Origin of the sequence: Ramlibacter tataouinensis (assembly GCF_001580455.1) — a bacterium.
Taxonomy (GTDB): Bacteria; Pseudomonadota; Gammaproteobacteria; order Burkholderiales; family Burkholderiaceae_C; genus Ramlibacter; species Ramlibacter tataouinensis_B.
Genome location: NZ_CP010951.1, coordinates 1 through 110,144, shown reverse-complemented (window position 1 = coordinate 110,144; position 110,144 = coordinate 1). Strand labels below are relative to the sequence as shown.

Annotated in this window: 112 protein-coding genes, 3 tRNA genes, 1 other RNA gene and 2 riboswitches (1 of these 118 running past the window's edge); of the genes, 50 read left to right on the top strand and 66 right to left on the bottom strand. The window is 67.3% G+C overall.

The features are described 5' to 3' along the window. From UC35_RS00575 to UC35_RS24105, 7 genes are all read right to left on the bottom strand, one after another. On the bottom strand, positions 1-764 hold the 5' portion of the coding sequence (locus tag UC35_RS00575) for an MATE family efflux transporter (RefSeq protein WP_061495081.1). Its footprint begins 577 nt before the window's first position; 764 of the gene's 1,341 nt are visible here — the first part of the coding sequence; its start codon is at positions 762-764; its stop codon lies beyond the left edge, outside the window. Next, positions 761-2,452, bottom strand: coding sequence for a hypothetical protein (locus UC35_RS00570; protein ID WP_061495079.1), 1,692 nt, complete (start codon positions 2,450-2,452; stop codon positions 761-763). The genes UC35_RS00575 and UC35_RS00570 overlap by 4 nt, the downstream gene beginning before the upstream one ends. Positions 2,453-2,548: 96 nt before the next feature. Beyond that, a complete protein-coding gene (locus tag UC35_RS00565; protein WP_061495077.1) occupies positions 2,549-2,800 on the bottom strand; it encodes a type B 50S ribosomal protein L31 in 252 nt (83 codons plus the stop codon). Positions 2,801-2,886: 86 nt separating this feature from the next. Then, entirely contained in the window at positions 2,887-4,152 is a 1,266-nt protein-coding gene (rho, locus tag UC35_RS00560) for a transcription termination factor Rho (protein ID WP_061495073.1), read from the bottom strand. A 176-nt stretch (positions 4,153-4,328) separates the two neighbouring features. Then, positions 4,329-4,661: a thioredoxin gene (gene trxA / locus UC35_RS00555; RefSeq protein ID WP_061495071.1), complete on the bottom strand. Its 333-nt coding sequence runs from the start codon at positions 4,659-4,661 to the stop codon at positions 4,329-4,331. 173 nt (positions 4,662-4,834) lie between these two features. Beyond that, entirely contained in the window at positions 4,835-5,284 is a 450-nt protein-coding gene (locus tag UC35_RS00550; protein WP_061495069.1) for a hypothetical protein, read from the bottom strand. 432 nt (positions 5,285-5,716) lie between these two features. Continuing rightward, complete coding sequence (locus UC35_RS24105; RefSeq protein ID WP_158513849.1) at positions 5,717-7,453, bottom strand: Ig-like domain-containing protein; 1,737 nt, start codon at positions 7,451-7,453, stop codon at positions 5,717-5,719. A gap of 411 nt (positions 7,454-7,864) precedes the next feature. Here UC35_RS24105 and UC35_RS00540 point away from each other — a divergent pair, with 411 nt between their 5' ends. From UC35_RS00540 to modA, 3 genes are all read left to right on the top strand, one after another. After that, positions 7,865-8,092 carry a hypothetical protein gene (locus UC35_RS00540; protein ID WP_145979301.1) on the top strand — a complete coding sequence of 76 codons (228 nt, stop codon included), beginning with the start codon at positions 7,865-7,867 and terminating at the stop codon, positions 8,090-8,092. Positions 8,093-8,107: 15 nt separating this feature from the next. Then, positions 8,108-8,317 (top strand): hypothetical protein, encoded by a 210-nt coding sequence (locus UC35_RS23385; protein ID WP_145979300.1) that lies wholly within the window; start codon positions 8,108-8,110, stop codon positions 8,315-8,317. A gap of 813 nt (positions 8,318-9,130) precedes the next feature. After that, complete coding sequence (modA, locus tag UC35_RS00535) at positions 9,131-9,907, top strand: molybdate ABC transporter substrate-binding protein (protein ID WP_061495063.1); 777 nt, start codon at positions 9,131-9,133, stop codon at positions 9,905-9,907. A gap of 385 nt (positions 9,908-10,292) precedes the next feature. On the opposite strand, the gene ffs is transcribed toward modA, so the two are convergent. After that, positions 10,293-10,389, bottom strand: an RNA gene (ffs, locus tag UC35_RS00530) — signal recognition particle sRNA small type. 81 nt (positions 10,390-10,470) lie between these two features. On the opposite strand from ffs, the gene dnaX reads away from it, so the two are divergent. The 7 genes from dnaX to UC35_RS00495 all read left to right on the top strand — a co-directional run bounded on the left by dnaX (position 10,471) and on the right by UC35_RS00495 (position 16,843). Then, on the top strand, positions 10,471-12,246 hold the full coding sequence (gene dnaX / locus UC35_RS00525; RefSeq protein ID WP_061495061.1) for a DNA polymerase III subunit gamma/tau: 1,776 nt from the start codon (positions 10,471-10,473) through the stop codon (positions 12,244-12,246). Between the two features lie 25 nt (positions 12,247-12,271). Continuing rightward, positions 12,272-12,604 (top strand): YbaB/EbfC family nucleoid-associated protein, encoded by a 333-nt coding sequence (locus tag UC35_RS00520; RefSeq protein WP_061495059.1) that lies wholly within the window; start codon positions 12,272-12,274, stop codon positions 12,602-12,604. 10 nt (positions 12,605-12,614) lie between these two features. Further along, positions 12,615-13,205: a recombination mediator RecR gene (recR, locus tag UC35_RS00515; protein ID WP_061495057.1), complete on the top strand. Its 591-nt coding sequence runs from the start codon at positions 12,615-12,617 to the stop codon at positions 13,203-13,205. Positions 13,206-13,252: 47 nt separating this feature from the next. Beyond that, on the top strand, positions 13,253-13,672 hold the full coding sequence (locus tag UC35_RS00510) for an MAPEG family protein (RefSeq protein WP_061495055.1): 420 nt from the start codon (positions 13,253-13,255) through the stop codon (positions 13,670-13,672). Positions 13,673-13,909: 237 nt separating this feature from the next. Further along, positions 13,910-14,956, top strand: coding sequence for an ABC transporter substrate-binding protein (locus UC35_RS00505; protein ID WP_061495053.1), 1,047 nt, complete (start codon positions 13,910-13,912; stop codon positions 14,954-14,956). Between the two features lie 54 nt (positions 14,957-15,010). After that, entirely contained in the window at positions 15,011-15,826 is an 816-nt protein-coding gene (locus tag UC35_RS00500; protein ID WP_061495050.1) for an ABC transporter ATP-binding protein, read from the top strand. A gap of 183 nt (positions 15,827-16,009) precedes the next feature. Continuing rightward, positions 16,010-16,843, top strand: coding sequence for an ABC transporter permease (locus UC35_RS00495; RefSeq protein WP_061495048.1), 834 nt, complete (start codon positions 16,010-16,012; stop codon positions 16,841-16,843). A 27-nt stretch (positions 16,844-16,870) separates the two neighbouring features. On the opposite strand, the gene UC35_RS00490 is transcribed toward UC35_RS00495, so the two are convergent. Both UC35_RS00490 and gloB read right to left on the bottom strand, forming a co-directional pair. Further along, positions 16,871-18,373 carry a transglycosylase SLT domain-containing protein gene (locus UC35_RS00490; protein WP_061495046.1) on the bottom strand — a complete coding sequence of 501 codons (1,503 nt, stop codon included), beginning with the start codon at positions 18,371-18,373 and terminating at the stop codon, positions 16,871-16,873. Beyond that, positions 18,370-19,143 (bottom strand): hydroxyacylglutathione hydrolase, encoded by a 774-nt coding sequence (gloB, locus tag UC35_RS00485; RefSeq protein ID WP_061495044.1) that lies wholly within the window; start codon positions 19,141-19,143, stop codon positions 18,370-18,372. Before gloB ends, UC35_RS00490 begins: the two co-directional genes overlap by 4 nt. Here gloB and UC35_RS00480 point away from each other — a divergent pair. From UC35_RS00480 to UC35_RS00455, 6 genes are all read left to right on the top strand, one after another. Continuing rightward, positions 19,142-19,933 (top strand): class I SAM-dependent methyltransferase, encoded by a 792-nt coding sequence (locus UC35_RS00480; RefSeq protein WP_227820419.1) that lies wholly within the window; start codon positions 19,142-19,144, stop codon positions 19,931-19,933. The genes gloB and UC35_RS00480 overlap by 2 nt on opposite strands. Further along, entirely contained in the window at positions 19,930-20,391 is a 462-nt protein-coding gene (gene rnhA / locus UC35_RS00475) for a ribonuclease HI (protein WP_061495033.1), read from the top strand. The genes UC35_RS00480 and rnhA overlap by 4 nt, the downstream gene beginning before the upstream one ends. 143 nt (positions 20,392-20,534) lie before the next feature. After that, the gene (locus UC35_RS00470) at positions 20,535-21,851 is read left to right on the top strand and encodes an efflux RND transporter periplasmic adaptor subunit (RefSeq protein ID WP_061495031.1); all 1,317 of its coding nucleotides are present in this window, start codon (positions 20,535-20,537) and stop codon (positions 21,849-21,851) included. A 9-nt stretch (positions 21,852-21,860) separates the two neighbouring features. Next, positions 21,861-24,986, top strand: a complete 3,126-nt coding sequence (locus tag UC35_RS00465) for an efflux RND transporter permease subunit (protein WP_061495030.1) — start codon at positions 21,861-21,863, stop codon at positions 24,984-24,986. A 25-nt stretch (positions 24,987-25,011) separates the two neighbouring features. Next, positions 25,012-25,281, top strand: a complete 270-nt coding sequence (locus UC35_RS00460; RefSeq protein ID WP_061495028.1) for a MoaD/ThiS family protein — start codon at positions 25,012-25,014, stop codon at positions 25,279-25,281. Positions 25,282-25,285: 4 nt separating this feature from the next. Continuing rightward, positions 25,286-26,380 carry a WD40/YVTN/BNR-like repeat-containing protein gene (locus tag UC35_RS00455; RefSeq protein WP_061495026.1) on the top strand — a complete coding sequence of 365 codons (1,095 nt, stop codon included), beginning with the start codon at positions 25,286-25,288 and terminating at the stop codon, positions 26,378-26,380. A 124-nt stretch (positions 26,381-26,504) separates the two neighbouring features. Here UC35_RS00455 and UC35_RS00450 read toward each other — a convergent pair whose 3' ends face one another. The 7 genes from UC35_RS00450 to UC35_RS00420 all read right to left on the bottom strand — a co-directional run bounded on the left by UC35_RS00450 (position 26,505) and on the right by UC35_RS00420 (position 33,105). Continuing rightward, a complete protein-coding gene (locus tag UC35_RS00450) occupies positions 26,505-26,834 on the bottom strand; it encodes a hypothetical protein (RefSeq protein WP_145979299.1) in 330 nt (109 codons plus the stop codon). 127 nt (positions 26,835-26,961) lie between these two features. Further along, positions 26,962-28,227, bottom strand: coding sequence for a gephyrin-like molybdotransferase Glp (gene glp / locus UC35_RS00445; RefSeq protein WP_061495023.1), 1,266 nt, complete (start codon positions 28,225-28,227; stop codon positions 26,962-26,964). Continuing rightward, positions 28,224-28,835, bottom strand: coding sequence for a molybdenum cofactor guanylyltransferase MobA (mobA, locus tag UC35_RS00440; protein ID WP_061495021.1), 612 nt, complete (start codon positions 28,833-28,835; stop codon positions 28,224-28,226). The genes glp and mobA overlap by 4 nt, the downstream gene beginning before the upstream one ends. Next, entirely contained in the window at positions 28,832-29,947 is a 1,116-nt protein-coding gene (gene moaA, locus UC35_RS00435) for a GTP 3',8-cyclase MoaA (protein ID WP_061495019.1), read from the bottom strand. The genes mobA and moaA overlap by 4 nt, the downstream gene beginning before the upstream one ends. A 59-nt stretch (positions 29,948-30,006) precedes the next feature. Further along, positions 30,007-30,768, bottom strand: coding sequence for an SDR family oxidoreductase (locus tag UC35_RS00430; protein ID WP_061495016.1), 762 nt, complete (start codon positions 30,766-30,768; stop codon positions 30,007-30,009). Between the two features lie 20 nt (positions 30,769-30,788). Next, the gene (locus UC35_RS00425; protein WP_061495014.1) at positions 30,789-32,222 is read right to left on the bottom strand and encodes an aldehyde dehydrogenase family protein; all 1,434 of its coding nucleotides are present in this window, start codon (positions 32,220-32,222) and stop codon (positions 30,789-30,791) included. 58 nt (positions 32,223-32,280) lie between these two features. Then, positions 32,281-33,105, bottom strand: coding sequence for a metal-dependent hydrolase (locus tag UC35_RS00420; RefSeq protein WP_061495012.1), 825 nt, complete (start codon positions 33,103-33,105; stop codon positions 32,281-32,283). Positions 33,106-33,210: 105 nt separating this feature from the next. Here UC35_RS00420 and UC35_RS00415 point away from each other — a divergent pair, with 105 nt between their 5' ends. Continuing rightward, complete coding sequence (locus tag UC35_RS00415; protein WP_227820418.1) at positions 33,211-33,792, top strand: TetR/AcrR family transcriptional regulator; 582 nt, start codon at positions 33,211-33,213, stop codon at positions 33,790-33,792. 104 nt (positions 33,793-33,896) lie between these two features. Here UC35_RS00415 and UC35_RS00410 read toward each other — a convergent pair whose 3' ends face one another. Further along, positions 33,897-36,086, bottom strand: coding sequence for a sodium-translocating pyrophosphatase (locus UC35_RS00410; protein WP_061495007.1), 2,190 nt, complete (start codon positions 36,084-36,086; stop codon positions 33,897-33,899). A gap of 226 nt (positions 36,087-36,312) precedes the next feature. Between UC35_RS00410 and ppa the strand changes: the two genes are divergently transcribed. Next, positions 36,313-36,852 (top strand): inorganic diphosphatase, encoded by a 540-nt coding sequence (ppa, locus tag UC35_RS00405; RefSeq protein WP_061503608.1) that lies wholly within the window; start codon positions 36,313-36,315, stop codon positions 36,850-36,852. A gap of 112 nt (positions 36,853-36,964) precedes the next feature. Then, complete coding sequence (locus tag UC35_RS00400) at positions 36,965-37,585, top strand: thioredoxin domain-containing protein (protein ID WP_061495005.1); 621 nt, start codon at positions 36,965-36,967, stop codon at positions 37,583-37,585. Between the two features lie 20 nt (positions 37,586-37,605). On the opposite strand, the gene UC35_RS00395 is transcribed toward UC35_RS00400, so the two are convergent. Continuing rightward, on the bottom strand, positions 37,606-38,832 hold the full coding sequence (locus tag UC35_RS00395; protein ID WP_061495003.1) for a GNAT family N-acetyltransferase: 1,227 nt from the start codon (positions 38,830-38,832) through the stop codon (positions 37,606-37,608). Between UC35_RS00395 and UC35_RS00390 the strand changes: the two genes are divergently transcribed. Continuing rightward, positions 38,831-40,495 (top strand): NAD+ synthase, encoded by a 1,665-nt coding sequence (locus UC35_RS00390; RefSeq protein WP_061495001.1) that lies wholly within the window; start codon positions 38,831-38,833, stop codon positions 40,493-40,495. The genes UC35_RS00395 and UC35_RS00390 overlap by 2 nt on opposite strands. An 18-nt stretch (positions 40,496-40,513) precedes the next feature. Continuing rightward, positions 40,514-40,852 carry a P-II family nitrogen regulator gene (locus UC35_RS00385; RefSeq protein ID WP_061494999.1) on the top strand — a complete coding sequence of 113 codons (339 nt, stop codon included), beginning with the start codon at positions 40,514-40,516 and terminating at the stop codon, positions 40,850-40,852. A gap of 43 nt (positions 40,853-40,895) precedes the next feature. On the opposite strand, the gene UC35_RS00380 is transcribed toward UC35_RS00385, so the two are convergent. From UC35_RS00380 to UC35_RS00355, 6 genes are read right to left on the bottom strand one after another with little or no spacing between them, the layout of a single operon-like run. Next, positions 40,896-41,483, bottom strand: a complete 588-nt coding sequence (locus UC35_RS00380; RefSeq protein ID WP_061494997.1) for a TIGR00730 family Rossman fold protein — start codon at positions 41,481-41,483, stop codon at positions 40,896-40,898. Then, positions 41,480-41,881 (bottom strand): diacylglycerol kinase, encoded by a 402-nt coding sequence (locus UC35_RS00375; RefSeq protein ID WP_061494996.1) that lies wholly within the window; start codon positions 41,879-41,881, stop codon positions 41,480-41,482. The genes UC35_RS00380 and UC35_RS00375 overlap by 4 nt, the downstream gene beginning before the upstream one ends. 28 nt (positions 41,882-41,909) lie before the next feature. Further along, complete coding sequence (locus UC35_RS00370; RefSeq protein ID WP_082792492.1) at positions 41,910-42,383, bottom strand: RDD family protein; 474 nt, start codon at positions 42,381-42,383, stop codon at positions 41,910-41,912. A 14-nt stretch (positions 42,384-42,397) separates the two neighbouring features. Next, positions 42,398-43,279 carry a DUF3106 domain-containing protein gene (locus UC35_RS00365; RefSeq protein WP_227820417.1) on the bottom strand — a complete coding sequence of 294 codons (882 nt, stop codon included), beginning with the start codon at positions 43,277-43,279 and terminating at the stop codon, positions 42,398-42,400. A gap of 16 nt (positions 43,280-43,295) precedes the next feature. Next, positions 43,296-43,718 carry a DUF3619 family protein gene (locus UC35_RS00360; RefSeq protein ID WP_061494994.1) on the bottom strand — a complete coding sequence of 141 codons (423 nt, stop codon included), beginning with the start codon at positions 43,716-43,718 and terminating at the stop codon, positions 43,296-43,298. Continuing rightward, positions 43,715-44,281 carry an RNA polymerase sigma factor gene (locus UC35_RS00355; protein ID WP_061494992.1) on the bottom strand — a complete coding sequence of 189 codons (567 nt, stop codon included), beginning with the start codon at positions 44,279-44,281 and terminating at the stop codon, positions 43,715-43,717. Before UC35_RS00355 ends, UC35_RS00360 begins: the two co-directional genes overlap by 4 nt. A 287-nt stretch (positions 44,282-44,568) precedes the next feature. Between UC35_RS00355 and UC35_RS00350 the strand changes: the two genes are divergently transcribed. From UC35_RS00350 to pbpG, 7 genes are all read left to right on the top strand, one after another. Then, the gene (locus UC35_RS00350) at positions 44,569-46,356 is read left to right on the top strand and encodes an acetolactate synthase 3 catalytic subunit (RefSeq protein ID WP_061503606.1); all 1,788 of its coding nucleotides are present in this window, start codon (positions 44,569-44,571) and stop codon (positions 46,354-46,356) included. A gap of 114 nt (positions 46,357-46,470) precedes the next feature. Beyond that, complete coding sequence (gene ilvN / locus UC35_RS00345; RefSeq protein ID WP_061494990.1) at positions 46,471-46,962, top strand: acetolactate synthase small subunit; 492 nt, start codon at positions 46,471-46,473, stop codon at positions 46,960-46,962. 32 nt (positions 46,963-46,994) lie between these two features. Continuing rightward, positions 46,995-48,011 (top strand): ketol-acid reductoisomerase, encoded by a 1,017-nt coding sequence (ilvC, locus tag UC35_RS00340; protein ID WP_061494988.1) that lies wholly within the window; start codon positions 46,995-46,997, stop codon positions 48,009-48,011. A 97-nt stretch (positions 48,012-48,108) separates the two neighbouring features. Further along, positions 48,109-48,927, top strand: coding sequence for a CDP-diacylglycerol--serine O-phosphatidyltransferase (gene pssA / locus UC35_RS00335; RefSeq protein WP_061494986.1), 819 nt, complete (start codon positions 48,109-48,111; stop codon positions 48,925-48,927). Positions 48,928-49,118: 191 nt separating this feature from the next. Continuing rightward, a complete protein-coding gene (leuA, locus tag UC35_RS00330; RefSeq protein ID WP_061494984.1) occupies positions 49,119-50,810 on the top strand; it encodes a 2-isopropylmalate synthase in 1,692 nt (563 codons plus the stop codon). Next, positions 50,795-52,333, top strand: a complete 1,539-nt coding sequence (locus UC35_RS00325) for a 2-isopropylmalate synthase (protein ID WP_061494982.1) — start codon at positions 50,795-50,797, stop codon at positions 52,331-52,333. Before leuA ends, UC35_RS00325 begins: the two co-directional genes overlap by 16 nt. 143 nt (positions 52,334-52,476) lie before the next feature. Further along, positions 52,477-53,502, top strand: coding sequence for a D-alanyl-D-alanine endopeptidase (gene pbpG / locus UC35_RS00320; RefSeq protein WP_061494980.1), 1,026 nt, complete (start codon positions 52,477-52,479; stop codon positions 53,500-53,502). 61 nt (positions 53,503-53,563) lie between these two features. Here the strand turns inward: pbpG and UC35_RS00315 are convergent, their stop codons facing one another. Genes UC35_RS00315 through aat form a run of 3 tightly spaced genes read right to left on the bottom strand, consistent with a single transcriptional unit; the run spans position 53,564 to position 55,918 of the window. Further along, the gene (locus UC35_RS00315; protein WP_061494978.1) at positions 53,564-54,361 is read right to left on the bottom strand and encodes an IclR family transcriptional regulator; all 798 of its coding nucleotides are present in this window, start codon (positions 54,359-54,361) and stop codon (positions 53,564-53,566) included. A gap of 55 nt (positions 54,362-54,416) precedes the next feature. Beyond that, positions 54,417-55,172 (bottom strand): arginyltransferase, encoded by a 756-nt coding sequence (locus UC35_RS00310; protein ID WP_061494976.1) that lies wholly within the window; start codon positions 55,170-55,172, stop codon positions 54,417-54,419. Further along, positions 55,169-55,918, bottom strand: a complete 750-nt coding sequence (aat, locus tag UC35_RS00305) for a leucyl/phenylalanyl-tRNA--protein transferase (protein WP_061494974.1) — start codon at positions 55,916-55,918, stop codon at positions 55,169-55,171. The genes UC35_RS00310 and aat overlap by 4 nt, the downstream gene beginning before the upstream one ends. 67 nt (positions 55,919-55,985) lie before the next feature. Between aat and UC35_RS00300 the strand changes: the two genes are divergently transcribed. Next, positions 55,986-57,131 (top strand): tetratricopeptide repeat protein, encoded by a 1,146-nt coding sequence (locus UC35_RS00300; RefSeq protein WP_158513848.1) that lies wholly within the window; start codon positions 55,986-55,988, stop codon positions 57,129-57,131. 520 nt (positions 57,132-57,651) lie between these two features. Here the strand turns inward: UC35_RS00300 and UC35_RS00295 are convergent. Further along, positions 57,652-57,727, bottom strand: a tRNA-Asn gene (locus UC35_RS00295). A 134-nt stretch (positions 57,728-57,861) separates the two neighbouring features. Beyond that, positions 57,862-57,965: riboswitch (TPP riboswitch) on the top strand. A 47-nt stretch (positions 57,966-58,012) separates the two neighbouring features. Here UC35_RS00295 and thiM point away from each other — a divergent pair. Genes thiM through thiD form a run of 3 tightly spaced genes read left to right on the top strand, consistent with a single transcriptional unit; the run spans position 58,013 to position 60,313 of the window. Next, entirely contained in the window at positions 58,013-58,843 is an 831-nt protein-coding gene (thiM, locus tag UC35_RS00290; protein WP_061494970.1) for a hydroxyethylthiazole kinase, read from the top strand. After that, positions 58,840-59,487 carry a thiamine phosphate synthase gene (thiE, locus tag UC35_RS00285; protein WP_061494968.1) on the top strand — a complete coding sequence of 216 codons (648 nt, stop codon included), beginning with the start codon at positions 58,840-58,842 and terminating at the stop codon, positions 59,485-59,487. Before thiM ends, thiE begins: the two co-directional genes overlap by 4 nt. Continuing rightward, on the top strand, positions 59,480-60,313 hold the full coding sequence (gene thiD, locus UC35_RS00280) for a bifunctional hydroxymethylpyrimidine kinase/phosphomethylpyrimidine kinase (RefSeq protein WP_061494966.1): 834 nt from the start codon (positions 59,480-59,482) through the stop codon (positions 60,311-60,313). Before thiE ends, thiD begins: the two co-directional genes overlap by 8 nt. Here the strand turns inward: thiD and UC35_RS00275 are convergent. The 8 genes from UC35_RS00275 to UC35_RS00240 all read right to left on the bottom strand — a co-directional run bounded on the left by UC35_RS00275 (position 60,310) and on the right by UC35_RS00240 (position 68,501). Next, the gene (locus UC35_RS00275) at positions 60,310-61,620 is read right to left on the bottom strand and encodes a purine-cytosine permease family protein (RefSeq protein ID WP_061503605.1); all 1,311 of its coding nucleotides are present in this window, start codon (positions 61,618-61,620) and stop codon (positions 60,310-60,312) included. The two genes, thiD and UC35_RS00275, sit on opposite strands and share 4 nt — an antisense overlap. Then, positions 61,611-61,710, bottom strand: a riboswitch (TPP riboswitch). Its footprint overlaps the gene before it by 10 nt. A gap of 67 nt (positions 61,711-61,777) precedes the next feature. Next, positions 61,778-62,878, bottom strand: coding sequence for an NAD(P)/FAD-dependent oxidoreductase (locus tag UC35_RS00270; RefSeq protein ID WP_061494964.1), 1,101 nt, complete (start codon positions 62,876-62,878; stop codon positions 61,778-61,780). A 7-nt stretch (positions 62,879-62,885) separates the two neighbouring features. Beyond that, positions 62,886-63,218: a ferredoxin FdxA gene (gene fdxA, locus UC35_RS00265; protein ID WP_061494962.1), complete on the bottom strand. Its 333-nt coding sequence runs from the start codon at positions 63,216-63,218 to the stop codon at positions 62,886-62,888. Between the two features lie 70 nt (positions 63,219-63,288). Next, entirely contained in the window at positions 63,289-64,596 is a 1,308-nt protein-coding gene (locus UC35_RS00260; RefSeq protein WP_061494960.1) for a sulfate adenylyltransferase subunit 1, read from the bottom strand. Further along, positions 64,596-65,528, bottom strand: coding sequence for a sulfate adenylyltransferase subunit CysD (cysD, locus tag UC35_RS00255; protein ID WP_061494958.1), 933 nt, complete (start codon positions 65,526-65,528; stop codon positions 64,596-64,598). Before cysD ends, UC35_RS00260 begins: the two co-directional genes overlap by 1 nt. Continuing rightward, positions 65,525-66,280 (bottom strand): phosphoadenylyl-sulfate reductase, encoded by a 756-nt coding sequence (locus UC35_RS00250; protein ID WP_061503604.1) that lies wholly within the window; start codon positions 66,278-66,280, stop codon positions 65,525-65,527. Before UC35_RS00250 ends, cysD begins: the two co-directional genes overlap by 4 nt. A gap of 8 nt (positions 66,281-66,288) precedes the next feature. Then, positions 66,289-66,678, bottom strand: a complete 390-nt coding sequence (locus UC35_RS00245; protein WP_061494956.1) for a DUF934 domain-containing protein — start codon at positions 66,676-66,678, stop codon at positions 66,289-66,291. Beyond that, positions 66,678-68,501, bottom strand: a complete 1,824-nt coding sequence (locus tag UC35_RS00240; RefSeq protein WP_061494954.1) for a nitrite/sulfite reductase — start codon at positions 68,499-68,501, stop codon at positions 66,678-66,680. Before UC35_RS00240 ends, UC35_RS00245 begins: the two co-directional genes overlap by 1 nt. Positions 68,502-68,709: 208 nt before the next feature. Between UC35_RS00240 and UC35_RS00235 the strand changes: the two genes are divergently transcribed. After that, positions 68,710-69,447 (top strand): response regulator, encoded by a 738-nt coding sequence (locus tag UC35_RS00235; RefSeq protein ID WP_061494952.1) that lies wholly within the window; start codon positions 68,710-68,712, stop codon positions 69,445-69,447. Positions 69,448-69,723: 276 nt separating this feature from the next. Here UC35_RS00235 and mnmC read toward each other — a convergent pair whose 3' ends face one another. After that, the gene (gene mnmC, locus UC35_RS00230) at positions 69,724-71,556 is read right to left on the bottom strand and encodes an FAD-dependent 5-carboxymethylaminomethyl-2-thiouridine(34) oxidoreductase MnmC (RefSeq protein ID WP_061494950.1); all 1,833 of its coding nucleotides are present in this window, start codon (positions 71,554-71,556) and stop codon (positions 69,724-69,726) included. A gap of 9 nt (positions 71,557-71,565) precedes the next feature. Next, a complete protein-coding gene (locus UC35_RS00225; protein ID WP_061494948.1) occupies positions 71,566-71,838 on the bottom strand; it encodes an oxidative damage protection protein in 273 nt (90 codons plus the stop codon). A gap of 120 nt (positions 71,839-71,958) precedes the next feature. Here UC35_RS00225 and UC35_RS00220 point away from each other — a divergent pair, with 120 nt between their 5' ends. After that, positions 71,959-72,981 carry a sulfate ABC transporter substrate-binding protein gene (locus tag UC35_RS00220; RefSeq protein WP_061494946.1) on the top strand — a complete coding sequence of 341 codons (1,023 nt, stop codon included), beginning with the start codon at positions 71,959-71,961 and terminating at the stop codon, positions 72,979-72,981. Positions 72,982-73,012: 31 nt separating this feature from the next. Here the strand turns inward: UC35_RS00220 and UC35_RS00215 are convergent, their stop codons facing one another. Further along, entirely contained in the window at positions 73,013-73,663 is a 651-nt protein-coding gene (locus tag UC35_RS00215; RefSeq protein WP_061494944.1) for an FMN-dependent NADH-azoreductase, read from the bottom strand. Between the two features lie 127 nt (positions 73,664-73,790). On the opposite strand from UC35_RS00215, the gene UC35_RS00210 reads away from it, so the two are divergent. Beyond that, the gene (locus tag UC35_RS00210; protein WP_061503603.1) at positions 73,791-74,705 is read left to right on the top strand and encodes a LysR family transcriptional regulator; all 915 of its coding nucleotides are present in this window, start codon (positions 73,791-73,793) and stop codon (positions 74,703-74,705) included. 12 nt (positions 74,706-74,717) lie between these two features. Here UC35_RS00210 and UC35_RS00205 read toward each other — a convergent pair whose 3' ends face one another. The 8 genes from UC35_RS00205 to UC35_RS00170 form a co-directional block, all read right to left on the bottom strand. Then, complete coding sequence (locus UC35_RS00205; RefSeq protein WP_061494942.1) at positions 74,718-75,431, bottom strand: ABC transporter ATP-binding protein; 714 nt, start codon at positions 75,429-75,431, stop codon at positions 74,718-74,720. After that, the gene (locus tag UC35_RS00200; RefSeq protein ID WP_061494941.1) at positions 75,431-76,183 is read right to left on the bottom strand and encodes an ABC transporter ATP-binding protein; all 753 of its coding nucleotides are present in this window, start codon (positions 76,181-76,183) and stop codon (positions 75,431-75,433) included. The genes UC35_RS00205 and UC35_RS00200 overlap by 1 nt, the downstream gene beginning before the upstream one ends. Continuing rightward, positions 76,176-77,171 (bottom strand): branched-chain amino acid ABC transporter permease, encoded by a 996-nt coding sequence (locus tag UC35_RS00195; RefSeq protein WP_061494939.1) that lies wholly within the window; start codon positions 77,169-77,171, stop codon positions 76,176-76,178. Before UC35_RS00195 ends, UC35_RS00200 begins: the two co-directional genes overlap by 8 nt. Beyond that, a complete protein-coding gene (locus UC35_RS00190) occupies positions 77,168-78,031 on the bottom strand; it encodes a branched-chain amino acid ABC transporter permease (protein ID WP_061494936.1) in 864 nt (287 codons plus the stop codon). The genes UC35_RS00195 and UC35_RS00190 overlap by 4 nt, the downstream gene beginning before the upstream one ends. Positions 78,032-78,058: 27 nt before the next feature. Then, positions 78,059-78,676, bottom strand: coding sequence for a LysE family translocator (locus UC35_RS00185; RefSeq protein WP_061494934.1), 618 nt, complete (start codon positions 78,674-78,676; stop codon positions 78,059-78,061). A gap of 55 nt (positions 78,677-78,731) precedes the next feature. Continuing rightward, positions 78,732-79,919, bottom strand: a complete 1,188-nt coding sequence (locus tag UC35_RS00180) for an ABC transporter substrate-binding protein (RefSeq protein ID WP_061494932.1) — start codon at positions 79,917-79,919, stop codon at positions 78,732-78,734. An 87-nt stretch (positions 79,920-80,006) separates the two neighbouring features. After that, positions 80,007-81,599 carry a benzoate-CoA ligase family protein gene (locus tag UC35_RS00175; protein ID WP_061494930.1) on the bottom strand — a complete coding sequence of 531 codons (1,593 nt, stop codon included), beginning with the start codon at positions 81,597-81,599 and terminating at the stop codon, positions 80,007-80,009. Positions 81,600-81,622: 23 nt separating this feature from the next. Next, positions 81,623-82,099 carry a flavodoxin domain-containing protein gene (locus UC35_RS00170; RefSeq protein WP_061503602.1) on the bottom strand — a complete coding sequence of 159 codons (477 nt, stop codon included), beginning with the start codon at positions 82,097-82,099 and terminating at the stop codon, positions 81,623-81,625. 119 nt (positions 82,100-82,218) lie between these two features. Here UC35_RS00170 and UC35_RS00165 point away from each other — a divergent pair, with 119 nt between their 5' ends. The 5 genes from UC35_RS00165 to UC35_RS00145 all read left to right on the top strand — a co-directional run bounded on the left by UC35_RS00165 (position 82,219) and on the right by UC35_RS00145 (position 86,485). After that, positions 82,219-83,106 (top strand): helix-turn-helix transcriptional regulator, encoded by an 888-nt coding sequence (locus UC35_RS00165; RefSeq protein WP_061503601.1) that lies wholly within the window; start codon positions 82,219-82,221, stop codon positions 83,104-83,106. Continuing rightward, positions 83,106-84,794: a 2,3-epoxybenzoyl-CoA dihydrolase gene (gene boxC / locus UC35_RS00160; protein ID WP_061494928.1), complete on the top strand. Its 1,689-nt coding sequence runs from the start codon at positions 83,106-83,108 to the stop codon at positions 84,792-84,794. Before UC35_RS00165 ends, boxC begins: the two co-directional genes overlap by 1 nt. 43 nt (positions 84,795-84,837) lie before the next feature. After that, positions 84,838-86,262 carry a benzoyl-CoA 2,3-epoxidase subunit BoxB gene (gene boxB, locus UC35_RS00155; protein ID WP_061494926.1) on the top strand — a complete coding sequence of 475 codons (1,425 nt, stop codon included), beginning with the start codon at positions 84,838-84,840 and terminating at the stop codon, positions 86,260-86,262. A 52-nt stretch (positions 86,263-86,314) separates the two neighbouring features. Then, positions 86,315-86,391, top strand: a tRNA-Pro gene (locus UC35_RS00150). Positions 86,392-86,408: 17 nt separating this feature from the next. After that, a tRNA-Arg gene (locus UC35_RS00145) sits at positions 86,409-86,485 on the top strand. A 27-nt stretch (positions 86,486-86,512) separates the two neighbouring features. Here UC35_RS00145 and UC35_RS00140 read toward each other — a convergent pair. Further along, entirely contained in the window at positions 86,513-88,030 is a 1,518-nt protein-coding gene (locus tag UC35_RS00140) for a DUF4331 domain-containing protein (RefSeq protein WP_061494924.1), read from the bottom strand. A gap of 196 nt (positions 88,031-88,226) precedes the next feature. Between UC35_RS00140 and UC35_RS00135 the strand changes: the two genes are divergently transcribed. From UC35_RS00135 to UC35_RS00125, 3 genes are read left to right on the top strand one after another with little or no spacing between them, the layout of a single operon-like run. Continuing rightward, positions 88,227-89,117, top strand: coding sequence for a DUF4198 domain-containing protein (locus UC35_RS00135; RefSeq protein WP_061494922.1), 891 nt, complete (start codon positions 88,227-88,229; stop codon positions 89,115-89,117). Further along, positions 89,114-89,704, top strand: coding sequence for a HupE/UreJ family protein (locus UC35_RS00130; protein ID WP_061494920.1), 591 nt, complete (start codon positions 89,114-89,116; stop codon positions 89,702-89,704). Before UC35_RS00135 ends, UC35_RS00130 begins: the two co-directional genes overlap by 4 nt. Positions 89,705-89,720: 16 nt before the next feature. After that, entirely contained in the window at positions 89,721-90,236 is a 516-nt protein-coding gene (locus UC35_RS00125; RefSeq protein ID WP_145979297.1) for a hypothetical protein, read from the top strand. A 9-nt stretch (positions 90,237-90,245) separates the two neighbouring features. Here the strand turns inward: UC35_RS00125 and UC35_RS00120 are convergent, their stop codons facing one another. Next, entirely contained in the window at positions 90,246-90,938 is a 693-nt protein-coding gene (locus UC35_RS00120) for a glutathione binding-like protein (protein WP_061494916.1), read from the bottom strand. Between the two features lie 57 nt (positions 90,939-90,995). Here UC35_RS00120 and UC35_RS00115 point away from each other — a divergent pair, with 57 nt between their 5' ends. Next, positions 90,996-91,685, top strand: a complete 690-nt coding sequence (locus tag UC35_RS00115) for a hypothetical protein (RefSeq protein WP_061494915.1) — start codon at positions 90,996-90,998, stop codon at positions 91,683-91,685. 43 nt (positions 91,686-91,728) lie between these two features. Here UC35_RS00115 and UC35_RS00110 read toward each other — a convergent pair whose 3' ends face one another. The 7 genes from UC35_RS00110 to UC35_RS00080 all read right to left on the bottom strand — a co-directional run bounded on the left by UC35_RS00110 (position 91,729) and on the right by UC35_RS00080 (position 99,556). After that, the gene (locus UC35_RS00110) at positions 91,729-93,003 is read right to left on the bottom strand and encodes an acyl-CoA dehydrogenase family protein (protein ID WP_061494913.1); all 1,275 of its coding nucleotides are present in this window, start codon (positions 93,001-93,003) and stop codon (positions 91,729-91,731) included. Between the two features lie 38 nt (positions 93,004-93,041). Beyond that, on the bottom strand, positions 93,042-94,145 hold the full coding sequence (locus tag UC35_RS00105) for a phosphotransferase (protein WP_061494911.1): 1,104 nt from the start codon (positions 94,143-94,145) through the stop codon (positions 93,042-93,044). Positions 94,146-94,159: 14 nt separating this feature from the next. Next, positions 94,160-94,879 carry a Crp/Fnr family transcriptional regulator gene (locus UC35_RS00100; protein ID WP_061494909.1) on the bottom strand — a complete coding sequence of 240 codons (720 nt, stop codon included), beginning with the start codon at positions 94,877-94,879 and terminating at the stop codon, positions 94,160-94,162. A gap of 112 nt (positions 94,880-94,991) precedes the next feature. After that, positions 94,992-95,771 carry an oxepin-CoA hydrolase, alternative type gene (locus tag UC35_RS00095; protein ID WP_061494906.1) on the bottom strand — a complete coding sequence of 260 codons (780 nt, stop codon included), beginning with the start codon at positions 95,769-95,771 and terminating at the stop codon, positions 94,992-94,994. 14 nt (positions 95,772-95,785) lie between these two features. Beyond that, complete coding sequence (locus UC35_RS00090; RefSeq protein ID WP_061494904.1) at positions 95,786-97,306, bottom strand: 3-hydroxyacyl-CoA dehydrogenase; 1,521 nt, start codon at positions 97,304-97,306, stop codon at positions 95,786-95,788. Between the two features lie 39 nt (positions 97,307-97,345). Continuing rightward, positions 97,346-98,542 carry an MFS transporter gene (locus UC35_RS00085; protein ID WP_082792484.1) on the bottom strand — a complete coding sequence of 399 codons (1,197 nt, stop codon included), beginning with the start codon at positions 98,540-98,542 and terminating at the stop codon, positions 97,346-97,348. Positions 98,543-98,551: 9 nt separating this feature from the next. Further along, on the bottom strand, positions 98,552-99,556 hold the full coding sequence (locus tag UC35_RS00080; protein WP_061494902.1) for a D-2-hydroxyacid dehydrogenase family protein: 1,005 nt from the start codon (positions 99,554-99,556) through the stop codon (positions 98,552-98,554). 124 nt (positions 99,557-99,680) lie between these two features. Between UC35_RS00080 and UC35_RS00075 the strand changes: the two genes are divergently transcribed. Further along, positions 99,681-100,196: a DUF1993 family protein gene (locus UC35_RS00075; protein ID WP_061494901.1), complete on the top strand. Its 516-nt coding sequence runs from the start codon at positions 99,681-99,683 to the stop codon at positions 100,194-100,196. Positions 100,197-100,350: 154 nt separating this feature from the next. Here UC35_RS00075 and UC35_RS00070 read toward each other — a convergent pair whose 3' ends face one another. Both UC35_RS00070 and lexA read right to left on the bottom strand, forming a co-directional pair. Further along, positions 100,351-100,635, bottom strand: a complete 285-nt coding sequence (locus UC35_RS00070) for a hypothetical protein (RefSeq protein ID WP_061494899.1) — start codon at positions 100,633-100,635, stop codon at positions 100,351-100,353. A gap of 117 nt (positions 100,636-100,752) precedes the next feature. Continuing rightward, a complete protein-coding gene (gene lexA / locus UC35_RS00065) occupies positions 100,753-101,427 on the bottom strand; it encodes a transcriptional repressor LexA (protein WP_061494897.1) in 675 nt (224 codons plus the stop codon). Positions 101,428-101,487: 60 nt separating this feature from the next. Here lexA and UC35_RS00060 point away from each other — a divergent pair, with 60 nt between their 5' ends. The 3 genes from UC35_RS00060 to UC35_RS00050 are packed head-to-tail and all read left to right on the top strand — an operon-like array spanning position 101,488 to position 103,318. Further along, positions 101,488-102,423, top strand: coding sequence for an asparaginase (locus tag UC35_RS00060; protein WP_061494895.1), 936 nt, complete (start codon positions 101,488-101,490; stop codon positions 102,421-102,423). Beyond that, a complete protein-coding gene (locus UC35_RS00055; RefSeq protein WP_061494893.1) occupies positions 102,423-102,842 on the top strand; it encodes a hypothetical protein in 420 nt (139 codons plus the stop codon). The genes UC35_RS00060 and UC35_RS00055 overlap by 1 nt, the downstream gene beginning before the upstream one ends. Before the next feature lie 14 nt (positions 102,843-102,856). Then, the gene (locus tag UC35_RS00050; RefSeq protein ID WP_173861240.1) at positions 102,857-103,318 is read left to right on the top strand and encodes a DUF6152 family protein; all 462 of its coding nucleotides are present in this window, start codon (positions 102,857-102,859) and stop codon (positions 103,316-103,318) included. 6 nt (positions 103,319-103,324) lie between these two features. Here UC35_RS00050 and adk read toward each other — a convergent pair whose 3' ends face one another. The 6 genes from adk to UC35_RS00020 all read right to left on the bottom strand — a co-directional run bounded on the left by adk (position 103,325) and on the right by UC35_RS00020 (position 107,147). Beyond that, a complete protein-coding gene (gene adk, locus UC35_RS00045; RefSeq protein ID WP_061494891.1) occupies positions 103,325-103,981 on the bottom strand; it encodes an adenylate kinase in 657 nt (218 codons plus the stop codon). Between the two features lie 130 nt (positions 103,982-104,111). After that, positions 104,112-104,882 (bottom strand): 3-deoxy-manno-octulosonate cytidylyltransferase, encoded by a 771-nt coding sequence (gene kdsB, locus UC35_RS00040; protein WP_061494888.1) that lies wholly within the window; start codon positions 104,880-104,882, stop codon positions 104,112-104,114. A gap of 34 nt (positions 104,883-104,916) precedes the next feature. Beyond that, positions 104,917-105,123: a Trm112 family protein gene (locus UC35_RS00035; protein ID WP_061494886.1), complete on the bottom strand. Its 207-nt coding sequence runs from the start codon at positions 105,121-105,123 to the stop codon at positions 104,917-104,919. A 7-nt stretch (positions 105,124-105,130) separates the two neighbouring features. Continuing rightward, positions 105,131-106,093 carry a tetraacyldisaccharide 4'-kinase gene (gene lpxK / locus UC35_RS00030; RefSeq protein ID WP_061494883.1) on the bottom strand — a complete coding sequence of 321 codons (963 nt, stop codon included), beginning with the start codon at positions 106,091-106,093 and terminating at the stop codon, positions 105,131-105,133. Then, complete coding sequence (locus UC35_RS00025; RefSeq protein ID WP_061494881.1) at positions 106,093-106,518, bottom strand: ExbD/TolR family protein; 426 nt, start codon at positions 106,516-106,518, stop codon at positions 106,093-106,095. Before UC35_RS00025 ends, lpxK begins: the two co-directional genes overlap by 1 nt. After that, positions 106,515-107,147 (bottom strand): MotA/TolQ/ExbB proton channel family protein, encoded by a 633-nt coding sequence (locus tag UC35_RS00020; RefSeq protein WP_061494879.1) that lies wholly within the window; start codon positions 107,145-107,147, stop codon positions 106,515-106,517. The genes UC35_RS00025 and UC35_RS00020 overlap by 4 nt, the downstream gene beginning before the upstream one ends. 334 nt (positions 107,148-107,481) lie before the next feature. Between UC35_RS00020 and xseA the strand changes: the two genes are divergently transcribed. Beyond that, positions 107,482-108,774, top strand: a complete 1,293-nt coding sequence (xseA, locus tag UC35_RS00015) for an exodeoxyribonuclease VII large subunit (protein ID WP_061494877.1) — start codon at positions 107,482-107,484, stop codon at positions 108,772-108,774. 74 nt (positions 108,775-108,848) lie between these two features. Then, positions 108,849-109,430, top strand: a complete 582-nt coding sequence (locus UC35_RS00010) for a superoxide dismutase (protein ID WP_061494875.1) — start codon at positions 108,849-108,851, stop codon at positions 109,428-109,430. Between the two features lie 75 nt (positions 109,431-109,505). Here the strand turns inward: UC35_RS00010 and UC35_RS00005 are convergent, their stop codons facing one another. Next, the gene (locus tag UC35_RS00005; protein WP_061494872.1) at positions 109,506-109,958 is read right to left on the bottom strand and encodes a DUF192 domain-containing protein; all 453 of its coding nucleotides are present in this window, start codon (positions 109,956-109,958) and stop codon (positions 109,506-109,508) included. Between the last annotated feature and the right edge of the window lie 186 nt (positions 109,959-110,144).

Sequence of the window (110,144 nt, the reverse complement as noted above, 5' to 3'; positions counted from 1 at the left end):
GCCATCAGGGTGAACGAGGTGACCTCGACCATCACCGCCAGGCCGGCGGGCACGCCCAGCCGGGCGAACTCGCCGATCACGCGCCAGTCGGGCGGCTCCGGCCGGCGCCAGATCGCATAGGGACGATAGAGGTCCTGCGTGCGCAGCAGCCAGGCGGCCATCGCGAGCATCAGCCAGTTCACGATCACCGTGGCCCAGGCGCAGCCGACGGCGCCCTGCGCGGGCAGACCCCACCCGCCGAAGGCGAACCAGATCGTCAGCGGGATCTTCACCAGCAGCGAGAAGGCCTGCAGCCAAGTCACCAGTTGCGGCTTGCCCAGGCTCTGGTTGAGGGAGCTGTACATCCGGAACAGCAGTGCCGCGGGCAGCGCCAGCACCAGCACCGAAAGGTAGTCGCTCACCGTGGCTTCGAGCGCCGGCGGTACCTCGGTCCAGCGCAGCAGCGCCCCAGGAAACAGCAGCACCAGCGCGCCGGCGACCGTCCCGATGAAGGCGAGGTACAGCGCCTGCCGCACCGAGCGGCCCAGCTCGCGTTGCCGCTGCGCGCCGTGCAGTTCGGCCCAGACCGGCAGCAGCGCCTGCAGCACCCCGATCAGGGCCACGAACACGGTGATGTACACGGCCGCGCCCACCGACAGGGCGGCCAGCGCCTGTTCCGAAAAGCGGCCGGCCACGATGGTGTCGGTGACCCCGAAGGCCATCACGGCCAATTGGCCCACCAGCACGGTCAAGGCATGGCGGGCGATGGTGCGCCGTTCGCTCACGGCCCGCCAGTTCGGCGATAAAGGAGCACGCTCTCGTCCGCGTCCGCGGGGCGGCGCACGTTCGCCACCAGCTGCCACTGCCCCATGTCGAGGGCCTGGGCCGCGGTGGATTGCCGCGGCGCGGCCACCAGCAGCCAGGGGCAGCTGGCCTGGCGGGCTGCCGGCTTCAGCCGGAGGTTGCCGTGGTACATGAAGGCGGTGACCTGGGCGCGGCTCAAGCCGAGTTCCTCGGTGCAGCCGGGGCGGTCCATCTGGCGCTGCACCGCCCGCACCAGCGGACCATAGCTGCGGGCGTAGTCCAGCACCGGCAGCCACAAGGTCATGAGCAGCAGCCAGCACAGCGCCGCGCCGGCCGCCGGCAGCACCAGGCTCTTCCAGATCACCTGGCGGTGGCGGCCGGTGCGCCAGCGCACCAGCGCACCCCAGGCCAGCGTGGCGACGAGCGCTGCGATGAAGGCCGTGAGGGAGAAGCTCGGCACGAAGCCTGGCGCCAGCCGCGCGACATTGGCGGCCGGCTTGGCGGGGATGCCGGTCTGCAGCGACAGCCAGATCACCCAGATCACGATCGCGCAGCCGCTGAAGAAGAGAAGCGTGAACCAGTCGATCAGCGCCGAGACGCTGCGCTGCAGCGTGGGCAGGGCGAAGGCCGCCAGTGTCGCCAGCGCCGGCAGGGCCAGCAGCACCGAACGGTCGGAGGAGGGCGTCACCGCCGATGTCGACAGGGCGACTGCCACGAACCACAGCGGCAGGGCCACGTGTCGGCTCGTGAGCTGGCGCCGCCAGCGCCACAGCGTCCACAGCACCAGCGGCCAGGCCGGCCAGGTGAACCACAGCAATAACCGCCCGAAGGCCCGCCAGTCGCGCGAGCCCGGCGATTCGCTGACTCGCCAGTGCCACAGGTTCAGCCAGAAGGCGATCCCGGCGGCCAGTGCGACCGCGCCGGCGATCAGGGCCGCCTGCTGCAGCGGCGACAGGCTCGCGGCGGATTCCCCCGGGTCGCGGTCCAGCAGGGCGATGACCAGGGCTCCCGCGCCGAACATCGCGGCCATGGATGGCGCACCGCTCAGGGCCAGGCCGACCAGTCCCGCGATGAGGGCGAGGCCGCCGGCCGCGGCGCGATAGGGCAAGGCGGCCACGCCGAAGAAGGTGAGCGCGGTGAAGGCGATCTGCGCCAACGAGGGCGTGGTCTCGTGCGAGAACTGGGCCAGCCCCAGGCAGGCCACGAGGGCGAGCAGGCCGCCGTCCGCCATGGCGCGGGCATAGTCGGTCGGGCTGGCTTCGCCGCCGAAGGCAAAGGGCACGGGCTGCGCCTGGGGGCTTCGCGCCAGGAAGTAGACGCCGTACCAGGTGGCGGCGAGCGTCAGCGCCAGCAGCAGCGCGAACGGCACGCGCGCCGCGAAATCGGCGGGCATCCAACCGGGCGCGATCTTCATGGCCAGGGCGCCCAGCCAGTAGGGCAGCAGGGCGTCGAAGTCCGGTGCCTGGCCAAGCAGGGTGGGCGCCAGCCAGGACGCGGAGCCGCGCGCCAGTTCCAGCATGTGGCCGAAGCCGGTGATGTCGGCGGCCTTCCAGGGCTCTCGGCCGACGAAGCCCGGCACCACATACGCCACGCAGAACAGCAGCAGGATGGTCCGCGGCAGGCGGCGCACGGCGTCCTGGGTGACGATGGCGGGCGTAGGCTGGTTCACTAGGGCCTGTTCACACGGTTTCGCCGCGATTATGTCCGGGCAAAACAAAGGGCAGCGCGGTTGCCCGGGCTGCCCTGTGCCAGGTGGTGGCGTCGATTACTTCTTGGCGCCGAAGCGGTTGCGGAACTTCTCGACACGGCCGCCCATGTTGTCCACCGACTTCTGCGTGCCGGTGTAGAAGGGGTGCGACTCGCTGGAGGTGTCCAGCTTGAACAGCGGCAGCTCGCGGCCGTCGTCGGTCTTGCCCATTTCCTTGGTGGCCACGCACGAGCGCGTCACGAACTTGAAACCGTTGGACAGGTCCACGAAGAGCACTTCGCGGTAGTTGGGGTGAATGCCTTCTTTCATGGATTCCTCGTCAGTGGCGGCAGCCGGCCCGGACCATCCAGGCTACTTTCCGCGGGAAAGCCTGTAATTATAGCCTGCCGCAGTGATCAGCCGCCGCGGCGCATCATGTCGAAGAACTCGACATTGGACTTGGTGGCCTTCATGGACTTGAGCACCATCTCCATCGCCTCGATCTCGTCCATGTTGTACATGAACTGGCGCAGGATCCGGGTCTTCTGCAGGATTTCGGGGGCGAGCAGCAGTTCCTCGCGGCGGGTGCCGGAGCGATTGAGCTGGATCGAGGGAAACACCCGCTTCTCATAGAGGCGGCGGTCCAGGTGGATTTCGCTGTTGCCGGTGCCCTTGAACTCTTCGAAGATGACTTCGTCCATGCGCGAGCCGGTGTCGATCAGGGCCGTGCCGATGATGGTCAGCGAGCCGCCTTCCTCGACGTTGCGCGCGGCGCCCAGGAAGCGCTTGGGCCGCTGCAGCGCGTTGGAGTCCACACCGCCGGTGAGCACCTTGCCCGAAGAGGGCACGACGTTGTTGTAGGCGCGGGCCAGGCGGGTGATCGAGTCCAGCAGGATCACCACGTCCTGCTTCAGTTCCACCAGGCGCTTGGCGCGTTCGATCACCATTTCGGCGACGTGCACATGGCGGGCAGCCGGCTCGTCGAAGGTGGACGCGATCACTTCGCCCTTCACCGAGCGCTGCATCTCGGTCACTTCCTCGGGCCGCTCGTCAACCAGCAGCACCATCAAGTGGCTCTCGGGGTAGTTTGCCGCGATGGCGTGGGCCATGTGCTGCATCATCACCGTCTTGCCGCTCTTGGGCGGGGCGACCAGCAGGGCGCGCTGGCCCTTGCCGATGGGCGCGATGATGTCGATGATGCGGCCGGTGATGTTCTCGTCGCCCTTGAAGTTCTCGCGTTCGAGTTTCATCTGCTCCTTGGGGAACAAGGGCGTCAGGTTCTCGAACATGATCTTGTGCTTGTTGTCCTCCGGCGCGCGGCCGTTGACCTTGTCAAGCTTGGTCAGCGCGAAGTAGCGCTCGCCGTCCTTGGGCGTGCGCACCTCGCCTTCGATCATGTCGCCGGTGTGCAGGTTGAAGCGGCGCACCTGCGAGGGCGAGATGTAGATGTCGTCCGTGCTTGCGGTGTAGCTGGTGTCGGGGCTGCGCAGGAAGCCGAAGCCGTCCGGCAGGATTTCCAGCACGCCGTCGGCGAACACCTGCTCGCCGGCGCGGGCGCGCTTCTTGATGATGGCGAACATCAGCTCCTGCTTGCGCATGCGGCCGGTGTTCTCGATCTCCAGTTCCTCGGCCTGTTTCAGGACTTCCGAGACGTGCAGTGCCTTGAGTTCGTTCAGGTGCATGGACTGACTCCTCGCGGAGTTTTCTTGTTGGATCTGGGGGAAGGTTCCGGGCGAGGCGAGGATGCCTCTCGAACCGCTATCGAGGCGGGCGCATTTCCAGCACCCGGCGACATGGGCAAATTATAGACATTAAAAAGGGCCCGCAAAGGGGCCCTTGGGGTTTGTGCCGGGAGCGTTCAGCTCAGCTGGCGGCTCACGAAGGCGACGATCTCGGCCTTCGGCTTGGCGCCCACCAGCGTGCCTTTCAGCTCACCGCCCTGGAACAGCATCAGCGTCGGGATGCCGCGGATGCCGAACTTGGCCGGGATCTCGCGGTTGTCGTCCACGTTCATCTTGGCGATCTGCAGCTTGTCGCCGTAGGTGGTCGCGACCTCGTCCAGGATCGGCGAGATCATCTTGCAGGGGCCGCACCATTCGGCCCAATAGTCCACCAGCACCGGCTTGTCCGAGTTCAGGACATCGGCCTCGAAGGATGCGTCGGAGATATGCTTGATCAGGTCGTTGGCCATGCGAATTTCCTTGGTCTCTGGGCTGACTCGATCCGGGCGAGCGCGCCGGCCGGACCAGCCGATGAAGTCGTTTGGTTCATTGTGACAGAAACCAATTCCCCGCACCGCCAGGGGGCAGGAAGAGGGCTGTCCAGGAGAGGCGCGGGCTGCTGGCCGCGCCTTCGCCAACCGCCTCAGAAGTTGTTGCGGTAGTACATCATCGGCGTGCCGCGGCTGCGCTTGACGGTGACGCGGGCGCCGCCTTCCAGCTGCAGGCCGACGAAGCCGCGGTCGGCGACGAAGCCGCCGTTGCGCGCGGTCAGGCCCGAGCCGAGTCCCATCTCCACCCGAGCGCCGTAGTCGTAGTCCCGGCTCATGATGAGGGATATCGCATCGGCATTCCCGACGCGCCGCCATGCGGTGACATCGAGCCGGTAGTTGCCATCCAGTTCGTGGCGCCAGTGCAAGCCCAGATCGAGCAAGGGCGCGCCGGGCGTGTAGGGCAGCATGGCCAGACCCGTTCCTGGCGCGTAGAAACTCGTCACGCCGACCGCCAGCCCCAGTGCCGAACGGCCCGAAGGAAGCAGGGTGATGGCCGTGCGTGAGGCGCGCGTGGATGCATCGCCGCTGTCGAAACGGGGCACGTCGGAGGAAGAGAGCTCAAAAACGGGAGCCCTGATCGGGGTGCCCGCCGGGGACACAAGGAGCGGTTCGGAAGCTGCCGCGGCTCCTTCTTCCGCAAAGACGGTGCTCGCGGCCAGTGCCAGGGCCGTGAAGACCGTTGCGCGGAAACACACGCGGACGGAAAAGAACTGACCCCGACGGCACGCGAACATGGCGAACCTCCGATGCTGGGGACAGCATAAGGGCTTCTCCTGTGCCGGGCTTGTCGGAATTGTCCGGAAACGTTGTGGGCCGTCGCGTCTGAGCTGTGCCCGCCGAATCGCGCAAGGCCTTGCGGACGTGTGAAAGCCCGCGCCGGGTCACCCCGGGCGGGCTTGTGTTTCGCGCGCCGCGCGCGCCGCCGGAAGCCGGGAAGGCGGCAGAGTCAGCCCTTCCCAGTCCCTGCGAAACGCTTATCGGCTGCGCACGCTCGTCGTCGCACTGCCGACCTTGCCGGCCGCATCCTGCGCTTGCACCTGGATGGTGTGGGTCGAGTTGCGACGGCCGGGCAGGGTCATCGTGCAGCTGTACGGTGCTGCCGTGTCAGTGCAGACTTGCGCGCCATTGAGGTAGAAGCGCACTTGCGTCACGCCGACGTTGTCGGTGGCATTGGCGGTGACGTTGAACGTCGCGCGGCGATCGAAGCTCGTGCCGTTGCCCGGGCTGGTGATGCTCACGCTCGGCGCCTGCGTGTCGGCGGGAGCGGGAGCGGGTGCCGGCGCGGGCGCGGGTGACGGCGCAGGTGCCGGAGCGGGCGCGGGTGCCGGAGCGGGCGCGGCCACGCGGGGATCCGTCGTCGCTTGCCAGCCGTTGTTCACCCACATCCACCAGTCGCCCCACGAGTTCTGCTGGTAAACCGTATGGTCCCAATACAGCAGCAGCGTGACGTTGGACGAAACGGTCGCGGTTCCACTTCTGTAGATCACGCCGCCAGACACGGTCCATGTCGCGCCACCGGCGTCGACGATCGTGCCCGATGAGGTAATGGCCGTGCCCTGAGCGCTTTCCGGCGCAGGCGCGGGCGCCGGGGACGGCGCGGGCGACGGAGCCGGAGCCGGAGCGGGAGCGGGCGCGGCAGTCCGCATCGCGTCGATCTCGGCGCTGGTCAGAAGCCCGCGGCTGGTGATCTCGTTGCGCTCAGCCGTGGTCAACGTGCCGCCGGCGAAGGCGGTGGCCAGGTACAGGTGGACCTTGGGCTGCGACAGGTTGTACATCATGCCGAAACGGTTCTCCGGCACCGGCTTGCTCGGCGCATCGGTCAGCTCGTAGATGTGGATCGACTCGATGTTGGCGATGGTCTGGGTGCGCAGCTCCTTCAGGTGCCGCGTCAGGCCCTTCAGGCACTTCTCGGTCGTCGCCATGCCGACCTGGTTCTCGTAGGCGCCCTCGTAGATCTCACCGCAGTGGAACTCGTTGATGCGAACCGGCTTGCCGAAGGAAGCGAGCTGGGCGAGCGGGCCGCCGGCGCCGTACCAGGTGTCGTTCAGCAGGCTGGCCTGCTCCTGGCGCGGGTAGATGTGCCAGCCGGTGATGTCCCACTGTACGCCCTGTTGCTTCAGGTGGGTCATCAGGCCCCAGTCGCGGCCCAGCGCGCCCATGATCACCTTCAGCGGCAGGCCCGAGCTGGCGCGGATGTCCTGGATCGCGCGCGACATGCCCTTGAGCGCCGCGGTGAGCGAGGCCACGCAGGGCTTGCCCTGGTAGGGCGCGGTGGAGCTGCCGGCGCTGTTCCAGGGCACTTCGCGCTGGATCTCGGGGCGCAGCTGCACTTCGTTGAGCAACTCGTAGTCGTAGACGATGTCCTTGGTCTGGTTGACCAGCGTCGCGGTGTCGTTGTAGGCGCGCTGCTCGATGCCGGCGAGGTCCGGGTTGCAGCTGCTGTCCCACTGGAAGTTCACTTGCAGCGCCACTTCGACCTTGCCGCCGTTGGCGCGGATCTTGTTGACCTGGTCGCGGAAGGCGTTCATGTCGCCGGTCCACAGGTCCATGCGCGCCGTCTTCAGGTTGCGCGTCTTCATGATGCCGGCGCGCGTGCTGTTGGTCGTGGCGTCAGAGCCGGTATGAATGTTGACGCCGTAGTCGAGGGCAAAGGCGGGGGCGGCGGACAGGGCGGCGGCCGAGGCGGCCAGTGCGACGAGGCGTCGTTTCATGCGGTACATCTCCTTACTACTGATCGGGTGCGAATCGGCCAGCTGGTGCTCAGCCGTTCGAATGGCGCGATGGTAGTGGCGCGGATGAGCTGTCCGCCGCGAGAAACGTAAGGGAATGGATGAGGCTTTACGAAATGCTGAGCCGTTAGCTCAGCACTCTGGGAGAACCGGCGCAAATAGCGCCCGTCAGCTCATCAGAAGTTACGCCAAGTTGCAGGGGTCATAGGCCTGACGCGAGTCCGCCACGGCATTGTTGAGCTTGCCGCACGCAACGGCTGAGTTACCAGGGACTGCTCAACAATAGGGCGGGATTCATGATAGTGTTGAGCCATGAGTCTCAGCAGTAGATGCCGTCCCGGCGACCTCGCAATCGTGGTCAATGCCGTCTGCCAGTCCAACATTGGGTGCATCGTGCAAGTCGTCGGGCCCTACCAGGGCGAGGGCGACTGGGCCGTCAACGAGCCCGGGGTGGTCTGGCTGGTGAAGTCTTCCAAGCGGATGACCTGGATCATGGGTGACAAGCGCTATCGCCGCACCCAGGGACCGGCGCGCGACGACCAGCTTCAGCCCATCCGCGGGCAGTCGCCGTCCGGCGACGCCGTAGGGCGCGAGCAACTCGACCGGGTGACGACCGCCTGACAGCGACGGGCGAGCATGGCCGGGCCCAACCCCGCGTCCGACGCCGCCATCCGGGCAGAGCTGTCGCGGATGACCAGGGACCAACTGCGCGAGGTGGCTGGCCTGCACATCCTGTTCTTTGACAGCGTCTTCGACGACGAAGACTCAGCCACTGCGGTGCTCGGCTTTCGGCGCCGGCAACAGATGGCGCGCGAGATGCTCGCCGAGCCGCTGCCCCCGATCTGAAAAGACATTTTCGCATCCGTCGCCTCCGGCGCGGCTACTCGCTCCTGCGCGAATCTCCTAGAACCGTTCACGGCCCGGACGCAACCCATCTTCGGGTCGGGCGGTCCCGCGCACGACTTCATCGTCCAAGCTGCCAACTTAACGTGGAAGTACCGCCATGAAGCTCAAGTTCAGTTCCACCCGATTCGCTTCCCTGGCGTTCGCGGCCTTCGCGACGTCGCTCATGTCGTTGCCCGGTCCCGCTGCTGCCGGGCTGAAGTGCGTCCACTATTCAACGACAACCTGCACGGTGGACGCGAAGACCGGCAAACGAACCTGCACCGAATCCGGGGGGTACGACGTCTGCACTGTTGTGCCAGATTCCGGGTCAGGGAAGGCACCGAGCGCAACCCTTGCTCAGCCAATGGGTCGAGTGCCCGTCAAGCGCTGAGCTGCATAACTCGACTCATATGGGGAAGTCCACGTCCACGTTTGTGAGCGTGGCACCTGAGGTGCTACAGGCGGTGCTGCAATCGCGCTGGATCGCAGCTTGGCCTGTGCCAAGTCCTTGATTTACAAAGTCTCGTCCCCAGGATTCATCGCGTTCGACTGCCGACTTTGTGACCTACCTGGATCGGGTTGCCGCTCGGCGGGCGGCTGCGCTGCCGCCACCTCGTCACGGTGGCCTCCTTCTTATGGGGGAGGGTAACCTCGGCCAGAATAGATACGATTCCTCGATGCCACGCTCATCCGTGCAGATCAGGCTCAGGCTCTGGGTCGAGGACGTCGGTATCCCTCGACACCGCCAAGCCCGATCTTCGAAATGAAGGCAATATGATGCCGCTCACGCGCCGGGCCTTCTGCGGTCTAGCTGCCGCAGTTCCGGCGGCATTTGCTCAGGTCAACACGGTGACCATCGCAGCAACCTCGTCCCTGCGCTTCGTGCTTTTCGATGTGATCCGCGACTACCAGCAGAAGACTGGCAACTTCGTCCACGTGACCTACGGCGCGTCGGGGGCCTTGTTCAACCAGTTGAAGCAGGGCGCACCCTACGAACTTTTCCTGCCCGCCGACGATGAGTATGCGCTCAAGTTGGCCGACGCCGGATTGAGCCAGGACCGGGGTACGGTGTACGGTGTCGGGCGGATTGTCCTGTACGTACCCAGCGGCTCCAAAATCAGGCCCGACGAAGACATGAAGGACCTCGCCGTCGCCGCCAGGGATGGCCGTCTCAAGCAACTAGCGATTGCGAATCCGCAACAATCTCCCTACGGTAGGGCGGCGGTCAAGGCCATGAAGGCGCTCGGCGTCTGGCCCGCACTGGAGAACAAGCTGGTGCTGGCCGAGCATTCCTCGCAGGCCGCGCAATATGCTCTAAGTGGCAGTGCCCATGCAGGTATCGTGGCCTACTCGTTGGCGCTCGCGCCGACCATGACCAGGGGCGGCACTCACGTCTTGATCCCTGAGCGCCTGCACGCGCCGCTGCGCCAGCGCATGGTCTTGACCAAGAAGGCTGGGGCGGCTGCGAAGGACTTCTGCAACTACCTGCAAAGTGCCGACGCCAGGGCAGTGCTGCAACGGTACGGGATGTCCTTGCCACCCGGGAAGTGACTTCATGGCCTCAGCTGTGGCTTGGGCAGGCAGGGGCAGGGTGGCAGCGGATGATGGGCCGCATGCATTTGCTCGGCTGCGCGGCACGTCCGCTCGCAGGATTTCGGCCCGCAGGATCGTGCCCTTGCTGATGGCCTCGCGCTTGGCGCAGGCGCCGAGCGAGAGCACCATTCCGGTACTTCGGCTTATTTTGGATGTCCGATGGGAGAACTACGCGCAGGTAGTAGCTGGAACCGCGGGTGAAAAGACCAGTGAGGCTCATGTCGGACGCTCCACGTTGAGGTACGTGGCACCCCGAGGTGCTACAGGCAGGTGCTACAAATTCCGCCGATCAGCCACCCAACCGAAGCTAAGTGCTTGATCTACAACGAAATCCGTAGGGGAAGTTGACGAGCCTTACCCCCGGCACTGGCTCCACAGTTAGGGCTGCTTGGTTCCCCACCTGACCCGGTTGGCCGCTTCACCATGCGGGGAGGCCCGTCAAGTACGTATTCTAGTGCGTGCAGGCTGCCGGTCTCACCGATGGATGAGGAGACCGCGGACCCGCCCCGTAGAATCGCCGCATGTCCTACGTCGTGCTCGCCCGCAAATACCGGTCCCGCAACTTCGCGGAGATGGTGGGCCAGGAGCACGTGGTGCAGGCGCTCAGCAATGCGCTTGTTCAGCAGCGGCTGCATCACGCCTACCTGTTCACCGGCACGCGAGGCATCGGCAAGACGACCGTGTCGCGCATCCTGGCCAAGGCGCTCAACTGCACCGGGCCGGATGGGCAGGGCGGCATCACGGCGACGCCCTGCGGCGTGTGCCAGGCCTGCACCGAGATCGACGGCGGCCGCTTCGTCGATTACACCGAGCTGGACGCCGCCTCGAACCGGGGCGTCGACGAGGTCCAGGCCCTGCTGGAGCAGGCGGTCTACAAGCCGGTGCAGGGCCGCTTCAAGGTCTTCATGATCGACGAAGTACACATGCTGACCGGGCATGCCTTCAACGCCATGCTCAAGACACTGGAGGAGCCGCCCGAATACCTCAAGTTCGTGCTGGCCACCACCGATCCGCAAAAGGTTCCGGTGACGGTGCTGTCGCGCTGCCTGCAGTTCAACCTGCGGCCGATGGCGCCCGAGACCGTGCAGGCCCACCTGGAGCACGTGCTGCAAGCCGAGGGCGTGCCGGCCGACGCGCAAGCCCTGCGCCTGCTGTCGCGCGCGGCGCGCGGTTCGATGCGCGACGCGCTGTCGCTCACCGACCAGGCGATCGCCTTCGGCAGCGGCCGGATCGAGGAGACCGGGGTGCGGCAGATGCTGGGCAGCGTCGACCGCAGCCATGTCTTCCGGCTGATCGAGGCGCTGGGCGAGGGCGACGGCCGCACCGTGGTCGAGGTCAGCGATGCGCTGCGCGCGCAGGGGCTCAGCGCGGCTTCGACGCTGGAGGAGATGTGCGCAGTGCTGCAGCGCATGGCCGTCTGCCAGGCCGTGCCCTCGGCCGCGAACACTGACGATGCCGAGGCCGCCGAGATCGCGCGCCTGGCCACCCTGCTACCCGCCGACGAGACCCAGCTGCTCTACAGCATGTGCCTGCACGGCCGGGCCGAGCTCGGCCTGGCAGCCGATGAGTATGCGGCGCTGACCATGGTGCTGCTGCGGCTGCTGGCCTTCAAGGCACCCGGCTCCGCCTCCCAGCCGGAAAAAAAAACTCTGAATGAAGCCCGGCCCGCCGCGGCGCCTGCTACCGCGCCGGCGGCCCGCGTAGCGGCACCGGCCACTGCACTGCCTGCGGCCACGGCGCCACCGGGACGCGTGCTGCCGGTGGTGGAGCCACAGCGCGCCGCGCAGCCCGCGCCGGTGCCTGCCCGGGCGCAGCCGGCGACCGAAGTGCTGGGCGTGCCGGTGCGCGTGCAGTCCGAACCGGCGGGTGAGCCGGCGGCGGCCACGTCCGAAGCCCTGAACCTGACGCCGGAAGGCGACTTCTGGCACGCGCTGGTGACCGGGATGGCGGCGCGCGAGGCGATCACGGCGCTGGTGCGGGAACTGGCCTTGCAGTCACAGCTGCTCGCCCGCGACGAGGGCCACTGGATGCTGCGCGTGGAGCGCGAGTCCCTGAACCAGAAGGTGAGCCGCGAGCGGCTGGAGGCGGCGCTGCAGGCGGCGGGCCATCCCGTGGCGCTGACCGTCGAAGTCGGCGTCGTCAGCGACAGCCCGGCGCGGCGCAATGCGGCCGCCGCGCAGGCGCGCCAGAAGGCCGCCGAAGAAATCATCCTCAAAGACCCGTTCGTGCAGGACCTGATGCGTGACTTTGGCGCGAAAATCGTGCCCGGAAGCATCAAGCCGGTATCGAACGGCTGACGCGAAACGCACACAAGGACACATCATGTTCAACAAAGGACAACTGGCCGGCCTGATGAAGCAGGCGCAGGCCATGCAGGACAACCTCAAGAAGGCGCAGGACGAACTGGGCTCGATCGAAGTCACCGGCGAGTCGGGGGCCGGACTGGTCAAGGTCACGATGACCTGCAAGCACGACGTCAAGCGCGTGACCATCGACCCCAGCCTGCTGGCCGACGACAAGGACATGCTCGAGGACCTGGTGGCCGCCGCCTTCAATGCGGCGGTGCGCAAAGCCGAGGAAACCTCGCAGGAAAAACTCGGCAAGATCACTGCCGGCATGCCGGGGCTGCCCGGGGGCATGAAGTTCCCCTTCTAAGCCTTCCAAGGTGTCCGACAACAATTCGCTCAATGCATTGATCGAAGGCCTGCGAAGGCTGCCGGGCGTGGGCGTCAAGTCCGCCTCGCGCATGGCCTTCCACCTGCTGCAGCACGACCGCGCGGGCGCGCAGCTGTTGGCGCAGGCGCTGCAGCAGGCCACGACGCAGATCCGCCATTGCACCCGCTGCCATACCTTCACCGAGAAAGAGGTCTGCGACACCTGCACCGACCCGCGCCGCGATGCGGCCAAGCTGTGCGTGGTGGAAACGCCGGCCGACCAGGCCGCGCTCGAGCGGACGGCAGCCTACCAGGGCCTGTACTTCGTGCTGATGGGCAAGCTCAGCCCGCTCGACGGCATCGGCCCCAAGGACATCGGCCTGTCCAAGCTCTTCGAGCGGGCGACCGACGGGGTGGTGCAGGAAGTGATCCTGGCCACCAATTTCACCGCCGAGGGTGAAGCCACGGCGCACGTGATCGCCGAAGCGCTCAAGGCGCGCGGGCTGAAGGTGACGCGATTGGCGCGCGGGGTGCCAGCCGGCAGCGAACTCGAATACGTGGACCTGGGCACGATCGCGCACGCGCTGGTCGACCGGCGCTAACCGGAACAAAAAGCCGGAACCAAAAACGAACAGAGAGGAGAAACACGATGCCGACGGCATACCCCCATTTCACGATCGCCTACGGCTGCGTCTTCATTGCGGCCCTGCTTCCGCTGGTGTGCGCCTGGATCGCCAAGAGCCCGGGCTTCGGCAAGCCGCGCAAGCAAGGCGGCTTCGACAACGCCGATCCGCGCGGCTGGCTGGCCCGCCAGACCGACTGGGCGGCGCGCGCCAACGCGGCCCAGGCCAACAGCTTCGAGGCTCTTCCGTTTTTCATCGGCGCCGTGGTCATCGCGCACCAGCTGCGCGCTCCTCAGGGCATCGTCGACATCCTGGCGATCCTGTTCATCACGCTGCGCGTGATCTACATCGCGATGTACGTCGCCGGACTGCCGATGGTGCGCTCGGCGATCTGGACGCTGGCGCTCCTGGTGAATATCGGCATCTTCTTCGCCGGTTGGCGCTGAAGGATTCGGTGGACTGATCAGTGCGAGGCGGCCCGGCAAAGCCGGTTCCTCCTCGCAAAAAGGGACCGCGCTGCACGGCGTTTCGTGCGGTCCGAACCCTGACGCGGCACCCGGCGTCAAGGGGGTGAAACACGCGCTTGCAAACTTACGTGTAAACCCGCAGGGGATGTTCCCGATGCGGGTGCGCCTGCCCCTGACTACCCTCGAAAAGAAACGATTCCAAGAGAGGACATCCCCATGAAGAACGACCTGATGACGCGCCGCGCGTTCAGCGCCGCTGCGGCCGTGGCCGCTGCCTGCGTGGCGGCGCCGGCACTGCGCGCCCAGGGACGGCTGGAAAAGACCAAGCTGGCGATCGCGGTGGGCGGCAAGGCCGCCTTCTACTACCTCCCCCTCACGATCTCCGAGCAGCTCGGCTATTTCAAGGCCGAGGGGCTGGACGTGGAGATCTCCGACTTCGCCGGCGGCGCCAAGTCGCTGCAGGCACTGATGGGCGGCTCGGCCGATGTGGTCGCCGGTGCCTACGAGCACACCATCAACATGCAGTCGAAGAACCAGTCGATCCAGTCGATCGTGCTGATGGGTCGCGCGCCGCAGATCGCGGTCGGTGTGTCCACCAAGACCATGCCCGGCTTCAAGACGATGGCGGAACTGCGCGGCAAGAAGGTCGGCGTCTCGGCGCCGGGTTCGTCGACCAACATGGTGGCCAACCTGGTGCTCTCGCGCGCCGGCATCAAGGCCAGCGAGGTGAGCATCGTGGGCGTGGGCACTGCCGCCGGCGCGTTGACGGCGCTTCGCTCGGGCCAGGTCGATGTCATGAGCAACACCGACCCGGTGATGACCATGCTGGAGCAGAAGGGCGACGTGAAGATCATCAGCGACACGCGCACGCTCAAGGGCACCCAGGAGGTGTTCGGCGGTCCCATGCCGGCGGCCTGCTTCTACACCCATGCCGACTTCGTCAAGAGCCACCCGAACACCTGCCAGGCCCTGGCCAATGCGATCGTGCACGGCCTGAAGTGGCTGCAGACCGCGGGGCCGAGCGACATCATCAAGACCGTGCCCGAGAGCTACCTGCTCGGCGACCGCGCGCTGTACCTGGCTTCCTTCAACAAGGTGCGGGAAGCGATCGGCGTGGACGGCATGCTGCCGGACGACGGCGCCAAGACCGCATTGCGGGCGCTCGCGAGCTTCGAGCCGAGCATCAAGCCGGAGAAGATCGACCTCACCCGCACCTACACCAACGACTTCGCGCGCCGCGCCAAGGACAAGTACAAGGCTTGAGCGACAAGGCTTGAACGGCGGGCGCCAAGCTCGGCTTTTGGGTAAGCTCGGGCCATGGCTGACGACGCGCTCGAGCTCCAGGACATCACGGTCACCTTTCGCTCGCGCGAAGCGGGCGAGCAGGCCTACACCGCCGTCGCGGACACCAGCCTGAAGGTGCGCGGCGGCGAGTTCGTCTCCGTGGTCGGCCCGACCGGCTGCGGCAAGTCCACCCTGCTCAACATCGCCGCCGGGCTGCTCCAGCCCTCGGCCGGCGACGTGCGGGTGTTCGGCCAGCCCCTGCGGGGCATCAACCACCGCGCCGGCTACATGTTCCAGTCCGAGGCGCTGATGCCCTGGCGCAGCGCCATCGAGAACGTGATGGTCGGCCTGGAATACCGGGGCCTGGCGGCGGCGCAGGCGCGTGAGCAAGCCCGGGCCTGGCTGGAACGCGTCGGGCTGCGCGGCTTCGAGCAGCGCTATCCGCACCAGCTCTCGGGCGGCATGCGCAAGCGCACTGCGCTGGCGCAGACCCTCGCGCTCGACCCCGACATCATCCTGATGGACGAGCCTTTCAGCGCCCTCGACATCCAGACGCGCCAGTTGATGGAAAACGAGGTGCTGGCGCTGTGGGCGGCCAAGCGAAAGGCCGTGCTGTTCATCACCCACGACCTGGACGAAGCCATCGCCATGAGCGATCGCGTGGTGGTGCTGTCGGCCGGACCGGCCACGCACCCGATCGGCGAGTTCGAGATCGACCTGCCGCGGCCGCGCGATGTCGCCGAGATTCGCTCGCATCCGCGCTTCCTCGAGTTGCACGGCCGCATCTGGGGCGTGCTGCGCGACGAGGTGCTCAAAGGCTACGCGCAGCAACTGAAGAAGGCGGCCTGAAGTGAAACGCCCCCACGCTCATCACTGCGTGTATTCGCTGCCCCCCGAAGGGGTCCAGGCCTCCTTTGGGGCGGCCCGGCAGGAGGCCTGAGATGAAACGCCCCCACGCTCATCACTGCGTGTATTCGCTGCCCCCCGAGGGGGCCCAGGCCTCCTTTGGGGCGGCCCGGCAGGAGGCCTGAAATGAAATGGAAGCCGAGTGAGAACAACCTGCGCGCCTGGCAACTGGGCGCGCTGGTCGTGGTCCTGCTGCTCTGGCACCTGGTGTCGCGCAATGAGCAGACGGCTTTCTTCCTGGGCGAGCCGATCAAGGTGGCGGGCCGGATCTGGTCCTGGTTCCTGCCGGTGGAGATGCCGGCCAACGCCCTGTTCGCGGAAGGCCTGCCGGGGCGGGCCGACATCTACGTCCACCTGGGCGTCACGCTGCTGGAGACCGTGCTGGCCTTTGCCATCGGCACGGTGCTGGGCCTGGCCTTCGGCCTGTGGCTGGCGCTGGCGCCCACGGCCAGCGCGATCATGGACCCCTACATCAAGGCGGCCAACTCCATGCCCCGCGTGATCCTGGCACCGATCTTCGCGCTCTGGTTCGGGCTGGGTATCTGGAGCAAGGTGGCGCTGGCGGTGACGCTGGTGTTCTTCATCGTGTTCTTCAACGTCTACCAAGGCGTGCGCGAGGTCAGCCCGGTGGTGCTCGCCAACGCACGCATGCTGGGCGCCAGCCACAAGCAGCTGCTGCGCACCGTGTACCTGCCCAGCGCCACCAGCTGGGTCTTCTCCAGCCTACACACCTCGGTGGGCCTGGCCTTCGTCGGCGCCGTGGTCGGCGAATACCTCGGGTCGGCGCGCGGTGTCGGCTACCTGATCCTGCAGGCCGAGGGCACCTTCGACGTCAACACCGTGTTCGCCGGCATCGTGGTGCTGACAGCCTGCGCGCTGCTGCTCGACGGCCTGGTCGGCCGGATCGAGAAAAGGCTGATGAAGTGGCAGCCCCGGCAGGGCGAAACCGAGAAGATCTGAGCCTTTCGGCCCTGCCGGGACAGGACACTAACGGTGGGCCACCTTCTTGGCCGGCTTCCGGACCGTCGTGGCCTGGGCACTCGGCCGGGCCGCGGCCGGCCTGGCCTTGACGCTGCGCGAGGTGGCCTTCGAAGGCAGGAACAGCACCACCTGCTGGCCCGCGCGGAACGCGGCGGATGCCCCCACGTTGTTCCATTCGGCCACCTGGCCCGCGTTCAGCTTGTAGCGGCGGGCGATGCTGGCCACGGTGTCGTGCTTGCCGGCCTTCACCGTGGTGCGGCGCAGCACCGCCTCCGGCGCGAGATTGAGCTGGCCGTTGTCGGCCACATGGCCGGACACGTCGTCCTGGTTCTTGGTCGTGCGGGGCACGATCAGCACCGAACCGGCCTTGATCAGCATGCGCGGCGGGATGGTGTTGACGCTGCGCAGGTCCGCTTCGCTCATGCCGACGCGCTTTGCGGCTTCGGCCACGCTCATGGTCGACGGCGCGCTCCAGGCGGTCCAGCTGGCGTATTGCCCGGTGGTGTAGGCCTCGAAGTTGCGCTGGAAGATGGTGGCGTTGTCCCAGGGCAGCAGGATCTCCGGCGTGCCGGCGGCCAGAATCACCGGCCGGTTCTGCGAGGGATTGAGCGCCTTGAAGTCCTCCAGTGGCACGTCCGCCAGCCGCGCGGCCAGCGCCACGTCGATGTCGCGCGAGACCGTGACCGTCTGGAAGTACGGGTGGTTGCCGATGGCCGGCAGTTCGGAGCGGAAGCGTTCGGGGTCGGCCACGATGTTCTTCACCGCCTGCAGCTTGGGCACGTAGAACCGCGTCTCGTTGGGCATCTTCAGGTCCTGGTAGCCGGTGCCCAGGCCCGCCTTCTGGTTGCGCGCGATCGCGCGGCCCACGCTGCCTTCGCCCCAGTTGTAGGCGGCCAGCGCCAGGTGCCAGTCGCCGAACATGCCGTAGAGCTTTTGCAGGTAGTCCAGCGCCGCGCGCGTGGACGCGAGCACGTCGCGCCGGTCGTCGCGGAACACGTTCTGCTTCAGCTCGAAGAACTGGCCGGTGGCCGGCATGAACTGCCACATGCCGGCGGCGCGCGCGCTGGACACGGCCTGCGGATTGAATGCACTCTCGATGAAGGGCAGCAGCGCCAGCTCGGTGGGCATGTCGCGGCGCTCGAGTTCCTCGACGATGTGGAACAGGTACTTGCGGGAGCGCTCCGTCATGCGCTGCATGTAGTCGGGGCGGGTCGCGTACCACTGCTCCTGCTGGCGCACCAGGTCGCCATCGAGGTTGGGCATGCGAAAGCCGCGGCGGATGCGCTCCCACAGGTCCGGCGGCGGCGCCATCTGCGCCACGCCGCGGGAGGCGGCTTCTTCCGCGGTGATCGGGGTGAGTTCGCCGGCGGGGATCACGGCGGGCCCGGGGGCCGGGAGCTTGGCCGGTACCGCCTCGGACACGGCAGCCGGCACGGATGGCTGCGTCGTCGAGGCGCAGCCAGCCAGCCAAAGCGTCAAGGCCATGGCTGTCAGGGTAATCAGCTTCATTTGTGGTCGTTCTTCCATTGGCGCAGCGTGGCGAACACCGCCACGGCGTCGTCGACCGCGGCGGCGCCATGCGCGCGCGCCGCCTGCGCCACGCCTTCCTCGCGCGAGCGCAGGAAGGGATTGATTTGTCTTTCGAGCCCGATGCTGGAGGGCAACGTCGGCAGTCCCTGCGCGCGCAGCGATTCGCAGCGCGCCGCGTAATCGATGAGCTCGAGATTATCGGGCTCCACCGCCCTGGCGAACTTCAGGTTGCTCAATGTGTACTCGTGGGTGCAGCACACGCGGGTGTCGGCGGGCAGGGCTGCGAGCTTGTCCAGCGAGGCCAGCATCTGCGCCGGCGTGCCTTCGAAGAGCCGGCCGCAGCCGCCCGAGAACAGGGTGTCGCCGCAGAACAGGAGCGGCCGTCGGTCCAGCGATTCGCAGTAGTAGGCGACATGCCCGGCGGTATGGCCCGGCACGTCCAGCACCGTGAATTCCAGGCCGAGCAGGGTCAGGCGATCGCCCTCGGACAGGGGGGTGAGGGGCTGCGGGATGCGCTCGCGCGCCGGTCCCCAGACCCGGGCGCCGGTCGCCGCGCGCAGGGCATCCACGCCTCCGATATGGTCCGGATGATGGTGCGTGACTAGAATCGCTTCAAGCTGTAGGCCTTCGGACTGCAGGAACGCCATCACAGGCTGCGCGTCGCCCGGGTCGACCACCAGGGCCCGTTGCCCGTCGTGCAACAACCACAGGTAATTGTCCTGGAACGCCGGCAGCGGGATTAACTTCATGAGCGACCCGATTATAGGAATGCAGCAGTGGTTCGAGACCCCCCCGGGCCGCTACCTGCTTGCCTGGGAGCGCGCCGAGTTCGACCGCGCCGTGGGTGACATTTTCGGCTTCCATGCCTTGCAACTCGGCCTGTCCGGGATCGACACGCTGCAGTCCAACCGCATGCCGCATCGCTGGCTGGCCGTCCAGGAGCCGACTGCGGAAGGCGCCGCCCGGAGGCCGGCGCTGGTCACGAACTTCGGGGCCTTGCCGTTCGAGGAAAACAGCCTGGACCTGGTGGTGCTGCCGCACGCGCTGGAATTGAACCTCGACCCCCATGCCACCTTGCGCGAGGTCGAGCGGGTGCTCGTGCCCGAGGGCAAGGTGGTGATCTGCGGCTTCAATCCCGCCAGCCTCTGGGGCCTGCGCCAGCGGCGCGCGCAGCTGTGGCGCACCCTCGGGTTCGGCGAGCTGTTCCTGCCCCAGGTGGAGGAATTCATCGGCTACTGGCGCCTGCGCGACTGGCTGCGGCTTCTGAGCTTCGAGGTGGAGTCCAGCAGCTTCGGCGGCTACCGCCCGGCGTTTCGCACCGAGCGCTGGCTGGAGCGCTTCGACTGGCTGGACCACGCCGGCGAGCACTGGTGGCCGATTTTCGGCGCCGCCTATTTTCTGGTCGCGGTCAAGCGGGTGCGCGGGATCAAATTGATCGGCCCGGCGTGGAAACCCGCTCCCAAGATCGCTACCGCCCCGGTGCCGCTGGCCAATCGCGGGCATCGCATCTCAACCCATATGGAAGAAGAAGTCTCTTGAATCCGGTCGAAATCTATACGGACGGCGCCTGCAAGGGCAATCCTGGCCCCGGCGGCTGGGGCGTGCTGCTGCGTTCGGGCGCCACGAAGAAGGAACTCTACGGCGGCGAACGCGCCACGACGAACAACCGCATGGAGCTGATGGCGGTGATCCAGGCGCTGCAGGCGCTCAAGCGCCCCTGCGCCGTGACCCTGCACGTGGACAGCCTCTACGTGCTCAAGGGCATGACGGAATGGCTGCCCGGGTGGAAGGCCAAGGGCTGGCGCACCTCGACCAAGCAGCCGGTGAAGAACGTGGAACTCTGGCAGGCGCTCGACGAGCTGGTTTCCCAGCGCGGCCATTCCATCGACTGGCGCTGGGTCCGCGGCCACGACGGCGACCCCGGCAATGAGCGGGCGGACGCATTGGCCAACCTGGGCGTGGAAGTCGGGCTGGGGCGCCTGCCTGCACCAGTGTGAAGCTGGAGTAAAGCCGCCTGTCCCTGCCGGGACTGGGCATTAGGGCGGTCCACAATGTCGCGTTCGCGTACGCGCTGATACATTGGCAGCCTGGTTTCACAGCGATAACCAGAAGACGTCCCCGGGCGTGCCTCACGCAATTCATGTCGAAAGCAATCTACTCCGTCGTCGCCGCAGCCGGCATCGCGGCCGCGTCTGGCGCTGCCTGGTGGTATCAGAACAAGCCGGCCAAGCCGCCCGTCGACCCGGCGGCCGCTTCCTCGGCTGCCCCCGGGAGCGCCGCCAACGGCGGCAAGGCGCCTGCGGTGGAAGTCGCGCGTGTCGAAGTCGTCCGGCTCACCGATGACGCGCAGGCGGTCGGCAGCCTGCGTTCGCGCCAGGGCGTGGTGCTCAAGCCGGAAGTCAGCGGGCGCGTCACGCGCCTGAATTTCCGCGACGGCGACCGCGTCCAGAGGGGACAGCTGCTGGTGCAGCTGGACGACCAGCTGACGGCGGCGCAGGTGCAGCAGGCGCAGGCCGAACTGTCGATCGCGCGCGCCAACCACAAGCGCAACCAGGAGCTGGTAGCCCAGAACTTCATCGCGCAGCGCGCGGTGGACGAAAGCGCCGCCAACCTGCAGGTGGCCGAGGCCAAGCTGGCGCTTGCGCAGGCGACGGCCGCGCGCATGCGCATCGTCGCGCCCTTCGACGGCATCGCCGGCATCCGCAGCGTCAACGTCGGCGACTACCTGAAGGACGGCGCCGAAATCGTCAACATCGAGGACATCGACGCGATCTTCGTCGACTTCCGCCTGCCCGAACGCTTCCAGACCAAGGTCCAGCGCGGCCAGCGGGCGATCGTCGAAGTCGATGCGCTGCCCGGCCACAAGTTTTCCGCGGTGCTGCAGGCGATCGATCCGGCGGTGGATTCGGACGGCCGCTCGGTGGCGATCCGCAGTTGCATCGACAACCGCAAACTGATGCTGCGTCCCGGCATGTTCGCGCGAGTCACGGCGGTCTTCGGCGAACGCGACAACGCGCGCGTGGTGCCCGAGGAAGCCATCGTTCCGCAGCAGGGCAAGCAGTACGTCTACCGCCTGGTCGACGGGCCGGACCAGGACACCAAGACCGCGCAGCGCATCGAAGTGAAAGTCGGCCTGCGGCAGCCGGGCCGTGTCGAGATCATCGAGGGACTGCAAGCCGGCGATGTCGTCATCACCGCAGGGCACCAGCGCGTCCAGAAGGACGGGATGCCCGTGCGCATCCTGAACGTCGGCCAAAAGCCCGGCGGTGCGGCCGCCGCCAACGGCGCGGCCTCCGCCGCATCCGCAGCGGCTACGCCGGCGGCTGCCAGCGCTCCGCTGGCCAGCCCGGCGCTGGCCAAGACGGCGGCCGCGGCGGCGAAGGGCCTCGATCCCTGCGCGGCGGCCGCGCTGCCCGCGCCGCGCCCCGGCAACCCCGAGCCAGCGCGGCGCACCTGAAGGCGGTCCATGCAACTGCCTGAGATATCCATCCGGCGGCCCGTCTTCGCGACGGTGCTGTCCCTGCTGGTGGTCCTGGTCGGGCTGGTCAGCTTCAACCGCCTGTCGGTCCGCGAGTACCCGAAGATCGACGAGCCGGTGGTGACGGTGAGCGTCCGCTACCCCGGCGCCTCGGCTGAAGTGATCGAGTCGCAGGTCACCAAACCGCTGGAAGACTCCATCGCCGGCATCGACGCGGTGGACGTGATCACCTCGATCAGCCGGGCCGAGCAGAGCCAGATCTCGGTGCGTTTCCGGCTCGAGAAGGATGCCGACGCTGCCGCGGCGGAGGTGCGCGACCGCACCTCGCGCGTGCGCAACCGGCTGCCGCAGTCCATCGACGAGCCGGTGATCGCCAAGGTGGAGGCCGATGCCTTCCCGGTGATCTGGCTGGCCTTCACCAGCGACACGCTCAGCCCGCTGCAGATCAACGACCTGGTCACCCGCATCGTCAAGTCGCGGCTGCAGACCGTGACCGGCGTGGCGGACGTGCGCATCTACGGCGAACGCAAGTACGCCATGCGGGTCTGGCTCGACCCCGACAAGCTGGCCGGCTTCCGCCTGACCACCCAGGACGTGGAGGAGGCGATCGCGCGCAGCAACCTCGAGTTGCCGGCCGGCCGCATCGAGTCGCAGCAGCGCGAGTTCAGCGTCACTTCGCAGACCGACCTGGTGCAGCCGGCGCAGTTCCGCGAGATCGTGATCAAGAGCGTCAACGGCTTCCCGGTCAAGGTGCGCGACGTGGCGCGGGTGGAGGAGGGCGCCGCCGACGAGCGCAGCGCCGTGCGCCTGAACGGCCGTCGCGCGATCTCCGCCGGCGTGATCCGCCAGGCCACCGCCAATCCGCTCACGCTGTCGGAGGGCGTGCGCGACATGATCCCCAAGCTGAAGGCCGACCTGCCGCCGGACGTCAACATCGAGATCGCCAACGACAACTCGCTGTTCATCGACCGCTCGGTCAAGAACGTCTATCACACCATCACGGAGGCCATCGTGCTGGTGGCGCTGGTGATCTTCGTGTTCCTGCGAACGGTGCGCGCCTCCATCATCCCGATCGTCACCATCCCGGTGAGCCTGGTCGGCACCTTCGCGCTGATGGCGCTGTTCGGCTTCACGATCAACACCCTGACCCTGCTGGCTCTGGTGCTGGCCATCGGCCTGGTAGTGGACGATGCGATCGTGATGCTGGAGAACATCTTCCGGCACATCGAGGAAGGCATGAAGCCTTTCGCAGCGGCTATCAAGGGTGCGCGCGAGATCGGCTTCGCCGTGATCACCATGACCTTCACGCTGGTGGCGGTGTACGCCCCGCTGGCGTTCACGCCGGGTCGCACCGGGCGCCTGTTCGTGGAGTTCGCCCTGGCGCTGGCCGGCGCGGTGCTGGTGTCGGGCTTCGTGGCGCTGACGCTGACGCCCATGATGTGCTCGCAGCTGCTGCGGCACAACCCGAACCCGACCTGGTTCGACAGCCACATGGAGCGCTGGCTCACAGCCCTGTCGAACGGCTATGCGCGGGCGCTGCGCTGGGTGCTGCTGGCGCGCCGTGGCGGCACCGGGCCGGCGGGCCGGTTGCTGCAGGCGCGCTGGATCGTCATCGGCGTGATGCTCGCCAGCGCGCTGGCGATCGCCTCGATCTGGCCGACCATGAAGCAGGAACTCTCGCCGCTGGAAGACCGCGGCACGATCCTGGCGACCGTGAACGCGCCCGACGGCTCGACGCTGGACTACACCGACCGCTACGCGCAGGCGCTCGAGAAGCTCGGGCAGGAATACCCCGAGTTCGACCGCATTTTCGGCAACGTCGGCAACCCGACGGTGTCGCAGGCCAGCGTGGTCTACCGCACGGTGGATTGGGAGAACCGCAAGCGCACGACGCTGGAGCTGGCGCGCGAGATGGGCCCCAAGTTCAACGTGCTGCCGGGCGTCAATGCCTTCCCGATCACGCCGCCGTCGCTGGGCCAGGGCTTCCGCGAGCGGCCGCTGAACTTCGTGATCCAGACCTCCGACAGCTACGAGAACCTCAACCGCGTGGTCCGCGAGTTCCTCGACGAGATGGCGAAGAACCCCGGGATCGTCTCGCCGGACGTCGACCTGCGCCTGAACAAGCCCGAACTGCGCATCGAGGTCGATCGCGAAAAGGCCGCCGACATGGGCGTGAGCGTGCAGGTGGTGGCCAAGGCGCTGGAGACCATGCTGGGCGGACGGCAGGTGACGCGCTACAAGCGCGATGCCGAGCAGTACGACGTGATCGTGCAGACCGAGCCGCGCGGCCGCACCACGCCCGAAAACATCGACAGCATCAACGTGCGCGGCCGAAACGACACCATGGTGCCGCTGTCGGCGCTGGTGAAGGTGCGCGAAAGCGTGAGCCCGCGCGAGCTCAACCACTTCGGGCAGCGCCGCTCGGTGTCCATCACCGCCAACCTGGCCCCCGACTATTCGCTCGGTCAGGCCCTGCAGTACATGGACCAGACGGCGTCCAAGGTGCTCAAACCCGGCTACACCACCGACCTGAACGGCACCTCGCGCGAGTTCAAAGCCTCGCAAGGCGCGCTGGCGATCGTGTTCGTGCTGGCCCTGCTGTTCATCTTCCTGGTGCTGGCGGCGCAGTTCGAAAGCTTCGTGGACCCGCTGGTGATCATGCTGTCGGTGCCGCTGTCGATGATCGGCGCTTTGCTGGCGCTCAAGCTCTCGGGCGGGTCGCTCAACGTGTACTCGCAGATCGGGTTGATCACCCTGGTGGGCCTGATCACCAAGCACGGCATCCTGATCGTCGAATTCGCCAACCAGCTGCGCGAGCAGGGCATGGAAATCGTCGACGCCGTGGTCAAAGCCGCTTCGCAGCGCCTGCGCCCGATCCTGATGACCACCGGCGCCATGGTGCTGGGCGCCGTGCCGCTGGCGACGGCGACCGGCGCCGGCGCCGAAAGCCGCATCCAGATCGGCTGGGTGATCGTCGGCGGCATGTCCCTGGGCACGCTGCTCACGATCTTCGTCGTGCCGACCATGTACCTGCTGTTCGCGCGCAGCAAGGTGCCGGGCGCCAACCACGCGGCTGCGGAAGAGCAGATCCACCCGGATCTCGTCGCGAAGTAAACCGGGCCGGCGCAATAATGCGCCGGTGCCGTTCGTCGAATTCGCCCCGGCTCTCACCCGCCACGTGCCGTGCCCGCCCCAGCAGGTGAGCGCGGCGACGCTGGGCGACGCGCTGGCCCGCGCGTTCGAGGCGGCGCCTGCGATGCGCCACTATGTGCTCGACGAGCAGGGCGCGGTGCGCAAGCACGTGGCGGTGTTCGTCAACGCCCGCCAGATCGCCGACCGCTCGCGGCTGGACATCGCGCTCGAGCCCGGCGACAAGGTCCACGTCATCCAAGCGCTCACGGGAGGTTGATTCCATGCCTGCTGCACAGCCCGTCATCTGGGTCGGAACACGCAAGGGCCTGTTCGCGGTCCACAAGAATGCAACGGGCTGGAAGCTCGGCGCGCCGCACTTTCCCGGCGAACCCGTGACCCAGGTCGCGTTGGACCCGGCCGGCCGCGCCTGCTACGCGGCCCTGCGGCTCGGCCATTTCGGCGTCAAGCTCTGGAAGAGCGAGGACGAAGGCGCCAGCTGGAATGAAATCGCGGCGCCGGCGTTCCCGCCCAAGCCGACCGAAGGCGAGTGGAAGGACGACGCCATGCCCTGGTCGGTGGACATGGTGTGGGGCCTGGAAGCCGGGCCGGGCACCTTGTGGGCAGGCTGCCTGCCCGCGGGGCTGTTCAAGTCGGCCGACGGCGGCGCGAGCTGGCAGCTGGTCGAGAGCCTGTGGCTGCGGCCCGAACGCAAGGAGTGGTTCGGCGGCGGCTACGACCATCCGGGCATTCATTCGATCGCGGTCGATCCGCGTGATGCGAACCACGTGACGGTGGCCATCTCCTGCGGCGGCGTGTGGCAGACACGCGATGCCGGCGAAACCTGGGCCAACACGTCAACCGGCATGGTCTCCGACTTCATGCCGCCCGAGCGGCGCGAAGACCCCAACATCCAGGACGTGCACCGGATGGCCCAATGCCTGGCGCATCCGGACGTGTTCTGGGTGCAGCACCACGGCGGGCTGTACCGCTCCACCGACCGCGGCATGAACTGGCGCCGGCTCCCGGCGCCGGTTCCGAGCGGCTTCGGGTTCGCGGTGGCCGCGCATCCGTCGAATCCTCACCGCGCCTGGTTCGTGCCGGCGCACTCGGATGCGCAGCGCGTCCCGGTGGACGGCCGGATGGTGGTCACCGAGACGCTGGATGGCGGCGCCTCGTTCCACGTGCGCCGGCAGGGCCTACCCCAGCACGACGCCTATCACCTGGTCTATCGCCACGCGCTGGCGGTGAGCCACGACGGCACCATCCTGGCGATGGGTTCCACCACCGGCGGACTGTGGGTCAGCGAGGATGAGGGCACGACCTGGCAGTGCCTGTCGCGCGACTTGCCACCCATCGCCGTGGTCCGGATGGGCTAGAACGAGGTCAAAACCGCGCCAGTCGTCGTTGCGCTCGTGCCCTGGCGACGTCGCGCGCCTGGAGCGGCACGGTTTTCACCCCGTTCGCACTGCATGAGCAGTGCGAGCGGGTATTCAGTCCAGCTTAGGACTTCTTGCCGGCGGCGGCCTTGGCGTCGGCTTCAGCGCGCTTGATGTCCGCCTGGGCCTTGTCGTGGGCGGCCTTGGCGTCCTTCTCGCACGCCTTCTGCTCGTCGCCCTTCATGGGCTTGCACTTTTCCTTGGCGGCCTTGTAGTCGCCATCCGCCTGCTTCTTCATGGCTTTGACGTCGGCCTTGGCCGCATCGGAAGCAGCTGCCGGGGCAGTGCCCGAAGAGCCTGCGGCGCCCATCGAACCCGAGCTGGAGGTTTGGGCGAACACCGGGGCCGACAGGCCCAGGCACAAAGCGGCGGTGAGAGCAAGGATCTTTCTCATGGTCGGTTCCTGAAATGAAATGTGTTGAACAGCTTGAAGCCGGATTTCACCGGCTACCTTAATCAACGCACCCCACCGCCGGACGGGCTGTAGGACGACTTCGAAAATCCGTCGCCGCGCTCAGACGTCAGATCGCGCCATCAAACATCAACACGTCCACTTCCTCGCCTGCTGCCACGTTGCCTTGCGCGTGACTCAGCACGATCAGCCCGTTGGCTTCCACCATGGAACTCAGCACACCCGATCCCTGGTTGCCCGTGGTGCGAACCTGGAGCGTGCCGTCCGCGGCACGGCTGACCCTCCCGCGCTGGTATTCGGTGCGGCCGGGCTTCTTGCGCATGGCTTCGAGGCTGCGCGCCCGCAGCATGGGCGTGGGCTCGGCCGTTGCGCCCATCATCTTCAGCAAGGCCGGACGCACGAAGGCCAGGAAGGTCACCATGACGGCGACCGGATTGCCAGGCAGCCCGAACAGCACCGACGAGCCGATGCGCCCCACCGCCATGGGACGGCCCGGACGCATCGCAATCCGCCAGAACGCGACATCACCGAGTTTGGCCATCATGGCCTTGGTGAAGTCGGCTTCTCCCACGCTGACGCCGCCGCTGGTGATGATGGCGTCGGCCTCGGCGGCGGCTGAGCGAAACGCGGCCTCCAGCCGGGCCGGGTCGTCGCGGACCACGCCCATGTCGATGACCTCGCAGCCCAGGCGCGTGAGCAGGCCGTGCACCGTATAGCGGTTGCTGTCGTAGACGGCCCCTTCGCGCGGCGCCTCGCCCAGGCTCAGGATTTCGTCGCCGGTGGAGAAGTAGGCCACGCGCAGGCGCCGGCGCACCGCCACCTGCGCGATGCCCAGGCTCGCCAAAAGGCCGCAGGCCGCCGGACCCAGGAGCGTGCCGGCCGCCAGGGCAGCCTTGCCCTGCATCAGGTCTTCGCCCATGAGGCGCCGGTTGTCGCCGGGCCGCACGACGTCCGTGGAGAAGGTGATGCGTCCTTCGCCTGCGGGCTTGGTGAACTCCTGCGGCACCACGGTGTCGAGGCCGGCCGGCATGATCGCGCCCGTCATGATCTTGACGCACTGGCCGGGACCGACCTGGCCCTGCCAGGCCTTGCCGGCGAGCGCGGTGCCGGCAAGCTCCAGCGTCAGCGCCTGGCCGCGCAACTGCGCGCCGTCGAAGGCGTAGCCGTCCATCGCCGAGTTGTCGTGCGGCGGAACGCTGATGGGGGAGACGATGTCCCGGGCCAGCACGCGGCCCTGCGCCGCGAAGATGCCCACGGTGTCTTCCCCTTGCGCGGGCTGCACCAGCCGCGCGAGGAACTCATTCACCGCCCCGGCGCTCAGGGCCTGCGGGTCGTAGCCTGCAAGCTCCGCCGCGATTTCGGCGATCGTTTTCATGGGCTTGCCAGCCGGCGCAACTCCGCCTGGGTGTTGGCGTTGAAGAATGCCCGCGGGTCGTCGCCGGGGGCGTCGAAGGTCACCACGGCCGTGGGATGCTGGGCGGTCCAGGCGTCGATCTTGCGCCCGCCGGCCTGGGTGAACTTCACCAGGCTTTCGAGCAGGTCCACCCGCAGCAGGCAGAACACCGGCTGGGTGCGCAACTGGCCGTCCTCCTCGCGCGCCGCGGCCATGGCGATGTCGGCGCCCTGCGCCTCGGCGGCTTGCGCCAGCCGCTCGACCAAGTCTTGCGGAAACAAGGGCGTGTCGCAGGGAACGGTCACCAGCCAGGGCGTCTGGCACTGCTCGAGCGCGGTGAGGAAGCCCGCCAGCGGCCCCGGGAAGTCAGGCAGCACGTCCGGCCAGACCGGCACGCCGAAGGACTCGTAGGCGCCCAGGTTGCGGTTGGCATTGATCATCACTTCGCCCACCTGGGGTTGCAGGCGCAGCAGGGTCGCCAGCGCGAGCGGCATGCCGTTGAAGTTCTGCAGGCCCTTGTCGACGCCGCCCATGCGCGAGCCGCGCCCGCCCGCGAGGATCACCCCGGTCACTGAGGAGGCTTCGATCATCCGCCGATGTAGCTCATCTCGACGCGCCGCCGTCCCGACTGCGCCTCGGGGGGCATGCTGGCGCGCAACTCGGAATAGCGGTCCTCGCGGCCATGCCAGATGTGCGCGATCGCGGAGGCGATCTGCGCGTCGCTGGCGCCGCCGCGCAGCAGCGCACGAAGGTCATGGCCCTGCGAGGCGAACAGGCACAGGTAGACCTGGCCCTCGGTGGACAGCCGGGCGCGGTTGCAGTCGCGGCAGAAGGCCTGGGTGACGCTGCTGATCACGCCGATTTCCCCGCGACCATCGGCGTAACCCCAGCGCTCGGCCGTCTCGCCGGGCGCGCTGGGTGACAGCGGCACCAGTGGAAACTCGGACTGCAGCAGGCGGATCACCTCGGCCGAGGGCATCACCTCTTCCATGCGCCAGCCATTGGTGGCGCCGACGTCCATGTATTCGATGAAGCGCAGCACGATGTCCGAGCCGCGGAAATGCCGGGCCATGGGCAGGATTTCGTGTTCGTTGGTGCCGCGCTTGACCACCATGTTGACCTTGATCGGGCCCAGGCCTGCCTCGCGTGCCGCGTCGATTCCGGCCAGCACTTCGTGCACCGGGAAATCGACGTCGTTCATGCGCCGGAACACCGCATCGTCCAGGCCGTCGAGGCTGACCGTCACGCGCTTGAGCCCGGCCGCCTTCAGGGCCTTGGCCTTGCGCGCCAGCAGCGAACCGTTGGTGGTGAGCGTCAGATCGAGCGGCTCGCCCGCGGGCGTGCGCAGGGCCGCCAGTTGCTCGACCAGGATTTCGACGTTCTTGCGCAGCAGCGGCTCGCCGCCGGTGAGCCGGAGCTTCTGCACCCCATGCGCCACGAACAGGCGGGCCAGGCGCGTGATTTCCTCGAATGTCAGAAGAGCGGAATGCGGCAGGTAGCTATAGTCCTTGTCGAAGACTTCCTTGGGCATGCAATAGCTGCAGCGGAAGTTGCAGCGGTCGGTGACGCTGATGCGCAGGTCGTGCAGTGGCCGCCCGAGCCGGTCCGCCAAAAGGCCGGTGGCGGCGATGTCCTGCTCGGGGACATGCGCCGCGCGGGCCGCCGTGCGACGGTCGACCAGGGGGATCACTCGTTCAGCCATGTGTTTATTGTCCCGCGCTGCGGGTCTCCCGTCCTAGGGAAAATCGGCACTATTTTTGATCAAACGCAGCGCGCGCCGTCAACCTCGATGCAGACCCCGGAAATGAACGCGGCCTCATCGCTGGCCAGGTAGAGCGCGGCATTGGCCACGTCCAGCGAGGTGGAAAAACGTCCAAGCGGGATGGTCGCCAGGAATTTCGCGCGCCGCGCCTCGTCGACCGGCCCGCCGGCGAACTCGGCCGACAGCCCGGTGTCGGGGTTGAACACGGGGTTGATGCAGTTGACCCGGATGTTCTCCGGCCCGAACTCGGCCGCCAGCGACTTGCTGGTGGTGATCACCGCGCCCTTGGAGCCGTTGTACCAGGTCAGGCCCGGGCGCGGCCGCACGCCGGCGGTGGAGGCGATATTGATGAAGCAGCCGCCCTTGTTGGCACGGAAGGCCGGCACGGCATGCAGGGTGGCCAGGTAGATGCTCTTGACGTTGACCGCATAGACCCGGTCGAACTCTGCTTCGCTGACTTCAAGCGCCGGCCGGTTGCGGTGGGTCCAGCCGGCGTTGTTGACCATGACGTCGAGCTTGCCGTGCCGCTGCACTGCCGCCTCCACCAGCGCCTTGACATCGGCCGAGCGCGTCACATCGGCCGCGAGGAAGGACGCCTGGCCGCCGTCGGCGCGGATCTGCGCCACGACTTTCTCGCCAAGCTCGCGGTTGATGTCGTTGACGATCACCTGCGCCCCTTCCGCCGCCAGCCGCTTCGCGATGCCCTCGCCGATGCCGCCGCCGGAGCCGGTGACGATGATGGATTTGCCTTTCACACGCATGAGGAGCACTCCCTGTTGTTTCAGCCGTGGCGGATCGCCACGGTCTTGAGCGTGGTGAATCCGTACAGGGCCTCGAAGCCCTTTTCGCGGCCATAGCCGGATGACTTGACGCCGCCGAACGGCAGTTCGACGCCGCCACCCGCGCCGTAGTTGTTGATGAACACCTGGCCGCTCTTCAGGCGCTTGGCCACGCGCAGCTGCCTGCCGCCGTCGCGCGTCCAGAGGCCGGCGACCAGGCCGAAGCGGGTGGCATTGGCCTGCTGCACCGCCTCGTCCTCGTCTTCGAAGCTCATGGCGGCCAGTACAGGCCCGAACACTTCCTCCTGCGCGAGCCGGTGCGCCACCGGCACGTCGCGCAGCAGCGTCGGCGCCGCGTAGTAGCCGCTGGCCGGCGCCTCGTTCACGATCTGCCCCTGGGCCACCGTCGCGATCCGGGCATCCCGGGCCTGGGCCAGGAAGTCGCGCACGCGCTCCTGCTGGCTCTGGCGGATCAGCGGCCCGACGTCCAGGTCCAGCGCGGCCGGTCCGACGCGCAGGGCCTGGAAACTCCTGCCCAGGCGCTCCAGCAGCGGTTCGTAGATCGAACGCTGCACCAGCAGGCGTGAACCGGCGGAGCAGGTCTGGCCGGCGTTCTGCACGATGGCGTTGATGACGAACGGCAGCGCGGCGTCGAGGTCGGCGTCATCGAAGATCAGCTGCGGGCTCTTGCCGCCCAGCTCGAGCGTGACCGGGCAGTGCCGCTCGGCGGCGACCTGCTGGATCAGGGTGCCCACGCGCGGGCTGCCGGTGAAGCTGATGTGGTCCACGCCTTCGTGGCGGGCCAGGGCGTCGCCGACTTCATGGCCGTAGCCGGTGACGATGTTGATGGCGCCCGGCGGAAATCCAGCTTCGGCTGCCAGCTGCGCGACGCGGATCAGCGAGAGGCAGGCATCTTCCGAGGGCTTGACGACGCAGACATTGCCCGCCGCTAGCGCGCCGCCGACGCTGCGCCCGAAGATCTGCATCGGGTAGTTCCAGGGAATGATGTGGCCGGTGACGCCGTGCGGCTCGCGCCAGGTCAGCACGCTGTAGCCGTCGAGGTAGGGGAGGGTCTCGCCGTGCAGCTTGTCGCAGGCGCCGGCGTAGAACTCGAAGTAGCGCGCCAGCGCGAGCGCATCGGCGCGCGCCTGCTTGGTCGGCTTGCCGCAATCGCGCTGCTCGATCGCCGCGAGTTCATCCGCATGCTCGGCCACCTTGTTCGACAGCCGCATCAGCAGCCGGCCGCGTTCGGCCGCGCTCAGCTTGCGCCAGGTCGACTCCAGGCAGCGCTGCGCGGCCTGGACGGCCAGGGCGATGTCCTCGGCGGACCCGCGCTGGATCTCGTCGAACGGCTGGCCGTCGGAAGGATCGATGACCGGGATGGTGCGCCCGCCCGAGGAGGGGTGCGCCGCGTTGTCGATGTAGTGCAGCTGCATGGCGCGATTCTGCGCCAGCCGCCGCGCCAGCGAAGGTACGGGGTCTTCGGGGTTCTTCCTAGGCGGGAGAACCTACCGGCGTGAACGCGTCCGAGTGTTCCTGCAGCCAGCGCGCGGAGGCCGAGCTGTCCTGCTGATTGGGATGGAAATCGGGCCGCAGGTATTCGCGCCAGGGCCGGTAGGTCTGGCGCACGAAGCCGCGCTTGCCGAAGAGGTGCTGCGCCGCGCTCTTCCAGGTGCGCCACTTCCACAGGCTGCCGTCGCGCCGCAGGTTGCAGACCGTCTGCCGCAGCAGGTCGCCGAGGAAGACCGTGGTGATGCGGCGGAACCAGGTGATCCGCCACTCATGGTTGCCGCCGAGCGCCTGGTAGACATCGAATGCGATCGCCTTGTGCTCCGACTCCTCGGCGCTGTGCCACAGCCACAGCGTGACAAGACGCGGGTCGCGCGTGCCCAGCACATCGGCGTTGTGGAGCAGCCAGTCGGCCAGGATAGCGGTGAAGTGCTCGTTGGCCGCGGTGATCGCGACGGGATGGCGCGGATCGGCGCCTTCCAGGAGTTTCAGGCGCTGCTGCGCACGGGGTGCCCACTCATTGACCAGCCCGAGCTTGTCGAGCTGGGCGTTGTACAGCGCATGCAGGCGCCGGTGTGTGGCTTCCTGGCCGATGAAGCCCTGCACCCCGGCGCGCAGCGGCTCCTGCTTGTCGGCAGGCAATGCCCTGTGGCCATTTCGCACCGAATCGATGAAGAACTGCTCGCCCACCGGAAAACTCATGGACAGGGCGTCGAACAGGGCCGTGCGAAACGGGTCACCATCGCACCAGTGGCGCTCAATGGGCGCTTCCATGTCGACGAGAAGGCGGCGGACGACGAGATCGGTCATAGCGTGCAGGAAGCTGAAAGTGCTAACAATGATGCGGCTGAGTGAGGGTACAGTCAAGTACCAGATTAGGACTTTCAACTGCTGAGTATGCGCGACAATTCGGGCATGGTGGAAACTGACAAGCCCAAGCAACACAGATCCCGCGTGCTCGAGGGGATGGCCCACGCCGTATCCCAGAAAGGCTATGGCGACACGACCATCGCGGACATCGTGCGCGAGGCCAGCGTTTCGCGCCGGACCTTCTACGAGCACTTTTCCTCCAAGGCCGAATGCCTGGTCGCCCTCTACGAAGCGGCCAGCCACAACTCACTGAAGGTGCTGCGCGACGCGATCGATCCCGCGCACGAGTGGCAGACGCAAGTCGAGCGGGCGTTGGCGGCCTACCTGGGCAGCATGCAGGCCAACCCCGTGCTGGTGCGCACACTCTTCATCGAGATCCTGCACCTGGGGCCCGAGGGCCTGGCTGCGCGCAGGCGCGTGAACAGCGTGGTCGCCGATTTCATCCTGTCGATGGTCAACGGCAGCAAGGGTCCGAAGTCCCATGTGCTGTCGTCGGGCATGGCCACGGCCATCGTCGGCGGCATCAACGAGCTGGTGCTCGAGTACATCGAGCAGGACAAGGTGAAGTACCTGGACGAACTGGTGCAGCCGGCCAGCGACCTGGTTCACGCCATCACCCGCACCTGAATACGCCGCCTGTGGGGGCGGGGGGCTGTCACCCACCACCGCTTCGCACCGGCAAGAAAAAACCGCCTCGGTCACGAGGCGGTTTTTTTTCGGGCCAGGAAGGCTTACTTTGCTGCGGATGCGGACGGCAGCACGGCCGACGCGGCGGGTGCGGCGGCGGGTGCGGCTGCAGTTGCAGGCGCGGTGACGGCCGCCGGCGTGGCGACGTGCGCTGCCGGTGCGGCCTCGGCCGAGTGGAACTTGACCACCAGCGGCACGATCAGCAGCGCGACGATGTTGATGATCTTGATCAGCGGATTGACGGCGGGGCCCGCGGTGTCCTTGTAGGGGTCGCCGACGGTGTCGCCGGTCACGGCCGCCTTGTGTGCATCGGAGCCCTTGCCGCCGTGGTTGCCGTCCTCGATGTACTTCTTGGCGTTGTCCCAGGCGCCGCCGCCGGTGCACATGGAGATGGCCACGAACAGGCCCGTGACGATGGTGCCCATCAGCAGGCCGCCCAGTGCCTTCGGGCCGAGCAACAGGCCGACCAGGATGGGTACGACCACGGGAAGCAGCGAGGGGATCATCATTTCCTTGATCGCCGCCTTGGTCAGCATGTCCACCGCAACGCCGTATTCGGGCTTGGCCGTGCCCTCCATGATGCCCTTGATCTCGCGGAACTGGCGGCGCACTTCGACCACCACCGAGCCGGCGGCGCGGCCGACGGCTTCCATCGCCATGGCACCGAACAGGTAGGGGATCAGGCCGCCGATGAACAGGCCCACGATCACCATCGGGTCGGACAGGTCGAAGGAAATCGAGCGGCCGAAGCTCTCCAGCTTGTGCGTGTAGTCGGCGAACAGCACCAGCGCTGCCAGGCCGGCCGAGCCGATGGCGTAGCCCTTGGTCACGGCCTTGGTCGTGTTGCCCACGGCGTCCAGCGGGTCGGTGATGTCGCGCACGGAAGCAGGCATGTCCGCCATCTCGGCGATGCCGCCGGCGTTGTCCGTGATCGGGCCATAGGCGTCCAGCGCCACGACGATGCCGGCCATGCTCAGCATGGAGGTCGCGGCGACCGCGATACCGTACAGGCCAGCCAGAGCGAAGGCCGCCATGATCGCCGCACACACGAACAGCACAGGCCACGCCGTGGAGCGCATGGACACGCCCAGGCCGGCGATGATGTTGGTGCCGTGGCCGGTGGTGGAAGCCTGCGCGATGTGGCGCACCGGCGAGTACTGGGTGCCGGTGTAGAACTCGGTGATCCAGACCAGCAGGCCGGTGAGCGCCAGGCCGATCACGCAGCAGCCGAACAGGCGCAACTGCGTGCCGCTGGCATTCACCGCGTTGTCCGGGATCAGCCAGTTGGTCACGAAGTAGAAGGCGATGAGCGAGAGGATGCCCGCGATCGCCAGGCCCTTGTAGAGCGCCGGCATCACGTTCTTCATGCCCGGCGAGGCCTTCACGAAGAAGCAGCCGATGATGGAGGCGACGATGGACACCGCGCCGAGTGCCAGCGGATACAGCACGGCGTTGACCGGGGCAGCCGCCACCAGCAGGGCGCCCAGCACCATGGTGGCGATCAGCGTGACCGCGTAGGTCTCGAACAGGTCGGCGGCCATGCCGGCGCAATCGCCGACGTTGTCGCCCACGTTGTCGGCGATCACCGCCGGGTTGCGTGGATCGTCCTCGGGGATGCCGGCTTCGACCTTGCCCACGAGGTCCGCGCCCACGTCTGCGCCCTTGGTGAAGATGCCGCCGCCCAGGCGGGCGAAGATGGAAATCAGCGAGGCGCCGAAGGCCAGGCCGATCAGCGGCGTGAGCATGTTCGAGAGCTTGGCGGCCGGCGTCAGCTGCCCGTTGCCCATCAGGAACCAGGTGAAGGCCGTCACGCCCAGCAGGCCCAGCCCCACCACCAGCATGCCGGTGATGGCGCCGCCGCGGAAGGCGACGTCCAGCGCCGGGCCGATGCCATGGGTGGCGGCCTGCGCGGTGCGGACGTTGGCGCGCACCGAAACGTTCATGCCGATGAAGCCGCAAGCGCCTGAAAGGACGGCGCCGATGACGAAGCCGACCGCCGTCTGCCCGTCGAGGAACACGCCGATCAGGATGGCGAGCACCACGCCGACGATGGCGATGGTCTTGTACTGCCTTGCGAGGTAGGCGGCTGCACCCGCCTGCACGGCGGCCGCGATTTCCTGCATTCGGGCATTGCCCGCGTCACGCGAAAGGATCCAGCTGCGGGCCCAGAAACCGTATGCCACGGCCACAAGGCCGCAGACGAGCGCCAAGATCAGCGCCGAATTGCCAGTCATCTCCGTATCTCCTTGGTTCGTCGTTGCGAAGAGGCGCCACGCAAGCGGCGCCACCGCTGCGTTGCTTCCTCTTGGCTCCCAACGGGGATACCAGATTGGCCAACCAAGGCAATATACAGGCGAATGACGAGGCGTCTTCTGCTCAGCCGCAGGAAAGCAAGGCCCGCGAAAGTAAAATCAGGGTTAATACCGAGCTTTGCTGTTTCGTTTTTTCACCGAGCTATCCATGTCCCTCGATCAAGTCTCCCCCGGAAAGAATGTCCCCGACGCGTTCAACGTGATCATCGAGATCCCGATGAACGCCGACCCCGTCAAGTACGAGGTGGACAAGGAAACCGGCGCCATCTTCGTCGACCGCTTCATGAGCACGTCGATGCACTACCCGACCAACTACGGCTACGTGCCCAAGACCATCAGCGGCGACGGCGACCCCGTGGATGTGCTGGTGATCACGCCGGTGCCGCTGATCCCCGGCGTGGTCGTGCCCTGCCGTCCGATCGGCATCCTGAAGATGCAGGACGAGGCCGGCGAGGACGGCAAGGTGCTGGCCGTGCCGACCGACAAGATCCTGTCGATCTACACGCACTGGCAGAAGCCCGAGGACCTGAACCCCCTGCGGCTCAAGACCATCTCGCACTTCTTCGAGCACTACAAGGACCTCGAGCCCGGCAAGTGGGTGAAGATCATCGGCTGGGAAGGCCCCGAGTCCGCGCGCAAGGAAGTGCTCGACGGCATCGCCAACTACAAGAAGCAGCACGGCGGCTAAGCTTTTGGGAGCGCTCGCGCGCTCCACGGCTCACCCCAACTCCTGCGCCGCGCGCAGGCTTGGCGTGCGCCGCGGGCATCGTTTTCGACATCGTTTCCAATCACGGCTATCCATGAACAGCATCCGGCGGCAACTGCTTCTGGGGACCTGCGCTCTTGCAAGCTTGCAGGCGACAGGCGCGCTCGCGCAGACACCGGCTTCATCGCTTCACCTCATGCGCTTTCACGCGCCGAACACCGGGGCGAGCGATGCCCGAGTGAATCTGGTCGAGTTCCTCGATCCGGCGTGCGAGGGGTGCAGGGCATTTCATCCAGTGGTCAAGCAGATACTTGCGGAGCACCCCGGCCGGGTCAGGCTCTGGATTCGCCATCTGGCCTTTCATCGGGGGGCGGACTTCGTCGTCAGGGCCATGGAGGCGGCGCGGCGCCAGGGCCGCTATTGGGAGACGCTGGACAGGTTGTTCGCCACTCAGGATGAATGGACCCGAAGGCACACAGCCGTACCGGAACTCGTGCTCAAGGTCCTGGATGGGGGGCTGGACCTTGCCAAACTGCAGGTCGACATGGCGGCCCCGGAAATCGGCCGCATGCTCGAACTCGACAAGGCCGATGCCACGGCACTACAGATCGAGCGCACGCCCACCTTCTACGTCAACGGCCGGATGCTGCAGGAGAACGGATTCGAGCCGCTTCGTGCCATGGTGCGCGAGGAAGTCCGGCGCCAGTACCGGTAACAAGGTCCAAGGGCGGAGGATCAATGGCCGCCGCGAAACGGCGAGCGCCGCTCCAGGTGCTCCATGTACTGGTCGATGCCGCGGCCCTCGCGCTTGAGGAACTGCTCCACCGCGTCGGCGAAGTCCGGATGGGCCAGCCAGTGCGCGCTGGTCGTCCGCACCGGCAGCAGCGCCCGCGCCATCTTGTGCTCGCCCTGCGCGCCGCCTTCGAAACGGTCGAAGCCGTGCGCGATGCACCAGGCCAGCGGCTGGTAGTAGCAGGCCTCGAAGTGCAGGCAATCGACGCGCTCCAGCGCACCCCAGTAGCGCCCGTAGGCGACCTTCTCGTGGCCGCTTTCGCCCAGCGCAATCAGGCTCGACGCGATCGGCTGGCCGGCGCGCTCGGCGATGAACAGCAGCCAGCATTCGGGCATGCCCCGCGCCATGCGACGGAAGAAGTCGCGCGTGAGGTAGGGCGCGTTGCCGTGCTCGTAGTAGGTGCGCTCGTAGCAGCGATAGAAGAAGTCCCAGTCCTGCGGTGCGACGCCCGCGCCGCGCGACCAGCGGAAGCGCACACCGGCCTCCTGCACCTTGCGCCGCTCCTGGCGGATCTTCTTGCGCTTGTCCTGCGAGAGGCTGGCGAGGAAGCCGTCGAAGTCGCGCCAGCGGGCGGCCGTGCCCTCGACAGGCGGCGCGGATGCGTCAGCGCCGTGCGTGACCCGGTTCGTCCAGTGGAACTGCACGTTGTGGCGCAGCATCAGCCCGGCGGCTGCGCAGGCCGCCACGTCTTCGTCCGCGGCGAACAGGACGTGCAGCGACGACAGCTCCTGTTCCTTGCACCATGCGAGCAGGCCGCCGACCAGCGCGTGCCGCGCCGCGTCGTCGCGGGCGAGAAAGCGCGTGCCCGGCACCGGCGTGAAGGGACTGGCCACCAGGGCCTTCGGGTAGTAGGGCAGCCGGTGCTGGTGGTAGGCGTCGGCCCAGGCCCAGTCGAACACATACTCGCCGTAGGAATGGTCCTTCAGGTAGAGGGCGCACGCGCCGTGCAGTTCGTTCCCATGCCACAGGGTGAGGAAGCGCGGCGTCCAGCCGGTGCCCGGCACCGCGCTCCTGCTGTCGTGCATCGCAGACAGGTACTCATGACGCATGAACGGGCTCGGCGACGTTTGATCAGCCAATAGCGCGTTCCATTGGGCCGCGTCCGCTTCGCGCGGCGTGGCGAGAACCCGGATGACATAATCAATTGGCTTGTCTCTTACTCTTGCCATGACGCTCAAACTCTGCATTGCCCAGCTCAATTTCGTCGTCGGCGATACGGCGGGCAACGCGCAGAAGATCATCGCCGCGGCCAAGGCGGCCTACGCGCAGGGCGCACGCCTGATGCTCACGCCGGAACTGTCGATCTGCGGCTATCCGGCCGAGGACCTGTTGCTGCGCCCGGCCTTCATCGCCGCCTGCGATGATGCCGTGAAAACGGTGGCCCGCGAGTTGGCCGGGTTACCGGGGCTGCACGTGGTGGTGGGACACCCCACCGGAGGCGACATCCGCAGCAAGTCGGTGGCCGTGCCGCGGCGCTTCAACGCGGCCAGCGTGCTGAGCGAGGGCCGGGTGATCGAGACCTACGCCAAGCGCGAGCTGCCGAACTACCAGGTGTTCGACGAACGCCGCTACTTCACGCCGGGCCAGGGCACCTGCGTGTTCCAGGTCGAGGGCGTCAGCATCGGCCTGTTGATCTGCGAGGACGCCTGGTTCGAGGAACCGGCGCTGCTGGCCCGGGAAGCGGGGGCGGAACTGCTGGCCGTCATCAACGCCTCGCCCTTCCACATGGGCAAGAGCGGCGAGCGCCTGGCGCGCATGGCCGAGCGCGCCCGCGCCCTGGACCTGCCGGTGCTGTATGCGCACCTGGTCGGCGGACAGGACGAGGTGGTGTTCGACGGCGCTTCGTTCGCGGTCGGCGCCGACGGTGCGCTGGCCGGCCGTGCGCCCAGCTTCCAAGAAGACCTGTTCATGGTGCAGGCCGAACGCGGGCGCGGCCGCCTGGCGCTGATGGCGCCGGTGGCGCACGAGCGCAGTCCCGAGGCGGAGCTGTGGGATGCGCTGGTGCTGGGCGTGCGCGACTACATCGGCAAGAACGGCTTTCCCGGCGTGCTGCTGGGGTTGTCCGGCGGCATCGACTCAGCGCTGGTGCTGGCCATCGCGGTCGATGCCCTGGGTCGCGACAAGGTGCGCGCGGTGATGATGCCTTCGCCTTACACCGCCGATATCTCCTGGATCGACGCGCGCGACATGGCCGCGCGGCTGGGCGTGCGCTACGACGAGATCTCCATCGCGCCCGAGTTCGAGTCCTTCAAGGCCTCGCTGGCCGGCCAGTTCAAGGGCCTGCCGGAGGACACCACCGAGGAAAACATCCAGGCCCGCATCCGTGGCGTGATCCTGATGGCCCTGTCGAACAAGTTCGGCAGCATCGTGCTGACCACCGGCAACAAGAGCGAGATGGCCACCGGCTACTGCACGCTCTACGGCGACATGGCCGGCGGATTCGCGGTCATCAAGGACGTGCTCAAGACCACGGTGTTCCGGCTGGCGCGCTGGCGCAATGTGCACGACCCCTACGGCACCGGCATCAGCCCGATCCCCGAGCGCATCATCACGCGTCCGCCCAGCGCCGAGTTGCGGCCGGGACAGGTCGACCAGGACAGCCTGCCGCCCTACGAGGTGCTGGACGCCATCCTGGAGCGCTACATGGAGAACGACCAGGGGATCGAGGAGATCATCGCGGCAGGCTTCGACCGCGCCCTGGTGGAGCGCGTAGCCCGCCTGATCCGCATCAACGAGTACAAGCGCCGGCAGGCGCCGGTGGGCATCCGCGTCACCCACCGCAGCTTCGGCAAGGATTGGCGCTACCCCATCACCGGAAAATTCACCGTTTAGATCGACCCGAGGAGAGCTATGAAACAAATCACCGCCATCGTCAAACCCTTCAAGCTCGAGGAGGTGCGCGAAGGCCTGGCCGAATGCGGCGTCACCGGGCTGACGGTGACGGAAGTCAAGGGCTTCGGGCGCCAGAAAGGGCACACCGAGCTGTACCGCGGCGCCGAGTACGTGGTGGACTTCCTGCCCAAGGTCAAGGTGGAGGTCGTGGTCAAGGACGACGACGTGGACCGCTGCGTCGATGCCATCGTCAAGGCCGCCCGCACCGGCAAGATCGGCGACGGCAAGATCTTCGTGACCACGGTGGAGCGCGTGGTGCGCATCCGCACCGGCGAGGTCGACGAGTCGGCGGTCTGAGCCTCGGGGCCCGGGTCGCCGGGCCGCCTGGGTCTCGGGGCGGCTAGATCTCCGACAGGTCGGTGACGCCGGCCGACAGCTTGCCGGCCTGCAGGAGCTGAGGCACCAGGGTGTCCACGCGGTCGCCCACGCGGATCAGGTCCATCAGCCAGTCGCTCATGAACTCGGCCTGGATGCCCGCGTGGAGGAAGGCCAGCAGCGGGTCGTAGTAGCCATTGGCATTGAGCAGGCCGATGGGCTTGTCGTGGTAGCCCAACTGGCGCCAGGTCCAGACCTCGAAGAACTCTTCCAGCGTGCCGATTCCGCCCGGCAGGGCCAGGAAGGCTTCCGAGTGCTCGGCCATCAGTCGCTTGCGCTCGTGCATGTTGTCCACCACGAACAGCTGCGTGCAATCGCGCTTGGCGTGTTCGCGCTCGACCAGCGCCTGCGGAATCACGCCGATGACGGTGCCGCCGGCCGCGAGCGTGGCGTCGGCCACCAGCCCCATCAGCCCCGCATTGCCGCCGCCATAGACGAGCTGGCCGCCGCGCTCGCCGATCCAGCGGCCAAGTTCCACCGCGAGATCCTTGAATTCCTGCACGCGGCCGGTGCGCGAGCCGCAGTACACGCACAGCGAGAAGGCGGGGGTCATGCCATGAACCTCTGATAGAGCGCCGCGGCCCAGATGCCGCCGCACAGCAACAGCGCCAGCAGGACGGCCGCGCTGCCCATGTCCTTGGCGCGCTTGGAAAGCGCATGCCATTCGGGGCCGATGCGGTCGATGGCGGTCTCCACGGCGGTGTTCAGCAGCTCCACCATCAGCACCAGCAGCACCGAGCCGGCCAGCAGCGCCACCTCCACCCAGCTGCGGCCCAGCCAGAAGGAAGCCGGCAGCAGCACCAGGGCGGCAATGGCTTCCTGCCGGAACGCGGTTTCGTCCCAGCCGGCGCGCAGCCCTGACAGCGAGAAGACGGCTGCATGCCACATCCGGTCGAGTCCGGTGCGCAGTTTCTGTCGTTCGGCGGGAGAGACGGCTTCAGGAGCGGACATGGTGTGCATTGTCGCCCACGTGTTGTGGTCAGCCCTCGGCGCTGACCAGCCGGGTACCGGCGACGGCGTCATGCCAGAACTGGCGCTGCGGGTGGGCGTAGCTCAGAAGCGCCCAGAAAGCCATCCAGCCCAGCAGGGCCGCGGTGATGCCCGCGGGCGACAGCTTCAGCGGCGCGACGAAGGCGAGCGGCGGCAGCACCCAGATCCAGCTGCAGACGTAGCGCAGCAAGGCACGAGGGGGGCGCGGCGGCCGCCCCGACCGGTCCACCACGCGGATCTTCCAGGTGCGCATCGCCAGCGTCTGGCCCTTGCTCCAGCACCAGCTGAAGTACATGCCGAACACGATCACCACCAGCGCAAGCAGGTAGGGCCGCAGCGGACCCATGCTGGCCTTCATCTGGCCGGCAATGCTGAAGACCAGGCCGGCGCCGAAGGCGATGCCGAAAAGAAGCATGCTCTCGTAGAGCATGCAGGCCAGGCGCCGCGGCAGGCTCGGGGTCACCCAGGCCTGGCCCTCTAGTTCGGCCCGCCGACGTTTGCGGGCGGCTGTTGTTGCGCAGGCGGCGGAGCCTGTGGCGGCGGCGGAGCTTGCTGCGGTTGCGAAGGCTGCGGAAGCAGCGTGTGGACATCCACCAGCTCCGGCGAGGCCGCGATGCGGGGGGTCTTGGTGTCCGGGCGGGCGTGCGGCTTGGGCACGGTCGCCAGCTTCTCGGGCGCCACGGGCTTGACGGCGGCCGCGGTGCTGGGCGGCTTGGTGGCACCGGCCGCCAGCTTGCGCTTTTCCTCCGGCGACAGGGCCTGGTAGGCCTCCCACTTGGCCTTCTTCTCGTCCGGTGCGATCTTTTGGGTCTCGCCGAAGTTCAGGCGCGCCTGGGCGCGCTGCTGGGGACTGAGCGCCACCCACTCCACCATCCGGCTGTGCAGCTTCTGCTGCTCGGTGGCGGCCAGCTTGGGGTAGCTGGCCGACAGCGCCAGCCATTTGCGCTTCTGCGCCTCGTTCAGGGTGTTCCAGGTGCCCGCCAGTGGCGCCAGCGCCTGGTGCTGGCCGGGATTGAGCTCGCGCCAGAGGGGGCCGGTCACGACAGCCTTGCCGTTGGCCTTGGCGCCCGAGGCCACTGCGCGCGGCGCGGAGGCGCGTGCGGCCGCCTGAGCGACGATCGCCGGGTGCGCGGCCGCGGATGACGCCGTGGCGGCAGACGGGGCTGGGTGGGGGACAGGCTGGGGAGCGGCGGAGGCCGGGTCGGCGGGCGCCGACGCCGGGGCCACGATGGCCGGGATGGCGGTGACTTCCGGCTGCGATTGGGCGATCACGACAGGTGCCAGCAGCACCGCCGCCACGGCCACCGCGGCCGCCATGTGGGGCGCGGCCAACCTGGCTGCTGCAAGTGCCGGCTTCATGAACGCTCGCCCCGGCTCATTCCTGGCCGGACTGCTTGAGGAACTGGATGAAACCGGGGTCGGCGTAGGCGTCGGGCGGGAGGTCGTCGGTCAGCAGCGCGGTATCCACCTCGGCCACTTCGCTGGCCCGGCGATCGTTTTCGAGGCTATGAACCACGATCAGGCCGGCGGCCAGCGCGATGATGGGCAGGACCGAAGCCAGGCGGCTCCACCACGACTGGGGTTCATCGCCCAGCGTCAGGACGGCAGCGCCGCCGGAGGCGGACACTGCGGCGGCCGTGCGCAGGGCCGAGACGCGCTTGCGGCGGCCCAGCGCCTGCTGGCGGGCGGCGCGCAGGCGCTCGCTGATCTCGTAGGGCAGCTCGGCAGTGCCGGCCGCCAGTCGGGCAGTGATCTGCCGGGCGATTCGGTCCTGGGGTTCGAGCTGGGTGGCGTTCATAGTTGTATTCCCTTTGCCTTCAGTGCTTTGCTGAGGGCCTGGACCGCGCGGGAACAGTGCGTCTTGACACTGCCTTCCGAACAGCCCATGGCCGCCGCCGTTTCGGCCACGTCCATGTCTTCCCAGTAACGCATCAGGAAGGCTTCTCGTTGACGGGCCGGCAGTTCCTGGATCTCGGTTTCGATCTCCCGCAGGATCTGTGCCCGCCGTGTCGTGTCCTCGGCGCTTTCCGCCTGATGAGAGCCTTCCTCGAACGCAAAAGTTTCCAGGAGGTCGAATTCGCCGTCGTCGCCGGCGGACTCGAAGTCGCTCATGTTCGAAAACAGGGCATTGCGCGTCTTTTGGCGCCGGAACCAGTCCAGGGTGCAGTTGGACAGTATTCGCTGGAACAGCATCGGAAGTTCCTGCGGCGGCTTGTCGCCGTAGTGCTCGGCCAGCTTCATCATGCTGTCCTGCACGATGTCCAGCGCCGCTTCCTCGTCGCGCACGTGGTAGAGGGAGCGCTTGAACGCCCGCTTCTCGACGCTCTTGAGGAAATCGGACAGTTCTTGTTCGGTTGCCAAGGAGTTCCGGACCTGTCGGGCCCTGTGTTTTCTTGAGGCTTCTGACCTTCTGTATCGGTCCGCGTCAAGCGCGGCCACTGGAAATTATCGCATCGTGAACTGCACCACCTTGGCGATGGTTGTGCTGCAGTGCGATAATGCGCCGGCAAGTCAAAGGCAAACGAACCCTGATCCGGCGGCGCAATCGGCCCGCCCATGGTCCGACGTTCTAAGTCCCGCAACGGCTTCACAAGAGCGCGTGAGGGGCACCCAAGGTTTTTCGTCAGAGAAAATCGCAAAGGTTGATCATGGAAATCTCGAAGGCGGAGTTGAGCTCCGCGGCAGCCGCATCGAACGGCCAGAACGCATCCCAACCCCAGGAACTGCGCGGCGCGGAAATCCTCGTCAAGGCGCTGCAGGCCGAAGGCGTCAAGTACGTCTGGGGCTATCCCGGCGGCGCGGTGCTGCACATCTACGACGCGTTCTACAAGCAGGACACGATCCAGCACGTGCTGGTGCGCCACGAGCAGGCGGCCGTCCACGCCGCCGACGGCTATGCGCGCGCCACCGGCGATGTCGGCGTCGCGCTGGTCACCTCGGGGCCCGGCGTCACCAACGCCGTGACCGGCATTGCCACCGCCTACATGGACAGCATCCCCATGGTGATCGTTACCGGCCAGGTGCCGGTGCCGGCCATTGGCCTGGATGCCTTTCAGGAGTGCGACACCGTCGGCATCACGCGCCCCATCGTCAAGCACAACTTCCTGGTCAAGGACGTGCGCCAGATGGCCGAGGTGATGAAGAAGGCCTTCCACATCGCCCGCAGCGGCCGGCCCGGCCCGGTGGTGGTCGACATCCCGAAGGATGTCTCCTTCAACAAGACGGCCTACACCGGCTATCCCGACAAGGTCGAGATGCGCTCGTACAACCCGGCGCGCAAGGGCCACGGCGGTCAGATCCGCAAGGCGCTGCAACTCCTGATGGCAGCCAAGCGCCCGTACATCTACACCGGCGGCGGCGTGATCCTGGGCAACGCCACGCAGGAGCTGCGCCAGCTGGTGGACATGCTGGGCTACCCCTGTACCAACACGCTCATGGGCCTGGGCGCCTATCCGGCCTCGGACCCCAAGTTCCTCGGCATGCTGGGCATGCACGGCACCATCGAAGCCAACAACGCCATGCAGAACTGCGACGTGCTGCTGGCCGTGGGCGCGCGCTTCGACGACCGGGTGATCGGCAACCCCAAGCACTTCGCGCAGAACGAGCGCAAGATCGTCCACATCGACATCGACCCTTCCAGCATCTCCAAGCGGGTGAAGGTCGATATCCCGATCGTGGGCGACGTGAAGGAGGTGCTCACCGAACTGATCGCCATGATCAAGGAGTCGGGGCAGAAGCCCGACGCCGCGGCGCTGGCCGCCTGGTGGGAGAGCATCGACGGCTGGCGCAAGCGCGACTGCCTGAAGTACGACCGCAAGAACACCGAGGTGATCAAGCCGCAGCACGTGATCGAGACGCTGTGGAACATGACCAAGGACTCGGACACCTACATCACGTCCGACGTCGGCCAGCACCAGATGTGGGCGGCGCAGTTCTACAAGTTCAACGAGCCGCGGCGCTGGATCAACTCCGGCGGCCTGGGCACGATGGGCGTGGGCATTCCCTATGCCATGGGCATCAAGCTGGCCAAGCCCGACAGCGAAGTGTTCTGCATCACCGGCGAAGGCTCGGTGCAGATGTGCATCCAGGAGCTTTCCACCTGCCTGCAGTACAACACGCCGATCAAGGTCATCTCGCTGAACAACCGTTACCTGGGCATGGTGCGGCAGTGGCAGGAGCTGGACTACGAAGGCCGCTACAGCCACAGCTACATGGATGCGCTGCCGAACTTCGTGAAGCTGGCCGAGGCCTATGGGCACGTCGGCATGCTGATCGAGCATCCGCGCGACGTGGAGCCGGCGCTGCGCGAAGCGCGCAAGCTCAAGGACCGCACGGTCTTCATGGATTTCCGCACTGACCCCACCGAGAACGTGTTCCCGATGGTCAAGGCGGGAAAGGGCATCACCGAGATGCTGCTGGGGTCGGAAGACCTATAACAACCGTAAACGCGGGTCCTGCGGACCCGCGTCCTTCACTGACGAATCTATTGGCTTGCCAAGCCCGCCGCTTACCGGCTGCGGGGGAGGGCACCGAAAAGAGGAATCGAAAAAATGAAACACATCATCGCGGTGCTGCTCGAGAATGAACCGGGCGCGCTTTCCCGAGTCGTGGGCCTGTTCTCGGCCCGCGGCTACAACATCGAATCGCTCACCGTGGCGCCGACGGAGGACCCGTCGCTGTCGCGGATGACCATCCAGACCACGGGTTCGGACGACGTCATCGAGCAGATCACCAAGCACCTCAACCGCCTGATCGAAGTGGTGAAGGTGGTCGACCTGACCGAGGGTGCCTACACCGAGCGCGAGCTCATGATGGTGAAGGTGCGCGCCGTCGGCAAGGAACGCGAGGAGATGAAGCGCATGGCCGACATCTTCCGCGGCCGCATCATCGACGTCACGGAAAAGAGCTACACCATCGAGCTCACCGGCGACCAGTCGAAGAACGACGCCTTCCTCGAGGCGATCGACCGCACCGCCATTCTCGAGACCGTGCGCACCGGCTCCAGCGGCATCGGTCGCGGTGAGCGGATCCTGCGCGTCTGAGCCCCCCATTCAACATTAACCGGAGAAGAACCATGAAGGTTTATTACGACAAGGACTGTGACCTGAGCCTGATCAAGGGCAAGACGGTGGCGATCATCGGCTACGGCTCGCAGGGCCATGCGCACGCGCAGAACCTCAACGACAGCGGCGTCAAGGTGGTGGTGGGGCTGCGCCGCGGCGGCGCCTCCTGGCCGAAGGTGGAGAAGGCCGGGCTGAAGGTGGCCGAGGTGGCCGAGGCGGTGAAGTCGGCCGACGTGGTGATGATCCTGCTGCCCGACGAGCAGATCGCCTCGGTCTACCAGAACGACGTGGAGCCCAACATCAAACAGGGCGCCTCGCTGGCGTTCGCGCACGGCTTCAACGTGCACTACGGCCAGGTCGTGCCGCGCGCCGACCTGGACGTGTGGATGGTGGCGCCCAAGGCGCCGGGCCACACGGTGCGCAACACCTACACCCAGGGCGGAGGCGTGCCGCACCTGGTGGCGGTGCACCAGGACAAGAGCGGCAAGGCGCGCGACCTGGCTCTGTCCTACGCGATGGCCAACGGCGGGGGCAAGGCCGGCATCATCGAGACGAACTTCCGCGAAGAGACCGAGACCGACCTGTTCGGCGAGCAGGCGGTGCTGTGCGGGGGCACGGTGGAGCTGATCAAGGCCGGCTACGAGACGCTGGTGGAGGCGGGCTACGCGCCGGAGATGGCGTACTTCGAGTGCCTGCACGAGCTCAAGCTGATCGTGGACCTGATCTACGAGGGCGGCATCGCCAACATGAACTACTCGATCTCCAACAACGCGGAGTACGGCGAGTACGTCACGGGCCCGAGGATCGTCACCGAAGAGACCAAGAAGGCGATGCGCCAGGCGCTCAAGGACATCCAGACGGGCGAGTACGCCAAGAGCTTCATCATCGAGAACCGCGCCGGGGCGCCGACGCTGCAGTCGCGCCGCCGCCTGACCGCCGAGCACTCGATCGAGGTGGTGGGCGAGCAGCTGCGCGCCATGATGCCCTGGATCAAGAAGAACAAGCTGGTCGACCAGAGCCGCAACTGACCAGAGCCGCACTGAGCGAACCGGACCCGCTCCGCGGGATCAATCCGAAGCCGCCCTAGGGCGGCTTTTTGTTTTTCGCGCATTACACTCTGCGTCCATGCACGACGGCCAAGAATCCGAACCCATCCCCGCTGAAGAAGGCGTCGTCGTCCGCAAGCGCCGCAAGGGCATCTACATCCTCCCGAACCTGTTCACGCTCGCGGCCCTGTTCGGCGGCTTCTACGCGATCGTGATGGCGATGGGCGGCCGGTTCGACCTGGCGGGCATCGGCATCTTCTGCGCGATGGTGCTGGACAGCCTGGACGGGCGGGTTGCCCGCATGACCAACACCCAGAGCGCCTTCGGCGAGCAGATGGATTCGCTGTCGGACATGGTGTCCTTCGGCGCGGCCCCCGCGCTGGTGTCCTACGAATGGGCGCTCCGGGGCCTGGGGCGCTGGGGCTGGTTCGCCGCCTTCGTCTACTGCGCCTGCGCCGCGCTGCGGCTGGCGCGCTTCAACGTGAACACCGGCGTGGTCGACAAGCGCTACTTCCAAGGCCTGCCTTCACCGGCGGCCGCGGCGCTGGTCGCCGGCTTCATCTGGCTCATGAACGACCAGGGCTGGAAGGGCGCCGAGCTCGAGTGGGTGACGTTCGGCCTGACGCTGTACGCCGGGCTGACCATGGTGACCAACGTGCCGTTCTACAGCTTCAAGGACGTGCGGATGAAGCAGAGCGTGCCCTTCGTGGTGATCGTGCTGATCGCGCTGGCCATTGCCGTGATCAACATTCACCCGCCCATCGTGCTGTTCGCCCTGTTCGTCGTGTATGGCCTCAGCGGCTATGTGCTGTATGCCTGGCGCAAGGCCAAGGGCCACCCGACCAGCGTGATCAGCACCTCCACCGACGAGCCGGACGAGCGCGGCCTGCACCGCTAGGCCTTCTTGTGCTACATTCGAACGCATGAAATTCGGTTCGCTGGCCCTACTGCTTCTATCCTCCTACGGGCGGAGACGGTAGCGCGCGCGCGAGAATTCCCGGATCACGGCCCGTATGCACCCGCAGCGGGCCGTTCGTTTTTCAGGGCTGCGGGTGTTGTTCAAGACCCACCAGAGAGCACCCCATGCCGATGTTGAAGAACCCCGCCAGCAAGTACCGCCCGTTCGCCCCGGTCGGCCTGAAGGACCGCACCTGGCCGGACACCGTGCTGGGCAAGCCGCCCATCTGGTGCAGCGTGGACCTGCGCGACGGCAACCAGGCGCTGATCGAGCCCATGGACATCGCGCGCAAGCTGCGGATGTTCGAGGCGCTGGTGGACATCGGGTTCAAGGAGATCGAGGTCGGCTTCCCGTCGGCGTCGCAGGTCGAATGGGACTTCGTGCGCAAGCTGATCGAAGAGGACCGCATCCCGCAAGACGTCACCATCCAGGTGCTGACGCAAGCGCGCGAGGAACTGATCCGCCGCACTTTCGAGTCGCTGCGCGGCGCGCGCCGGGCCATCGTCCACCTGTACAACGCCACCGCCCCGGTGATGCGCCGCGTGGTGCTGGGGCTCGATGAAGACGGCATCGTGCAACTGGCGAGCGGCCAGGCCCGGCTCTTCAAGGAGCTGGCGGCGCAGCAGCCGGGGACGGAATGGGTGTTCCAGTACTCGCCCGAGATGTTCTCCGGCACCGAGCTGCCCTTCGCCAAGCGCGTGGTCGATGCCGTCACCGAGGTGTGGCAGCCGACGCCGCAGCGCAAGTGCATCATCAACCTGCCATCCACCGTCGAGCATTCCACGCCCAACATCTTTGCCGACATGATCGAGTGGATGCACCGGAACCTGGCGCGCCGCGATTCGATCGTGCTTTCGGTGCATCCGCACAACGACCGCGGCACCGGCACGGCGGCCGGCGAGTTCGCCGTGATGGCGGGCGCCGACCGGCTGGAGGGCTGCCTGTTCGGCAACGGCGAGCGCACCGGCAACCTCGACCTGGTGAACGTCGCGCTCAATCTCTACAGCCAGGGCGTGGACCCGGGCCTTGACTTCTCCGACATCGACGAGATCCGCCGCACGGTGGAACACTGCAACCAGATCCCGGTGCATCCGCGGCATCCCTACGTCGGCGACCTGGTCTACACCTCGTTCTCCGGCTCGCACCAGGATGCGATCAAGAAGGCCTTCGCCGCGCGCAAGGAGGGCGAGCTCTGGGACATGCCCTACCTGCCGCTGGACCCCAAGGACCTGGGCCGCAGCTACGAGGCGGTGATCCGGGTCAACAGCCAATCGGGCAAGGGCGGCATCTCCTACCTGCTCGAATCCGAGTACGGCCTGGAACTGCCGCGCCGCCTGCAGATCGAGTTCAGCCAGGTGGTGCAGGGCGTCATGGACGCCAGTGGCAAGGAGCTGACGGCGCCGGACCTGTGGGAGCTGTTCGAGCGCGAATACGGGCTGGCCAGCGTCGCCACCCTGCAGCACCAGGTGCTCGAGGAGCAGCGCGGCTCGGCCGGCTCGCTGGTGACGCTGGAGGCAGAGGTCCAGGTGGCGGGCCGCAGCTTCCGGCTGAAGGGCGCGGGCAACGGCCCGATCGACGCCTTCGTCGAGGGCCTGGCCCAGGCGACCGGCCAGGGCATCCGTGTGCTCGACTACCATGAGCACGCCATCGCTTCCGGCGCCGATGCGCGGGCCGTGGCCTACCTCGAGCTTCGGGTTGGCGACCGCACCTTGTTCGGCGTGGGCATGGATGCAAACATCGTCTCGGCGTCGCTCAAGGCCATCGTGTCCGGCCTGCAGCGCGCCACGGCGAGGACTGAGGAATCGCAATGTCAGACAAGCTGATCATCTTCGACACCACCTTGCGCGACGGCGAGCAGTCGCCCGGCGCTTCCATGACGAAGGACGAGAAGCTGCGCATCGCGCGCCAGCTCGAGCGGCTGCGGGTGGACGTGATCGAGGCCGGTTTCGCGGCCAGTTCCAACGGCGACTTCGAGGCCGTGCAGGCCATTGCCGCTGCGATCAAGGACTCCACGGTCTGCTCGCTGTCGCGCGCCAACGACCGTGACATCTCCCGGGCCGCCGAGGCGCTCAAGCCCGCCGGCCGCGCGCGCATCCACACCTTCATCGCCACTTCGCCGCTGCACATGGAGAAAAAGCTGCGGATGACGCCGGAGCAGGTGCTGGAGCAGGCGAAGCAGTCGGTGCGTTTCGCCCGCAACCTGTGCGGCGACATCGAGTTCTCGCCGGAGGACGGCTACCGCAGCGAAGTGGACTTCCTCTGCCGCGTGTTGGAGACGGTGATCCATGAGGGCGCGACGACCATCAACGTGCCCGACACGGTGGGCTACGCCATTCCCGAGCTCTACGGCAACTTCATCCGCACCCTGCGCGAGCGCATTCCCAACTCGGACAAGGCGGTCTGGTCGGTGCACTGCCACAACGACCTGGGCATGGCGGTGGCCAACTCGCTCGCCGGCGTGAAGGTCGGCGGGGCGCGCCAGGTGGAATGCACGATCAACGGCCTGGGCGAGCGTGCCGGCAACTGCTCGCTCGAGGAGGTCGTGATGGCGGTGAAGACCCGCAGGGACTACTTCGGCCTCGACGTCGGCATCGACACCAAGCACATCGTCCCGGCCAGCCGGATGGTGAGCCAGACCACCGGCTTCACCGTCCAGCCGAACAAGGCGGTGGTCGGCGCCAACGCGTTCGCGCACGCCAGCGGCATCCACCAGGACGGCGTGCTCAAGGCCCGCGACACCTACGAGATCATGCGGGCCGAGGACGTGGGCTGGAGCGCCAACAAGATCGTGCTGGGCAAGCTGTCCGGCCGCAACGCCTTCAAGCAGCGCCTGCAGGAACTGGGAGTCCAGCTCGACAGCGAGGCCGACGTCAATGCGGCCTTCGCCAAGTTCAAGGACCTGGCTGACCGCAAGAGCGAGATCTTCGACGAGGACATCCTGGCGCTGGTCAGCGACGACGCGCTCACCCACGAGCAGGAGACCTACCACCTGGTCTCGCTCAGGCAACACAGTGAAACCGGCGAGCGGCCGCATGCGGTCGTGGTTTTCATGGTCGATGGCAAGGAAGTGCGTGGCGAATCCGACGGCAACGGGCCGGTGGACGCCTCGCTCAAGGCGATCGAAAGCCACGTCCAGAGTGGCGCCGAGATGGTTCTCTACTCGGTGAATGCCATCAGCGGCTCCACCGAGAGTCAGGGCGAGGTGACGGTGCGGCTACAGAATTCCGGCCGGGTCGTCAACGGCGTGGGCGCGGACCCGGACATCGTGGTGGCGTCCGCCAAGGCGTATCTCAGCGCCCTCAACAAGTTACAAAGTAAAGCTGATCGGGTAGCGGCGCAAGGCTGAGTTCTTCCTATAATTGACACATCGAATTAAAAAAGTTACATAAGTCGTTGTTCCTGTGTAACTTTTCCGAGGCTCGACACGCCACACTTGAGCCTCGGTATGTGTCAGGGAGATCTTTCGTGTTGAGAGAAGCCTCGCCCGCGATGAGCCACACATTGAAGCATTTCCTCCAGTCGGTCGCCCTGACCGCTTTTGTATTCAGTTTTGCGCCCGTTTCGGCGGCCGACGCCGTTCCCCCGCCCAAGGGCAAGGTCGCGAAAAAGGCGGAAAACCGCCGCGTCCAGCGCAATTTCACCGCCAGCATCCGCCGCAAGCCCGCGGCCATGCGTGCGGTGGCCACCAAGCCCTCGTTCGGCCAGATCGCCGGCCTGCACCTCGCCGCCGATGAATTGGCGCTGAAGTCCAGCGTGGCGCTGGTGATCGACCAGGACACGCGCGAAGTGCTGCTGCGCAAGAACGATTCGGCGGTGCTGCCGATCGCGTCGATCACCAAGCTGATGACCGGCATGCTGGTCAGCGAGGCCAAGCTGCCGATGGACGAGATGATCACCATCACGCAGGAAGACGTCGACACCGAGAAGCACAGTGGTTCGCGCCTGCGCGTGGGCTCCTCGCTGTCGCGCGGCGAGCTCTTGCACCTGGCGCTCATGGCCAGCGAGAACCGCGCCGCTCATGCACTCGGCCGTACCTACCCCGGTGGCATGGACGTCTTCGTGGGGCAGATGAATGCCAAGGCGCAGGCGCTCGGCATGAAGGACACCCGCTACGTCGAACCGACCGGCCTGTCCAGCCGCAACCAGTCGAGCGCGCAGGACCTGGCGACGCTGGTGCACACCGCCTACGAAGATCCCGTGCTGCGCGAGTTCTCGACCTCGCCGGGCTACCAGGTGGCCGTGGGCAAACGCACGCTGCAGTTCAACAACACCAATCGCCTGGTCAAGAACCCCGATTGGGAGATCGGCCTGCAGAAGACCGGCTACATCTCGGAAGCCGGGCAGTGCCTGGTGATGCAGGCCAGGGTCGCGGGCCGCAAGCTGATCATGGTGTTCCTGGACTCGGCCGGCAAGCTCAGCCGGATTGGCGACGCCGAGCGGGTCCGCCGCTGGGTCGAAAGCCAGCCCGCCGCCCTGACGCCGGCCACGACGATGATCCGGCAGGTCAGCGGTTAAGTAGTCCGCTAAGTATCCGCTTCGGCCCGCTTCGCGGGCCTTGTCCTTTGGGTTTCAGGGCTTAGGCAGCGGCTTTGGTGTGCGAAGCCCGGTAGCCCAGCGCCGCCGAAATCTCACTGGCGGTGGCCTGCAGCTTGGTCAGCCAGCCTTCGTCCAGGCGGTCGGCGGGGGCCGAGATCGACAGGCCGGCCACCAGCTTGCTCTGGTCGTCGTAGATGCCGGCCGCCATGCAGCGAACACCGAGTTCCAGTTCCTCGTTGTCGCGGGCGATGCCGTACTGGCGGGCCTTGGCCAGTTCGCGCTCGAGTAGGGGCAACTGGGTGATGCTGTTGCGGGTGTGGCCGGCCAGGCCGGTGCGCGTGGCGTAGGCGCGCACGCGCTGGGGCTCGTCGGCAGCCAGGAACAGCTTGCCGGTGGAAGTCAGGTGCAGGGGCGCCCGGCCCCCGATGGCGCGCACCACCTGCATGCCCGAGCGCTCGCTGTAGGCGCGCTCGATGTACACGATCTCGTCGCCCTGGCGCATGCTCAGGTTGACGGGCTGCTGGATCTGCTTGTGCAGCTCGCGCATGGGCGCGAGCGCGGCGTCGCGCACGTTCAGGCGGCCCTTCACCAGGTTGCCCAGTTCCAGAAGCCGCATCCCCAGGCGGTAGCTGCCGGCCTCGGGCCGCTCGACGAAACGGCCGGTGGCCAGGTCGTTCAGGATGCGATGGGTGGTGGAGGGATGGAGGCCGGTCCTTTCGCTGATCTCCTTGAGCGACACGGCCTCCTCGCGCGAAGCGAGGACGTCGATCAGCGCGAACATGCGTTCGATCACCTGGATGGTGGGAGTGGCCGGCGCGCCGGCCTCGGACTTTCTCATGAAGATCGGGAAGAGCGAAGGGCTCGCCGATTTTATCTTATGAAATGCTGCCGACCTAATCGGGGCGTCCGGCGGGGCCGCCCGGAACCCATTGGCCGTCGACCAGCACCTCGTTGGGCGCGAAACGCGCCTTGTAGTTCATTTTCGGGCTCTGCCCGATCCAGTAGCCCAGGTAGACGTGCGGCAGGCGCAGCCGCCGGGCCTGCTCGATCTGCCACAACACGCTGTAAGTGCCGTAGCTGGCCGAGGCCTGCGGCTCGTAGAAGGTATAAACCGCCGACAGGCCGTCATTGAGGACATCCAGGATGGACACCATGCGCAGCGCGCCGGGCGAGCCGTCGGGCAGCGTCTCGCGGAATTCCACCAGCCGCGAATTCACCCGGCTTTGCAGCAGGAACTGGGTGTACTGGTCGATGCTGTCGTGGTCCATGCCGCCGCCGGCATGGCGCCCGGTCTGGTAGCGCAGGTACAGGTGGTAGTGCTCGGGCACGAAGCACAGCTTGAGAACGCGCGCCTGAAGGTCGCTGTGGCGGGTCCAGGCCCGGCGCTGGCTGCGGTCTGCTCGGAAGGCCTCACTGAGTACCCGCAGCGGCACGCAGGCCCGGCAGCCGTCGCAATAGGGACGGTAGGTGAACATGCCGCTGCGGCGAAAGCCGCTGGTCACGAGTTCGGAGTAGGCGTCGTTGTGGATCAGGTGGCTGGGCGTGGCCACCTGCGACCGTGCCTGCTTGCCCGGCAGGTAGCTGCAGGGATAGGGTGCCGTCGCGTAGAACTGCAGTGTCTGGAGCGGAAGGTCCTTGAGGTGCGTCACGGCTTTCGCGGCAGAAGTTCGTCCCAGTATACGGGGTCGAATCGCCAAGGCGGAGGTGGTTTTCTCACGCTCTGTGCCACCTGCGCCACGAATGCCGCGCGCGGGATCTCCCGCGCGCCCAGCGAGGCGAGGTGCGCGGTGTTCTGCTGGCAGTCGATCATGCCGATGCCATGGCGGCGGCAGAAGGCCACCAGGCCCGCCAGCGCGATCTTCGATGCGTCGGGCACGCGCGTGAACATCGACTCGCCGAACACGGCACCGCCGACCGACACGCAATACAGCCCGCCTGCCAGCTCGCCGTTCCACCAGGTCTCCACGCTGTGCGCGAAGCCCGCGCGGTGCAGGGCCGCGTAGGCGCGCACCATGCGCGGCACGATCCAGGTGCCCGACTGGCCCGGGCGCGGGCTCGACGAGCAGGCCCGGATCACCTCGTCGAAAGCGCCGTCGATGCGAAGCTCGAAGGAGGGATCTTCAAGCAAGCGCAGCAGCGTCTTGCGCAGCGACCGGTGCAGCCTGAATTCGGCCGGCATGAGCACCATGCGCGGATCCGTGCTCCACCACAGGATCGGCTGGCCTTCACTGAACCAGGGAAAGATCCCGGCCGAGTAGGCGCGGCGCAGGGTGTCCACGTCCAGCACGCCGCCGGCCGCCAGCAGCCCCGGCGCCGGGTGCCGGGTGTCCCACGCTTGCGAGGGATCCGGAAAGGGATCGCCGGGGTCGAGCCAGGGCAGGTTCATCGAGTTCATGCGAAGCCTCGCCAAAGACGGGCGACGCTGCTATTGTGGGGCGTCAGGACTTGCGCTGGAGAACTCCATGCTGCACCGGGCTCATGCTGCGATCGTTTTCGCATTGGCACTGGCCGGATGCGCGTCCGCGCCGACCCGGATGCCGGAGCCCTCGCCGTGGATGGATGAGGCGTTCGGCTGGCAACCCGCGCTGGTGGCCGTTCAACCTGCCGATTTGTTCCGGCTCGACCCGGAGCTGGAACGCAAGCTGGCCGAGCCCGCGCTGCTGCAGGCCAGCACCGGCCAGCGTCTCAAGCGCCTCCTGGGCGTGGTCTTCGGTCCTGAAGGCCGCGGCTTCGCCTACGCGGGCGGCCACTCGACCACGGCAGCCGAGACCTGGCGCAACAAGAGCGGCGACTGCCTGTCGCTTACCGTGCTCACTTACGCCGTTGCGCGCGCCATGGGCGTGTCCGCGCAGATGCAGGAAGTGCAGGCGCCGGCGATCTTCGACCGGCGCGGGCAACTCGATGCGGTGAACCAGCATGTCAACGTGCTGTTTCCTCGCGCCTTTCGCGACGTGCCCGGCGACCCGGCCGGCCGCGACATCGTCGTCGACTTCGAGCCGGACTTCGCCACCGGCCAGCGTGGCACGCCGCTGACGGAAGCCGGCATCGTCGCTCGCTACTACAACAACATCGCGGTGGAACACCTGGCGCGCGGCCGCCACGACCTGGCCTACGCCCACTTCAAGGCTGCCATCCAGGCCCAGCCGGACTATGTCGCGTCCTACGGCAACCTGGCCGTCCTGTATCGCCGGACCGGGCAGGAGCAGGAGGCGGAACGGCTGCTGCGGCGAGCGGTGGCCATGGGTGGATCGACAGATGCATCGCTGCATGAGCTGCACCAGCTGCTGGTGGACCAGGGTCGCATGGCGGAGGCCCGGCAGTACGCCCGGCGACTCGAGGCCCGCCGCGCGGCCGACCCGTACTACTGGATCGGCCTGGGCATCCTGCACCTGCAGGACGACGAACCCCGGCGCGCCATTGCAGCGCTGGAGCGCGCCCGCAGCCTCGCGGCGGGCTTCCAGGAGGTTCATCGCTACCTGGCGGTCGCCTACGCCCGCGCCGGCGAGCCGTGGCGTGCGAACCAGGAACTCCTCGCCCTGGCTTCGCTTGGCGCGGGGCAAGGTGAGCTGTCGGCGCTGCACAAGAAGTTCAAGCGGCTGCAGCCTTGAAGGGCAGTGGTCTGGCGGGCAAAAAAAAGCGGGCCGGTCTAGCCGGCCCGATACCTTGGAGACTTGAGACACACCCTAATGGCAGTACGAAGCTTAGGCTCAGCGGCGGCCTTGGCTTGTAGGAGGCTCAGCAGTGGACTTTGTAGGCGAACACGCCGTGTTGCTGTCGATCCCAGTGGCTTGCGGCCCTGTTTTTCGAGAACTTTTGCACGGCCGGTCTGTGCATGAGGTGTGGACGCTACTAGAGGGTCCCGGAAGCGCCGCGTGGTCCACCGACGCTGCTGCCCCTGGAGCCTGGCGCACCCATCGTGCTGGTATCGGAGGGCCCGGACATGTTGGAACAGGCGGCGAGCAAGCTGATGATGCCTGCGCACAGGAAAAGTTTGGCCATGATGCTGATCTTCTCCATTCAGGTTTGGCAGGAGTGCCACGAATCAAGAACTCGGCTTATATCGCTCCAAAGCGAGTCATAAAGCGAAAACGGCGAGAAGAACGCTCTTCTCGCCGTTGCGCTTGTTATTGGCTCCTCGACCTGGGCTCGAACCAGGGACCTACGGATTAACAGTCCGGCGCTCTACCGACTGAGCTATCGAGGAATATTCTCTTCGGTCTGTGGCAGCTGCCGTCGTACCGTTGAAGCCCTCGATTATAGCCTGAATTCCGGTCCTTACCTCATCCGTCCCACAACTCGTCCGTGAAAAACGGTTCTGCAATTCCGGCGCCATAGAATCGCAGTTGCTAGAGGTGCCCCGCCTGTTGGTGCGGTGGGGCTGAGAAACACTCTTGGTACCTGATCTGGGTCATGCCAGCGTAGGGAAGCACCGCCCTGATGGGCCTTCTTCCGCCGTCGATCCCGGATCCCATCCGCCACAAGGAACGACGTGAACACTTCCCTGACCGCTGCCGATCTCTGGGCCGACATCGCTGCCGTGCGTACGCGCGTGCCGCTGGTCCACAACATCACCAACCTGGTGGTGATCAACCTCAACGCCAACGTGCTGCTCGCCGCCGGCGCCGCGCCGGTGATGGCGCACGCGCATGAAGAGGTGACCGACATGGTGGGCATCGCGCAGGCGCTGGTGGTGAACATCGGCACGCTGGATCCGTACTGGGTGCAGAGCATGGAACTGGCGCTGCGTGCTGCGGCCGAACGTCGCATCCCCTCCGTGCTCGACCCGGTGGGTGCCGGCGCGACGCCGTATCGCAACAAGACGCTGGAGCGCCTGCTGGGCGGCGCCGCGCCGACGGTGATCCGCGGCAATGGCTCCGAGGTGATGAGCACGGCAGGTGCCGCGATCCAGACGCGCGGCGTCGAGAGCAGCGCCGCGGCCGGCGACGCCCTGGGCGCGGCGCGCGCACTGGCTCAGCGCACCGGCGGAACGGTCTGCGTCAGCGGCGCGACCGATCATGTGCTCGACGCCCAGGGGCGCTGGAGCCGGCTGTCCAATGGCCACGAATGGATGACGCGCATCACCGGCATCGGCTGTTCCGCCACGGCCCTGGTCGGCGCGTTCTGCGCCGTGCAGCCTGACGCCTGGCGCGCCACGACGGCAGCCATGGCCCTGCTGGGCGTGGCCGGCGAGATCGCCGCCGAGCGGGCGCAGGCCGCCGGGCAGGGTGTGGGCAGCATGCAGGCGCTGCTGCTCGATGCCCTGCAACTCACCGACCAGGACAGCTTCCAGCGCCGCCTGCGTCTCGAGGTGGGGCAGTGACCGATGGCGCCGCGCTGCGCCGCCATCTGCGGCTGTACCTGGTGACCGACCAGGCCCTGTGCCGCGGGCGCCAGCTGGCCGACGTGGTGGATGCGGCGGTGCAAGGCGGCGCCAGCTGCGTGCAGCTTCGCGAGAAGGAGCTGTCCACCCGCGATTTCCTGGCCCAGGCGCTGGCGCTCAAGACGCTGCTGGCGCCGCGCGGCATTCCTCTGGTGATCAACGATCGGCTGGACGTGGCGCTGGCCTGCGGGGCCGAGGGCGTGCACCTGGGCCAGAGCGACATGCCGGCGCAGGAGGCGCGCCGGCTGTTGCCGCCGCATGTGTTCATCGGCTGGTCGGTCGAAACGCCGGAGGATGTCGTGCGCAGCGCGCAGTTGCCGGTCGACTACCTTGGGGTGAGCCCGGTGTTCGCGACGCCGACCAAGACCGATACCAAGACACCCTGGGGGCTGGACGGGCTGCGCCGGGTGCGCGACATGACGCGCCTGCCCCTGGTGGCCATCGGCGGCATTCACGCCGGCAACGCAGCGGAGGTGCTGGCGGCGGGGGCGGACGGCCTGGCGGTGGTCAGCGCCTTGTGCAGCGCCGACGATCCCTGCGCGGCGGCGCGCGCATTGCACGAAGGAATGACAAGCCATGTTTGACCACCAGTACCCGCGCGTGCTGACGATCGCCGGCTCCGACAGCGGCGGCGGCGCCGGCATCCAGGCCGACCTCAAGACCTTCTCGGCCCTGGGCTGCTACGGCATGACGGCCATCACCGCGCTCACTGCGCAGAACACGCGTGGCGTCAGCGGCATCCACGCGGTGCCGCCGGCGTTCCTCAAACAACAGCTGCAGGCGGTGATCGAGGACATCGGCGTGCATGCGGTGAAGATCGGCATGCTGCATGCACCCGAGATCGTCGAGGTGGTGGCCTGGGCCATCGACACCTACCACCTGCCGAACGTGGTGCTGGATCCAGTGATGGTGGCCACCAGCGGCGACCGGCTGATCGCCCAGGAGACGGTGCAGGTGCTGGTGCGCGAGCTGTTCCCGCGCGCCGTGCTGGTCACCCCGAACCTGGATGAAGCCTCACTGCTGCTGGATCGTCCGCTCGCGAATACGGAGGCGCTGCAACCGGCGGCGGCCGACCTGCTGGCCCTGGGGGCGCGCGGCGTGCTGCTCAAGGGCGGCCACCTGCCGGGCGAGGAGGTCGTGGACGTGCTGGCGCATGCGGGGGCTTTCGAGCACTTGCGCGCCGCGCGCATCGCCAGCGGCAACACGCACGGAACCGGTTGCACGCTGTCGTCGGCCATCGCCTGCGGGCTGGCGCTGGGCCTTGGCCTGCGAGAGGCCGTGGTGCAGGCGCGCGAGTACGTGCGGCGCGCGCTCGCGACCGGCGCGAGCGTGCGCACCGGCGGCGGCCATGGTCCCTTGAACCACGGCCACGCGCCGGTGTCCGCGCGGCTGCTGCCCTTGCCGGCTTAGCGGGGGCTCTTGCGCGTGGCCCAGGCCAGCGCGAAGGTCAGGGCGAGGGCGGGCAGGGCGGCACCCAGGCTGGGTGCGTAGGCCTTGCAAAGGTGGAAGGTCGCCACGCCGGCGAACCAGATCGCGATCGGCAGCGCATTGGCCCGGCGCGCGCGCGCCAGCTGCGCCACCGCATCGACCCCGAACGCCAGCCGGCCCAGGATCACGCCGAACAGGGGCACGAACACCGAGCTGAGCAGCAGCAGGAAGGGCTCCAGGGCGTGCATGGGCAGCACCAGCGCGAAGCCCGTGCACGCCAGTGCCATCACCAGGCCCCAGCGCCGGATGGTCCAGCGCGGCGCCAGGCTGTGGGCGGAGACGGCGCCGGAGTAGGCATCGCCATAGGCGTTGTCGATTTCATCGATGAGGATCAGCGACAGCGCGAGCAGGCCGCCCTGCGCCAGCAGGAGCGCCGTCACCAGGTCGGGGCTGGGCAGGGTCAGCGCGACCAGCACGCCCAGCGCGTAGCACCAGGCGTTGGCCAGGGCATAGCCCAGCCAGGTGCCGCGCAGCGCCGCGCGGCCGCTCGAACCGTGGCGCGCATAGTCGGCGACCAGGGGCAGCCAGGAAATCGGCATCGCGATCACCAGGTCCAGTGCCGGCAGCACGCCCATGCCGCCTTCGCCGGGCCGGTTCCACAGCGCCTGCCAGCCTTGCGACTGCGCCATGCCGAGGAATTGCCAGGTGAGCCACAGGAGCGAAAGCACCACCAGCGGCAGCGCGATGCGCGAGATCAGCCGCCGGACCAGCCGCACCATGGAGCCGGTGGCCAGCAGCGCCAGCAGCCCGCCCCACAGGAGCGCTGCCGCCAGGGACCAGGCCGGCCCGGCCGTCGCGCCAGCCTGCTGCGCGATGGCCACGGTGGCATCGCGCATGACCGCGATCTCGAACGCGCCCCAGCCGACCAGTTGCACGATGTTCAGGACCACGGGCAGCCTGGCGAAGGCGCTGCCGTAGACCGCGTGCATCAGGCCGGCGCTGGCCAGGCCGCTGTCGCATCCGAGTTTGGCGACCCAGGCCAGCAGGCCGGCACCGAGGATGGAGCCGGCGACGATGGCGAGCAACGCATCCCTGGTGCCCAGGGCCGGGACCAGATAGGCGCCGACCTGCATCACCAGCAGGCCGACGCCCAGGCTGAACCAAAGCGCCGCGTGATCGCGCCAGCCGAACAGGCGGTCGGCCGAGGAAACGGGGGTGAGGGCCAGGTTGGCCGCGGAGCTCGCGGGCAGCGTTGCTGCCGCGGAAGAAGAAGCTGTTGTCGTGGTCATCGTTGCCTTCCCTGCGCGAGGATTACCTCAATCAGGTTCAAAGGGACTGTCTCAGTCACGCCTTGCGGCGCAACACCCCTAGCGGATGCGTGAGTGATTCACGCGGAAGCAATTCTAGCGGCCTCGAGGCCGCCGCCTTCGCACGCGCTGCAAACGATCAGTCGAACACCGGGGTTTCCACGCCAAGCACCTTGTGCAGCTTGGGGGATGTGGTGGTGTACTGCAGGTGGATTTTCTTGTCCGGGAAGATGAAGGGCGCCGCGCCGAAGGCGGCCAGCGCGCACTCGTGGAAGCCCGAGAGAATCAGCTTCTTCTTGCCGGGATAGGTGTTGATGTCGCCGACGGCGAAGATCCCCGGGACGCTGGTCGAGAACTTCTCGGTGTCGACCACGAGCTGCTTGCGCTCGATGTCCAGGCCCCACTCGGCGATCGGCCCGAGCTTGGGCGACAGGCCGAAGAACACCAGCAGCACGTCCAGCGGAACGACGCGCGTCACGCCGTCGGCCGCGGTGACCTTGATGCCTTGCAGGCGGCCGTCCTCTTCCTCGAAACCGGTCACTTGGCCGACCAGGAACTGCATCTGGTGCGACTCGCACAGCTCCCTCATCTTCGCGACCGAGGCGGGCGCCGCCTTGAAGCCGTCGCGGCGGTGGATCAGGACCACGCTTTCCGATTGGTGGGGACCGTCCTGCGCGAAGTTCAGGGCCCAGTCCAGCGCGGAGTCGCCGCCACCGACGATCACCAGGTTCTTGCCGGCGAAGTCGGCCGGGCTCTTGACCCGGTAGAACAGCTGCGTGCCATCGAACTTGTCGAGGCCTTCCACCTTGAGTGTGCGCGGCTGGAATGCGCCAACGCCCGCGGCGATGAAGATGGTCCGGGTGAGGAAGCGCGTGCCCCTGGAGGTCTCGACAAAGAAGCGCCCGTCGTCCTGGCGCTGGACAGTGGTGACTTCCTGCCCGAAGTGGAAGGTGGCGCCGAAGGGCTCGATCTGCTTGAGCAGGCTGTCGGTCAGCTCCTGCCCGGTGCACACCGGCACCGCCGGGATGTCGTAGATCGGCTTGTCGGGGTACAACTCCACGCACTGGCCGCCCGGATGCGGCAGCGAATCGATGACGTGGGCCTTGATCTCCAGCAGGCCCAGCTCGAACACCTGGAACAAGCCGACGGGACCGGCCCCGACGACGACCGCATCGGTTTCGATGGGGCCGTCGTGGGCGGCTGCGGTCTTGAGCACTTCGGGGTCGAGCTTCGCTTCCATGAGTCCTTTAGGGGCGGATCAGCTCGGAGAGCTTTCCGGTCTTGTCCTTCCATTCCTCGGCATCCGGCAGCGCGGGTTTGCGCTTGGTGATGCTCTTCCAGCCAGGCTGCTTGGACAGTTCGGCGTTCAGCTTGATGAAGCTGAGCTGGTCGGGTGGTGTGTCTTCCTCGGCATAAATGGCGTTCACCGGGCACTCGGGGATGCACACCGCACAATCGATGCACTCATCCGGGTCGATGATGAGGAAGTTCGGCCCTTCGCGGAAGCAGTCCACGGGGCAGACGTCCACGCAATCCGTGTACTTGCAGCGGATGCAGGATTCGGTGACGACGTGAGTCATTGATGTGATGGGTCTATGGGGGACTACCCCCGGATTTTAGGGCGGCGCCTGCCACCCTACTTGCTCAAGCTCAACGAACCAGCACCGCCCCTGAGGTCTTGTGGCTGGCCGTATCCACCAGCACGAGCGAGCCGAGCCTGCGGGAATCGGCGTAGGGAACAGCCGGCAAGGGCTCCTGCAGCGCGAGCTCCACGTGGCCGATGGCGTTGGGTTCGAGCTGCTGCGCCTCGCCAGGGGCCAGCGTGTCGATGTCCAGCCTGTGGACGATGCGCTTGACCTTCGCCTTGACCCAGCGATGGCCGTGGAGCGCCCAGTAGGCACGGCCGGCCACCAGGGGCTCGTCGTCCATCCACGCGACGGTGGCGGACAGCTCGAGCAGCGGCGCGGGCGCGTCCGGCGCCAGCAACCAGTCGCCGCGCGAGACGTCGACCTCGCGGTCCAGCACCAGCCCGGCGCTGTGGCCGGCAGGTACCTCGGCCGGCTGCCGCACGTGATTCAGCACCTGGGCCACCTTGGCAGTCTGCCCGCCGGGCATGACCTTGAGCTCCTGCCCGGGCTGGATGCTGCCCGTGGCGATGCGGCCCCAGAAGACTCGGCGGCCCTGGCTGGTGTCCGAGGAGGAGGAGAATTTTTCGACCCATTGCACCGGGAAGGCGAAGGGCTCGTCGGCCTCGGCCGAGGCGACATCGAGCTGCTCCAGCCACTGCAGCAGCGACAGGCCCTCGTAGCCGCACCAGCCGGGCGTGGATTCCACCACGTTCTGGCCCTTCAGCGCCGAGATCGGAATGATCGCCCGCACGGCAATCCCCGCCGCTTCGGCGAACCCGGCGAGGGCGCCGGCGATGTGGCGGAAGGCGAGTTCCGGGTCTTCCACCGCGTCGAGCTTGTTGACCGCGAACAGGATCGAGGGCACGCGCAGCAGGTTGACCAGCAGCGAATGGCGGCGCGTCTGCGGCAGCAGTTCCAGGGCGGCGTCGCGCCATTGCAGTTTGGTGGCATCGACCAGCACCACCGCCGCGTCGGCGCTGGAGGCGGCTGTGACCATGTTGCGGGTGTACTGCTCATGGCCCGGCGCGTCGCCGATGATGAACTTGCGCGCCGGCGTGGCGAAATAGCGGTAGGCCACGTCGATGGTGATGCCCTGTTCGCGTTCGGCCGACAGGCCATCGGTGAGCAGCGCCAGGTCGGTTTCGCCCGAGCGCTGCACGCCGGCGAGCTGGTCCTGCAGCACCGCCTTGCTGTCGACCAGCAGGCGGCCGATCAGCGTGCTCTTGCCGTCGTCGACGCTGCCGCAGGTGATGAAGCGCAGGGCCGAGACATGGTCGTGCTCGGCGGCACGGTGAACGGCAGCAGGCTGCTGGAGATCGCGGGCCGACATCAGAAATACCCGTCCTTCTTTCGTTTTTCCATGGAGGCGTCCGAGGTCTTGTCGTCCATGCGCGTCGCGCCGCGCTCGCTCACCTCGGCCGAGAGTGTTTCCAGCACCACCTCGGCGGCGCTGGCGGCGGGGCTTTCCACCGGGCAGGTGCAGGTGATGTCGCCCACGGTGCGGAAGCGCACGGTGCGCGTCTGCACCTGCTCGCCGTCGCGCGGCGGCGTGAGTTCGGTCACCGGCACCAGCAGGCCCTTGCGCTCCACCACCTGGCGCTGGTGGGCGTAGTAGATCGAGGGCAGGGCGATGTCCTCGCGCTCGATGTACTGCCACACGTCCAGCTCGGTCCAGTTCGAGATCGGGAACACGCGGAAGTGCTCGCCGGGCGCGAGGCGGGTGTTGAACAGGGTCCAGAGCTCGGGCCGCTGCGCCTTCGGCTGCCATTGGCCGAAGCTGTCGCGGTGCGAGAAGATGCGTTCCTTGGCGCGCGCCTTCTCCTCGTCCCGGCGGGCGCCGCCGATCAGCGCGTCGAAGCGGAATTCCTCGATCGCTTCCAGCAGGGTGACCGACTGGTGGGCGTTGCGCGACTCGCCCGGGTGGGCCAGGCGCACCGTGCCGCGCTGCATCGAGTCCTCGACGCTGCGCACGATCAGTTCGGATTCCAGCTCCTTCGCCCGCAGGTCTCGGAACTGCGTGACTTCAGGGAAGTTGTGCCCGGTGTCGATCATCAGCAGCGGATACGGAACGCGCCCGGTGCCGAACGCCTTCTCGGCGCACTTGAGCAGCACCAGCGAATCCTTGCCGCCGGAAAACAGCAGGGCGGGCCGCTCGAACGCGGCGGCCACCTCGCGCAGGATGAAGACCGCTTCCTCTTCCAGCGCATCGAGGTGCAGGTTGCCCACGCGCGTGAGCAGCGGGGGATCGACACGGGCGTTCATGAGAGGGTTTCTTCCTTGGTTTGATGCTTGACGTGCAGGCCGCACTCCTTGACGGTTTCATCCTCCCACCACCACCTGCCGGCGCGGAAATCCTCGCCGAGGCTGATGGCGCGGGTGCAGGGTGCGCAGCCGATGCTGGGATAGAACTCGTCGTGCAGCGGGTGGTAGTCGACCCCGTGCAGCCGGATGTAGTGCCACACGTCGCCCCAGGTCCAGTCGGCGAGCGGATTGAACTTGGTGCGCGGCTCGCTGTCGTCCTGCAGCGGCACCTCGGCCCGGGCTGCCGACTGCTCGCGCCGCAGGCCGGTGATCCAGGCGCGCTGGCCCTCGAGCGCGCGCGCCAGCGGCTCCACCTTGCGGATGTGGCAGCAGGCCTTGCGCAATTCCACGCTGCGGTACATCGCCTCCTTGCCTTCGCGGCCGACGAAGTGCACCACCGATTCGTTCACCGGCTGGTACACCTGCACCCGCAGGCGCGGATTGGCCTGGGTCCGCGCCAGCAGCTCAAGCGTCTGCGCATGCAGCATGCCGGTATCGAGCACGAACACCGGGATGTCCAGGCCCAGCGTTTCGATCAGGTGAGTGATGACCACGTCGTCGGCGCCCAGGCTGGAAGCCTGCGTCAGCGGTGCGTACTGGGCCGCGGCCTGGCGCAGCAGCTCCCGGGTCAACGCGAGCTTGGCCTCGAAATTCCTGGAGGCGCGAGCGTGCAGGTCGACCGCCCGGGGGCGCGCGGCGCCCGGCAGAGGCATGGCCGCGGTCACGCGGTCCTCCGGAACAGCGGGGAGTGCTGGGTCGCGTCGCCCTGGTAGTACTGCGGATAGCGATCGAACTGCCGCTTGGCGTCCGCCGGGTCCTTGCCTTCCTTGAGCACGGCGCTCGAGAAGCCGCTGCGCTGCATCTGCACCAACTGGTCGATCAGCACGTCGCCGGTGGCGCGGATGTCGCCGGCGAAACGCAGGCGGCGGCGCAGTAGCCAGGCCTGGCTGAACGCCCGGCCATCGGTGAACTTGGGGAAGTTCAGCTCGACGCGCGCGATGCCTTCGAGCGAAACCTCCAGCGGGTCCGCATCGTTGGCCAGTTGCAGCACGCCGGAGGAGGCCTCGGCTTCCTGGTCCTGCACGCTCAGGATCTTCAGCAGCTGTTCCATCACGCCACCTCCTTTTCCGCAAAGCGGGCGGCGTTGGCGGCGGCCTTGAAGGGCTCGATGCCGACCCGCCGCAGCGTCGCGATGAAGGTTTCGGACTTGCCATCGATGCTGATGCGTTCGCGCCGGTAGGCGTCGATCACGGCCTCGACCACTTCGGGCACTTCGGCAGCAGAGAACGAGGGCCCCACCACCTTGCCCGGCGTCGCCGGCCCCGACAGGTGGGAGCCATCGGCGCCGCCGAGCGTCACCTGGTACCACTCCTTGCCGTCCTTGTCGACGCCGAGGATGCCGATATGGCCCGCGTGGTGATGGCCGCAGGAGTTGATGCAGCCGGAGATGTTCAGGTCGATCTCGCCGATGTCGTAGAGCTCGTCCAGGTCCTGGTAGCGTTGGGAGATCGCTTCGGCGATCGGGATCGAGCGCGCATTGGCCAGCGAGCAGAAGTCGCCGCCGGGGCAGGCGATCATGTCGGTGAGCAGGCCGATGTTGGACCGCGCCACACCGGCGGCGCGGGCGGCATGCCACAGCTCCGGCAGGTCGTCCTGATGGACCCAGGGCAGCAGCAGGTTCTGCTCGTGCGTGACGCGCGCTTCGCCGGCAGAAAAGCGCTCGGCCAGCAGGGCGGCCGCTTCGAGTTGCTCGGCGTTGGCATCGCCGGGTGCCTGGCCCAGGCGCTTGAACGAGAGGGTGACGGCGCGCAATTCGGGGTTCTTGTGCTCGTGCACGTTGTGCTGCAACCAGCGGTCGTAGGCCGGATCGGCTTCGGCGCCGGCGCGCACGATCTCATGGATGCGCTTTTGCGCGCTGTCGCGCTCGCGATGGAGCGCGGGTGGCACGAAGCAGGCCGCGACGCGGTCGAATTCGGCCCGGGTGATCGTGTGGGGTGCCCCGTCGTGTTCGACGATCGCGCGGAACTCTTCCTCGACCTGGTCGATGTAGCGCTGGCCCTCGGCCTTCACCAGGATCTTGATGCGCGCCTTCCACAGGTTGTCGCGGCGGCCGTAGCGGTTGTAGACGCGGATCACTGCCTCGACGTAGTTGAGCAGCTGATCCCAGGGCAGGAACTCACGCACCACGGTGCCGATGATGGGGGTGCGGCCCATGCCGCCGCCCACCTGCACCCTGAAGCCGAGTTCGCCGGCCGGGTTGCGCAGCAGTTGCAGGCCGATGTCGTACCAGCCGATCGCCGCGCGGTCTTCTTCGGCGCCGTTGATCGCGATCTTGAACTTGCGCGGCAGGAAGGCGAACTCGGGATGCAGCGTGCTCCACTGGCGCAGGATCTCGCAGAAAGGGCGCGGATCGGCGATCTCGTCGGGCGCGATGCCGGCCAGCTCGTCGCTGGTGATGTTGCGGATCGTGTTGCCGCTGGTCTGGATGCCGTGCATGTTCACGCCGGCCAGCAGGTCCATGACGTCGGCGCTCTTCTTCAGCGGGATCCAGTTGAACTGGACATTGGTGCGGGTCGTGAAGTGGCCGTAGCCGGTCTTCAGGTGGGAGGCTACCGAAGCGCTACTGCCGGGCACCGGAACCTCGCCCAGGGCGAGCTGCTTCTCCTGCGCCTCGCGCAGCAGGTCCGCATCGGGCTGGTCGTACTCGCGGGCGATCCTGGCCAGCACGCGCAGCTGGGCGCTGGAGATCTCGCCATACGGCACCGCCACGCGCAACATGGGCGCATAGCGCTGGATATACCAGCCGTTTTGCAGGCGCAAGGGCCGGAACTCATCGTCGCTGAGCTTGCCCGCAAGATTGCGCTCGAGCTGGTCGCGGTACTGCGCAGCACGCTGGCTGACGAACTGTCGGTCGAATTCTGTGTACTGGTACATGGCTGGCGACCCGGTTTTGGCCGGAAGAGCCGCAATGTACGGAGCGAGCTTATGAAACCAAACTATTTTTTTATTCGGCCGTTATGCGGATAAGCTTATGCAGCAGCATCGGCGCGGGTCGGCCCAGGGGCATTGCCAAAAAGCCGGATAAGGCCGCGATGAGCCATCGGGCCGCCATAATCGCGGGCGAACATCAAGCACATCAGGGATGGCTCAGCGCATCTTCATCAAGGTGATCGGCTTTTCGGACGTGGAGCGCCACGCCCTCAACTCGCTGTTTCGGCTGTCCGAGCAGCGCGAGACGGTCTATGCCCTGTGGGAACCCGGGGCCCCCGAAGAGCCGGCCTTGGCCTTGATCGACGGGCAGAGCTACGAAGCGGGCGTCCAACTCGTCCTGCCGCAGGAACACCAGCTTAAGTTCATCTGGATCGGGTCCCGGGCGCCGGCGCAGGCCTGGGGCGCCTTCGAGCGGCCGATTTCGTGGCCGGAGGTGGTGCATGCAATGGATGACTTGTTCGCGCCGCCGCTCGATCTCGATGTCGACTTGGACGGGGCCGATACCCTTCCGCCGCCATTGGAGGCCACGCCGCGCAAGCGCGCCCTGATCGCGAGCGCCGACCGCGACGAGCGCCTGTATCTGCGCGCCAAGCTGTCCCTGGTCGACCTGACGCAGGCCGACGATGCCGAGTCGGGTGCGCAGGCGCTGGAGTTGGCCCGCGACAACGACTATGCGGTCGCGCTGGTCGATATGGAGCTGCCCGACATGCAGGGCTGGGAGTTGCTGAGGGAGCTGGCCGGAGGGAAGCGGCAGATTCCCCACGTCATCGCCACCAAGCTCGGCGCTTCGCTCGGGGAGCGGGTGCGGGCACGACTGGCCGGACTCGACGGACTGTTCGACAAGCCGCCCGACCCGGCGCGCCTGCACGAACTGCTGCAGAAGGTCTAGCGTCCTAGTGTCCTGTCCCACTGAAACTTGACATTTCGTTCGGATGCCTGCGGGGATGATCGGTGGGTGGCCATAGGGGGTCAAGACTGGGCGTCTTGACCCCCTATGGGCGCCCGCCGAGGGCCCCGCAGGCGCCGAACCCTTCGGGCTGTGCCGTATCGGGGCGCATGCCGCGTTGCGGCCACGGGTCAAGCCGCTCAGGCTTGACCCGCACCCACGCCTTGCCTGCGCCCCGATACGGCGCAGCGAAATGCCAAGTTTCAGTGGGACAGGACACTAGCGTTGCGCCTGCCGCGCGGGGTGCAGCGCCTGCGCCAGGCGCTCCGGCAGAGGCAGGGGCTCATCATGCAACTGTGCCGCCAGCAGCTCCGCGCACAAGGCGCTGAAGGTCAGCCCGCGCGAGCCCATGGCGGTGCTCACCCACAGGCCCGGTTCGAGCTCGCCCGCGAGCGGGCGGCGATCGGCCGAAGCGCAGCGCACCTGCGCCCACTGCTGGACGGCGCCGCCGGCAAAGGCCTGCGCGAATGGCCCGGCCAGCGCGGGCAGCAACTCCTGCAACCGCTGCAGGTTGGCGGCATGGTCGGCATCGTTGGGCGCGGTGTCGGTCTGTCCGCGCCCGTAGGTCGAGCCGCAGAACCACGCGAAGCCGCTTTCATGAGGCACCGCCGGGATGAAATGCCCGTTGCCGTTCACCGGGAAAGCCGGCAACCGGAGTTCGTCGTGCTGGACGGCCCAGGCGATCTGCCCGCGCACCGGCTGCAGCCTGAAGTGGTGTCCGGCCAGCCGCGCGCTGTCGTGCGCCGCCGCGATGACGACCAAGGCGGCTGAAGCGGCCTCGCGGCCCTGGGCATCGACCACGCGCCACCGCTTGCCGTCGCGCTCGATCCGATCGACCGCGACACCGCCGCGCCAGCTCACGCCGGGCTGCGCCAGCCAGGCGCGCACCAGCGCGGGCAGCCGGACCCACGCCGCCTGCTCATGCCAGAGGGCCGGGCTGGCGTCTGCGAGCAGCGCCGCCTGCTTCTCGGACGGCTGGGCCGGGCGGCTCCAGGCCGCCTGCGCCTCATCGACCTTGCCCTCCGGAGCGCCCTTGCTGACCCGGTGCTCGAGCGCGCCGCTGCGGCGCCAGTCCCGGCCCTCCTGCAGCAGCATCGCCGCCTGCTGCATGGTCACGCGAACGCCGCATCGGCTCAGTTGCGACAGCAGGTTGTCGTCGGGCGAGAAGTGGGGCGCCAGCAGGCCCACGGGCAGGGCCGAGGCCCCGGCCGCCGGCTGGGCGGCTGCGTCCAGCACGGTGACGGCCCAACCGCGGCGCGCCAGGCTGGCCGCCGCCGCAGTGCCGGCCAGCCCGGCGCCGATCACCACGGCATCCTCGGGCGGCCGGGTCGCGCCGCTGCGCAGGCCGCGCGGCTCCCAAGCGGGGTCGAATCGCGCCCGGGTGCAATGCCGCTTGGGCGGCAGGCCATCCACCTTCTCGACGCGAAAGCCGCATTGCGCCAGCGCGCGCCGCACCTCGCCGGAGGCGGTCCAACTGGCCAGCCCGGCACCACGCCGGCAGTGCCGGGCCACGCCCTTGATCAGGTCGAGGCTCCACATGTCGGGGTTGCATCGCGGATCGAAGCCATCGAGGAACACCGCATCGGCGGTGAAGGCTTCGCGCCGCAGCATCTCGCCCGCATCGCCCACATGCAGCGTCAGCAACACGCGTGCGCCTTCGAACGCCAGGCGATGCACGCCCGGCACCAGGCCGAACCACTGGTCCGCCAGTTCCTGTGCCAATGGTTGGAGTTCGGGATGGGCCTGCGCGCTGCGCAGCAGGTCGCCGGCTGCCACAGGCCAGGCCTCGACGGAGATGAAATGCAGCAGGGCGGGGCGCGCGGGATCGTCCTTCCAGGCGAGCCAGGCTGCCAGAAAGTTCAGCCCCAGGCCGAAGCCGGTTTCCAGGATGCGCCATTGCGGCGCATGGGCCCAGGCTGCCGGCAAGCCGCAGCCGTCGAGGAACACATGGCGCGCCTGCGCGAGGCCGCCGGCGCTGCTGCGGTAGACGTCATCGAAGCGGGTGCTGCGCGGCATGCCGTCGCTAGCCCACTGCACCGCCTCCGGCGGCATTGGCGCGGCTTACTGCGACGGGGGCACGTAGCCTGCCGCCACGTCGGCGCCGCTGCCGAAGAAATGGTTCTCCATCTGGCGCTTGAGGTATTCACGCGCTCGCTGGTCGGCCAGGTTCAGGCGGTTCTCGTTCACCAGCATGGTCTGGTGCTTGATCCAGCCTTGCCAGGCTTCCTTGCTCACGTTTTCGTAGATGCGTTTGCCGAGCTCGCCGGGATAGGGGGGAAAGTCGAGGCCCTCGGCCTCGCGGCCGAGCTTGATGCAATGGACGGTGCGGGCCATGCGCGAACTCCTGGGTGCTGATTAGCGATTAGCTTATGCGGATAAACAACTGAAAACTTAGTCGTTCCAGTTCGATGAAGCGGCTTCCAGAATCCGCCCCATCACAACAGGAAACGAACCATGAGCCTACGCCGCGACTTTATCAAGATTCCCTTGGCCGCCACGCTGGGACTGGCGCTTTCGGTCGTGCCGGCGTTCGCGCAGGGGCCGTCCTTGACCCTGCTCAACGTCTCGTACGACCCCACGCGCGAGCTCTACGTGGAGTTCAACCAGGCGTTCGCCAGGTACTGGAAGGCCAAGACCGGACAGGACGTGGCCATCAAGCAGTCGCACGGCGGCTCCGGCAAGCAGGCCCGCTCCATCATCGACGGGCTGGACGCGGACGTGGCCACGCTGGCGCTGGCGGGCGACACCGACGCCCTGGCGAAGAACGGCGCCTGGGTGCCCGCGGACTGGCAGAAGCGCCTGCCGCACAACGCCTCGCCCTACACCTCGACCATCGTGCTTGTGGTGCGGCAGGGCAACCCCAAGGGCATCAAGGATTGGGACGATCTGGCCAAGACCGGCATCAGCGTGATCACGCCGAATCCCAAGACCTCGGGCGGCGCGCGCTGGAACTACCTGGCGGCCTGGGAGTTCGCCAAGCGCAAGTACGGCGGCGATGCGAAGGCGCGCGAGTTCGTGGCCCGGCTCTACGGCAACGTGCCGGTGCTCGACACCGGCGCGCGCGGCTCCACCATCACCTTCGCCCAGCGCAACCAGGGCGACGTGCTGATCGCGTGGGAGAACGAAGCCTACCTGCTCGAGAAGGAGTTCGGCGCCAAGTTCGACGTCGTCACGCCGTCCCTGTCCATCCTCGCCGAGCCCGCTGTCACGGTGGTCGACCGCAACGTCGACAAGAAGGGCACGCGCGCCGTGGCCGAGGAGTACCTGAAGTTCCTCTACTCGGAGGAAGGCCAGGACATCATCGGCAAGAACTTCTACCGTCCGGCGGTTTCGAAGAAGGCCCAGGACAAGTACGCCAAGCAGTTCCCGAAGATCAACCTGTTCACCATCGACCAGGCCTTTGGCGGCTGGGCGAAGGCCGACAAGGAGCACTTCGCCGACAACGCCAGCTTCGACCAGATCTATTCGAGGAAGTGAACAAGATGCCGGGGCGATCCCGGCATCTTCCTCAGGCGACGAGCGCAGCCGCTTCGTCGTTCGCCGCTTCGGTCACCGCGGCCTTGATCTCGATGTCCGCGTTGGCGAGTGCCTTTTGCTTCGCTTCCTCTCCCATCGCGACGCCTTCCGCGCGCACGAAGCGGACGTCGGTGATGCCGAAGAAGCCGAACACCGTCTTCAGGTAGCTCTCCTGGTGGTCGAGCGAGGTGAGGGCCGGGTTCGTCGAGTACATGCCGCCGCGCGAGGAGGCGACGATCACCGTCTTGCCGGCGGCCAGGCCGACCGGGCCCTTTTCGGTGTACTTGAAGGTGCGGCCGGCCTGCGCCACCCGGTCGATCCAGGCCTTCAGCTGGCTCGGCACCGAGAAGTTGTACATCGGCGCGCCGACGACGACCACGTCCGCCGCGAGAAACTGGCTGACGAGCTTTTCCGACAGTTCGTTTTCCTGGCGCTGCGCGTCCGACAGGCCTTCGGCATTCACGCCCAGGCGGAAGCCCAGTGAATCGAGGTTCAGGTGGCTGGGGGCTTCCCTGGCGAGGTCGAGGTGCTCGACCCGGCTGTGCGGATGCGTGGCGCGCCACTGGGCGACGACGCGCTGCGTCAATTCGCGGGAAACCGAGTTGCCGCCCAGCGGGCTGGAGTCGATGTGAAGCAGTCTCATGGCTGACCTTTCCTTGAATCAATGTTGGGCCGATTGGCTTGGGATTGATTGTGAGTACGGGTCAATCTATTGATAAGACAGCTGTTGTGCATTACATTGTCCTGATAATAGGACGATGGAGCAGCCCATGCAAGACTTCAACGACATGGTGTACTTCGCCGAGGTGGTGGACCGGGGCGGCTTCGCGGCGGCCGGCCGTGCCTTGGGCATCCCCAAGTCCAAGCTGTCCCGGCGCTTGGGCGAGTTGGAGCAGCGGCTGGGCGTGCGCCTGCTGCAGCGGACCACCCGGAAGCTCTCGCTGACGGAAGCGGGCGAGCTCTATCACCGGCATGCCGTCGCCATCCGTGAGGAAGCCGAGGCGGCGGAGCAGGCGGTCGCGCTGGTGCAGAACGAGCCGCGCGGCACGATCCGTGTGAGTTGCCCGGTGACGCTGGCGCAGACCACCGTCGGTCCCATCCTGCCGCCGTTCCTGAAGGACCATCCCCATGTGCGCATCGACATGGTGGTGACCAACCGCGTCATCGACCTGGTGCAGGAAGGCATCGACGTCGCCCTGCGCGTGCGGGCTTCGGTCGACGACAGCGGCAGCCTGGTCGTCAAAAGACTGGCGCTGACCCGCAGCCTGCTGGTGGCCAGTCCGCAGCAACTGGCGCGCGAAGGCCGGCCGCATTCGGCCGATGAGTTGCACAAACTCTCGACGGTGGCCATGTCCGCCGCGGACGGGCGCGCCAGCTGGCAGTTGCAGGATCCGCACGGGCGCGAGTTCACGCTGCAGCACAAACCCTGCCTCACGGCCGACGACCTGCTCACGCTGCGCTATTTCGTGCTGGAAGGCAATGGCATGTCCGTGTTGCCGGACTACATGGTCCACCGCGACATGCGCGAGGGCCGGCTGCAGGAGGTGCTGCCCGGCTGGGCGCCGGCGCCCGCCGTGATTCACGCCGTGTTTCCGTCGCGCCGCGGCTTGGTGCCGGCGATCCGGCGCTTCCTCGACTACCTCGGGGAGAACGTCACCGGTGAGGGCATCGGGTGCCCCACCTAGGACGCGCTCGATTCAGACGCCCAGATATTGGTCCAGCAGCTTCGGCTGCGAGCGCAGTTCCTCGGACGAGCCGGCGTAGGCCACCTCGCCCTTGACCAGGATCACGTTGCGCCCCGTGACCTGGGTGACGTGGCGCCAATTCTTGTCGACGATCACGCTGGAGATGCCGCTGCCCTTGATCAGGGAGCAGATGCGCCAGATCTCGCGCGCCACCAGCGGCGCCAGGCCTTCGGTCGCCTCGTCGAGGATCAGCACGTCGGGGTTGGTCAAGAGCGCGCGGCCGATGGTCAGCATCTGCTGTTCGCCGCCGGACAGCTGCTGGCCGCCGTGCGACAGCCGCTCCTTCAGCCGCGGGAAGGTCTCCAGGACGCGCTCGTAGTTCCAGTCGCGCTGGCCGCGCGTGCCGGCGCGCGCGGCCATCTTCAGGTTCTCGGCCACGCTCAGGTTGCCGAAGATGCCGCGGCCTTCGGGCACATAGGCAACGCCGAGCTGCGCCACTTCATAGGGCGGACGGCTGGTCATGTCGCGTCCGGCGATTCGCACGCTGCCGGCGCGCGGCTGCACCAGGCCCATGAGCGTCTTGAGCAGGGTGGTCTTGCCCATGCCGTTGCGCCCCATCAGGCCCACGGTCTCGCCGCGCGCGACACTAAAGTCGACGCCGCGCAGGATGTGGCTGGCGCCATAGAAGGTGTCCAGGCCGCGAGCCTCGATCAGCAGCTCGGACATCAGTGCGTTTCCTCGCCGAGGTAGGCGGCCCGCACGCCCGCGTCGGCGCGGATCTGCGCCGGCGTGCCGCTGGCGATCACCTCGCCATTGACCATCACCGTCAGCTGGTCCGCCAGCGCGAAGACGGCATCCATGTCGTGTTCGACCAGCATCATCGCGTGCTCGGACTTGAGCCTGCGCAGCAGCTGCACCATGCGCTCGGCTTCCACGCTGCCCATGCCCGCAAGCGGCTCGTCCAGCAGCAGCACGCGCGGCCCGGTCGCCAGCGTCATCGCGATCTCGAGCTGGCGCTGCTCGCCGTGGCTGATGGTCGCGGCAACGGCGTTGCGGCGGCCGGCCAGGTCGGCCAGTTCCAGCGCCCGTTCCGCGCGCTCATTGGTGTCGGCAAAACCGTTGGCCCGGTGCAGCCAGCGTCCCGCATGCTGACGGCGCGACTGCGCGGCCAGCCGCACGTTTTCCCAGACGGTGAACGGCAGGAAGATGTTGGTCTTCTGGTAGCTGCGGCCCAGGCCGGCCCGCGAGATCTTTTCGGGGCTCCAGCCGGTCACGTCCTGGCCCGCCAGCTGCACCCGGCCCGAAGTCGGCGGCAGGTCGCCCGACAGCAGGTTGGTCAGCGTCGACTTGCCGGCGCCGTTGGGTCCGATGACGGCGTGGATGTGCCCCTGGTGCAGGTCCAGCGTGACTTCGCTCACCGCGGCCAGGCCGCCGAAGCGCTTGCACAGGTGTTCGGCACGCAGCAGCGCTTCAGCCATGCTCGCGCTCCTTGCTCGAACCCAGGCGGGCCGCCGCCCCGAGCAGGCCGCGCGGCGCGAACGCCACGGCGAGCACGATGAACAGGCCCATCCAGAGCTGCCAGTGCTTGCCGGCATTGAAGCCGCCGACCGTCGGAAGGTCCTTGAACCAGTGCAGCAGCCACTCGAAGGCGAACGCGCCGATGATGGCGCCCGCGAAATTGCCCATGCCTCCCAGGATGACCATCATGATGGCGTGCGCGCTCATGTGGAATCCCATCAGCTCGGGATTGACGAAACCGGTCTGCGCCGCCCACAGGTAGCCCGCCAGTCCCGCCAGGGCACCCGCGAGCGTGAAGGCCGCGAGCTTGTAGCCGAAGGTGCCGTAGCCGACGGCGCGCATGCGGTGCTCGTTGATGCGCACGCCCGCCAGCGCCCGCCCGAACGGGCTCCAGAGCAGGCGGCGCAGGAACAGGTACACCAGCAGCAGCACGGCCAGCGTGAAGTAGTAGAAGACGCGCTTGTCCTCCAGGTCGAACAGGTGCGCGTTCGGCTTGAAGTTCACATAGATGCCGTCCGAGCCGCCCAGCACCTTGTTGTCGAAGAACAGGTAGTACACCATCTGCGCGAAGGCCATGGTGACCATGATGAAGTAGATGCCGCGGGTCCGCACCACGAAGAAGCCGATCACGAAGGCGCCCAGTGCCGAGGCGCCGACCGCCGCGGGCAGCGTCCACCACAGGCTCACCGGCTCGCCCGCCGGCGTGAGGAAGGCCAGCGCGTAGCCCGCCAGGCCGAAGAAGGCCGCATGGCCGAGGGAGACCAGGCCGGTCACGCCGAGCAGCAGGTCCAGGCTCATGGCGAAGATGCCCAGGATCATCATGCGCGCCACCATCTGCGCGTAGAAGTCGCTGCCGATGAAAGGAAAGGCGGCGAGGGCGAGAAAGCCCAGCGCCAGCGCGATCTGCAGGCCGCGGGGCAGGGTTTCCAGGTTGGCCTGGTGAGTCATTGCTTGAACAGTCCTTCGGGCTTCCAGAGCAGCACGGCGGCCATCAGCATGTACACCAGCATGCCGGCCAGTTGCGGCAGCAGCACTTTGCCGAAGGTGTCGACCAGGCCCACCAGCAGCGCCGAGATCAGCGCGCCGCGCACCGAGCCGATGCCGCCGATCACGACCACCACGAAGCACATGATCAGCACCTGCGAGCCCATGTTCGGATAGACGCTGGAAATCGGCGATGCCACCATGCCCGCCACGGTGGCGAGCGCCACGCCGAGGGCGAAGACGATGGCGTGGATCAGCTTGATGTTCACGCCCAGCGACTCGGTCATGTCGCGGTTGAAGGCGCCGGCGCGAATCTTCATGCCCAGGCGCGTTTTCGAGATCAGGAAGTACAAGCCGAGGGCGAGCGCCACGCACACGCCCGAGATGAACAGGCGGTACACCGGGTAGGAGAGGTTCTCGGTCAGCGGGATCGAGGCGGACAGCAGCGCGGGAATCTGGACGCCGTGCACGTCGTCGCCCCAGAGGATGGAGCGCATCTCCTCGAAGATGTAGATCAGCCCGAAGGTCAGCAGCACCTGGTCGAGGTGATCGCGGTCGTAGAAGTGCCGGAACAGCAGGCGTTCGAGCACCAGGCCGAAGATGACCGACAGCGCAGCGCCGCCCAGCAGCGCGAGGGCGAAGTTGCCGGTCAGGCTGGACAGCGACCAGGCGAGGTAGGCGCCCAGCATGTAGAAGCTGCCGTGCGCGAGGTTGACCACGCCCATGATGCCGAAGATCAGCGTCAGCCCGGCGGCGAGCATGAACAGCAGCAGTCCGTACTGCACGCTGTTGAGCAATTGGATGAGGAAGTTGGCGACGTCCATTAGGGCCTGTTAACGATTCAACAGGCCCTATGCGGGCCGGCGGGACAGCAGCAGCAGGGCGCCGAGCAGGGTGAACAGCCCGCCGCACACGCGGTTGATCCAGCGTACTGCGCGCGACTCGCGCAGCCACGGTGCCACGCGTCCCACGCCCAGCGCGCAGGCGACCAGCATCAGGCCATCCAGTACGACGAAGGTGAGCGACAGCAGCATGAACTGCGGCAGCACCGGCTGGGCGGGATCGATGAACTGCGGAAAGAAGGCGGCGAAGAACAGCACCGCCTTCGGGTTGCTCGCGCCGACCAGCAGGCCCTGCACGAACATGGAGCGGCCGGCCGTGGCCGCCGCGTCGCTCAAGGGCGGCGCGCTGCCGCGCATCATGCGGATGCCCAGCCAGATCAGGTAGGCGGCGCCCGCAAGCTTGAGCACAGTGAAGGCCGCGGCCGAGGCCGCCAGCAGGGCCCCCAGCCCGAGCGCGGACAGCGCCATCACGCCCAGGCTGGCGGTGAGCGCGCCGGCCGCCGAGGCCATCGCGCGCGCCGGGCCGTGGTTGATGGCGTTGGCGACGCACATCAGCATGGTCGGGCCTGGCGTGATCACCAGCACCACCACGGCCGCGAGATACAGAAGGTAGGTCGATAAGGTCATCGCGCGGTCAAAAAAATGGGAGGCAGCGCCTCCCATTGTCGCGTCAATCAGCTGATTAGCCCAGCTTGCAGCCGGCGCCGGAGTCGGCCAGCGCCTTCGCGGCAACACCGATCACCTTGTTCTCCTTGTTCTCCACGCGCCGCAGGTAGATGTCCTGCACCGGGTTGTGCGCCTTGCTCATGGTCCACTTGCCGCGCGGGCTGTCGATGGTGGCCGATTCGAGCGCCTTGTACAGCGACTGCTTGTTGGCGATGTCGCCCTTGACCGCCTCCATGCCCTGCGTGAGCAGCAGGCCGGTGTCGTAGCCCTGCACCGCGTACACGTCCGGCTGCAGGCGGAAGGACTTGGCGTACTCCAGGCGGAACTGCTTGTTGCGCGGCGTATCCAGCGAGTCGCTGTAGTGCATGGTGGTCATGATGCCGTCGGCCGCGGGGCCGGCCGCGTCGAGCACGCCTTCCGTGAGGAAGCCCGAACCCCACAGCGGGATCTTGTCCTTCAGGCCGGCGGCCGCGTAGTCGCGGATGAACTTCGCGGCACCGCCGCCGGCGAAGAAGCAGGCCACCGCATCCGGCTTGAGCGAGGCGATCTCGGTGAGCAGCGCCTGGAACTCGACGTTGGGGAAGGGCAGGCCCAGTTCCTTGATGATGGTTCCGCCGGCCTTGGTATAGCTTTCCTTGAAGCCCTCGAAGGCTTCGTCGCCGGCCGCGTACTTCCAGGTGATCCACACGGCCTTCTTGAGGCCCTTTTCCACCATCGGCTTGCCCAGCGCCAGCGTCGGTTGCGAGTTGGTGAACGAGGTGCGGAACACATTGGGCGCGCACAGGGCGCGCGTGGCGGCATGCACGCCGGCGTTCGGGATCAGGTTCAGCACGCCGCTGTCGCGGGCCACCCGCTGGATGCCCATCTGCACGCCCGAGTGCACGGTGCCGATCAGCACGTCGACCTTGTCGCGCTGTACCAGCCGCGTGGCGTTCTCCACGCCCTTGGCCGGTTCGGATTCATCGTCGACCTTGAACCACTCGATCTCGCGGCCTCCGAGCTTGCCGCCCTTCTCGTTGATCGCCATGCGCACGCCGTTCTCGATGGCAACGCCCAACTGCGCGAAGGTGCCGGTGTAGGGCAGCATGAAACCGACGCGCACCTTGTTGGACTGGGCGCGCGCGATCTCGGGCAGCAGCAGTCCGGTGGACGCGGCGCCGACGATGGCAGCACCACGGGACAGGACGAGGCGGCGTGTGGTCATGAAGTCTCCTCAGGTTCGATTTGGATCAGGTGGTTTTCTACGCGAACTCGGCGAGCGCCGTCACATGGCTTTCCCTACGGGCTAGCCTCATGCATGCGACAAGGCGCGCAGCTTGAAGCGCTGGATCTTGCCGGTGGCCGTCTTGGGCAATTCCGGCACGAACTCGATCCAGCGCGGGTACTTGTACGGCGCAAGCGCGCCCTTCACATGCAGCTGCAGGTCGTCGGCACTTGCCGACTGGCCGGACTTGAGCACCACATAGGCCTTGGGCTTGACCAGTTCATCGGTGTCGGCCATGCCGATCACCGCGGCTTCCAGTACGCAAGGGTGCGTCATCAGGCAGGCCTCGACCTCGAATGGCGACACGTAGATGCCGCCGACCTTGAGCATGTCGTCGCTGCGGCCGCCGTAGGTGTGGTAGCCCTCGGCATCGCGCGTGTACTTGTCGCCGCTGCGGGTCCACTCGCCGGCGAATGTCGCTTTGGTCTTGGCGCGGTTGTTCCAGTACATGATGGCCGAGGTCGGGCCCTTGATCTGCAGTTCGCCGATGTCCCCGTCCGCGCACTCGCGCCCGTCGTCGCCGACGATGCGCAGTTCGTAGCCGGGCACCGCCTGGCCGGTGGTGCCGTAGCGCACCCGACCCGGACGGTTCGACAGGAAGATGTGCAGCATCTCGGTCGAGCCGATGCCGTCGAGGATCTCGCAGCCGTACTCGGCGGTCCAGCGCTTGCCGATTTCCGCCGGCAGCGCCTCGCCGGCGCTGGCGCACACGCGCAGGTTCAGCTCGGCGCGCGCCGGTCGGCCGGCATCGGCCAGCAGCGCCGCATACAGCGTGGGCACGCCGTAGAAGATCGTGGGCTGGAATTTCCGCAGCACGCCGAACACATCGGCCGGCGTCGGTCGCGAAGGCAGCAGCACCGTGGTGGCGCCCACGCTCATGGGGAAGGTGAGGGCGTTGCCCAGCCCGTAGGCGAAGAACAGCTTGGCGGCGGAATAGACGACATCGTCCTCGCGAATGCCCAGCACCGCGCGGCCGTAGAGCTCCGCGGTCTGGACCAGGTGGCTGTGCAGGTGCACCGTGCCCTTGGGCGTGCCGGTCGAGCCGCTGGAATACAGCCAGAAGCAGGCGTCGTCGCTGCAGGTGCCGGCCACCTGCGGCTGCGCGCTGCCGGAGCGGATCATGGCGGCCACCGAGTTGCCGGCTTCCTCGCCGGCAACCACGACGTTGCGCAGCGTGTCGATCTGGCCGATCAGCGGCTCGAACACCGGCAGCAGCGGCTTGGAGACGAACAGCGCCTGCGCGCGTGAGTCGCGCAGCATGAAATCGAAATCGCGGGTCGTGAGCAGCGTGTTGGCCGCGATCGGCACCACGCCCGCCAGGATGCAGCCGAGGAAGACGACCGGCCACTCCAGCGTGTCGAGCATCGCGACCATGACGCGTGACTCGGGTGCGAAGCCCTGGGCGCGCAGCTCGTTGGCGAAGCGGTGCGCCTGTTCGGCCAGTTCGCCGTAGCGCAGTTGGGCGCCGCTGGCGGCATCGATGTAGGCCACCTTGGACGGGCGCGCCGCGTTGCGTGCCAGCAGGTCGTGCGCCGCGTTGTAGTCCCTGGGGATCTCCACCCGGGGAGGGCTGGTGCTGTGGTTTGCGCGGCTCAGGTGCACGGGTTTTGTCTCCTTCATTCTTGTCGGCCGCCCCTCGCGCCCTATGCGGTGGTTTGCGTTGCGGCCGGCAGGGCTTCGTTCTCCAGCCATTGCCGGCACCAGGCGGTGCCGAGTTCCTCCGGCAACGTGCCCGCGCTGGCGTCATGCACCCAGACCTCGCCAATGCGCTGCGCACCCAGTCCCTGCAGGCGCTCGTCGAACTTCTTGCCGCCGAACGCGAAGGTCTGCATGTAGGTGCGGTCGCCCAGCGCGATCACGCCGTAGCGGACATGGCCAAGGTATTTGGGTTGCGCGTCCAGCGACTCGTAGAGCGCGCGGGCGTTATCCGGCACGTCGCCGGACCCATAGGTGGAGGTGCAGATGAGATAAAGCGCATCTTCGTCGAAGGCGCTGATGTCCAATCCGTCCATGAGCTGGACCTCGATGTCGTCCACCAGGTCGGCGCAATCCATCTGAATGGCCTGGGCGACGTAATCGGCGGTGCTGGTCATGGTGCCGACAAGGATCTTGAGCTTCATCTTCAACAACTTCCTTAAGAGGATGCACTAAACTTCTTGACATCGCAATGATAGGCAGTATAGTGCAATCTTGATCCAGCGCAAAGTTTCTTCAAAAAATCCGCCGTCCAATGCAGATCATGACCGAACAGGAAGCCCGGGCCATCCTGCCTGAACTGGGCGCCCGGGTGCGGGCATGGCGCGCGCGACGGGGCATGACGCGCAAGCAGTTGGCCGGTGACTCGGGCCTGTCCGAGCGCTTCCTGGCCGACGTGGAAAGCGGCAAGGGCAACGTCTCGATCAATTCACTTGAAGCGGCCGCCCGCGCGCTCAACATCACCATCATCGAACTGCTGCAGGACGCGCCGCGTCCGGCGCTCGCGCGCCTGAACGGCTTGCTGGCGCGGCTCGACGATAACCAGCTCGACCAGGCGTACCAGGTGCTGTCGGCCAGCTTCGGCCGGGGCGACGAACGCGGTCGCGAGCAGCGCATCGCGCTCATCGGGCTGCGTGGCGCCGGCAAGTCCACGCTGGGTGCCCAACTGGCGGCCGAGCGCGGCATTCCGTTCGTGGAGCTCGACCGCGAGATCGAGCGCGAAGCCGGCACCAGCATGAACGAGATCCTGCTGTTGCACGGCCAGGGCGGCTACCGGCGCTACGAGCGCCGGGCGCTGTTTCGCATCTCCGAGGACCACGCCGACGGGGTCGTGATGACCACCGGCGGCAGCATCGTGAGCGAGCGCGAGACCTTCGACTTGCTGCAAAGCCGCTTCTACTGCGTCTGGCTCAAGGCCAATCCGGAAGAGCACATGAGCCGCGTGGTCGCGCAGGGCGACATGCGGCCGTTCGAGTCGTCCCGCGGCGCCACCCGCGAAGCGCTGGATGACCTGCGCCGCATCCTGACCAGCCGGGAGGCGCTCTATGCCCGCGCCGACGCCGTGGTCGACACGGCTTCCCGAACCGTCAAGCAATCCCTCAAGGACCTGGAGCGGGCGGTGCCCGCTCTCGAAGCGAAAGGAATCAAGTGATGAATGCGATCACCGAGCCCCTGCTGTTCAAGCAGGGGGACCGGGACCTGGTCAGCTTCGCAACGCACCCGGCGAAGTACCAGCACTGGAACCTGTCCGTGGACGGCGACGTGGCGCGCCTGAAGCTGGACATCAACGAGGACGGCGGCATCAAGCCCGGCTACAAGCTCAAGCTCAACAGCTACGACCTCGGCGTCGACATCGAACTGTACGACGCGCTCAACCGCATCCGCTTCGAGCACCCGCAAGTGAAGGTCGTGGTGTTCGAAAGCGCGCGCGACAAGATCTGGTGTTCGGGCGCCAACATCTACATGCTGGGCCTGTCCTCGCACGCCTGGAAGGTGAACTTCTGCAAATTCACCAACGAGACGCGCAACGGCCTGGAAGACTCTTCACGCCACGACGGCCTGAAGTCGCTGGCGGCCGTTACCGGCGCCTGCGCCGGCGGCGGCTACGAGCTGGCACTGGCCTGCGACCGCATCGTCATGGTGGACGACCGCTCCAGCACGGTGAGCCTGCCCGAAGTGCCCTTGCTGGGGGTGCTGCCTGGCACCGGCGGGCTGACGCGCGTGACCGACAAGCGCAAGGTGCGACGCGATCTCGCCGACATCTTCTGCACGACCAGCGAAGGCGTGCGGGCCGACCGGGCCAAGGACTGGAAGCTGATCGACGCCCACGCCCGCCCGCAGCAGTTCCCGGAGCTGGTGGCCAGCGAAATCGAAGCCCTGCGCGCGCAGTCGACGCGCGGCCAGTCCGCACAGGGCATCGAGCTCAAGCGGATCGAGGCGCGCATCGACGATTCGGGCTACCACTACGCCACGGTGGACGCGCAGGTGGACCGCAACGCGCGCAGCGCGACCATCACCGTCCAGGCGCCGAAGGCCGCCATCGAATCCCAGCCGGATGCGATCGCGGCGGCCGGCACCGGCTGGTGGCCGCTGCAGTTCGCGCGCGAACTCGACGACCTGATCCTGAACCTGCGCACCAACGAGCTTGAAATCGGCACCTGGATCATCAAGAGCCGTGGCGATGCGCAGTTCGTGCTGCAGGCCGATGGCGTGCTGGACCAGCACAAGGACCACTGGCTGGTGCGCGAGACCACCGGTCTGCTGCGCCGCACCCTGGCCCGGCTGGACGTCACTAGCCGCTCGCTCATCGCACTGGTCGACGAGGAGTCCTGCTTTGCCGGCACCTTCTATGAACTGGCGCTAGCCTGCGACCGCATCTACATGCTGGACCTGCCGGATTCGGAGCAGGCGCCGGCGCTCCAGTTGTCGGCTGCCAATTTCGGCCGCTACCCCGAAGTCAACGGCCTGACGCGCGTGGCAACGCGCTTCAACGAGGATGCGCAGGCGATCGAGGCGCTGCGCGCACTCGAGGGCAAGGCCTTGCGCGCCGCCGAGGCGCTGGCACAAGGGCTGGTCACACTGGCGCCGGACGACATCGACTGGGACGACGAGATCCGCATCATGTTGGAGGAGCGCGCTTCGCTCTCGCCCGATGCGCTCACCGGCATGGAAGCCTCGCTGCGCTTTCCCGGCAAGGAATCCATGGAAACGCGCGTTTTCGGGCGCCTGTCGGCCTGGCAGAACTGGATTTTCATCCGGCCCAATGCCGTGGGCGATGAAGGCGCGCTGAAGCTGTTCGGCAGCGGCAAGAAAGCCCGATTCGACTGGAAACGCATCTGAGCCGATCCACCCTCCACGAACCCTTCCACCTTCGGCAGTACCCATGAGCACGATCGACCTTCAGGCCCGCATTCCCAATAACGTTGACCTGGCCGGCGACCGCCAGTTGCAGCGCGCGCTCGAAAAGTGGCAGCCCGCCTTCCTGGACTGGTGGGCAGAGATGGGCCCCAGCGACTTCAAAGCCCATGATGTGTACCTGCGCACCGCGGTCGGCGTCGATGCCCAGGGCTGGGCCAGCTACGGCTACACGCCCATGCCCGACTACCGCTGGGGCATCTTCCTGGCCGACAAGGAAGAAGGCCGCAAGATCGGCTTCGGCGACTTCATGGGCCGCGAGGTCTGGCAGGAAGTCCCCGGCGAATTCCGCTCGACCTTCCGCCGCCTGATCGTCACCCAGGGCGACACCGAGCCGGCTTCGGTCGAGCAGCAGCGCCTGCTGGGCCACACCGCGCCCTCGCTCTATGACCTGCGCAACCTGTTTCAGGTGAACGTGGAGGAGGGGCGCCACCTGTGGGCGATGGTCTACCTGTTGCATGCGCACTTCGGCCGCGATGGCCGCGAGGAAGCCGAGGAACTGCTCGAGCGCCACAGCGGCGACCCGAACAAGCCGCGCATCCTCGGCACCTTCAACGAGCCGATGGACAACTGGCTGTCCTTTTTCATGTTCACCTACTTCACGGACCGCGACGGCAAGTTCCAGCTCAAGAGCTTTGCCGAGAGCGCCTTCGATCCGCTGGCGCGCACCACGCGCTTCATGCTGACCGAGGAAGCCCACCACATGTTCGTGGGCGAAACCGGCGTCGGCCGGGTGATCAAGCGCACCCTGGAAGTGATGAAGGAACTGGACACCGATGAGCCGAAAGCGCTGCGCCAGGCCGGCGTGATCGACCTGCCGACGATCCAGCGCTACCTGAACTACTGGTTCAGCGACTCGCTGGACCTGTTCGGCTCCGAGTCCTCGTCGAACGCCGCCAACTATTTCAGCAACGGCATCAAGGGCCGGCCGGACGAAGCCAAGTTCGCGGACCACGCCGAATCCGGCACCGAGATGACGATCCAGGTGCCCGACGGCAAGGGCGGCGTGAAGGACGAGACCGTCAGCGTGCGCAATGGCCTGAACGAAGTCACGCGGCTGGAGTACGTGAAGGACTGCAACGTGGGCGTGTCGCGCTGGAACATGGCGATCAAGCGCGCCGGCTTCAACTTCGAACTGAAGCTGCCGTCCACGCGCTTCCGGCGCGAAGTGGGCATGTGGGCGGGCATTCCGACCACGCCCGAGGGCATCCCGGTCACCCGCGCCGAATTCGACGCGAAGAAGGATGAGTGGCTCCCGAGCGCAGCCGACCAGGCCTTCGTCAAGAGCCTGATGCAGCGCGTCACCGAGCCCGGCAAGATGGCCGCCTGGATCGCGCCGCCCGACCGCGGCATCAACGCGCAGCCGGTCGACTACGAGTACGTCAGGCTCTGAACCGGAGGCCACGCCGCACGGGAACCGGCCCCCGCTTAGAATGCGGGGGCGTCGGAGCGTAGCGCAGTCTGGTAGCGCATCTGGTTTGGGACCAGAGGGTCGTAGGTTCGAATCCTATCGCTCCGACCATTCCCCAGTACCCCGGGCTGCCCGTAGCTCAGTTGGATAGAGCACCTGCCTTCTAAGCAGGTTGTCGGGGGTTCGATTCCCTCCGGGCAGGCCACTCATCCTCCAGCTCAAGCCACGGGTCTCACGGGAACGTGGTGCCGGCCGCCGCGGGCGGGTTCAGGTTGCCGGGCAGCGGTGTCGTGACGTAGGGGAAACTAGCCGCGAAGTTGGCAGCCGTCTTCCTGACGCCATCCGTGAACGCCATGCCGCCCACCGGGGCATCGGTCGGCTTGCAGCCGACCTGCAAGGCGTCGTTGGCCCCCGTCAACACGCACAGGGCCCCCATCGCGACGCGCAAGGACAGGTCGACGACATCGTCGGCTGGCCGGCGCCCGTTGGGGAAGCCGGCGTTGTCGCCGGCGGCCACGCCCAGCGGGCTTTGCGAGCCCTGGGGCGTTGCGGCAATCGACGTATTCAGGCGCAGCATCTCCGCCGGCACGACGCTCTTCGGCTGGTTCACGCCCGCGATGCCCTTGAGGAATACCGTGACCAGGTCCGTGCGAGGGAAGTTGGTCGGTGCAGTGGCGCCCGGATTGAGCGCCTGAACCAGCGCGGGCAAGGCGGGATTGGTCACGTAGTCGGCAAAGTTGCTCGCATCGTCGCGGGGTTGCGAGGCGTTGAAGCGGTCCTTGTCGTCCAGGCCGATGACCAGTTCGTTGACCAGCGGCATGCCCAGGCGCGACACCTGCACCCAGGGGCCGTTGTCCCGGGTGGACCGGCCGATGCCGGTTTCCGGTGTGCGATCAAGAATCCGGACCTGCTGCATGCTCGCGGTCATGAACGCGCCGATGACCGGCTCGCCCCCCGACGTGATGCACGAGATGGGCAACTCCATGGCAATGGTGCTGATGTTCTTGCCTTCCAGGTCGTTGTTGTTGCCGCCGACCTCGGGGCCGAGCAGGTTCAGGTTGAGCAGGTCAAAGATCTTCCCGACGGCGATATAGAAGGGCTCCTTGCGCTGGCCCACGAACACGCGACCCGGCGTGTCGCAACCGGGCAGGGTGACGTTGTAGATGTGCTGCGCCGCATAGTCCGCGTACGCCGTCGCGCCGCCGAAGCTCTTGTCGCCGATGTTGTCCACCGGCTTGTCGAACTCCGCCCCGCCGCCGCCCGCCTTGGTGACGCCCGCGCCCCTGTCGTTGCCGCGCCCGCCCCGGACCAGGTCGACCGTGTAGGTCTCGCGCACGTTCAGCGTGCCCGGGTTCACGCCCGAAATCTGACCGCTTTCGATCAGCGGAATCTTCACCTGCTTGCCGCCCACGTTAAGCGCGGTGGCCTTGGAGGAATTCTGGAAGCGGAACCGGAAGGTCAGATCTTCCACCCCATCGCCCGTGTTGTCGATGTGGATCTCGTAGCGGGCGTTCGGATCGAACATGAAGTAGTTCGGTCCGCCCTGCGGATCCTGGAAGGGCATGTAGTTGGCGAGGATGGTCACGAAATCCTGCCGCCCCGCTTCGTAGCTGCGGAACATGTACAGGTCCGTGCCGTCCACTTTGGGCGTGGCGGTGATTGCAGGAGCCTCGCGGTGGCTCGAAGCCAGCGCAGTTGCGGAAATGCAAGCGAGTGCCAGCGGCAGAACTCTGAAAAGCCGAGTTGTCATGTTCGTTTCCCTTCTTGAGTCAAGGGCCAAAGAAATTGCGTGCGCCGTGATGCAGCGACCCACAGCATTGCCGCGCCCGGCCCGTCATGGACGTCGGCGCAATTCCTGGGTGCATATACGCGCTGTCCGATAGATCGGATGCAGGCGCACTGGCGCTGCCCGACTGCTATGCTTCGCACGCTCGAGAACATTCGACATGACGCTCAGGCATTGCTCGTCGCTTTGCATCCGGCTCATCGCCCTTGAGGCCGGGCAGTTCACCGGCCGTGCGCTCAGGGACTGGGTGCTGAAAGTCGCATCCGGCGCGGCGATCGCGGCGATGAGCACGTGCGTGCTCGCGCATGACACCTGGTTTCGCCTGGCGCCACGGCAGCCCGGGTCGGGCTTGCTGGCACTCCAGCTTGGCGAGGGGACGCGCTATCCGAAGAACGAAGGCGTCATCCCGGGCTCGCGCGTGATCGGTGCCGGCTGCGTGGACGAGCAAGGACGTAAGAGCGCCCTCCTGCCGCGCTCGGAAGACGGCATCCTGGAGCTGCGAAGCCGCCTGTCCAATGCTCGCGCAGCGGCCTGCTGGCTAGAGCTCCCGCCGGTCGAACTCCAGCTCACGCCTGAACTGGTGAAGGTCTACTTCGACGAGATCCACGCATCGCCCGCCGTGCGCGAAGTCTGGGAGGCGCAGCAGAAGTCAGGCGTGGGTTGGCGCGAGGTCTATCGCAAGTTCGTGCGCGTGGAACTGCCCGTGCCCGGTGCCGCGCAGCGAGACCCGGTCTCCGCGGGCGCGCTGCGACGCGCGCACGGGTTCCCGCTCGAACTGGTGCCGCTGGGTGAAGCCTTCGTGCAAACGGGCGTGCCTGCGGAGTACCAGGCGCTGGCCGATGGCAAGCCGGTGGCTGGCTTGCCGGTGCAGTTCGTCAGCGTGCGCAGTCCGCTGGGCATCTGGACCCAGACGGATGCCCAGGGCCGCATCCGGTTTTCGCTGCCATTTGGTGGCGAGTGGCTCTTGCGGGCCACCGCACTGGAACCCCCGTCATCGGCCCAGGCTCCTTGGCGCAGCCGTTTCGCCACGCTCACGGTGCAAGTGCAATGAACCGTTCGCTGCGTCTGGTGCTCGCCCTCGGCATGGTCGCCCTGGCGCAAGCGGCGCATGCGCATTCCGAGATCACGAGCGGCGGCGGGCTTGTGCGCGGCTTCATGCATCCGTTGACCGGGAGCGACCACCTGCTGGCCATGGTGGCCGTCGGCATGTGGGGAGCGGTCCTCGGTCCCCCGCTGGTGTGGGTGCTCCCCGTCACCTTTCCGTTGCTGATGGTCTTCGGTGCGGTGGCGGCCCTCGCCGGCATCGCGCTGCCGGCGATCGAGCCCGGGGTCGCGCTGTCGGTCATGGTGCTTGGCGGCGCCATCGGCGCGTTCTGGCGCGCGCCGCTGCCGGCCGCTCTGGCGGTGGTGGCCTTCTTCGGCTTCCTGCATGGCTTCGCCCACGGCCGCGAGTTGCCCGAAGCGGCTTCGCCCGCTGCCTATGCCGCCGGCTTCGTGCTGGCCAGCGGGCTGCTCCATGGGACAGGGATCGCCATCGGCACGGTGCGCGCGGCGCCCCATGGCAAGCTCGCATTGCGGATCTTCGGCGCGGCCATCGCGCTGGTTGGCGTGGGCATGCTCGTGCAGCGCCTGGCCTGAGGCGATGGTGGAGTTCATGACGCTGCTCCAGGGCGCGTTCGACGGTGCCACGGTGCTGCTGCAGTCGACGCTGGCCATGGTGGTTACGGTGGCAACCTTTTTGGCGCTCGCACCGGTCACGGCTTCGCGCCCGGCCTGGAGGGCGCTTCTGTTTTGCGCATGCGCGCTGGCGGTCGGCTGGGTGCAGAGGCCGCTGCCGGCTGACGCAATCGCTGCCGGCGTATCGCTCGTCCTCGGCGCCGGGACGGCGGCTGGTTTGCGCTGGCGCGGCTGGGCCGCATGGGCGGTGCTGGTGCTGGGCGGCGCTGCTGCCGGCATCAGCGGCAAGATGCAGACGGCCAGCTGGGAGGAGGGGCTTGGGGCGGCCTTGCTGCTGCTCCTGTTGGCGTTCGTCATGATCCTGGCCGGGCGAATCGCCATGCCCGCGCGGCTGTCGGGCGCAAGCGCACTGGCGCGTCGCATGTCAGGGGCCTGGGTCGCCGCCCTCGGGGTGCTGATGCTCGCCTTGTGGATCCGCGGCCAGGGTGGGTGAGCCAGCGCCTCAGTGCTTCTCGTACTGCGTCTTGCCGAACAGGACTTCGCGCGCCTTGTCGTCCATCAGCGGCTTGCGCAGGCCGGCCAGCACCGTCACCGCCCGCTGCACCGCCGGCCGCGCGGCGATCTTCTCGAACCAGGCCTTCAGGTGGGGATGCTCGTCCAGCACGATGCCCTGGTTCTGCCAGCTGCGCAGCCAGGGGAAGGTCGCGATGTCGGCGATCGAATACTCGCTGCAGCCCAGCCACTCGCTGTGCGAGAGCCGCTTGTCGATGACGCCGTAGATGCGCCGGGCCTCGTTGCTGTAACGCTCGATCGCGTACGGGATCTTTTCCTTCGCGTACTGCCGGAAGTGATTCGTCTGGCCCAGCATGGGACCCACCGTCCCCATCTGGAACATCAGCCATTGCAGCACCTCGTAGCGGGCGCGGTCGCGGGCCGGCAGGAACTTGCCAGTCTTGCCGGCCAGGTAGACCAGGATCGCACCGGACTCGAACAGCGAGATCGGCTTGCCATCCGGGCCTTCGGGATCGGTGATGGCGGGAATCTTGTTGTTCGGGCTGATGGCCAGGAAGTCCGGCGCGAACTGGTCGCCCGCGCCGATATTCACCGGAATCGCGCGATAGGGCAGGCCGCACTCCTCCAGCATGATGTGGATCTTGTGGCCGTTGGGCGTGGCCCACGAAAAGACGTCGATCATGGCGTGGTACTTCCAGTTGAGCTAATAATGGGTACTTTACGGGAACGTCCGCCGCGCATGTTCGACCGAATCAAGAAAGCCTTCAGCCGAGAAGCCGAACCGGCCGAGCCCACCGAAGGGCCGAGTTCGCGGCTGGCCGGGCCGGTGTCGGAATGGGCGGCCACCCAGGGCTTCGGTTTCTCGCTGGACAGCACCGGCCAGGGCATGGCGCTCGAAGGCAAGGTCGCCGGCAAGCCGTGGCGCATGCAGCTGGGCAGGCCCTCGCGCAACTACATCCTGGGGCAGGAAGTGCGGGCCCGCGCCGAACTCGGCGTGGACGAGCAGGTCGCGGTGCTGGTGATCAACCGGCCGCTGAAGGAGGCGCTCGAAAAGCGCGCCTACCAGATCTATACGGATCAGCTGCAGACCTCCGCCGACGCGGTGCTGCCGGAAGAGATGCGCTGGCTGGCCATGTACGACGAGGTGGGTTGGGACAGTCTGCCGGCCGACTTCTGGGCGCGGGTGTCGGTGTTGACCGACCGGCGTGATCACGCGCAGACCTGGGTCGACCGCACGATGGGCGATCTCATCCTGAACTGGCCCGACCCGTCGCCGTCGGCTGAAGTGCCGTTCATCCTGCTGCTGCTCAACGGCAAGGTCTACCTGCGCATGGAGTACACGCCAGCCGACCTCGCCACGCTGCAGCACGCCGCGCAGATTTTCACGAACGCCTGCGCGGCGGCGCTGGAGGCCTTCAGGCAACGCTGAACAAGGCCCTCGCGGATCGCGGGACCTTGTCCCCCGCGTTGCCTCAGGCCCCGCGCGTGACCGGCACGTCGGCGCTCTTGCCGTAAGCGCCGTACTTGCCCAGCTCCCACTTGGCGATCGCGTTGCGGTGCACTTCGTCCGGACCGTCGGCGAAGCGCAGCGTGCGCGCGCCGGCATAGGCCGAGGCCAGCGGGAAGTCGCCGCTGACGCCGCCGCCGCCGTGGGCCTGGATGGCCCAGTCGATCACCTGGCAGGCCATGCTGGGCGCCACCACCTTGATCATCGCGATCTCGGTCTTGGCCGCCTTGTTGCCGGCGACGTCCATCATCCAGGCGGCCTTGAGCGTGAGCAGGCGCGCCATGTCGATCTTGCAGCGAGCCTCGGCGATGCGCTCCTGCGTCACGGTCTGCTGGGCAATGGTCTTGCCGAAGGCGACGCGCGACAGCGAGCGGCGGCACATCAGCTCGAGCGAGCGCTCGGCCAGCCCGATCAGGCGCATGCAGTGGTGGATCCGTCCGGGCCCAAGGCGCCCCTGCGCGATCTCGAAGCCGCGGCCTTCGCCCAGCAGGATGTTGTCGGCCGGCACGCGCACGTTCTCGAAGAACATCTCGACGTGGCCGTGAGGCGCATCGTCGTAGCCGAACACCGTGAGGGGCCGCACGATGCGGATGCCGGGCGTGTCGGCCGGCACCACGATCATGCTCTGCTGTGAGTGCTTGGGCGCATCCGGGTCGGTCTTGCCCATGGTGATGAACACCGCGCAGCGCGGATCCGCGGCGCCGGAGATCCACCACTTGTGGCCGTTGATCACGTAATCGTTGCCCTGGCGCTCGATGCGCGTGCAGATGTTGGTGGCGTCGGAGGAGGCGACCTCCGGCTCGGTCATGGCGAAGGCCGAGCGGATCTTGCCTTCCAGCAGGGGCTTGAGCCAGCGCGCCTTGATCTCTTCCGAGCCGTAGCGCGCGATGGTTTCCATGTTGCCGGTGTCGGGCGCCGAGCAGTTGAACACCTCGCTGGACCACGGCACCTTGCCCATGATTTCGGCCAGCGGCGCGTACTCCTGGTTGGTCAGGCCCGCGCCCGCATAGCCGGAGGCGGCGGCGCTGTCCACGGGCAGGAACAGGTTCCACAGGCCCGCGGCCTGCGCCTTGGGCTTGAGCTTCTCGATGGTCTGCAACGCGCTCCAGCGCTTGCCTGCTTCGGTGTTGGCCTGCAGTTCGGCTTCGTACTCCTGCTCCGCGGGGTAGATGTAGTCCTCCATGAACTTGCCCAGCTTTGCTTGGAGTTCACGGGTCTTGGGGGAGTAGTCGAAGTCCATCGTATTTCCTTGGGGTGATTAGGCTCGTCTTTGAGTGACTAGGCTCGCTGAGCGAACTGCCAGGCCAGCGCCGCCATCGGTCGTGCGCTCGCGCCCGAAGCTGCGGCCTGCGCGCTGGATGCGGTGCCCGCCTCGACGCGCTTGGCGATGCCCTGCAGGATCGCGGCGATGCGGAACATGTTGTAGGCCAGGTAGAAGTTCCAGTCCGCTTTCAGCGACTCGGGAGTTGCCAGGCCGGTGCGCTCGCAGTAGCGGCGGATGTAGTCGTGTTCGGGCGGGATGCCCAGCCCCGGCAGGTCCAGGCCGCCGATGCCGCGAAACGACCCGTGCGGGATGTGCCAGGCCATGCAGTGATAGCTGAAGTCCGCCAGCGGGTGGCCCAGCGTGGACAGCTCCCAGTCGAGCACGGCGATCACGCGCGGCTCGGTGGGGTGGAACATCAGGTTGTCGAGGCGGAAGTCGCCGTGCACGATGGAGACCTTGCTCTCGTCGCGCGCGGCGGCCGGGATGTGTTGCGGCAGCCACTCGACCAACTGCTCCATCTCCGGGATGGGCTGCGACATCGGTCCGGCGCCATCGGCCGAGGCCTTGTACTGCTTGCTCCAGCGACCGATCTGGCGCTCGAAATAGTTGCCCGGCTTGCCGTAGCCGGCGAGCCCGCGTTCGGCGAACTTCACGGTGTGCAGGGCCGAGATCACGCGATTCATCTCGTCGTAGATCTCGCCGCGTTGCTGCTGCGTCATGCCCGGCAGCGCCTGATCCCAGAGCACGCGGCCCTGCATGAACTCCATGACATAGAAGGCGCGGCCGATCACGGATTCGTCCTCGCACAGGCAGTGCATGCGCGGCACCGGAACGCCGGTCCCGGCCAGCCCGCTCATCACCGCGAACTCACGCTCGATGGCATGGGCCGAGGGCAGCAGCTTGGCCACCGGACCCGGCTTGGCCCGCATGACCCAGCTGCGCGAGGGCGTGACCAGTTTGTAGGTCGGGTTGGACTGCCCGCCCTTGAACATCTCCACCGTGAGGGGCCCCTGGAAACCCTCAAGGTGCTGTTCCAGCCAGGCGGCCAGCGCGACGGTGTCGAACGCGTGCTTGTCGGTGACGGGCCGCGTGCCGACGAAGTGATCGAATTCGCTCATGGTCTGGTACTGCCTTACTTCTCGGAGTCAATGATGCGCATGAGGGCGTCGCGGTTGCGCACCACCAGCCCGCCGGGCTCGATGCGGATCACTTCCTCGCGTTCCATGGCCTTGAGTTCCTGGTTCACGCGCTGGCGCGAAGCGCCGAGCAGTTGCGCCAGTTCCTCCTGCGCGAGCTGCAGCCCGATGCGCACTTCGCCCGCGTCCGAAAGCGAGGGTACGCCGTAGCTGCGCACCAGGTGCGTCAGCTGCTTGGCCAGCCGGGCCCGCAGGGGCAGGGTGTTGAGGTCCTCGACCAGGCCGAACAGTTGCCGGATACGGCGCGCCTGCAGCTTCAGCAGCGCGTCGTACAGCTCCAGGTGCTGCGCCATGATTTTCTTGAGGTCCGCACGCGAGACCGACAGCAGGGTCGTGTCGCCATGTGCGAACGCATCGTGGGTGCGCCGGTCGCCGTCGAAGATCGCGATGTCGCCGAACCAGATGCCCGGCTCCACATAGGTGAAAGTCACCTGCTTGCCGGTGATCGAGGTCGAGCTCACCCGCACCGCGCCGCGCGCCACCGCGCTCCATGCGTCGGCCGAGTCGCCGCGCGCGCAGATCAGCTCGCCGTCCTTGTAACGTTTGACGTAGGCGCATCGCAGGATGTCGTGGCGCAGGGAGGGTGATAGTGACGAAAACCAGCGACCGGAATTGATCGCCTCTCTTTCGTCAATGGTAAGAATGGGCTCGTCCATGGTCTGTCCAATGCGTGACTGGGCGTGAGTGGATTGTCGCGTCCGGGACCTGCCCCAACAACGGGGGAAGTCCCGTGCGCGACCGTTGGCCGCCGGACGGCTGTGAACCGCCTTACTTGAAGCGCGGCTTCTCTTTGGCCAGGAAAGCCGCGATGCCGATGCCGGCGTTGGCGTGATGCAGGTTCTTCACGAAATGGTCGCGTTCGCTGGCGAGGTGGCGGTTGAGGCTGGCCTCGGGCGCCTCGTTCATGAGTTCCTTGATGCTCGCCAGCGCGTTGGGAGCGCGGTCGTTCAGCTTCTCGGCCAGCGCCAGCGCCTCGTCCAGGGCGCCGCCGGGGGCCGTGACGCGGTTGACCAGGCCCAGCGCATGCAGTCGCGCGGCGCCGATCCGCTCGGCGTTCATGAGCAGTTCGCTGACCAGCGGGCGGGGCAGGGCGCGCGCGAGCTGCCAGCTCGCGCCGCCGTCGGGTGACAGGCCGACGCTGCTGTAGGCCATGACGAATACCGCGTCCTCTGCGGCCACGATTAAGTCGCACGCCAGGCACAGCGAAAATCCCGCGCCGGCCGCCGCACCCTCGACCGCCGCGATCACCGGCTTGGGAAAGGTGCGGATGGCCTCGATCCAGTTGTGCAGGTTTTCGATGCTCTGCGCCTGCACCTCGGGCGGTTCGCGCCGGTTGGCCTGCAGCCGGTTCAGGTTGCCGCCGGCGCAGAACATGGAACCCTCGCCGGTGATCACGACGCTGCGCACCTCCGGGTTCGATTCGGCCACGTTCAGTGCCTCCACCCCCGCCGCGTACATCTCGGGGCCCAGCGCGTTGCGATGCTCCGGGTTGGAGATGGCCAGCACCATGGTGCGGCCCTGGCTGGTGCTCTTGAGTTCGGCGGTCATGGCTGAGGTTTTTCTTAGTCTTCTTCGTGCAGGAGCGACAGGCCGATCGCGCCGCGCCGCCGCAGCCAGGGGCTGGGACGGTAGCGTGGATCGCCATACACGGTCTGCAGGTTGAACAGCACTTCCAGGATGTTGGCCGGGCCCCAGCGGTCGCCCATGGCCAGGGGCCCCAGCGGGTAGCCCAGGCCCAGTGTCACCGCGGTTTCCAGGTCCTTGGGACTGCAGATGCGCTGCTGGCAGATGTCGCTGGCGATGTTGGCGATGGTGGCGACCACACGCTGCGTGACGAAGCCGCCCGAGTCGCGGATCACGCTCACCGCCTTGCCGTCACGCGCGAACAGCGCGTGCGCGGCATCGCGCATGTCGGCCCGGGTGGCGGGGTTGGTGGCCAGCACCCGGCGCTTGGTGGCGGCGTCCTCCACCAGCAGGTCGATGCCCACGGTGCGCGCCGGGTCGAGCCGTTCGACCACCGCAACGGTGGTCACGTCGAATCCCAACGGCGCGACCAGGGTCAGCGCGTTCATCGAGGGCGACTGGCCGGTTTCGACCTTGGCGCCCAGGTCCTTCAGCAACTGGTACAGCTCCGGGCGACGGGCCGCGCGCGTGGACACCCACACCGGCGGCAGCTCGTCGACCTTCGGCACAGCGGGCTCGGGCGGCAGCTGCGGCTTGCCGTCTGCGTACTTGTAGAAGCCTTCGCCGACCTTGCGGCCCACGACGCCGCCGGCCAGCCGCTGCGCGGTGATCACGTGCGGTCGGTAGCGCGGCTCGTCGTAGTACTGGTGGTAGATCGACTCCATCACCGGATGCGAGACATCCAGCGCCGTGAGGTCCAGCAGTTCGAACGGCCCCAGCTTGAAGCCGACCTGGTCGCGGAGGATGCGGTCGATGGTCGCGAAGTCGGCGACGCCTTCACCGGCGATGCGCAGTGCCTCGGTGCCGTAGCCGCGGCCGGCGTGGTTGACGATGAAGCCGGGCGTGTCCTGGGCCTGCACCGGGGTGTGGCCCATGTCGCGCGCATAGGCCGCCAGCTGGGCGCAGACCTGCGGGTCGGTCTTCAGCCCGGCGATGACTTCGACCACTTTCATCAACGGCACCGGATTGAAGAAGTGATAGCCGGCAAATCGCTGCGGGTGCTTCAGCCCGGCGGCGATCGCGGTGACCGAAAGCGACGAGGTGTTGGTGACCAGGACCGCCTTGCCGCCGGTGATGTCCTCGAGCTGCCCGAAGACGGACTTCTTCACGTCGAGCCGCTCGACGATGGCTTCGACCACCATCTCGCAGTCGGCCAGGTCCTGCAGCGCGCCCGCGGGTTTGAGCCTGTCCTTGCATCCGCGCACGGCGGCTTCGTCCATCCGGCCCTTTTCCTGCAGGCGGTCCCATTGCGAAGCGAGCTCCGCCGCCGCCTTGGCGACGGCTTCGGGCTGGGTGTCGTACAGGCGCACGGTGCTGCCGGCCTGCGCCGCGATCTGGGCGATACCGCGGCCCATGGCGCCTGCGCCCACGACGCCCACGGTCTTGTATGTCAAGGTCATGCGCCCGATTATCGGGGAGCGCTGCGCCAGGGACGCCGATCAGGCGCGATGTGGGCGGGCGAAGCTTGTGGCCCAGGCGCTCACCGCCATGGCGAGCACCAGGACTGCGAAGCCCACCCAGTGCAGGTCGTCCATGCCGCCGCGCGAGATCATCCAGCCGCCGGCGCCGGCGCCCAGCGCCTGGCCCGCGTACATGGCCGAGCTGTTCAGCGCGATCGATGCGGAGGCCAGAGCCGGCGCAATCGCCACCAGCCGCGCTTGCTGGGCGGAATTGGAAGAGAAGCACCCCAGTGCCCAGGGGATGGAGATGAGCGCCGCCAGCACCATGCTGGTACCCAGCGGCCACGCGAGCAGGCTCACCGACATCAGGCCCACACCGATCATGACGGAGCGCGACGCGCCGACCCGGTCGATGTTGCGCGACATCAGCATGTTGCCGATGAAGCCGAATGCGCCGAACCACAGGAAAAGCAGGCTCAGCTCACCCGGTGTGATCCCGATCTTGTGCTTGTAGTAGGGCGCGAAATACGAGAACAGCACGAACTGCCCGGCGGCATATAGCACCGTGACCAGCACGCAGAGCATCAGGGCCGGTGAGCGGAGGGTCTTCGCCCACGCCGCTGCGGACAGCGCGGGCGGCTTCACGCCATCGGGCATGGCGCGCCACACCCACCAGGCACTGGCCAGGCTCATGATGCCCACCAGGGCAAAGGCACTGCGCCAACCCAGGGTGCCGCCAACGAAGGCCCCGATTGGCATGCCGAGCACGGAGGCGACCGACCAGCCCAGGAAGACAAAGGTGATTGCCCGGCCGCGCTGCTGCTCGGGCACCAGCAGGCCCACGCAGGCAGCCGCCTGCGGCGTGAAGATGGCGGGCGAGAGCATGGTGACAACTCGCAGCGGCAGAAGCGCCGCGAATGTGGTCGAGGCCGTGCACGCCAAGTGCATCAAGCCGTACCAGACCATGCTCAGCGCGAGCAGGCGCCGGCGGTCCCAGCCTGCAACGACTGCGGCAAGCAGGGGCGCACCGAGGCACATCAGCAGCGCAGCCGCCGAGATCAGTTGCCCAGCCGTCGCGGCCGAGATGTCCAGCGAACTGCTGATGTCATTGAGCGTGCCGGGCACCACCATCACGCCGGTGCCGATGACGAAGTTGCCGAACAGCAGCGGCCACAGGACGGCGGGGAGGGCGGTCGTCGCGGCGGGCGCGCCGGCGGTCGAGGTGGTGGACGGCAAAGGTGGCTCTCAGCGCCTGACTTGAAGCGCGCCGGGATTCACGATGTTGGTCGGCGTACCGCGGATGAAATTGACGACGTTGTCGAAGGCGGCGCCGAAGTAGAGCTCGTAGCTGTCCAGCTCGACGTAGCCGATGTGCGGCGTGCAGATGCAGTTTTCCAGGCGCAGCAGGGCGTGTCCCTGCAGGATCGGCTCGCTCTCGAACACGTCGACCGCCGCCATGCCGGGGCGGCCGCGGTTCAGGCCCGCGATCAGCGCGTCCTGCTCGATCAGCTCGGCGCGCGAGGTGTTGACCAGCAGCGAAGTCGGTTTCATCCGGCTCAGGTCCTCGAGCGTGACGATGCCCGTGGTTTCCTCGGACAGGCGCAGGTGCAGGCTGAGTACGTCGCTTTCCTGGAACAGCTCCTCGCGGCCGACCGCCTGGAAGCCGTCGCTGACGGCGCGCTCGCGCGAGGACTGGCTGCCCCCGACCAGCACGCGCATCCCGAAGGCCTTGCCATAGCCAGCCACCAGCTGGCCGATCTTGCCGTAGCCCCAGACGCCCAGCGTGCGTCCGCGCAGCACCATGCCGAGCCCGAAGTTGGCCGGCATCGATGCGGACTTCATGCCCGACTGCTGCCAGCCGCCGTGCTTGAGCGTGGCGATGTACTGCGGCAGCCTGCGCATCGCCGCCATGATGAGGGCCCAGGTGAGTTCGGCCGGCGCCACCGGCGAGCCCACGCCCTCGGCCACCGAGATGCCGCGCTCGGTGCAGGCTTGCACGTCGACGTGCGCGCCGACGCGTCCGGTCTGCGCGATCAGGCGCAGGCGCGGGAGCTTCTCCAGCAGCTGGCGCGTGATTTGCGTGCGTTCGCGAATGAGCACGATGACCTCGGCGTCACGCAGCCGCACCGACAGCTGCCCGATGCCCTTGACCGTGTTGGTGTAGACCTTCGCCGGGTAGTCTTCGAGCTTGGACGCGCACCTGAGCTTGCGCACGGCGTCCTGATAGTCGTCGAGGATCACGATGTTCATGGCGAGATTGTGCCTTGGCCCCGCAAGCGTGCTGGCGGCGCCTGCAGAGTGACCCGGCTTCAGCGCGGAGATGAAAAGCGCCTTAGCATCCGCGCTTTCGCACTGTTACGCCAAGGAGCCTTTGATGACGATTTCCATGTCTTCCGCGAGCCTGCCGATCTTCCGGACCGCACTCGAGAACCTGGCCCACATCCTCGACAAGGGTGCGGCCCACGCGGAAGCGCGCAAGTTCGACCCCACGGTGTTGCTGCAGTACCGGCTCGCGCCCGACATGCTGCCCTTCGCCCGGCAGATCCAGATCGCGTGCGACGGGCCGAAGAACGGCGCGGCGCGGATCGCCGGCATCGAGGCGCCGCGCTACGAAGACAACGAGGCGAGCTTTCCGGAGCTGAAGGCGAGAATCCAGAAGACACTGGACTGGCTGGCCACGGTGCCCGCCGACAAGATGGACGGCACGGAAGACAAGGAGATCACCTTCCCGGTGGGGCGCGACAAGACCCGCACCATGAAGGCCGAGGCCTATTTGAAGCACTGGGTGCTGCCCAACATGTTCTTCCACATCACGACCGCCTACGCGATCCTGCGCCACAACGGCGTGGAACTGGGCAAGGCTGACTATCTGGCTGGATCGAAGGCCTGATCGGACGTCGTAGCTGGGGGCGGCCACGGGCGCCGGTTGGCCGGCTCCGCTCATGTCCCCCGGGACGGGCTTTGCCCGTCCCTCCTCCTTTACTTCGCTACGCCGGCCACCCGCGCCCGCGGCACTGACCGTCGCTGGTGAAAATCGAGGCTGCTTAGCCGGCGGCGGCTTCCAGCGCGGCCAGCCGGTCGAGTTCGGCGCATACATCCGCCATGCGGCCGGAAATCACCAGCCGGCCGGTGGCGCCATGCACGATGCGCAGCGGCTTGCGCCTGCACGGGGTTGCAGAAAACTCGTGGGGCAAGCCGCCCGGCTGCGCGCCGGCAGGCACGCGCCTGCCGGCGGCCACCGGACCGCCCGCCCCACGACAACTGCGAAGACTGAACAAGGCCTTGAATGGCGACAGCAATCCACTCGACATGAACATCGCGATTCCCATGTGAATCTCCTTGGACTCCAGAGCTTGGACACAGGCAGGATTGCGAAGAAGGGCGCTGCCGCAGGGTGATGGCGCCGTGCGCGCCATACGCCCGCCACCTGCGGCCGGCCCGGGGTGCTACATGAGCATGGTGTTGCGGATCAAGCCGACGGCCAGGCCTTCGATCTCGAAGGGTTCGCCCGGCTCCACCACGATGGTGGGGTAGTCCGGGTTCTCGGCGTGCAGTTCGATCAGGTGCTTGTTGCGGCGGAAGCGCTTGACGGTGACCTCGTCGCCCAGGCGCGCGACGATGATCTGGCCGTTCTTGGCGTCCTTGGTGGCCTGTACCGCGAGCAGGTCGCCGTCCATGATGCCGGCGTCACGCATCGACATGCCGCGCACCTTCAGCAGGTAGTCGGGCCGGCGCTGGAACAGGCTGCTCTCCACGTAGTAGGTCTGGTCCACGTGCTCCTGCGCGAGAATGGGCGAGCCTGCGGCCACACGCCCGACCAGCGGCAGCGCGAGTTGGGCCAGGCTGGGAAGCGGCAGGGAGAACTGCTTGATGCGAGATTCGTTGATGGAGCGAAGGGCATCGCTGCGCAGGCGGATGCCGCGCGAGGTGCCGGCCACGAGTTCGATCACGCCTTTGCGGGCCAGCGCCTGGAGATGCTCTTCGGCGGCGTTGGCGGACTTGAAGCCGAGTTCAGCCGCGATCTCGGCGCGCGTCGGCGGCGCGCCAGTGCGAGCGATCGCGCTCTCGATCAGGTCCAGGATCTGCTGCTGGCGGGCGGTGAGCTTGGGCGAATCGAGCATGGTGGCTCCTGTTTCGATATCCAGTAACTGTATTTTTAACCAGTTTCGTAAAGTGCGCAAGTGAGCGAGAAAAAAATCGTGGTTCTGGGCACCGGCGGCACCCTGGCGGGCACTTCCGCCGCGGCCGGCGACAACATCGGCTATACGGCGGCGCAGATCGGCGTGGCGCAGCTGCTGGCGGCCATCCCGGCCCTGCGCGGGCTGCCGCTCGAATGCGAGCAGGTCGCCCAGGTGGACAGCAAGGACATGAGCTTCGCCATCTGGCGCGAGCTGGCACGGCGCTGCGCGCACTGGCTTGCGCAGGACGAGGTCGCGGGCATCGTGGTCACGCACGGCACCGACACCCTGGAGGAAACGGCCTATTTCCTGCAGGAAGTGCTGTGCCCGGCCAAGCCGGTGGTGATCACCTGCGCCATGCGGCCGGCCACCGCCCTCGGCCCGGACGGGCCTCAGAACATCGTCGATGCGGTCACGGTGGCCGCAGCCGGGGGCGCGCGCGGCGTGGTCGCCGTGTGCGCGGGCGTGATCCACGGCGCGCGCGAGGTGATGAAAGTGCATCACTACCGGCTCGACCCGTTCAGCTCGGGCGATGCCGGGCCGCTCGGCTACGTCGAGGAAGGGCGGCTGCGGCTGCTGCGGGAGTGGCCGGGCGGCGACGTGGACCTGGCGCGCGTTCGGCTGCAGAAGGCCCTGTCGGCGCCAACGTGGCCGCGCGTGGAGATCGTCATGAGCCATGCCGGCGCCAGCGGCGCGACCGTCCGCGCCCTGGCAGCGCAGGGCATCGCGGGCCTGGTCGTCGCCGGCACCGGCAACGGCACCATCCACGCTGAACTGCTGGACGCGCTGCTCGAGGCCGGGAAGCAGGGCGTGACGCTCTTGCGCGCGAGCCGCTGCGCCGAGGGCGGCGTGATCGCCGGCGAGAAGGACTTGATCCCCGGCACGAGCCTGTCGCCGGTGAAGGCGCGTGTCGAGCTGATGCTGGCGCTGATGCCCTGATGTTCGCCGGACTGCAGTCCCATCCCTGGGCCTACCCGGTCCTCGAGATCGCGCACATCTTCGGGATCGGCCTGTTGATGGGCAACCTCATGCTGCTGGAGGTGCGCGTCTTCGGCCGCGGCGCCCAGTTGCCGCTGCAGTCGCTCGCGCGCCTCGCGCTCACGGTCGCGCTTGCCGGCTTCTCGCTGGCGGCGGCCAGCGGCCTGCTGATGTTCGCGAGCCAGCCGGGCGAACTGCTGGCCAACCGCGCATTCACCCTGAAGATGGTGTTGATTCTCGTGGCGGGTTGCAATGCGGCGTGGTTCCATGGCCGCCGCAGCCTGGCCCGTGGCGACGCGCTGGCGCGCCTGCAGCTGTTGGCGTCCACGCTGATCTGGCTGGCCGTGCTCGCGTGTGGCCGATGGATTGCCTACGTCTAGAAGGAAGGATGATGATGAAGCGTCGTACCTGCGTGCTGGCCGCGTTGGCCCTGCCGTTCGCCGCGCGCGCGCACCATGGCTGGAGCAGCTTCGACCAGGACCGGCCGCTGTTCCTGCAGGGACGCGTGGTGGCCGTCAAATGGCAGAACCCGCACGCCGAACTCGTGCTGGAACTGCCGGCCGGCTATCGCGTACCGGCGGAGGTCGGGTCCATGCAGGTGCCGGCGCAGTCGGCCACGGTGGATGGCAAGGCCCTGCTGGCGCGCGCCGCGGCGCCCACGCGGCAGGATCGCCGCTGGACCATCGAGCTGGCGCCGCTCACCCGCCTGGAAGCCTGGAAGCTGGCGCCGGTGCAGTCCGGCGCGACGATCGGGGTGCTGGGGTATCCGCTCAAGGACGAAAAGGAGGCGCTGGTGCGCGCCGAATACCTTTACGTCGACGGCAAGGCGTACGGGCTGCGGTCCAGCCCGGCGTGAGAAGCCTCAGTTCTCGAGCGCCTGCATGGCGCGGCCCGTGATGTCCTCGACCGAGCCCATGCCGCTGATCACGCGGTATTTCGGTGCCTTGGCCGGATCGGTCTTGGCCCAGTTGGCGTAGTAGTCCACCAGCGGGCGCGTTTGGGCCGCGTAGACCTCCAGGCGCTTCCTGACGGTCTCTTCCTTGTCGTCATCGCGCTGGATCAGGGGCTCGCCTGTCACGTCGTCCACGCCGGGCACTTTGGGCGGGTTGAACTTGACGTGGTAGGTGCGTCCGGACGCGGTATGCGAGCGGCGGCCGCTCATGCGCTCGATGATGGCCTCGAAGGGCACGTCGATCTCGAGCACGTAATCGAGCTTGACGTCGGCGGCCTTCAGGGCGTCGGCCTGCGGAATCGTGCGGGGGAAGCCATCGAAGAGAAAGCCGTTGGCGCAGTCAGGCTGCGCGATGCGTTCCTTCACCAGCCCGATGATGATGTCGTCGCTGACCAGGGCGCCGGAATCCATGACTTTCTTGGCCGCCAGACCGAGGGGGCTGCCCGCCTTGACGGCTGCGCGCAGCATGTCGCCGGTGGAGATTTGCGGGATGCCGTACTTCTGGCAGATGAACGCGGCCTGCGTTCCCTTGCCTGCACCGGGCGCTCCCAACAAGATCAGTCTCATGGAATTCCTTGGATGTTGCTAGTCTTCGCGCGCTGCGGGCCGGGCGCGTCCCAGTCTTCGCGCATCGTTAGTTCAAAGGATAGCACGCGGTCCTTCGCGCACCCTTACTGGATCGAGGCCTCCGGGCGGCTCAGCGTGCCGCGCCGCCGGCGTCAAACAGCTCGCGCACGCGTGCCAGGTCTTGCGGCGTGTCCACCCCGCTGCCGGGCGCGCGGCTGGTGATGTGCACCGCGATGCGGTGGCCGTGCCACAGGGCGCGCAGCTGCTCCAGTGCCTCGGCCGTTTCGATCGGCGCCTGCGGCAGGCGCGGGAACCCGCGCAGGAAGCTGGCGCGGTAGCCATAGATGCCGACGTGCCGCAGCAGGGCCGTGGGCGGCAGGGCGGCGATGCCGCCGGCAAAGCCGTCGCGCCACCACGGAATCGTGGCACGGCTGAAGTACAGCGCCATGCCTTGGGCGTCCAGCACCACCTTGACCACGTTCGGATTGGCCAGGTCGGCCACGTCCTCGATCGGATGTGCTGCGGTGCTCATGCTGGCTTCGCGGCGCGCATCGAGCAGGCCGGCGACGGCGTCAATCAGCCCCGGGTCGATCAGTGGCTCGTCGCCCTGCACGTTGACCACCGCATCCTGGCCATCCAGGCCCAGACGCTCGCAGGCTTCGGCCAGGCGGTCGCTGCCGGAGGGATGGTCGGCGCGCGTCAGCACGGCTTCCACCTCATGCGCGGTGCAGGCCGAGACGATGCTCGGGTGGTCCGCCGCCACCACCACCCTGGCGGCCGAAGACTTCTGCGCCTGCCGCGCCACGCGAACGACCATGGGCAGGCCACCGATGTCGGCCAGGGGCTTGTCAGGCAGCCGGGTGGAGGCCAGGCGAGCGGGAATGAGGACGGTGAACGTCATCGACGGGAGTGCTTGTGGGACGGGGCGAGCCGGCTTAGACCAGCGGCGTACGCGCCGGCATTTGCTCGAGTTCCTCGTCGCTGAGCGTGCGGGCCTGCTCCTCCAGCATGATGGGAATGCCGTCGCGGATCGGGTAGGCGAGCCGCGCGCTGCGCGAGATCAGCTCCTGCCGGTTGCGGTCGTAGTCCAGGTGCCCCTTGGTCACGGGGCAGACCAGCAGTGCGAGCAGTTTGTGGTCCATCAGCCAATCATAGCTTCGCATCCACCAGGCGGTCGAAGGCACGCCAGAAGCCGTCTTCGATGGCCACCTCCAGCGGCACCGCCCATGCGTCGGGCCGGCTGCGCCACAGCTTGACAGCATCCTTCTCGGTGCAGACGAGCTCGCCGGGGAAGTCCGGCGGCTGCGCGAAGTCGTGGTGATCGGGCAGGGCGATGGTGCGTGCCGGTGCCAGGCCGGCCTCGCGCAGCATCGTGAAGAAGACTTCCGGATTGGCGATGCCCGCCAGTGCGCAAAACTCGCGCCCGCGCAGCGAGTCCAGCGCGACCCGCGTGCCGTCGGCGCGCCACGCCTGTGCGCCCAGCCGGCGCCGCACCTCGAAGCCCGGCCTGACCGCGGCCCCCGGCGTGCGCAGCACCAGGTCCACGGGCCGCGGCCAGGGTTCGCGCAGCGGGCCGGCCGGCAGCAGCCAGCCGTTGCCGACGCCACGGTCGTCGAACACGCAGATCTCGAGGTCGCGCGCCAGCGCGTAGTGCTGCAGGCCGTCATCGCTGACGATCAGCTGCGTGCGGGGATGTTCATGGAGCAGGGCGCGCGCTGCTTCGGCGCGCCGGCGCGCCACGAACACGGGCACGCCGCAGGAGCGCGCGATCAGCAGCGGCTCGTCGCCCACCTCGCGCGCCTGGCTGTCCGGGCGGACTTCACGGCAGTCGTCGCCGGTGCGCCCGTAGCCGCGTGAAACCACGCCGACTCGCAGGCCTCGCGCCTTCAGGTGTTCGGTCACGGCGCGCACGATCGGTGTCTTGCCCGAGCCGCCGGCGATCACGTTGCCGATGATCACGACCGGCACACCGACATGTTCGGCCCGCAGCAGCCCCGCGCGAAAGGCGCCGCGCCGCAGGGCCGCCAGCAGGGCGAACAGCAGGGACAGCGGCCACAGCAGCCAGGCCAGCGCGCCGCGGCGCAGCCAGGCGCGCTGCAGCGCAGCCCCCATCAGCGGTTCCCCGCCTGGGCCGAATTCTGGGTCGCGAAGGTGATGTGGTTCAGGCCCTTGCGGCGGGCCGCTTCCATGACGGTGATGACCGACTGGTGCGGCGCCGTGGCATCGGCCGTGATGATCACCACGCTGTCCTTGGCCGCCTGCGCGTCGGCGAAGGCCTGCGCAAGCGCATCCACGTTGCGGCCGGTCACCGGCGTGCCCTTGACGGTGTAGCGGCCGTCGCTGGTGACGGCCACGATGACTTCCTTGGGGTAGTCGCGCTGCGCGTCGGAGTCGGCCACGGGAAGCTTGAGCTGGAGTTCGGTGAACTTGCTGTAGGTCGTGGTCAGCATCAGGAAGATCAGGATGACCAGCAGCACGTCGATGAACGGGATCAGGTTGATCTCCGGCTCCTCCTTGGGACGGGGGCGGAAGTTCATCGGCCGCGAATGGCGAGCAGGTGGCGGGCGAAGCGCTCGGCCGACAGCTCCAGCGTCAGCAGGTATTCATCGACCCGGCCGCGGAAGTAGCGCCAGAAGATCAGCGAGGGGATCGCCACGATCAGTCCGAAGGCCGTGTTGTACAGCGCCACCGAGATGCCATGCGCCAGCTGGGCCGGGTTGCCGCCTCCGGTCACGCCCGAAGGCGCCTGCGAGCCGAAGATCTCGATCATGCCGATCACGGTGCCAAGCAGGCCGAGCAGGGGCGCGGCCGAGGCGATGGTCGCCAACGCGCTCAGGTAGCGCTCCAGCCGGTGGGCGACGGCGCGCCCGGTGCTCTCCATGTTGGCGCGCAGGTCGACTTCGGTGCAAGTCGGGTCCGAATTCAGGGTGCGGAAGCCGCTGGCCAGCACCTCGCCGAGGGCCGAGTTCTGCTCCAGCTGCGTGACCACGTCGGGCGCGGGAACGGCATGGCGCGACGCCGACAGTGCCTCGTCGAGCAACTTGGGCGGGGCGACCTTGCTGGTCTTCAGGCTGATGAATCGCTCGATGACGAGGGCGAGCGCCAGGAAAGAGCAGGCAACCAGGGGCCAGATCGGCCAGCCTGCGGCTTGTATGATCGAAAGCAAGGGACGGTCTCCGCGCGATGCGTGTACTACTGGTGGGCCCATTATCCCGTACTCATCAGTGCGCGGGGCTCTGCAGATGAGGCAGTAGGACCCGGCCCACAGATCTTGTGGACAACTTTGTGCAAAAGCACACCACCCCGCCACGCCAACCCGCGCCGAGCCTCGGATTTGACAAAACGATGACAAATTGAGCAGGAAAAATATCAATGAAATCAAATACTTGCTCGACGGAATCAGGGTTTTTTGGCTGCAACTGTATCGATCTGCACCAGACGTCCGTTCTGTGGACTAAGTGGTGCGCGGCAGTACCACCTGCCGCGCCCCGGATTTGCTGATGGCGCCGGTCGCGCAGCCAGCATTGGCGCCACGAATCTGGCAAGTTGGGGCGCTATGCCGCGCCATTGCTGATTCCCTGGAGGCCAGGTTCAATCCTGTCGCGGTCCGCGGCGAGGTTTCGGGCCTGTCGCGTCCGTCCAGCGGGCATCTCTATTTCTCGCTCAAGGACGCCCAAGGGCAGATCCGGTGCGCGATGTTCCGGCGGGCGGCCACCCTGCTGGAGTTTGTCCCGCGCGAAGGCGAAATGGTCGAGGTCTGGGGCCGGCTGGGCGTGTACGAGGCGCGGGGCGATTTGCAACTGATCGTCGAGACGATGACGCGCGCCGGCCAGGGCGCGCTGTTCGAGCAGTTCCTGCGGCTCAAGGCCCGGCTCGAGGCGGAAGGCCTGTTCGACGAGGGCCGCAAGCGCGTCCCGCGGGCCCTGCCGCGCGGCATCGGGCTGGTTACCTCGCCGGGCGCCGCCGCGCTGCATGACGTGGTCACCGCGCTGCGGCGACGCGCCCGTCATGTGCCGGTCGTGCTGGCGCCCGCGGCCGTGCAAGGCGCGGGCGCGCCCGCCGAGCTCATTCGCGCACTCGAGTCGCTCTATCGGCTGGCCGGTGAAGGCGCCATCGACACCATCCTGCTGGTGCGCGGCGGCGGTTCGATCGAGGACCTCTGGGCCTTCAACGATGAGCAGCTGGCCCGCGCCATCGTCCGCAGCCCGGTGCCCCTGGTCAGCGGGGTGGGCCACGAGACCGATTTCACCATCGCCGACTTCTGCGCCGACGTGCGCGCACCCACCCCGACCGCTGCGGCGGAACTGGCGGCGCGGCCGCGCGAGGATTGGCTCGCTGACCTGCAGGCCATGCACGAGCGTCTGCACCGCATCGTGCAACGGCGCGTCGATCATGCGCAGCTGCGCCTCGACCAGGCGGGGTCGCGGCTGGGCCGGCCCCTGGCGCGGCTTTCGGCGCAGCAGATGCTGCTGGACCGCTGCGGTCATCGGCTTCATCACGCCATGCACTTGCGGCTGGAGCGCGATGGCGCGCGGCTGCAATCGGTCCAGCAGCGGATCAAGTCGGCGCTGCGGCTTCGCCTCGACCTGGGTGCGCAGTTGCTGGACCGGCAGCGCCTTCGCATGGAACTGCTGGACCCGCGCCTGGTGCTGCGCCGCGGCTATGCGCTGCTGTCGGACGAGGCGGGGCATCCGGTCACCAGCGTGGGCCAGACTCATCCCGGCCAGCAGCTGAGAGCCGCCCTTGCAGACGGCGAGGTTGATCTGACGGTGCGCCCGCCGAGCCTGCTTTAGTTCATAGAATCAGGCGGCTTCCAAGCAACATCCAAGCAACAAGAAATCGGCCACCAACAACCGAAGAGGAACACATGGAACACACCCTGCCCCCGCTGCCTTATCCGATCGACGCGCTGGCGCCGCACTACTCGCGAGAGACGCTGGAGTATCACCACGGCAAGCACCACAACGCCTACGTGGTGAACCTCAACAACCTGCAAAAGGGCACCGAGTTCGAGAACATGACGCTCGAGGAGATCATCAAGAAGTCCTCCGGCGGCGTCTACAACAACTCGGCCCAGATCTGGAACCACACCTTCTTCTGGAATTGCATGAAGCCCCAGGGCGGCGGCGAGCCCACGGGCGCCCTGGCTCAGGCCATCACCGCCAAGTGGGGCAACTACGCCGCGTTCCGCGATGCCTTCGTGAAGTCCGCGGTCGGAAACTTCGGCTCGGGCTGGACCTGGCTGGTCAAGAAGCCCGATGGGACCGTGGACATCGTGAACACGGGCGCCGCCGGCACGCCGCTGACCACCGCCGACAAGGCGGTGCTCACGGTGGACGTCTGGGAGCACGCCTACTACATCGACTACCGCAACCTGCGCCAGAAGTTCGTCGAGACCTTCCTCGACAAGCTGGTGAACTGGGAGTTCGCGCAGAAGAACTTCGGTTAACCGCTACGCTGGAATCCGCTACGCTCCAACTCAAAACAAGGGCCGCTTTGCGGCCCTTGTCCTTTGGTGGGGCGGTTACCCCTTGAAGGGGGGGCCGGTGAGCTTCATGCCGGGCTTGATGCCTTTCTTGGCGAACCAGCCCTGGTTCATTTCGAGGACGTAGCGCACCGGCTTGGCTGAGCAGTGGGAGTCCAGCGCCTGCGGCTTCATGTCGGCGAGGTTGACCACCGTGCCGTCGTCCGCCAGGAAGGCGGCGGTGAGCGGCAGGAGGGTGTTCTTCATCCAGAAGCACTGCACCGTCGGTTGGTCGAAGACGAACAGCATGCCTTCGTGCTGCGGCATGTCCTTGCGGAACATGAGTCCGGTCATGCGCTGTTCGAAGGTCTGCGCGATCTGCGCGTCAATTTGGTGCATGCCGGCGGACAGCGTGACCCGCGGCAACTGCGTTTGCGGCTGATCCTGGGCGGCAGCGGGCAGGGCGGATGCGGCCAGCGCCAACGAGGCAAGGGCGGCGGCAAGGAATTTCATGCGGCAATTGTGCGGCCAAAAAGAAATTGCCCGCGCGAGGCGGGCAAAGTGCCCGCGCAGGGCGGGCAAGTCTGAAACCGACGAGGCCGGATTAGGACTTCTTGGCTTCGGAAGCGGCGGCCTTCTTGGACTTGGCCTTGGTGCCGTTGGTGGTCTTGGCGGCGGCCTTCTTCTCGGACTTGGCAG

Bases quoted from the DNA above. Each gene is read 5' to 3' on its own strand.
- UC35_RS00565 (WP_061495077.1), bottom strand. From the start codon at position 2,800: ATGAAAGAAGGCATTCACCCCAACTACCGCGAAGTGCTCTTCGTGGAC.
- rho (WP_061495073.1), bottom strand. From the start codon at position 4,152: ATGCACCTGAACGAACTCAAGGCACTGCACGTCTCGGAAGTCCTGAAA.
- trxA (WP_061495071.1), bottom strand. From the start codon at position 4,661: ATGGCCAACGACCTGATCAAGCATATCTCCGACGCATCCTTCGAGGCC.
- UC35_RS24105 (WP_158513849.1), bottom strand. From the start codon at position 7,453: ATGAAACGACGCCTCGTCGCACTGGCCGCCTCGGCCGCCGCCCTGTCC.
- UC35_RS23385 (WP_145979300.1), top strand. From the start codon at position 8,108: ATGGCCGGGCCCAACCCCGCGTCCGACGCCGCCATCCGGGCAGAGCTG.
- modA (WP_061495063.1), top strand. From the start codon at position 9,131: ATGATGCCGCTCACGCGCCGGGCCTTCTGCGGTCTAGCTGCCGCAGTT.
- dnaX (WP_061495061.1), top strand. From the start codon at position 10,471: ATGTCCTACGTCGTGCTCGCCCGCAAATACCGGTCCCGCAACTTCGCG.
- UC35_RS00520 (WP_061495059.1), top strand. From the start codon at position 12,272: ATGTTCAACAAAGGACAACTGGCCGGCCTGATGAAGCAGGCGCAGGCC.
- UC35_RS00510 (WP_061495055.1), top strand. From the start codon at position 13,253: ATGCCGACGGCATACCCCCATTTCACGATCGCCTACGGCTGCGTCTTC.
- UC35_RS00505 (WP_061495053.1), top strand. From the start codon at position 13,910: ATGAAGAACGACCTGATGACGCGCCGCGCGTTCAGCGCCGCTGCGGCC.
- UC35_RS00500 (WP_061495050.1), top strand. From the start codon at position 15,011: ATGGCTGACGACGCGCTCGAGCTCCAGGACATCACGGTCACCTTTCGC.
- UC35_RS00495 (WP_061495048.1), top strand. From the start codon at position 16,010: ATGAAATGGAAGCCGAGTGAGAACAACCTGCGCGCCTGGCAACTGGGC.
- UC35_RS00490 (WP_061495046.1), bottom strand. From the start codon at position 18,373: ATGAAGCTGATTACCCTGACAGCCATGGCCTTGACGCTTTGGCTGGCT.
- UC35_RS00480 (WP_227820419.1), top strand. From the start codon at position 19,142: ATGAGCGACCCGATTATAGGAATGCAGCAGTGGTTCGAGACCCCCCCG.
- gloB (WP_061495044.1), bottom strand. From the start codon at position 19,143: ATGAAGTTAATCCCGCTGCCGGCGTTCCAGGACAATTACCTGTGGTTG.
- UC35_RS00470 (WP_061495031.1), top strand. From the start codon at position 20,535: ATGTCGAAAGCAATCTACTCCGTCGTCGCCGCAGCCGGCATCGCGGCC.
- UC35_RS00465 (WP_061495030.1), top strand. From the start codon at position 21,861: ATGCAACTGCCTGAGATATCCATCCGGCGGCCCGTCTTCGCGACGGTG.
- UC35_RS00455 (WP_061495026.1), top strand. From the start codon at position 25,286: ATGCCTGCTGCACAGCCCGTCATCTGGGTCGGAACACGCAAGGGCCTG.
- UC35_RS00450 (WP_145979299.1), bottom strand. From the start codon at position 26,834: ATGAGAAAGATCCTTGCTCTCACCGCCGCTTTGTGCCTGGGCCTGTCG.
- glp (WP_061495023.1), bottom strand. From the start codon at position 28,227: ATGAAAACGATCGCCGAAATCGCGGCGGAGCTTGCAGGCTACGACCCG.
- mobA (WP_061495021.1), bottom strand. From the start codon at position 28,835: ATGATCGAAGCCTCCTCAGTGACCGGGGTGATCCTCGCGGGCGGGCGC.
- moaA (WP_061495019.1), bottom strand. From the start codon at position 29,947: ATGGCTGAACGAGTGATCCCCCTGGTCGACCGTCGCACGGCGGCCCGC.
- UC35_RS00430 (WP_061495016.1), bottom strand. From the start codon at position 30,768: ATGCGTGTGAAAGGCAAATCCATCATCGTCACCGGCTCCGGCGGCGGC.
- UC35_RS00425 (WP_061495014.1), bottom strand. From the start codon at position 32,222: ATGCAGCTGCACTACATCGACAACGCGGCGCACCCCTCCTCGGGCGGG.
- UC35_RS00420 (WP_061495012.1), bottom strand. From the start codon at position 33,105: ATGACCGATCTCGTCGTCCGCCGCCTTCTCGTCGACATGGAAGCGCCC.
- UC35_RS00415 (WP_227820418.1), top strand. From the start codon at position 33,211: ATGGTGGAAACTGACAAGCCCAAGCAACACAGATCCCGCGTGCTCGAG.
- UC35_RS00410 (WP_061495007.1), bottom strand. From the start codon at position 36,086: ATGACTGGCAATTCGGCGCTGATCTTGGCGCTCGTCTGCGGCCTTGTG.
- ppa (WP_061503608.1), top strand. From the start codon at position 36,313: ATGTCCCTCGATCAAGTCTCCCCCGGAAAGAATGTCCCCGACGCGTTC.
- UC35_RS00400 (WP_061495005.1), top strand. From the start codon at position 36,965: ATGAACAGCATCCGGCGGCAACTGCTTCTGGGGACCTGCGCTCTTGCA.
- UC35_RS00390 (WP_061495001.1), top strand. From the start codon at position 38,831: ATGACGCTCAAACTCTGCATTGCCCAGCTCAATTTCGTCGTCGGCGAT.
- UC35_RS00395 (WP_061495003.1), bottom strand. From the start codon at position 38,832: ATGGCAAGAGTAAGAGACAAGCCAATTGATTATGTCATCCGGGTTCTC.
- UC35_RS00385 (WP_061494999.1), top strand. From the start codon at position 40,514: ATGAAACAAATCACCGCCATCGTCAAACCCTTCAAGCTCGAGGAGGTG.
- UC35_RS00380 (WP_061494997.1), bottom strand. From the start codon at position 41,483: ATGACCCCCGCCTTCTCGCTGTGCGTGTACTGCGGCTCGCGCACCGGC.
- UC35_RS00375 (WP_061494996.1), bottom strand. From the start codon at position 41,881: ATGTCCGCTCCTGAAGCCGTCTCTCCCGCCGAACGACAGAAACTGCGC.
- UC35_RS00365 (WP_227820417.1), bottom strand. From the start codon at position 43,279: ATGAAGCCGGCACTTGCAGCAGCCAGGTTGGCCGCGCCCCACATGGCG.
- UC35_RS00360 (WP_061494994.1), bottom strand. From the start codon at position 43,718: ATGAACGCCACCCAGCTCGAACCCCAGGACCGAATCGCCCGGCAGATC.
- UC35_RS00350 (WP_061503606.1), top strand. From the start codon at position 44,569: ATGGAAATCTCGAAGGCGGAGTTGAGCTCCGCGGCAGCCGCATCGAAC.
- ilvN (WP_061494990.1), top strand. From the start codon at position 46,471: ATGAAACACATCATCGCGGTGCTGCTCGAGAATGAACCGGGCGCGCTT.
- ilvC (WP_061494988.1), top strand. From the start codon at position 46,995: ATGAAGGTTTATTACGACAAGGACTGTGACCTGAGCCTGATCAAGGGC.
- pssA (WP_061494986.1), top strand. From the start codon at position 48,109: ATGCACGACGGCCAAGAATCCGAACCCATCCCCGCTGAAGAAGGCGTC.
- leuA (WP_061494984.1), top strand. From the start codon at position 49,119: ATGTTGAAGAACCCCGCCAGCAAGTACCGCCCGTTCGCCCCGGTCGGC.
- UC35_RS00325 (WP_061494982.1), top strand. From the start codon at position 50,795: ATGTCAGACAAGCTGATCATCTTCGACACCACCTTGCGCGACGGCGAG.
- pbpG (WP_061494980.1), top strand. From the start codon at position 52,477: ATGAGCCACACATTGAAGCATTTCCTCCAGTCGGTCGCCCTGACCGCT.
- UC35_RS00315 (WP_061494978.1), bottom strand. From the start codon at position 54,361: ATGAGAAAGTCCGAGGCCGGCGCGCCGGCCACTCCCACCATCCAGGTG.
- aat (WP_061494974.1), bottom strand. From the start codon at position 55,918: ATGAACTCGATGAACCTGCCCTGGCTCGACCCCGGCGATCCCTTTCCG.
- UC35_RS00300 (WP_158513848.1), top strand. From the start codon at position 55,986: ATGCTGCACCGGGCTCATGCTGCGATCGTTTTCGCATTGGCACTGGCC.
- thiD (WP_061494966.1), top strand. From the start codon at position 59,480: ATGTTTGACCACCAGTACCCGCGCGTGCTGACGATCGCCGGCTCCGAC.
- UC35_RS00275 (WP_061503605.1), bottom strand. From the start codon at position 61,620: ATGACCACGACAACAGCTTCTTCTTCCGCGGCAGCAACGCTGCCCGCG.
- UC35_RS00270 (WP_061494964.1), bottom strand. From the start codon at position 62,878: ATGGAAGCGAAGCTCGACCCCGAAGTGCTCAAGACCGCAGCCGCCCAC.
- fdxA (WP_061494962.1), bottom strand. From the start codon at position 63,218: ATGACTCACGTCGTCACCGAATCCTGCATCCGCTGCAAGTACACGGAT.
- UC35_RS00260 (WP_061494960.1), bottom strand. From the start codon at position 64,596: ATGTCGGCCCGCGATCTCCAGCAGCCTGCTGCCGTTCACCGTGCCGCC.
- cysD (WP_061494958.1), bottom strand. From the start codon at position 65,528: ATGAACGCCCGTGTCGATCCCCCGCTGCTCACGCGCGTGGGCAACCTG.
- UC35_RS00250 (WP_061503604.1), bottom strand. From the start codon at position 66,280: ATGCCTCTGCCGGGCGCCGCGCGCCCCCGGGCGGTCGACCTGCACGCT.
- UC35_RS00245 (WP_061494956.1), bottom strand. From the start codon at position 66,678: ATGGAACAGCTGCTGAAGATCCTGAGCGTGCAGGACCAGGAAGCCGAG.
- UC35_RS00240 (WP_061494954.1), bottom strand. From the start codon at position 68,501: ATGTACCAGTACACAGAATTCGACCGACAGTTCGTCAGCCAGCGTGCT.
- UC35_RS00235 (WP_061494952.1), top strand. From the start codon at position 68,710: ATGGCTCAGCGCATCTTCATCAAGGTGATCGGCTTTTCGGACGTGGAG.
- mnmC (WP_061494950.1), bottom strand. From the start codon at position 71,556: ATGCCGCCGGAGGCGGTGCAGTGGGCTAGCGACGGCATGCCGCGCAGC.
- UC35_RS00225 (WP_061494948.1), bottom strand. From the start codon at position 71,838: ATGGCCCGCACCGTCCATTGCATCAAGCTCGGCCGCGAGGCCGAGGGC.
- UC35_RS00220 (WP_061494946.1), top strand. From the start codon at position 71,959: ATGAGCCTACGCCGCGACTTTATCAAGATTCCCTTGGCCGCCACGCTG.
- UC35_RS00215 (WP_061494944.1), bottom strand. From the start codon at position 73,663: ATGAGACTGCTTCACATCGACTCCAGCCCGCTGGGCGGCAACTCGGTT.
- UC35_RS00210 (WP_061503603.1), top strand. From the start codon at position 73,791: ATGCAAGACTTCAACGACATGGTGTACTTCGCCGAGGTGGTGGACCGG.
- UC35_RS00205 (WP_061494942.1), bottom strand. From the start codon at position 75,431: ATGTCCGAGCTGCTGATCGAGGCTCGCGGCCTGGACACCTTCTATGGC.
- UC35_RS00200 (WP_061494941.1), bottom strand. From the start codon at position 76,183: ATGGCTGAAGCGCTGCTGCGTGCCGAACACCTGTGCAAGCGCTTCGGC.
- UC35_RS00195 (WP_061494939.1), bottom strand. From the start codon at position 77,171: ATGACTCACCAGGCCAACCTGGAAACCCTGCCCCGCGGCCTGCAGATC.
- UC35_RS00190 (WP_061494936.1), bottom strand. From the start codon at position 78,031: ATGGACGTCGCCAACTTCCTCATCCAATTGCTCAACAGCGTGCAGTAC.
- UC35_RS00185 (WP_061494934.1), bottom strand. From the start codon at position 78,676: ATGACCTTATCGACCTACCTTCTGTATCTCGCGGCCGTGGTGGTGCTG.
- UC35_RS00180 (WP_061494932.1), bottom strand. From the start codon at position 79,919: ATGACCACACGCCGCCTCGTCCTGTCCCGTGGTGCTGCCATCGTCGGC.
- UC35_RS00175 (WP_061494930.1), bottom strand. From the start codon at position 81,599: ATGAAGGAGACAAAACCCGTGCACCTGAGCCGCGCAAACCACAGCACC.
- UC35_RS00170 (WP_061503602.1), bottom strand. From the start codon at position 82,099: ATGAAGCTCAAGATCCTTGTCGGCACCATGACCAGCACCGCCGATTAC.
- UC35_RS00165 (WP_061503601.1), top strand. From the start codon at position 82,219: ATGACCGAACAGGAAGCCCGGGCCATCCTGCCTGAACTGGGCGCCCGG.
- boxC (WP_061494928.1), top strand. From the start codon at position 83,106: ATGAATGCGATCACCGAGCCCCTGCTGTTCAAGCAGGGGGACCGGGAC.
- boxB (WP_061494926.1), top strand. From the start codon at position 84,838: ATGAGCACGATCGACCTTCAGGCCCGCATTCCCAATAACGTTGACCTG.
- UC35_RS00140 (WP_061494924.1), bottom strand. From the start codon at position 88,030: ATGACAACTCGGCTTTTCAGAGTTCTGCCGCTGGCACTCGCTTGCATT.
- UC35_RS00135 (WP_061494922.1), top strand. From the start codon at position 88,227: ATGACGCTCAGGCATTGCTCGTCGCTTTGCATCCGGCTCATCGCCCTT.
- UC35_RS00130 (WP_061494920.1), top strand. From the start codon at position 89,114: ATGAACCGTTCGCTGCGTCTGGTGCTCGCCCTCGGCATGGTCGCCCTG.
- UC35_RS00125 (WP_145979297.1), top strand. From the start codon at position 89,721: ATGACGCTGCTCCAGGGCGCGTTCGACGGTGCCACGGTGCTGCTGCAG.
- UC35_RS00120 (WP_061494916.1), bottom strand. From the start codon at position 90,938: ATGATCGACGTCTTTTCGTGGGCCACGCCCAACGGCCACAAGATCCAC.
- UC35_RS00115 (WP_061494915.1), top strand. From the start codon at position 90,996: ATGTTCGACCGAATCAAGAAAGCCTTCAGCCGAGAAGCCGAACCGGCC.
- UC35_RS00110 (WP_061494913.1), bottom strand. From the start codon at position 93,003: ATGGACTTCGACTACTCCCCCAAGACCCGTGAACTCCAAGCAAAGCTG.
- UC35_RS00105 (WP_061494911.1), bottom strand. From the start codon at position 94,145: ATGAGCGAATTCGATCACTTCGTCGGCACGCGGCCCGTCACCGACAAG.
- UC35_RS00100 (WP_061494909.1), bottom strand. From the start codon at position 94,879: ATGGACGAGCCCATTCTTACCATTGACGAAAGAGAGGCGATCAATTCC.
- UC35_RS00095 (WP_061494906.1), bottom strand. From the start codon at position 95,771: ATGACCGCCGAACTCAAGAGCACCAGCCAGGGCCGCACCATGGTGCTG.
- UC35_RS00090 (WP_061494904.1), bottom strand. From the start codon at position 97,306: ATGACCTTGACATACAAGACCGTGGGCGTCGTGGGCGCAGGCGCCATG.
- UC35_RS00080 (WP_061494902.1), bottom strand. From the start codon at position 99,556: ATGAACATCGTGATCCTCGACGACTATCAGGACGCCGTGCGCAAGCTC.
- UC35_RS00075 (WP_061494901.1), top strand. From the start codon at position 99,681: ATGACGATTTCCATGTCTTCCGCGAGCCTGCCGATCTTCCGGACCGCA.
- UC35_RS00070 (WP_061494899.1), bottom strand. From the start codon at position 100,635: ATGGGAATCGCGATGTTCATGTCGAGTGGATTGCTGTCGCCATTCAAG.
- lexA (WP_061494897.1), bottom strand. From the start codon at position 101,427: ATGCTCGATTCGCCCAAGCTCACCGCCCGCCAGCAGCAGATCCTGGAC.
- UC35_RS00055 (WP_061494893.1), top strand. From the start codon at position 102,423: ATGTTCGCCGGACTGCAGTCCCATCCCTGGGCCTACCCGGTCCTCGAG.
- UC35_RS00050 (WP_173861240.1), top strand. From the start codon at position 102,857: ATGAAGCGTCGTACCTGCGTGCTGGCCGCGTTGGCCCTGCCGTTCGCC.
- adk (WP_061494891.1), bottom strand. From the start codon at position 103,981: ATGAGACTGATCTTGTTGGGAGCGCCCGGTGCAGGCAAGGGAACGCAG.
- kdsB (WP_061494888.1), bottom strand. From the start codon at position 104,882: ATGACGTTCACCGTCCTCATTCCCGCTCGCCTGGCCTCCACCCGGCTG.
- UC35_RS00035 (WP_061494886.1), bottom strand. From the start codon at position 105,123: ATGGACCACAAACTGCTCGCACTGCTGGTCTGCCCCGTGACCAAGGGG.
- lpxK (WP_061494883.1), bottom strand. From the start codon at position 106,093: ATGGGGGCTGCGCTGCAGCGCGCCTGGCTGCGCCGCGGCGCGCTGGCC.
- UC35_RS00025 (WP_061494881.1), bottom strand. From the start codon at position 106,518: ATGAACTTCCGCCCCCGTCCCAAGGAGGAGCCGGAGATCAACCTGATC.
- xseA (WP_061494877.1), top strand. From the start codon at position 107,482: ATGGCGCCGGTCGCGCAGCCAGCATTGGCGCCACGAATCTGGCAAGTT.
- UC35_RS00010 (WP_061494875.1), top strand. From the start codon at position 108,849: ATGGAACACACCCTGCCCCCGCTGCCTTATCCGATCGACGCGCTGGCG.
- UC35_RS00005 (WP_061494872.1), bottom strand. From the start codon at position 109,958: ATGAAATTCCTTGCCGCCGCCCTTGCCTCGTTGGCGCTGGCCGCATCC.